We start from the raw sequence: 115,343 nt of genomic DNA, 5'->3' as shown, positions 1-115,343 counted from the left end.
TCCACATAATGGTTGTCGTCCACCAAAAAGACGTAGAGTATAATTAATTTTAAATTAGATTAGGAACTAGGTTGTCGAAGGAGTTCGCCTTAATTCACAATCCCTGATCATAAACAAATAGAAATGGCAAGATATACAGGACCAAAAACTAAAATTGCTCGTAAGTTTGGAGAGGCAATTTTCGGAGATGATAAATCTTTTGAAAAAAGAAATTACCCTCCAGGGCAACATGGTAATGCAAGACGTAGAGGAAAAAAATCTGAATACGCTATGCAATTACAAGAAAAGCAAAAAGCTAAATATTCTTATGGAATCTTAGAGCGTCAATTTAGTAACTTATTTGACAAAGCTTCTAGTAGCAAAGGAATTACAGGTGAAGTATTATTACAACTTTGTGAGTCTCGTTTAGATAATGTTGTATTCCGTTTAGGAGTGTCAAATTCTCGTAGAGGAGCTCGTCAATTAGTATCTCACAGACATATTACTGTGAACGGAGAGATTGTAAATATCCCTTCTTACTCTTTGAAACCAGGAGATGTAATTGCAGTAAGAGAAAAGTCTAAATCATTAGTAGCTATTGAAGATGCATTGGCAGCTAATAGTAACGTATACGAGTGGTTGACTTGGAATGCTGAAAAGAAAGAAGGAACTTTCGTATCAGTACCTGAAAGAATTCAAATTCCTGAGAACATCAAAGAACAACTAATAGTAGAGTTATACTCTAAATAATTTTTGACACCCGTTAAACTATGGCAATTTTAAATTTTCAGAAACCCGACAAAGTAATAATGATTGAATCTACTGATTTCGAAGGTAGATTTGAGTTTAGACCTTTAGAACCAGGTTTTGGTTTAACAGTAGGTAACGCATTGAGAAGAGTATTACTTTCTTCTTTAGAAGGATTCGCGATCACATCTATCAGAAAAGAGGGTGTAGAGCATGAATTTTCTACTATAGAAGGAGTCGTGGAAGATGTTACTGAAATTATCCTTAATCTTAAGCAAGTACGCTTTAAGAAACAAATAGAAGATACTGATAGAGAAACAGTTTCTATTTCAGTTTCAGGACAAGAGCAAATCACAGCAGGAGATATTCAAAAATTCACTTCTGGTTTCCAAGTATTGAATCCAGATTTAGTTATCTGTAACTTAGAGAGCAATGTGAAGTTTGATATGGAAATCACTATCGAAAAAGGTAGAGGATTTGTACCTGCAGAAGAAAACAAGAAAGTAAATGTGCCTGTTGGAACGATTTTTACTGATTCTATTTACACTCCTATTAAGAATGTAAAGTATGCAGTAGAAAACTTCCGTGTAGAACAAAAAACGGATTACGAAAAATTAGTTTTTGATATCGTTACTGATGGTTCTATAAACCCAAAGGATGCATTAACTGAAGCAGCAAAAATTTTGATTCACCACTTTATGTTGTTCTCTGATGAGAGAATTACTTTAGAGGCAGACGAAATTGCTCAAACTGAAACATATGATGAAGAATCTTTACATATGCGTCAATTGTTGAAAACAAAATTAATTGATATGGATTTATCAGTTAGAGCGTTGAACTGTTTGAAAGCTGCGGAAGTTGAAACTCTTGGTGATTTAGTATCATTCAACAAAAATGACTTAATGAAGTTCCGTAACTTCGGTAAAAAATCTTTAACAGAATTAGATGAATTAGTTCATGTAAAAGGTTTGAATTTCGGTATGGATTTAAGCAAATACAAATTAGATAAAGATTAATCTTTCATAATTTGCTCCTCAATAATGAGTTGAGCAAGATGAAAGCAAAAACAAAAGGTCATGAGACACGGAAAAAAATTCAACCATTTAGGAAGACAAACAGCGCATAGAAAAGCAATGTTAGCTAATATGGCTTGTTCATTAATTGAGCACAAACGTATTAACACAACAGAAGCGAAAGCAAAAGCTTTGCGTCAATTTGTTGAACCTATCATTACAAAATCTAAAAACGATACTACACATAACCGTAGATTGGTATTTAGTGTTTTGAAAAACAAGTATGCTGTAACTGAATTATTCAAAGAAGTTTCAGTAAAGGTTGCTGATCGTCCAGGAGGATATATTCGTATCATCAAATTAGGAAACCGTCAAGGAGATAATGCTTCTATGTGTATGGTGGAATTAGTTGATTACAACGAAGTTTACAATCCAAATGGAGCTAAGAAGAAAAAGTCGACTCGTAGAGGTAGAAAGAAAGCTGATGCTGCTGTAGCACCTGCTGCTGATGCTGCTGCTGAGGAAACTAAATCTTCAGAAGAATAAGATGTTATATAAATAACAATTATATAAAAGGATAAACTATTTTTTAGTTTATCCTTTTTTTATATACCACAAGGAAATGTAAAGTGCTTTAAGTATCTTTGCACAGCAAAAAAAGTACATAATAATTTTGAGTTGATAGTTTTCAACGAACGTAGATCTTATACACATGAATTATAAAAATTTAAAAAAGGCAATTTTATTATTAGAAGATGGAACTATTTTTGAAGGAAAATCGGTAGGTATCGAAGGTTCTTCATTTGGTGAAGTTTGTTACAATACAGGAATGACTGGTTACCAAGAAATCTTTACAGATCCATCTTATTCGGGTCAATTGATGGTGACTACGAATGCACATATAGGAAACTATGGTGTGAATGATGATGAAGTGGAATCAAATGGAATTAAAATTGCTGGTTTAATTTGCCGAAACTTTAGTTTTCCTTACTCTAGAGATAGATCTTCAGGTTCGTTAGAAGCGTACTTAGAAAAACATAATTTACTTGCTATTACAGATGTTGATACAAGAGCTGTAGTAAGTTATATTAGAGATAAAGGTGCTATGAACGCTGTAATTTCAACTGAAGTTGATAATGTTGAGAGTCTAAAAGCCCAATTAAAAGAAGTACCAAATATGGAAGGATTGGATTTGGCTTCTACAGTATCAACAAAAGAACCTTATTTTTATGGTGATGAAAATGCTAGCTACAAAGTATCAGCACTTGATTTAGGTATCAAAACTAATATTTTAAGAAATCTTGCGAAGAGAGATTGTTATATTAAAGTATTTCCAAATACGGCTTCTTTAGAAGAATTGAAAGGGTTTAATCCTGATGGATACTTTTTATCAAATGGGCCTGGAGATCCTGAGCCTTTAAAAAATGCACAAAAAGTTGCAGGAGAAATCATTGAACAAAATTTACCATTGTTTGGTATCTGTCTAGGGCATCAAGTAATTGGTATTTCTCAAGGAGTATCTACGAAAAAGATGCATAATGGACATAGAGGTATCAATCACCCTGTAAAGAATTTGATCACTGGAAAAGGAGAGATTACTTCTCAAAACCATGGTTTCGTAATTGATAGAGCTTCTTTAGAAGGGAATGATAAAGTTGAAGTGACTCACATTCATTTGAATGACAATACGGTGGCTGGTATTCGTATCAAAGACAAAAATTGTTTTTCAGTTCAGTACCATCCAGAAGCAAATCCTGGACCTCATGATTCTTCTTATTTATTCGATCAATTTATTGATAGTTTAAAGAAGTAAATCGATAACAATTTCTTCATTTTTAAATGAAGAAATTTGTCTTAAATTGGGATTGGTTTTACGAATACGATTTAGGAAATAAAATAAAATTAAAGTGTGGGATTACAGGTGTTTTGTAAATTGCATACGATTTAAGAATAAACTAAAAATAAAAATAAAATGAGCGTAATTATTAGCATTCATGCACGTCAGATTTTTGACTCGAGAGGGAACCCTACGGTAGAAGTAGATGTAATCACTGAAAGTGGAGTATTAGGAAGAGCGGCAGTTCCATCTGGAGCTTCTACTGGTGAACACGAAGCAGTTGAATTAAGAGACGGTGGAAGTGATTTTATGGGGAAAGGTGTGTTAACAGCAGTAAACAATGTGAACACAGCGATCGCTGAAGAGTTATTAGGATTCTCTGTTTTTGAGCAAAATGCAATTGACCAAGCAATGATTGATTTAGATGGTACTCCAAATAAATCTAAATTAGGTGCTAACGCGATTTTAGGTGTTTCATTAGCAGTAGCTAAAGCTGCAGCAAATGAATTAAACCAACCATTATATCGTTATATCGGTGGGGTAAGTGCTAATACACTTCCTGTGCCAATGATGAATATTGTAAATGGTGGATCTCATTCAGATGCTCCTATTGCATTCCAAGAATTTATGATCATGCCAGTTATGGCTAAGTCATTCTCTCATGCGTTACAAATTGGATCTGAAGTATTCCATAATTTAGCAAAAATTTTGCATGATAGAGGGTTGAGTACTGCAGTAGGTGATGAAGGTGGATTTGCTCCAACTTTTGATGGTACTGAAGATGCTATTGAAACTGTTTTATCTGCAATTGAAAAAGCTGGATATAAGCCAGGTGATGAAGTAAAATTAGCATTAGACTGTGCGTCTGCTGAATTCTACGAAGATGGGAAATATAACTACGCTAAATTCGAAGGAGAAGGCGGAGCTGTAAGAACATCAGAAGAACAAGCAGATTATTTAGCAGAATTATCAGCTAAGTACCCAATCATATCAATTGAAGATGGTATGGATGAAAATGACTGGGAAGGATGGAAGTACTTGACTGAAAAAATTGGAGATAAAGTTCAATTGGTTGGAGATGATTTATTTGTAACTAATGTAGAGCGTTTGTCTAAAGGTGTTGAAGAAGGTATTGCAAATTCTATTTTGATTAAAGTTAATCAAATCGGTACTTTAACAGAAACTATTGCTGCGGTAAACATGGCGAAAAATGCAGGGTTTACATCTGTTATGTCTCATAGATCTGGAGAAACAGAAGATAATACTATTGCTGACTTGGCAGTAGCTTTGAATACTGGCCAAATTAAGACTGGTTCTGCTTCTAGATCTGATCGTATGGCTAAATACAATCAATTACTTAGAATTGAAGAAGAATTAGAAGAAAATGCTTATTATCCTCAGGATAAAGCTTTCAAATTGAAATAATTCTTTACTGTAGAATTAAAGGCCCCTTCTATTAAGAAGGGGCTTTTTTTTGCATTATATTTAAAAATATGCGTTTTCTGATTATTGTTTTCATTACAATTATTGAAAAATGCCTTATTTACACTAACGTATTAGGTGATTGTGTATGTAATTTTATGGTTTTCTTAAAAAAACACCATATTTATTGCGATTATTTTTGTGGTAAAAACAACCTATTTTATGTAAATTTGCAACTCTTAGAAACCAAACCTGAGAAACTTAAAATAAATAGAATATGTCTGATATAGCGAAACTAGAAGTAAACGGTAAAAAATACGAATTTCCTTTAATGCAAGGAACTGAAAACGAATTAGCAATTGATATTAAATCATTGAGAGCCGCTACTGAGGGAGTAATTACGTTAGATTCGGGTTATAAGAATACAGGGTCTTGCGAGAGTGCTGTTACTTTTTTAGATGGAGAGAAAGGTATTTTAAGATATAGAGGATACTCTATCGAAGATTTAGCTGCAAAGTCAAACTTTTTAGAAACTTCTTACTTGCTAATTTTTGGTGAGTTACCAACTGCTGAGCAATTGCAAAAGTTTCACGATGACATTAGTGCTGAGGCTTTAGTTGATGAAGATATCAAAAAGATTTTAGATGGATTTCCAAAGTCAGCACACCCGATGGGAGTTGTATCAGCGTTGACGAGTTCATTGATCGCATTTAATCCAGAGTCGGTTAATATTGAATCTCGCGATGATATGTACGATGCCATTGTTAAATTGATGGCTAAATTTCCTGTATTAGCAGCATGGACTTTACGTAAAAAACAAGGTTTGCCATTAGATTATGGTGATGTGCATTTAGGTTATGTTGAAAATCTTTATAAAATGATGTTCAACAAACCAAATGATGAATTTAAAATCAATCCAATTGTTTTAAATGCTTTGGATAAGTTGTTGATTCTTCATGCAGATCATGAGCAAAACTGTTCTACATCTACTGTTAGAATTGTAGGATCTTCACATGCTGGTTTGTTTGCATCTATTTCAGCTGGTGTTTCTGCTTTGTGGGGACCTTTGCATGGTGGTGCGAATCAAGCGGTAATTGAGATGTTGGAAGATATCAAAAATGATGGTGGAGATTACAATAAATATATTGAGAAAGCTAAAGATAAAAATGATCCGTTTAGATTGATGGGATTCGGACATAGAGTTTACAAAAACTTTGATCCGAGAGCAAAAATTATTCAGGTTGCAGCTGAAGAAGTATTGGCTGATTTAGGTATCAATGATCCAGTTTTGGATATCGCGAAAGGTCTTGAAAAAGTTGCGTTAAGTGATGAGTACTTTAAAGCTCGTAATTTATATCCGAATGTTGATTTCTATTCTGGAATTATATACAGAGCATTGGGAATTCCTGTAGAAATGTTTACTGTGATGTTTGCAATGGGTAGACTACCAGGATGGATCGCTCAATGGAAGGAGATGAGAATCAAACATGAGCCAATCGGGCGTCCTCGTCAATTGTATGTTGGAGAGAAATTAAGAGATTTTGTTTCTGTAGAGAATAGATAATTTTTTAATCTAAATATACAAACCTCATAGTATTGATGCTATGAGGTTTTTCTTTTTTTGCATTATGGGTGATAATTTATTGTTGGTAAAGCCGCTTCTTAAAAAAGTGAATCCAGAATTCGCTAATGAAATTGAATCATTGATTAATTCGGTTACAGAAAACAACGTTTCCTTAAATATCGTACATTCTGAAAAACCCAATTTGAATGTACTATTATTAAACGATTGGATTGGTTTTATGGGTTCGGGTAATGTAGTAGTTTACCCTTTAGCTTCTAATGAACGTCAAAAATTAAGAGATGAAAGGGTACTTGATATTGCTGAATCTTCTGGATATAAAATTTTGAATGTCATTGATTATTCAGATGCAGAATTGGATGGTGCATTTTTGGAAGGCAGTTCTAGTGTAGTTTATGATGAGGAAGCCTCAGTAGCTTTTGCATGTGTTTCGAGTAAAACCGATGAAAGTTTGTTTATTGAATTTTGTGAAGATTTAGAGTTTACTCCAGTGGTGTTTTCTGGGATGTATATGAACAACCAAGAAGTGATGTATTCAAGTAGTGTGATTAATATTTGTGGTGATTTTATATTGTTTTGTGGTGAGTTGATAAAAGATAAAAAAGAACGAAAACTTGTAGTTTCTCAACTTAAAAGATTTGGAAAAGAATTGATTTATATAACTGAAAAACAATCAAAAAACTTCGTAGGAGAAATGATGCAGGTAAAAAATAACTCCGATGAAAGCGTTCTTGTTATGTCTTCGACAGCCGAAAAATGTTTAACGTCCGATCAAATTAATAAATTAGAAAACTATGGTACTATTTTATCGGTTTCTCTGGATAGGATTGAAAAGGAACTAGGTTATAGTATTCGTACGTTTTTCGTAAAATTATAAATAAAAAAAAGAGCCTGATGGCTCTTTTTTTTATTTCGATGTTTCTTCTTTGTTCTTAACTATTTTTATGGTGAGATCATTAGTTTTGGAATCGAGATCCATAAGTATCGAATCTCCCTCAGAAAGTTTCGAATTTACGATTTCTTCCGCTAAAGTATCTTCAACATATTTTTGAATAGCTCGTTTTAAAGGTCTCGCTCCATAGTTTTTATCAAAACCTTTTTCAGCGATATAATCCTTAGCCTTGTCACTTAAAGTTAACGTGTAGCCAAGTTTAGAAACTCTGTCAAGAAGTTTTTTCAATTCAATCGTAATGATTTTATGGATGTCCTCTCTTTCTAGAGCATTAAATATGATTACGTCATCAATTCGGTTTAAGAATTCAGGTGCGAAAGATTTTTTCAATGCATTCTCAATAATTCCTTTTGCGTGATCATTGGCTTGCTGTTCTTTGGCAGCAGTTCCGAAACCAACTCCACCACCGAAGTCTTTCAATTGACGAGCTCCTATGTTCGAAGTCATTATGATAACTGTATTTCTAAAGTCTATCTTTCTTCCTAAACTGTCCGTAACAAATCCTTCGTCTAAAACTTGCAGAAGCATATTGAAAACATCTGGATGGGCTTTTTCAATTTCATCTAAAAGTACTACAGCATAAGGTTTGCGTCTAACTTTTTCTGTCAATTGACCTCCTTCTTCATAACCTACATATCCTGGAGGGGCTCCGATCAATCTAGAGATTGAAAATTTTTCCATATACTCGCTCATATCGATACGAATTAAAGAATCACTTGAATCAAATAATTCGCTTGCTAAAATTTTTGCAAGTTGTGTTTTACCGACACCTGTAGATCCTAAAAATATAAACGAACCGATAGGTTTGTTCGGATCTTTTAAACCGATTCTATTTCTTTGTATGGCTTTTACAACTTTTGCCACTGCATCGTCTTGACCAATTACTTTTCCCTTTATTTTGTCCGGTAATTCGCTAAGTCTATTGCTTTCTGCTTCAGCGACTCTGTTTACAGGGATTCCGGTCATCATCGAAACAACTTCTGCAACATTGTCTTCAGTAACAATTTCTTTATTTTCTTTGGATGCTTCTTCCCATTGGTTTTGAGCTGATTTTAGAGCCGCTTCAATGTTTTTCTCGTCATCTCTGAGTTTCGCTGCCTCTTCGTATTTTTGACGGTTTACAGCGTTTGTTTTACTTGTTTTGATTTCTTCAAGCTTATTTTCCAACTCAATGATTTGTTGGGGTACTACAATATTGGTAATGTGAATTCTAGATCCAGCTTCATCCAACGCATCAATAGCTTTGTCCGGAAGAAAACGATCAGTCATGTATCTATTTGTTAATTTCACACAAGCTTCAATTGCACCTGGAGTGTAAATCACATTATGATGATCTTCGTAGCGCTCTTTTACGTTGTGAAGAATTTGCACCGTTTCTTCAATTGATGTAGGCTCAACAATAATTTTTTGAAAACGTCTTTCTAAGGCACCATCTTTTTCGATGTTTTGACGGTACTCGTCTAAAGTCGTTGCGCCAATACATTGAATTTCTCCTCTAGCTAATGCAGGTTTTAACATGTTAGAAGCATCCAATGAGCCGGTTGCACCTCCTGCACCTACAATGGTGTGTATTTCATCGATAAATAAGATGATATCTTGATTTTTTTCTAACTCATTCATCAAAGCTTTCATGCGTTCTTCGAACTGTCCGCGATACTTCGTTCCAGCAACTAAACTTGCCAGATCTAGTGATACGATGCGTTTATCAAAAAGTATTCGTGATACTTTACGTTGCACAATTCGCAAGGCAAGACCTTCAGCAATTGCAGATTTCCCTACTCCTGGTTCTCCAATAAGCATTGGGTTGTTTTTTTTGCGTCTACTTAAGATCTGAGAGACCCTCTCAATTTCTTCAGTTCGACCAACAACAGGGTCTAATTTGTGCTCTTCTGCAAGGGAAGTTAAATCTCTTCCAAAATTATCTAAAACAGGTGTTTTTGATTTTGTCACTGTTTTTCCTTTTGAAGGTTGCGGATCGAAAGGATTTGGTTTGTTGCTTTCGAACTCATCGTCTTGATTGCTTTCTGCAGTAGGTAAATCTGAAAATTCGTCATGATTTTCACTCAATTGTTTGAATAAAGCTTTCACTTCATTGTAATTGATTTCAAAACCATTTAACAGTTTCGTTGTAGGGTCATTTTCATTTCTTAAAATGCATAACAACAAGTGCCCAGTATTTACCGCGGTGTCTTGATATAGTTTTGCTTCTAAGAAAGTTGTCTTCAACGCTTTTTCAGCTTGTCGAGTTAAATGAAGTTTTTTCTTGTCTGTATCTGAATTCAAAGAAGGCTCTGAAGGGTTCAAAGCTTCTGTTTTTTTCTTTAAATAATCAAGATTTACATCTAATGATGTCAATATGTCAATAGCTTTCCCTTCAGCTTTTCTGAGTATGCCTAGTATTAAGTGTTCCGTACCAATAAAATCATGGCTCAGTCTTAATGCTTCCTCTTTGCTGTATCCTATAACATCTTTTACTTTTTGTGAGAAATTATCGTCCATAGTTTTTGATTTGATTTAGGTAAATTTAGTAGAAATTTTTATAAAAAATTACAAATTTTTATCCATTGTTATTAAAAAAATGCAGTATTAACATTTTTTTAGAAAAAAGTACTTGATTTTCAGTTGTCTAAAAACTGTTAAAAACGAATGAAAAATGTTAATAACTCTATCTAAATGTAGCGTTGGTTTTTCTTGCTAAAAACACTAAAAATTGTATCTTGCTTTTCAGAAAAAAATCACGTAAAAAATAAAATATATTTATATGGCAGACGGGGAAAAGTTGATACCTATCAATATTGAAGAACAGATGAAATCCGCATACATTGATTATTCAATGTCTGTAATCGTTTCTAGGGCTTTACCAGATGTAAGAGATGGTTTGAAACCAGTGCATCGAAGAGTTTTGTTTGGAATGCATGAGTTGGGTATTAAAGCCACAGGGTCTTATAAAAAGTCGGCAAGAATTGTTGGAGAGGTACTTGGAAAGTATCACCCACATGGTGATACTTCAGTATACGATGCAATGGTGCGTATGGCTCAAGATTGGAGCGTTCGCTACATGATGGTAGATGGACAAGGGAATTTTGGTTCTGTCGATGGGGATAGTCCGGCAGCAATGCGTTATACGGAGGTTCGTATGAAAAAGATATCTGAAGAAATGATGGCAGATATCGAAAAAGAAACAGTAGACCATAAACTAAATTTTGATGATACGTTAAAAGAGCCTACGGTTTTGCCAACGCGTATTCCTACTTTGTTAGTAAATGGAGCTTCAGGTATTGCAGTAGGTATGGCAACAAATATGCCACCTCATAACTTAACTGAAGTAGTCAATGGTACAGTAGCGTATATAGACAACAGAGAAATAGAGATTGATGAGTTAATGCAATTCATCAAAGCACCGGATTTCCCTACTGGAGGAGTATTGTATGGTACAGAAGGAATCAAAGATGCGTTTCATACAGGAAGAGGTAGAATTGTAATTCGCGCCAAAGCTTCTTTTGAAGAAGTAAAAGGAAGAGACTGTATTATTGTAACCGAGATTCCATATCAAATCAACAAAGCAGAAATGATCAAGAAGACTGCTGAGTTGGTGAATGATAAAAAACTTGAAGGAATTGCCAATATTCGTGACGAGTCTGATAGAAATGGAATGAGGGTTGTGTATGTTTTAAAGAAAGATGCTATTCCGAATATCGTTTTAAACAAATTATACAAATATACTGCGTTACAAACATCATTTAGCGTAAACAATATCGCTTTAGTCAATGGACGACCTGAGTTGTTGAATTTGAAACAAATGATTCATCATTTTGTTGAGCATAGACATGAAGTTGTTGTTAGGCGAACAGAATTTGAATTAAAGAAAGCTGAAGCTAGAGCACATATTCTTGAAGGGTTAATTATTGCAAGTGATAATATTGACGAAGTTATTGCGATTATCAAAGCATCTAGCAATGCGGATGAAGCTAGAGCTAAATTGATTGAACGTTTTAGTTTGACAGAGATACAAGCGAAAGCAATCGTTGAAATGCGTTTACGTCAATTGACAGGTCTAGAACAAGACAAGTTGAGAAGTGAATACGAAGAAATCATGTTGTTGATTGCTGATTTAAAAGATATTCTAGCTAATGAGCCTCGAAGAATGACGATTATCAAAGACGAACTTATTGAAGTAAGAGATAAATACGGAGATGAGAGAAGGTCGATGATTGAATTTGGAGGAGCTGATATGAGAATAGAAGATATGATTCCTGATTCTAAGGTAGTTGTTACTATTTCTCATGCGGGTTACGTGAAGCGTACACCTTTGACAGAGTACAAAACTCAAAATAGAGGAGGTCGTGGTCAAAAAGGAGTTTCTACTAGAAATGAAGATTTCTTAGAGCATTTGTTTGTAGGGACGAATCACCAGTATATGATGTTCTTTACCCAGAAAGGGAAAGTATATTGGATGCGAGTTTACGAAATTCCGGAAGGAGGTAAAGTAGCAAAAGGTAGAGCATTGCAAAACTTGATTAATATTGAACCAGATGATAAAGTAAAAGCATTCTTAGTAACACAAGATTTAAAAGATCAAGAGTATATCAACAGTCATTACATCATTATGGCTACTAAAAAAGGTCAGGTTAAAAAGACTTTGTTAGAGCAATATTCTCGTCCGAGAGCTAATGGTATTGCTGCGATTACAATTAAAGAGGGTGATGAACTTTTAGAAGCTAAATTAACTACTGGTGATAGTCAAGTAATGTTGGCATTAAAATCTGGTAAATCTATCCGTTTTGAAGAAGAGAAAACAAGACCAATGGGTAGAAATGCTTCTGGGGTTAGAGGAATAACTTTAGCTCATGAAGGTGATGAAGTAGTTGGTATGGTCGCTGTAAATGATATGGATAGTAATATTCTTGTTGTTTCAGAGAAAGGATATGGGAAACGATCGGATCTTGAAGATTACAGAATAACGAATCGTGGAGGAAAAGGAGTGAAAACTTTGAATATATCTGAAAAGACAGGTGATGTCGTTGCGATCAAAAATGTTACTGATGAGGATGATTTGATGATTATCAACAAATCAGGTATTACCATTCGTTTAGCAGTGAGTGATTTAAGAGTGATGGGTAGAGCAACGCAAGGAGTGAAGCTTATCAATATTAAAGATAGTGATTCAATTGCAGCTGTGGCAAAAGTGATGCATGAGGAAGATGAAGATGTTGATACTGAAGACCAAACAACTATTGAAAATTCAGAAGGAGTAAATGAACAAACTTCTGCAGATGCAGAACAACAATCAGAAGACTAAATATAAACATATGAAAATTAGATTATTATTACTGTTCATGCTATCGTTTAGTGTGTCAGTTTTTTCTCAGAAAAAAGAATTAAAAACAGCTGAGAAATCGTTGAAAAAAGAAAAGTATACCGAAGCTTTAGAGCAGCTTAAAGTAGTAGATCCTATGTTGGCGGATATGGATGCCAAATTGAAGGAAAAGTACTATTATATTAAAGCAAAAGCTTTAAGAGGTGATGGTAAAAATTGGAAAAATGATAAGCCAGCTGCTAGAGCTTACAAAGAGTTGATTGAATTTGAAAAAGAAAACAACTTAAAAAAGTATCTTAAAGAAGCGGAAGCTGAACTGCAAAAATATGTACAGAAATTTGCTGCATCTGGTTCTAAATTCTACAAAGAGAAGAACTATAAAAATGCAAGTTTTCAATTTGAAACGGTGTATGCATTAAGTAGTAGAGATACCTCTTTTCTAGACAATGCAGCCTTAAGTGCGTTTTTGGATAAAGATTATGATAAATCAATTAGAATTTATAAGAAATTATTAGAGTTGGGGTATACTGGAATTGCAACGCAGTATAGAGCTAAAAGTGCAATTAATGGTGAGTATATGTATTTTTCATCACAAAAAGAGATGAATAATCAGGTTGTTTTAAAAGCAGCTACGAATCCAGAGGTGTATCAAACAGAATCAAGGGCAGGAGATGTAGTGAAAAATATAGCTTTGAGTTATATCGCAAAAGGAGATGAACAAGGGGCTTTAAAGGCAATTGGAGAAGCTAAGAAATTATATCCAAATGATTATACTTTAATTATTAGTGAAGCTAATATTTACTATAAATTAGGAGATAACGAAAAGTTTTTGGAAGGTCTTAGAAAAGCTATCGAGTTACGACCAGATGATCCGTTGTTGTTTTATAATGTTGGAGTTTTGACTTTAGAACAAGGGTATATCGAGGAGTCAATTAAGGCGTTTGAAAAGGCTATTGAGTTGAAGCCAGATTATGCGGATGCATACAATAATATTGGGGTTGCAATTTTAGAAAAGACAAAACCTATTATTGAGGAAATGAATGAGAATCTTTCGAATTTCAAAAAGTATGATGAGTTAAACGAAAAACAGAAAGTAGTTTATAAAGAAGCTTTGCCTTACTTTGAGAAAACATTGGAATTGAAGCCTCAAAACGAAAATACATTAAGTACGTTAGTAGGTTTGTATGAATTGTTAGAAATGTACGACAAGCAAAAAGAAATGAAAGCAAGGTTAGATGCTCTATAGTTTTTGTTTTTAACAAATAAAAAAAGCCAAATGAATTATTTTATTTGGCTTTTTTTTATGAGATGAGTTCGTGTATTATTTTAATTCTAAGAGCACAACATTCTCAACATGGTGTGTTTGTGGAAACATGTCCACAGCTTGATTGTTTGAAACTCTGTATTGATGTTTCATCAATGCCAAATCTCTCGCTTGAGTTGCAGAATTACAGCTTACGTAAACAATTCTTTTAGGTGAGATGTTTAAAATCTGTTCTACCACTTTTTTGTGCATTCCATCTCTCGGAGGGTCCGTAATAATAACATCTGGTTGTCCATGTGTTTTGATAAATTCAGAAGTGAATACTTCTTTCATGTCTCCTACATAAAAATCAACATTATCAATTTTATTGTGTTCGGCGTTACCTTTAGCATCTTCTATAGCTTCTGGTACAGATTCTACACCAATTACTTTTTTTGCTTTTTTAGCGACAAATTGCGCAATAGTTCCAGTTCCGGTGTATAAATCATATACTAGTTCTTCACCTGTTAGTGCGGCTAAATTTCTTGTAACTTTATATAATTCGTACGCTTGTTTTGAGTTTGTTTGGTAAAAAGATTTGGCATTTATTTTGAAACGTAAACCTTCCATTTCTTCAAAAATATGATCTCTACCATTGTATAGAACTATTTCTTGATCGTAAATAGAATCATTGCCTTTACTATTAATGATGTATTGTAGTGAGGTAATGCTTGGGAATCTCTCGAGAATAAAATTCAGTAATAATTCTCTTTTTTCTTTGTCTTCTTTGAAAAATTGAATTACTAACATGATCTCACCAGTTGATACTATACGCAACATCATGGTTCTTAAAAGTCCTTCTTGTTCCCTCGGATTGTAAAATTCGATATTGTTTTCAATAGCAAATTCCTTTATTGTGTTTCGTATTTCGTTAGAAGGGTCTTCTTGTAGATAACATTTTTCGATGTCTAGAATCTTATCCCACATTCCTGAAATATGGAAGCCAAGTGCATTTTTATTGTCAACTTCTTCTTGAGAATTGATTTCTTCATAAGTCAACCAACGATTGCTAGAAAATGAAAACTCCATTTTATTTCTGTAAAAATAGGATTCTTCACAGCCTAAAATAGGAGTGATGTTTTCTAATTCTAAATGACCAATACGCTGAAGATTTTGAACAGTTTCTTTTTCTTTATAAAAGAGTTGGTCTTCGTATTTCATATGCTGCCATTTGCATCCTCCACAGTGTTCAAAATGGGTGCATTTGGGCTCTGCACGTTTGTCAGAGTATTTATGAAATTTTGTAGCGGTACCTTCAAAATAAGCTTTTCTCTTTCTTCCCGTTGTGATATCAACTACATCACCCGGAATAGCATTTGTTAAAAAAATAACTCTTCCATCAGGAGCTTTCGCTACCGATTTACCTCTAGCGCCTGCATCTATAACTTCAACGTTTTCAAAAACGTAATTTTTCTTTTTTCTGCCCATTTTGCAAAGATACTTTTTTTATCAAATTATATGTCTTTTAGCTTTTTAAAAAGATTTGTTTCGTTTTATTCTTTGAAATAAAAACCTAAAGATTTGATTTAGGAGTTGTATTTTATTAATTTCAACATCACAAAAAATAAATTTATGGAAATATCAAAAAACTTAGTGTTACTTGGAAGTGTGTTGACCTTGTTCTCTTGTGCAGAGAAGAAGAGCTCGATTGAAAAAGACGTAGTTGTAGAGATTCAGAAAATGAAAATGACCACAGAAATTCCTGAGGGTATTTCTACACCCAATTTGTTGCAAACAGAAATTGGTGAATTGAATTTTTTTGATGGAGTTCCGTTAGAGGATACTCAAAAGAAAGTATACGACTATGTTGACCTTCATAATGGTGTTGAAGCTTTTTTAAAGGGAATTCAAATAGCTTCAATGGAAGGCATGAAAAATGGAATTCTTGAATTTGGACCTGCAAATTACACGGCAGTTCTATTTGAAGATTTGATGGATTCGAAGGCTTTTTGGTTAACACCAAATACTACTTCTGTCTACATGGCTACATGGTTAGAGTTAGGGGATGAGCCAATGGTGATAGAAACGCCACCAGATGTATTGGGGATTATTGACGATCATTGGTTTAAATATGTAGCAGATTTTGGCCGTTTGGGACCGGATAAGTCAAAAGGCGGAAAATTTTTAATTGTGCCTCCAGGGTACAAAGGAAAGATACCTGATGGTTATTTTGTTCGACACGCGAATACGTATGGACACTGGGTGATTTGGAGAGGTTTCCAAAAAGATGGAAGTCCTAAGCCTGCCGTTGATGCAACCAAGAAAAGCTTTAAGGTATATCCTCTTTCTAAGAAGAATAATCCTCCAAAAATGACTTTTGTAAATGCTTCGGGAGTGTTAAATAATACCATTCATAGAATGGATGAGAAAATTTTTGATGAAATGAATGCGGTTGTACAAGCTGAACCGACTATCGGTGAAAACCCTGAATTGTTGGGGGTGTTAGCTGCTATAGGAATTAAAAAAGGTCAAGAATTTGCTCCTGATGAACGTATGCAAAAGATCTTAAAAGAAGCTGCTAAGATAGGTGCTGCAATCGTGAGAACGCAGATGGCAAAACCAAGATCAGAATATTTGACTAAGTTCAAAGGTACCAAATGGTTAAATCCTCTAGCTTATAAAAGTTATTTATTTGAGCATGAGGGTGTTCGGTTGTTAGATGCTCGTGCAGCTTTTCATTTTTATGCTACGGGAATTACACCAGCGATGTCTATGAAAATAATAGGGAAAGGTTCGCAATATGCAATTGCTTATTCAGATGCTGAAGGAAATACATTTGATGGAAGTAAAACCTATAAGTTTAATGTACCAGCGAATGCTCCTATGAAAGATTTTTGGTCTTTTACTATTTATGATAACCAAACACGCTCAATGTTACAAACAGATCAGCGTTTCCCTGGTATTGACAGTAATAAAAAAGGTATCGTTAAAAACGATGATGGATCATACGATATTTATTTTGCTCCTACTCCTCCTATAGGTTTAGAAAATAATTGGATACAAACCATACCCGGAAAAGGTTGGAACACTATATTTAGATTGTATGGGCCACTTGAACCTTGGTTTGATGGAGAATGGTATCCTTCAGATGCACAAATGATAAAATAATTAATTCACAACAAAAAAAAGCAGGAATATTATGGTTCCTGCTTTTTTTTATGTACATCTAAACTAGTTTCTTCTTCTTCCAAAACCTGCACTTCTGTCAGATCTATCTGATCTATCAGGTCTGTCTGAAGATCTTCTATTGTCTTTAGAATCTCCGTCTCTTCGTCTGCTGTCATTTCTGTCAGATCTACCGCCACTTCTTCTTTCAGAGCGATTTCCTCCTTCGTAACGTCTTCCTCTACCTCTTCTGTCTTCGCTTCCACCTCTGCGATCACGTCTTCCTCGACCTCCGCCACCAGAACGTTTTTTCTTTTGAGTGATTTCTACGTTTACACTACGTCCGTTAAAATCAGCTCCTTCAAAAGCACTGATTGTTTCATCTGTAAAGTTTTTGTCTAATTCAAAGAATGAGAAGGTGTCTAGTATTTCAATTTGACCAATCTCTACATTGTCTGTGATTTCTTGTTGGTTGATTAGACCTATCAATTTACCTGGGTTTAAGTCATCTTTTCTACCTAGGTTGATAAAGAAACGTGTCATGTTTTCGTCATCTCTTGATTTGCCTCTTTCGTCTGTTCTGCTTCTTTCTGCTTCGTTTAAATCACGTGAATTAGCATAATGTTTTAAGAATTTGTTGAACTCTACAGAAACAAATTTTTGAATCAATTCCTCTCTATCAAGTCCTTCTAAACTGCTATAAATACTTTCAAGATAGCTGTCTATTTGTTTGTGGTTTACTTCAGTTTCTTTAACATTGTTAATCAAACTAAACAACTGGCTCTTACAGATTTCTTCACCGCTTGGAACGTCTTTCTTTTCGAATTTTTTGTTGATTTTACGTTCAATTGGACGCAATTTGCTCAACTCTTTATTGGTGATAATTGCAATTGATAAACCTTTGTTACCGGCTCTACCTGTACGTCCACTTCTGTGTGTATAAGCTTCAATCTGATCTGGTAATTTGTAGTTGATTACATGAGTTAAGTTGTTTACATCTAAACCACGTGCAGCAACATCTGTTGCAACCAGCATTTGTAAACTTTTGTTTCTGAACTTTTGCATTACCCCATCACGTTGAGCTTGAGATAAGTCTCCGTGAAGTGCATCTGCATTGTATCCATCTTGAATAAGGTTGTCAGCTACCTGAGCAGTTTCGCGTTTTGTTCGACAAAATACGATTCCATAAATATCAGGGTTTGCATCACAAATTCTTCTAAGTGCTGGGTAGCGGTTTCTTTCTGTAACCATATAGTATTCGTTGGTTACGTTATCAGAACCTTTGTTTTTTTGACCCGCAGTGATTTCCATTGGGTCATCCATATAGTTTCTCGCAATAGATTCAACTTCTCTTGGGAAGGTAGCAGAAAAAAGTAACGTTTGTTTTTCTACAGGTGTAACTTCTAAAACTTGGTCTAATTCATCTTTGAATCCCATGTTTAGCATTTCGTCTGCTTCATCTAAGATCAACCATTGTACATTTTCCAGTTTTAGTTTTCCTCTTTTGATAAGGTCTACGGTTCTACCTGGAGTACCAACAACAATTTGAACTCCTTTTCTAAGACCTCTAATTTGTTCTTCAATATTTGCACCACCGTAAACTGTAAGTACGTTTACGCCTTTCATGTATTTAGAAAAACTTTCAATATTTTTTCCAATTTGTACTGCTAATTCTCTTGTTGGAGAGAGTATGATTGCTTGTGTAGCTTTGCTATTCGTGTCAAGTTTTTGTAACACGGGTAAACTAAATGCGGCAGTTTTTCCTGTTCCTGTTTGTGCAAAAGCTTTCAAATCTTGTGTAGATGAAATTACTTGAGGAACAGCTTTTTCTTGAATTTCAGAAGGTGTTTCGTATCCTAAATCGGTAAGCGCTTTTAGGATTTCGTCGTTCAATCCTAATTCTTTAAATGTAGACATTTTGTATAAGTTATTGACTTACAAAATAATATCCCTACTTTGTTAGCCGTTATTAAAAGTCTGCAAAGGTACGTCTAATAGTTTCATTAATCTAAAGAAACCGTTTCTTTTTTGATATAGAAGCTTTGATGAATGTTGTAGCCATGCGTTTTTTTATAAAGAGCTAACAATCAAATAATTTTGACATGTAATGATGTTGTGCAATTGAAAAATAAACCTTAAATTTGCACTCCTTTTTACGAGTACAGATATTAGAAAAGGAATTATATAAAATATAACTAACATCTTTTGTTGTTGATATCGTTTAAATTATCTGGTTGACAATGAAATACAAATATTAAGACATTATGTCTGAAGAATTAAAAAACGAAGTGGAAGCTCAGGATAGTCCTGCAGTTGAAACTGTAAATCCAGAACAATTTTTAGCAGATTTCGATTGGCACAAATACGAAGAAGGTATTGAAGCTGTTGATGAGGCTAAATTGAAAGAATTTGAATCAGCTTTAGAAGGAACTGTAGGTTTCGTAAACGAGTTGGATGTAATTGAAGGTATTGTTACTAGAATTACTGAACGTGATGCAATTATTGACATCAATTCAAAATCTGAAGGAGTTATCTCTTTGAACGAATTCCGTTACAATCCTAACTTAGCTGTTGGTGATACTGTAGAGGTATTGGTTGATAAAAGAGAAGACGTTTCTGGTCAATTAGTATTATCTCATAAAAAAGCGAGAGTAATCAAAGCTTGGGATAGAGTAATCAACGCACAAGAAACTGGTGAAGTAGTTAACGGATTCGTTAAATGTAGAACTAGAGGAGGTATGATTGTTGATGTATTCGGAATCGAAGCTTTCTTACCAGGTTCACAAATTGATGTGAAGCCTATTAGAGATTACGATCAATATGTAGATAAAACAATGGAATTCAAAGTTGTTAAAATCAACCACGAGTTTAAAAACGTTGTAGTATCTCATAAAGCACTTATTGAGGCTGATATCGAAGTACAGAAAAAAGAAATCATTTCTAAGTTAGAAAAAGGACAAGTATTAGAAGGTGTTGTTAAAAACATTACTTCTTACGGTGTATTCATCGATTTAGGTGGAGTAGACGGTTTGGTTCATATTACTGACTTATCTTGGTCTAGAATTAACCACCCATCTGAGGTAGTTGAATTAGATCAAAAATTAAATGTTGTAATCTTGGATTTTGATGATCAAAAAACAAGAATTCAATTAGGATTGAAACAATTAAACGCTCACCCTTGGGAAGCATTAGATGCTGAATTAAAAGTTGGTGACAAAGTAAAAGGTAAAGTAGTTGTACTTGCTGATTACGGTGCGTTTATCGAAGTTGAGCAAGGAGTAGAAGGATTGATCCACGTTTCTGAAATGTCATGGTCAACTCACTTACGTTCTGCACAAGATTTCGTGAAAGTTGGAGATGAGGTTGAGGCTGTAATCTTAACGTTAGATAGAGAGGATAGAAAAATGTCTCTAGGTATCAAACAATTACACCCAGATCCATGGACTGATATTACTAAGAAATACCCAGTTGGTTCTAAGCACCAAGGAACTGTAAGAAATTACACGAACTTCGGAGTATTTGTAGAATTAGAGGAAGGTATTGACGGATTGGTTTATATTTCTGATTTATCTTGGACTAAGAAAATCAAACACCCATCTGACTTCGTAGCAGTTGGTGATGTATTGGATGTTCAAGTATTAGAATTGGATGTTGAGAACCGTAAGTTAAACTTAGGTCACAAACAAACTCAAGACAACCCATGGGATGGACATGAAGCTACTTATAGCATCGATTCAGTTCATGCAGGTACAATCAAAGAAAAAACTGACAAAGGAGCAATCGTTGTGTTTGCTGACGGAGTTGAGGCTTTCGTACCAGGACGTCATTTAGAAAAAGAAGATGGAAGCAAACTTGGTAAAGGTGATGCTGCTGACTTCAAAATCTTAGAGTTCAATAAAGAGTATAGAAGAATTGTTGCTTCTCATACTGCAATCTTTAGAGCTGAAGAGGCTAAAAATATCAAAGCAGCTGCTAAGAAAGCTGAAAGTGCTGAGAAATCAACATTCGGAGATATTGCAGGTCTTGCTGACTTGAAGAAAAAAATGGAAGGGAAATAATATTTCCATCTAAATATTTTAAAAGAGCTATCAATTGATAGCTCTTTTTTTTGATCTATAGTTTGTATTGAAGAGCTATAAAAAAACTCTAGTATAATTTTGCGTGTTAAACCACATACTTTTATATTTTTGTCACATCAAATAAACGAACGAAAACTATGTCATTAATAAAATCAATATCAGGAATACGAGGAACAATTGGAGGAGGGATTGGAGACAACTTGACCCCATTAGATGCTGTTAAATTTGCGAGTGCATACGGTACTTGGTTGTTGGAGCGAAATGAGAAAAAGGCCGAAAAATTAAAAGTGGTAATCGGAAGAGATGCTCGAATTTCAGGGAAAATGATTAGTAGTCTGGTTTCGAATACCTTGGTTGGATTGGGAATTGATGTAGTAGATTTAGGATTGTCAACAACGCCAACGGTTGAGGTTGCTGTGCCTATGGAAAAAGCAGATGGAGGAATAATCATAACTGCTTCTCATAACCCAAAGCAATGGAATGCCTTAAAGTTATTAAACGAGAAAGGAGAGTTTCTGAATGGTGTTGAAGGAGAGAAAATTTTGGTGATTGCTGAAAACGATGCTTATAGCTATGCCGAGGTTGATGATTTAGGAGCCTATACAAAAGATCGCTCGTATGTTCAAAAACATATCGATGCGGTTCTTGACTTGAATTTGGTGGATGTTGAAGCTGTAAAGAAAGCTAATTTTAAAGTAGTTTTAGATGCAGTGAATTCTACTGGAGGAATATTTATTCCTGCTTTGTTAGAGCGATTGGGGGTAGAGTGTGTAAAGTTGTACTGTGATCCAAACGGACAGTTTCCTCATAACCCAGAACCTTTAAAAGAGCATTTAGAAGATATTTCGAAATTGGTCGTTGCAGAAAAAGCAGATTTTGGAATTGTGGTGGATCCGGATGTAGATAGATTGGCTTTGGTAAACGAAGATGGTTCTATGTTTGGAGAAGAGTATACATTGGTTGCTTGTGCGGATTATGTGCTAGGAGAACTAAAAGGCGGTAATACTGTTTCTAACTTATCTTCATCGAGAGCTTTGAGAGATGTTACGGAAAAGCATGGAGGGTCTTATACTGCAAGTGCAGTTGGTGAAGTAAACGTTGTGATTGCCATGAAAGAAACCAATACCGTTATTGGTGGTGAAGGTAATGGGGGAATCATCTATCCAGAATCTCATTACGGTAGAGATTCTTTGGTAGGTGTAGCTTTGTTTTTATCTCATTTGGCAAAGAGTGGTAAATCTTGTAAAGAATTGCGAAATTCGTATCCAAGTTACTATATGAGTAAAAACAAAATTCAATTAACACCAAGTTTAGATGTCGATGCAATTTTGGTTAAAATGGCTGAGAAACATAAGTCAGAAGATGTAAATACTATCGATGGGGTGAAAATAGATTTTCCTACTGAATGGGTACATCTAAGAAAGTCAAATACAGAACCGATTATTCGTATTTATACAGAAAGTACTTCACAAGAAAGTGCAGATGCTTTGGCAGATAAAACGATAAAAGAGATTAAAGAAATTGCAGGTTTGTAAAAACTAGTGATTCACTTTTTGAAAGGCCATTTTGGTGTTGTTTCTTATTGCAATATCGAAATGGTCTATTTTTTTTGAAGTGTTTTTAGTTATGTTGAACTCTATTTCTATGCTAGAGTTTGAGTTAGGTTGTAAAACATTATCAACACTTGTGTAATGTAGATGAACCGTTTTTTGAGTTTGATTTTGTTTGTCTTTCAAGACAATTATTGATTCAACGTCTTTTAAAGAAATGCTTTTGCTGTAAGGGTTATAGATATTGATTGTTTTTTTATTTATTCCTGACTCTAGGTCGAGATTCTTGTATGTGTATTTTAGGTCTTTTATAGAAAAAAAAGAGTTGATAGTACTTCCGTATAAAGTATCTTTCTTTTTCTTGGCGAAGATGTAGTTCGTTTCGCGATTGCTATTTCCTGAGATATGTACTACTGTTTTGTTTTCAAGATTGTTTTGAATATCCAATAAATTGAATTGATTCTTTCTTGAATCATAATTGTTATAGGCAGCAGTAATTTCTTTACTATAGAAAGAATAGAGAGATGCGTTTTGGTAAGAATTTAAAAATATTTTTTGTTTTCCTTTTGTTTGCTGGTTGATATTTTCTACCCATTGTTTATTACCATGAGTTTCTAGTTGAATCGGTAAAATTCCATCATTTGCTAAAATGATTCTTGCGAAACAGATAATCACCAAATTAACTATTGCAAGCTTTACAAATGTTTTTTTAGCTCTTTGGTTTTGAGTTAAATGTAGAAATGTGATAATGATTAGTGGAAAGGTAATTGGTATCGTCCATTGAGCTTGTGTAGGGCCTTTAAAAGACATAATAAAGAAAAAGGAGATAAAGCCAATAACAATATAGTTGAGAGCTTTTTGAAATAAATCTTTATTTTTTAGGTTCTTATAAAAAGCTAGGTAGATGATTGGAAATGTAAATCCGATAATGGCAATTTGATTTACAAAATGCATGATGGTGTAGTCCATTCGATAGGTTCTACCGCTTGTTCGTTCGTACAAATGATATCGAATAGAGGGGAAATCATTGTTGTATTGCCAAAATAGGTGAGGACAAAATAATAAAACAACTCCTACAACACTTAGCCAAAACTTTTTGTTTTTTAAGAGTTGCAGATTAGATAATACAGTGAAAAAAACAATTAATATGCCTGTGTATTTACTATATAACAAGCCGGCAATAGCTACAGATAGTAAAACGTAATGTTTTGATCTACCTGTACTCAGTATGTTTTTATAAGCAATTAAATAGATTGCCATAAAGAATAACAGTGGTGTATCTGGTACTGTGATAAAGCCGTAAACATTGAATAAAAAAGTAGATAATACGGTCAATAAAAAAAGCTGTCCGTATTTGTATTTATTTGGAATATCAATCAAAGTCCATAGCAAGTATACCGTTAAACTGTATTGAATTGCCGAAATAAATCGAACTCCTAGTTCATCGGAAAATAAAAAATCACTAACAAATATATAGATAGCTACCAAAGGAGGGTGGTCGAAATACCCCCAGTCCAAGTATTTACTATACATCCAATAATAAGCCTCATCTTGCAGTAACTCGGTAGAGTAACTTTGAAGTATATTCAACAAAGCAACAACAATCAGTATGGCAACAAACCATTTCTTTTTCATATTGAATAATCTTAGCTCTGAGATTTCATGTGTTTGAAGCGTCTATGTGTCCAAAAATAAAATTCTGGTTTTTCATGGATTTGCTTTTCAGTTCGTTTTAAAAACTCATCGGTAATTTCAAAATCTTTAAACTCTTTGGGGTTTTTAGCAAGAACATCAAGAGTCACTTCATAATACCCTCTTTTTACTCTGTCAACTTTGAAATACATCACCGTAAAATCATGCTTTTTTGCTAAAGCTTCGGCACCTGTGTGAATGGGAACATTAGCATTTAAGAAATTTCTCCAATACTGAGTACGGTGTAAAGTAGGAGATTGGTCACTTAACAAACCATAAATAGAAGGGATTTTGTTTTGTTTGTTAGTTACCATTCTTTTTGCGGTTTGGTTCATCGGTATCAAAACTCCACCAAAACGACTTCTGTTTTTACGGATTAGTTTATCGAAATAGGGGTTCGAGAGGCTTTTGTAAATTCCAACCCCTTGTAATTTAGTAACCCTAGGGATGCTTACAATCCATTCCCAATTTGCATAATGAGACCCCATTAAGGCGATACTTTTTCCTGTAAGTTCATAAGGTTTCAGAATTTCTGGATTTACAAATTTGTATCTTTTGTTTAGTTCTTTATTTGAGATGGTAAGTGATTTCGCGGTTTCAACAAAAATATCAGTAAAATGATGAAAGAATTTTCTTCGGATCGACAATAATTCCTTTTCAGTTTTTTCTGGAAATGCTATTTTTAAGTTGTTTAAAACCACTTCTTTACGGTAGTTGAAGACGTAGTAGGTTAAAACAAAGGCAAAATCCGAGATTCCGTGTAAAATAAAAAATGGTAATTTAGAGAATAGCCATAGCAAAGGGTAGGCTATCATAAATTGTAAACGTTGCATAATGACGACTGTATTAAGCAGCAAATATAAGCATTCCTAATGAGAGCTAGAGCTGCTGTTGTTTGAATATTTTTTCAGATGTCTTCTATGAATATTTTTTACAAATGGTCTTGTTTTTTTTATAAACGGTTGATAAATAAAAGTTTTTTTTAATAAAATATAATTTTATCTTTAACCGGGCGTTTTTAAAATCATGAATAAATTAGTACTTGGTATTATTATCATCAATGTTTTGTTTTCTTATAAAGGAATCCAGGATAGGCTGTTTTTAGATAAATACAAATTTCAAATAGGTCCTATACTTGCCGGACAAAAAATTCGTTTGTTAACTTCGGGGTTTTTACATGTAGATTATATGCATTTAGGTTTCAATATGTATGCCTTGTATATTTTTTCTGATGCGGTTGTTGGGTCTCTTGGAGTGCTTAACTTTTTAGCGATTTATTTAGGAAGTTTATTGATCGGTAATTTATTTTCTTTGGCTTATCATAAAGAAAATCTTTACTATTGTGCTGTAGGGGCATCCGGAGCTGTTTCAGGCGTAGTGTATAGTGCTGTGATGTTGTATCCTAATATGAAACTGATTCTTTTTCCTGTACCAATTCCTTTGCCAGGATATGTTTTTGGTGTAGGCTATTTACTATATTCAATCTATGCTATGAAAAAGCAACTAGGCAATGTAGGTCATAGTGCGCATTTAGGTGGTGCGATTGGTGGCTTTGTTTTGACTTTGCTTTTGTATCCGCAATTGTTAATGGAAAATACAATGATGGTTGGCTTGTTAGCGATACCGATTATTTTGCTTTTCGTAATTGAGAAAAAAATCACACATTGAGATATAAAAAAAGCTTCATCAACTGATGAAGCTTTTTTTGAGCGAAAGACCGGGTTCGAACCGGCGACATTCAGCTTGGAAGGCTGACGCTCTACCAACTGAGCTACTTTCGCGGTATTGCGGGGCAAAGATACTTTCTTTTTTAAATTAACCAAGTAAAAAATTAATAAAATTCTTCATTTTCTCGTAACACTTTGATAAAGTGGTATCCATAAATTTCGTAGCCCTCATTTAGGTAAAATTTATGAGATTTTCGATTGCCTGTATAAGCGTTTAATTCTGTTGCTTCACATCCTTTGCTTTTTGCATACCTATAAATCCAATTAAATAATTGTTTGCCAATGTTTTTACCTCTATAGTTCTCGTCTATAACGACATGGTCGGGTTCAATTGTTTTTCCAATATAATGACGTGTCAATGTCCATAAGCCACAGATGCCAATTAGTGTTCCATTGTCGTGAACACCAACACATTCATAGTTTTGTTCACACATGTGCGCAAGTCTTTCCTTTAACAAGTTTTTTGGCGTTTTATGATTTAACTGCTGAAGTAAAGGAATGATGCTGTTGATTTTTTTCTTAGGAATGATTTGAATAGTTATAGTGTCCATTTTTTTGATGCAATTGATTTGATGCTAAATTTAAAAATAAATAATTGTATTTAACTTTAGAAATGTTTGGTAATAAGAAATATTTAGTTAAATTTGTCGCTCATATCAAGAAAATGAAAAACACATTTACATTTAACGGTTTCTATTTCTTCTTTTATTTTTTTAAAAGAAGCGAGACTTTCTGTGTGTTATAAAAATAATATTAAGTTATACAATATAGAAAGTCTCGAGAAATCGAGACTTTTTTGTGTTTATATATATTGAAAAATGAAAATAGCAATTCAAGGAATTAAAGGATCTTATCATCACATCGTTGCAGAAAATTATTTCGGTGCAAATAATGAAATGGATGAGTGTATGACGTTTGCTGAAATGCCAGATAAGGTTGTTTCGGATAAAGTTGACGTCGCTGTGATGGCTATAGAAAATTCTATCGCAGGTGCTATTTTGCCAAATTATGCATTGATTGATGAGGCTGAAGTGAACGTTGTAGGTGAGTACTATTTGCCAATACATCATAATTTAATGGCGTTGAAAGGGCAAGATATTTCTGAAATAAAGAAAGTGTACTCACACCCAATGGCCTTGTTACAGTGTCGTAAGTTTTTCAGACAATATCCGCATATTCAATTGATAGAAGATGTAGATACCGCAGATGTTGCGAAAAGAATTGACGAGCAACAATTGAAAGGTGTAGGAGCAATAGCGAGTAGTTTGGCTGCTGAAATATATAAGTTGAATATTTTGGCATCCGAAATTCAAACGGTTAAGGATAATCATACTCGTTTTGTGATAGTAGAAAAGAAAGGAAAAGATTTGATTGAGTTTCCTACGAAGGCATCTATCAAGTTTGTTTTGAAAGATGAGAGTGGTTCTTTGGGAGAAGTTTTGATGGAATTGGCGAACCATAAAGTCAATTTGTCAAAAATTCAATCATTACCAATCATCGACAAACCTTGGGAGTATGCTTTTTTCGCTGATTTGGTTTTTACAGATTATATAGAGTATAAAAACGCATTAAAAGATATCAAATCAAAAGTATCGAGCTGCAAAGTTTTAGGAGAATATAAAAAGAATTAGAAAATGATTTCAAAAGCAAATAGACTTAATGGAGTTAAAGAATACTATTTCTCAAAAAAATTAAGAGAAGTAGGTCAGCTTATTGCTGCAGGAAAACCAATCATTAGTTTAGGAATTGGAAGTCCGGATTTGAATCCACCTAAAGAAGTGTTAGATGCTTTAACAAGTTCTTTGTCTGACCCTATGGCGCATGGGTATAAAAGTTATCAAGGGATTCCTGAATTGAGACAGGCAATTGCAGGTTTTTATAAAATGTATTTTGATGTTGAGTTAAATTCGGCCAACGAGATTTTACCGCTTTTGGGTTCAAAAGAAGGAATTATGCATATATCAATGGCGTTTTTAAATGAAGGAGATGAAGTTTTGATTCCTAATCCTGGCTATCCAACATATAGTTCGGTTACAAAATTAGTGGGGGCTGATGCTATACAATATGATTTAGTAGCTGGTAATGGTTGGTTGCCAGATTATGAGGCGATTGAAAAAAATGATTTGTCAAAGGTAAAAATTATGTGGGTAAATTATCCACACATGCCAACAGGTACAAATGCCTCTGATGGGTTGTTTGAAGAGTTAATTGCGTTTGCGAAAAAGCATGATATTCTTATCGTTAACGACAATCCATATAGTTTCATTTTAAATGAAGAGCCTAAAAGTATATTTCAATATGAAGGAGCAAAAGATGTTGCGCTTGAATTGAACTCTTTGAGCAAATCATTCAATATGGCCGGTTGGCGTGTTGGAATGGTTTCGGGATCAGAAAAATACCTTACCGAGGTTTTGAAAGTGAAAAGTAACATGGATTCTGGAATGTTTTATGGAATTCAAAAAGGTGCTATTAAAGCTTTAGAGTTGTCTTCTTCATGGTTTCAAGAAATCAATACGATTTATGAGAAAAGAAGAAGTTTGACATGGAAAATATTAGACGCATTGGATTGTGATTACAATAAAAATAATGGAGGTATGTTTGTTTGGGCAAAATTACCAGAAGGAATTACATCTGAACAAATGACTGACAAGATGTTGTATGAAAAAGATGTGTTTTTGACACCAGGTACTGTTTTTGGATCGAATGGTGAAGGCTATATTCGATTGTCACTATGTGTCACTGAAGAGAAATTAAATGAAGTTTTACAAAGAGTTTCAGGAAACTAGAAAGAAGGAAAGTAATTAAAATGAATAAAACGGTAGCTGTTATTGGATTAGGACTCATTGGAGGGTCGTTGGCGCTGGAGTTGAAAAAACGCTTCGGTTGGACGATTTTTGGAGTTGATGCAAGTGCTGAAAATGCCAAAAAAGCTTTAGAGTTAGGTATAATTGATGAGATTTCTGATTTTTCTGTTGTAAAAACTGTGGATGTAGTGGTGATTGCAATCCCGGTAAATAGCGCACCACAACTGGCTTTAGAGGTGCTAGATACTATAAAAGATGATGCATTAGTTTTTGATGTAGGCTCGACAAAAGAAAACATCTGTAAAAATGTTGTAAAGCATTCAAAAAGAGTTAATTTTGTGGCCGTTCATCCCATAGCCGGAACTGAGTTTTCTGGACCTGAAGCAGCAATCTATAATTTGTTCGATGGAAAGGTAAATATCATTTGCGATAAAGGATTGAGCAGTGAGGAATCTGTCAACAAAACGTTAGCGATTTTTGACGGTTTGAATATGAGAACCATTTTTATGGATAGCAAAGAGCACGATAAACATATTGCCTATGTGTCTCATCTCTCACATATTAGTTCTTTTATGTTAGGAAAAACGGTTTTAGAAATCGAAAAAGATGAAAAAAACATTTTCGACATGGCAGGTAGTGGATTTGAATCTACTGTGCGATTGGCGAAAAGTTCTCCAAAAATGTGGTCGCCTATTTTTGTAGGAAACAAGAAGAATGTTTTGACTTCATTAGATGGTTTTATCAAAAACTTACAAGAGTTTAAAGAGATGATTGAAAACGAAGATACAGGGGGGTTGCAAAATGCGATGTCTGAAACGAATTATATAAAAGAAGTACTAAACGGAATAAAAAAATAAATTCACAGAAGAAAGAAATTTCTTTTGAACAACTTAGAAATATTAGATTAAAATGGAAAATACGAAAGAATTCAGAACTTGGTTGGATGACATGCAATTAGATCATCCTTTGGTAATTGCCGGACCTTGTAGTGCAGAAACAGAAGAGCAAGTGTTAAAAATTGCTCACGAATTGAAAAATACAGATGCTACTGTTTTTAGAGCAGGTGTTTGGAAACCAAGAACTAGACCAGGAGGATTCGAAGGAATCGGAGCGATTGCTTTACCATGGTTGCAGAGAGTAAGAAAAGAAACAGGAATGAAAATTGCTGTTGAAGTTGCAAATTTAGCACACGTTAAATTGGCTTTAGAAGCAGATGTTGATATTCTTTGGATTGGAGCTAGAACTTCTGTAAATCCATTTGCAGTTCAAGAAATTGCTGATGCATTGAACGGAACTGATAAAATCGTTTTGATTAAAAACCCTATCAACCCAGATTTAGCATTGTGGTTAGGTGGTGTTGAGCGTTTGTATACTGCAAACATCAAAAATTTAGGTGTGATTCATAGAGGATTCTCATCTTACAAGAAAACAAGTTATAGAAATGTACCTCAATGGCAATTACCAATTGCTTTGAAACAACGTTTCCCTGATTTGCCAATCATCAACGACCCATCACATATCTGTGGAAATAGAACAGGTATCCAAGAGATTTCTCAAATCGCTTTAGATTTAAATTTCGAAGGATTGATGATCGAAACTCATGTTGATCCTGATAATGCATGGTCTGATGCTGCACAGCAAATTACACCAGAGCGTTTGGTAGAAATCATGAATGACTTAAAAGTAAGAGAACCAAAAGCAGAAGGACAAGCTTTAGATCAATTGAAAGAATTGAGAGCTGAAATTGATGTAATTGATAATCATATTTTAGACACATTGGCTGAACGTATGAAAGTTGTTGAGCAAATTGGAGAAGTTAAGAAGGGAGAAAATATCTCAATCTTACAAGACGATAGATGGGCTGCTATTTTAGAAACAGTAAAAAAAGAAGCTGCTGTAAGAGGATTGAGTGATGCTTTTGTTGAATCTGTATTCAAAGCAATTCACCAAGAATCAATCAATCATCAAGAAGCTATTGTATCAGGAAAATAATTTCTTGAACGATACTTTTTAACGATAAAAAGAATACCACAAATATCTCAGTATTTTGAGAGCTTTGTGGTATTTTTGTTTCATACAATTAGAAACACAAGTAATTAATTGAGAAGTTGATATATGGAAGGAGTTGTTGTAAAGTCTACAGGAAGTTGGTATATCGTTCGTGCTGAAGACAATTCAATACATAAATGTAGAATTAGAGGGAAGTTTAGAATTGAAGGGATCAAGAGTACGAATCCTGTGTCGGTAGGAGATATAGTGGATTTTGAATTGGAACCTAAAAAGGATACAGGTGTCATTATAAATATTCACGAAAGGACGAATTATATCGTCAGAAAGTCTGTGAATTTATCAAAAAGAACTCACATCATCGCTTCCAATATTGATAGAGCATTTTTACTTGTGACTATTGATAATCCTCCTACGACTACCAGTTTTATAGATCGCTTTTTGGTTTCGGCAGAAGCTTATCATATTCCTGTTACTATTTTATTTAATAAAATAGATACCTATAATGAAGATGCGTCAGAAATGAAAGATGAGTTGCTAGATATCTATACATCTATTGGCTATGATTGTATTGAGGTTTCAGCAAAAACAGGAGAAAATATTTCTTTGGTAAAGACTTTAATGCAAGACAAAGTGACCATGTTTTCTGGACATTCTGGTGTAGGGAAATCTACATTAGTAAATGCTATTGAGCCTAGTTTACAATTAAAAACGCTTGAGATTTCTGAACAACATAAACAAGGGCAACATACCACAACTTTTGCAGAAATGCATCCACTAAGTTTTGGTGGTTCGATAATAGATACACCTGGAATTAAAGGTTTTGGGATTGTAGATTTTGAAGATGAAGAAATTTCTGGTTATTTTCCTGAGTTTTTTCGTTTGAAAGAGCAGTGTAAGTTTCATAATTGTAAGCATATCGATGAACCGAAATGCGCAATTAAAGCAGGTTTAGAAGACGACTCAATCGCCCCTTCAAGGTATTTTAGTTACCGTCAAATAATGAAAGGAGAAGAAGAACATTTTAGACAAGATATCTACAGCCAAAAAAAATAACATGAAAGTAGTCATACAAGTTGTGAAAGAAGCCTCAGTAACGATTGATGAAAATATGTATGCATCAATAGAAAAAGGTTTGTTGGTTTTAGTGGGCGTTGAAGATGCTGATACAGATGAAGATATGAAATGGCTTTCGAATAAGATTGTGAATATGCGTGTTTTCACAGACGAGAAAGGGGTTATGAATTTATCAGTAAAAGACCTTGAAGGCGAGGTTTTATTGGTGAGTCAGTTTACGTTGCAAGCAAGTACTAAAAAAGGACACAGACCTTCATATATTAAAGCTTCAAAACCTTCAATAGCTATTCCTGTTTATGAACAATTTATTGAGATAATTGAACGTGATTTAGGGAAAAAAATTTCGACAGGAGTGTTTGGTGCAGATATGAAAGTTGCACTGATTAACGACGGTCCAGTAACGATAATTGTAGATTCAAAACAGAGAGAATAAGTACCATGGATAAGCAAGAGAATAAAAAAAATAATATCTTACTATACGAGGCTTTATCCCCAGTTTTGGTGTTGATTTGTTTTTTGGCGTATAATATTTTTTTCGCTGATGGTGTTCTGTTCGGAGATTATTCTAATCAATTTATTTTATTAATTAGTGCTGTGGTCGCTTGTGCACTCGGTCTAAAGAATAACACGTCTCTTTCTTTTATTTTTAAAGGAGTTTGGCACAATATAAAAAGTGTGGCAACGCCAATTCTAATTCTGTTTTTAGTAGGTGCACTTGCTGGGACTTGGTTGTTGAGTGGTGTGATTCCGGCGATGGTGTTTTATGGGTTGAAGGTTTTGAACCCTTCTATATTTCTTCCAGCTACAGTAATTATTTCTGCAATTATATCTATTGCAACAGGTAGTTCATGGACTACCAGTGCTACAGTAGGAATTGCGTTTGTTGGTATAGGTACTGCACTTGGAATTTCATCAGGTATGATCGCAGGTGCTGTTATTTCAGGTGCTTATTTTGGTGATAAAATGTCTCCTTTAAGTGATACAACGAATTTAGCTCCTGCTATGGCAGGTACGGATCTGTTTACACATATAAAATATATGTCCTTAACAACAGTGCCGACCTTGGTTGCGACTTTGTTGTTTTTTTCGGTTTTAAGTTTTTTTATTGAAACAACCGGAGATACAGATTTGGCCTATTTGTTGAATGTAATTGAAACCACCTTTCAAATAAAACCAGTTTTATTTTTAGTTCCATTGGCAGTAGTGGCCTTAATTCTTTTTAAAGTAAAACCGTTGATTTCACTGTCGGCAGGAGTAGTTTTGGCACAAATTTTTTCGTTGGTCTTCCAATCAGAAGTGATGGAGGCTTTTGAAATGTCTCAATTAGAGTTGCTGATGCAAGCTGTTTTCTCAGATGTTCAAATCACAACTTCAAATGATGCGTTAAATGAATTATTTAGTTCAAGTGGGATGTTAGGAATGCTTTGGACGATTTTATTGATATTAAGCGCAATGGTTTTTGGTGGAGCCATGGAGGCTATTGGAGCCTTGTCTATTATGACAAAAACATTGCTGAAACTTACAACTTCAGTATTCGGACTATTTTTTAGTACTGTCGGAAGTTGTTTGGGGTTAAATATCATAGCTTCAGATCAGTATTTAGCCATTGTGATACCTGGTAAGATGTTCAAGCAGGCATTTGAAAATAAAAATTTAGCTCCTGAGAATTTGAGTAGAACGCTTGAAGATTCTGGTACTGTAACCTCTGTTCTAATCCCATGGAATACTTGTGGGGCGTATCAGTCGTCAGTTTTAGGAGTCTCAGTGTCTGAATATTTTGGGTATGCAGTTTTTAATTATTTAAGTCCAATAACAACTCTTATTTTTGCTGCGTTTCAAATAAAAATAAAACAACGAATTTCTAATTAAAGAGATGAGAAAGTATATACTATTTACCATACTTCTTGTTGCGTTAAAAATCAACGCTCAAGAATATTCTGTTCAAGTTTTTCCGAATAGATACCGATTGAGTTGGGAAACCGTTTCTATGGATACAGAAGCCGATTTAGGTTTTGTAGGAATTGGTTTTGACTTATTTAATTTGGTTAAAAACAATAATACAATTTATGTAGGTATAAATTCATATTCTGCGGTTACCGGAATTCGACCAGGATTGATTACTTTGGGTATGTCTGCTGGTTGGAGTCCAAGACTAACGAAATCTGGCTTGTATTTAGATTTAGGAGCTTTTGTCGGTGGAGGCGGCGGCGGAGGTGCTGCTGATGGTGGTGGTTTAATTGTGCGTCCACATCTAGATTTAGAACAGCGATTTGGTAATTTAGGAATTCGATTTGGTGTTTCAAGAATTGATTTTCCAACGGGTGAAATAACTGGCAATCAAGTCAATGTGGGTATTTCGTACACAGGAAATGATTATTTCAAAGTACAACCATCAAGTTTTAAAAATATTTCTTCAGAACAATTAGATACAAGTCCTTTACGTGTTGCGATTGTAGGAACTCAATATTTTAATTTAAAAGAAGGTTCTGTGCCTTCGAAACCGAATGTTTCAAATGTTGGTCTGGTAGGTTTTCAAATTGAAAGAATTATCAATCCATACTTTTATGGAATGTTGAAATTAAATGGTGCTTACTCGGGTGGGACCGATGGCTACATGTCAATTTTTGTAGGGGCTGGAGGAAAGCTTCCTGTGATTCGTAATTATGTTAATTTAGAGTCGAGATTGTTATTCGGGCCTACTGGTGGTGGCGGTGTAGAATCAGGTGGTGGTGCAACTGCTCAGGCTGAAGTGGGGCTAACATTCTTGTTGGGAAAAGGATACGATTTAAAAGTAATGACTGGTAAAACCTGGTCACCATGGGGACCATTTGACACGAATCATGTTGAGGTAGGTGTTGGGAAATCTTTCGATCGTTTGTTCCCGAAAAAGTTAGATAAAGAAGTAAAGGGTTTTAATATAGATTCGAAAGAATTCTTGGTCAATCACATGGCTTTTTCGGTGTACAATCGAACCTATTTCCCTCCTGATGCAACTACGAAATCAGGAACTCCATATCTTTCTAGCTTCAATTCTTTAGCTTTTGAAATTCAAAAGTATATTGGAGAGAGGTTTAGTATTAACGGAGGAACTGTTTGGGCATACCAAGGTGAGTATGGAGCCTATGCAGAAGGGTTGTTAGGAGTTACCTACTATCAACCGATTTTTAATAAAACCAAACTCTCAATAAAAGCTATGTTCGGAGCTGCTGGGGGTGGTGATATTGACTTAGGAGGAGGGTTGCTGTTTCAATATGCACTTGGTTTAGAAAGGAATTTGAGTGAAAAATGGGATTTCCTTTTACATGTCGGTAAAGTGCAGCCATTGGAAGGTAATTTTACTCCGATTAGTGTAGATTTCGGATTGAAATTTCATATCAATCAGCTAATTAAAAAGTGATTTTTTTACATGTTAAAGGCTAGTTAAAAAAGTTAATAGGCAGTTAAAGTACTATTCTTACACTTGATGATTTTTTATCTTTGAAGTAAATCTAAAAAATCAAAAATGAAAAAAATAGTTAGTTTAGTTTTTGTTGCTTTTCTAGGAGGAGCAATATCATTAGCGGGATTTTCTTATTTGATAAAATCTCAACCGAAAGGAAATAGTGAAGCATCTATAGTTTCAACGAATTACACACCAATACCAGCCAACTTTACTGAATCCTTACCAGCAGAAAACATCAATTTTGTTGCCGCAGCTGCAAAAAGTTTGGATGCGGTTGTTCACGTTAAAAACACTTCTGTTAGTACCTATCATGATCCTTTTGCTGATTTCTTTTATGGGAGAGGAAGTGGGCATGGCAGACAACGTGAGCAAGTGGGTACAGGTAGTGGTGTGTTAATTTCTTCAGATGGATATATCGTTACCAATAACCATGTAATTGATAATGCGACCTCAATCGAAGTGACTTTAAATAATAGAAAAACTTATGAAGCAGAACTAGTAGGAACAGATCCAGCAAGTGATATCGCTTTATTGAAAATTGAAGGTGGTGAATTTGAGTATTTGCCTTTTGCCAATTCTGATGCTATCGAAGTGGGTGAATGGGTTTTGGCGGTAGGTAATCCGTATAATCTTACATCGACTGTTACTGCTGGAATTATTAGTGCCAAAGGACGTGACCTTGAAGGGAATTCAAATACCGAGTCTTTTATTCAAACAGATGCAGCGGTTAATCCTGGTAATAGCGGTGGTGCCTTGGTGAATACACGAGGAGAATTGATTGGAATTAATACAGCAATATCCTCTCAGACAGGTTCGTTTGTTGGGTACTCTTTTGCAGTTCCTTCGAATATTGCAAAAAAAGTTATTGAAGATATCATGGAATTTGGGAATGTTCAACGAGCGTTGATTGGTATTCAATACGATCCTCGAAAAGACGATCTAGAAGGCGTTAGAATAACTGCAATTACCAAGGGTGGGGGAGCAGAAAAAGCAGGTTTACAAGAAGAGGATATCATTGTGAAAATAGAGAATGTTAAGATTAGAAAATTTTCAGATCTGAAAGGTCAGTTGAATGCAAAACGACCTGGTGATAAAATTCAAGTAACTGTTTTACGTGAGAATAATTATGTTACCAAAACTGTAGAGTTGACGGAAAACAAAACATTACATGTAAATTTATTAGGGTTTTCCGTTGAGAAGTTATCTAAAGAAGAAATGAAAAATTTTAAGGTTAAAACTGGAGTGAAAATTGTGAATATTCGTAATTCTGAATTGAAAGATTTAGGGGTAGTTGAAGGGAATGTTTTGGTTGAAATCAATAATGAAAAAGTTTCTTCAGTAGATCAAGTAGATGTTTTGTTAAAAGAAAAGTCGAAAGAAGGGTATTTAAAATTAGGAATAATGAATTCAAAAGGAGTGAAAGAAAATTATATTTTCAGATAAATATGATTAGTATTTAAGCAGAGCCGATGTGTAGACTAACACATCGGCTTTTTTTATTTTTGAAAGTGAGAGATTAATTTTTAATTTGCGTCTTAATTTTTTTTACTTTTACTAATTAAAATTGACTACTAATCTAACGTATATGAAATTTTCTATTTATGCACTTTTTTGCAGTGCACTTCTTTTTACTTCATGTAAAGAAAAACAAGAAATTAAATTACCTCCTCAAAAATTAAAAGTATTTGAAATAAAGGCACAGACAGTTCCTGTTTACAGAGAATTTGTGGGGCAGGTATATGGAAAAAGTGATATTCCTATTAGAGCTAGGGTAGAAGGTTTTCTTGAGAAAATTCATTTCAAAGAAGGTAGTACTGTGAAAAAAGGACAACTTCTATATAGCGTAGATCCAGATCCTTTTAAACAAGAGGTAGCGACTCAGGAGAGTAGACTTGCTCAATCTAAAACAAATCTTATCCAAAAAGAAAGTGATTTAGAACGTGTAGAGCCATTAGCAGAAATCGATGCCATAAGTAAAAGAGAGTTAGATATGGCTAGAGCTCAGAGAGATGCTGCTAGATCAGAGGTGAAAGCTGCAGAAGCGAGTCTTAAATTGGCAAAAATAAACCTAGGGTATACCGATATTTATTCGCCTTTAAACGGTTTGATAGGAAAAACCTTAGCAAGACAAGGAGAATTTGTAGGTAAAGATCCAAATCCGGTAATTTTAAATACCGTTTCAAGAGTTGACTCGATTCGAGTTCAATTTTTCTTATCTGAAAACGATTATTTATTGATTGCCCGAGAATATATGGCATCAAAAGAAGAAAAGTTTAGCGAAGAGGACTCCAAAGAAAATATTCAGTTAATTTTTTCTGATAAAACAGTATACGAACATAAAGGTCATGTTGATTTTATAGACAGAAATGTAGACCCTACAACAGGGGCTATTTTGTTGCAAGCATCTTTTCCAAATCCAGATGGTTTTATTAGACCTGGTCAATTTGCTAGAGTGAAAATCAATATTCGTAATGCAGAGAACGCTTTGTTAGTTCCTCAAAAGTGCCTTACTGAATTACAAGGAGGCTATTCTTTGTTTGTTGTAAACGATAAGAATATTGTAGAAAATAAAGCTGTTCAAGTAGGTTTATCTGTTGATGATTATAAACTAATTAAATCAGGAGTGAGTTCAGGAGATAGAATAATATTAGATGGAATTCAAAAAGTTAGAGCAGGAATGGAAGTGATTCCTGAAGTAGTTGAATTCGAAAGCAGAAAAGAAAAATAATATGGCTGAAAATAAAGGTAATTTTTTTGTACACCGTCCGATTGTAGCCATTGTAATTGCAATTATTATTGTGATTGTCGGAGCTGTTTCTGTAATCGGTTTACCTATTGAACAATACCCAAATTTAACACCTCCTATTGTTGAAGTTCGTGCGACGTATACAGGTGCGAATGCCACGAATGTGGAGGAATCTGTAGCAACTCCATTAGAACAAGAAATGAATGGGGTAGACAATATGATCTATATGAAGTCTACCAATGCCAATGATGGTACCATGGTAATTCAGGTTTCTTTTGATGTTGGTACTGACCCTGATATGAATACCGTTCTTGCCCAAAACAGAGTTTCAGCAGCAACAGCTAAATTACCTGCAGCGGTAACCAAATATGGGGTGACAACTAAAAAATCATTGCCAAACATTTTGATGTTGATTTCGCTAACTTCTGCGAATCCATCCCATAATAATCAAGACTTTTTAGGGAACTATGCTTTGATTAATATCAAAGATCAATTAGCTCGTTTGAAAGGAATCGGTAGGGTTGATGTAATGGGAGCAGCAAATTACTCAATGCGTATTTGGATCAAACCTGATAGATTGTCAAGATTAGGAATTACGGTTTCTGATATGATCAATGCAATTAATGAACAAAACCTGATCGTTCCTGGTGGTAAATTTGGGGCAGAACCTGCACCTGCCGGGACTGAGTTTACTTATACAGTTCGTTTACCTGAAAGATTTAACTCTCCAAAAGAGTTTGAAGATATCGTTATCCGTACGAAATCTGATGGATCGAGTGTGAAAATTGGAGATGTTGCTAGAGTAGATCTTGGAGTTGAAACATATAACATGATTCCGAGATTAGGAGTGAACTCGGATGGAAGAGATTCTATACCAAAGTCATCGGCAATTGTAGCTTTGTATCAAGCTCCTGGTTCGAATGCTGTAGAGTTGGCTCAAAACGCAGTCAAAGAAATGGAAGAATTGTCAAAAGGATTTCCTGAAGGGATGAGCTTTGATGTTTCTTTAGATTCAACATTACCTATTACGGCAGGGATAAAAGATATCATTGTTACTTTGATTGTGGCTTTGATATTGGTTGTATTAGTGGTATTTATTTTTATTCAAGATTGGAGAGCTACTTTGATTCCGACCTTAGCGATTCCTGTATCGTTAGTTGGTGCATTTATGTTTTTTCCGGCATTAGGATTTACAATTAATGTATTGTCTCTTTTGGGGCTTGTACTCGCCATTGGGATTGTGGTAGATGACGCGATTGTAGTAGTAGAGGCCGTACAGGTGAATATTGCTGCTGGGATGACATCTAAAGAAGCGACAATAGATGCGATGAAAAAAGTAACAGCGCCAGTTATTGCTACAACCTTAGTTTTGGTTGCGGTTTTTATACCGGTTGCAGGTATGGCGGGAATTACAGGATTGTTGTATCAACAGTTCGCGATTACCATCGTTGTATCGGTAATAGTATCATCTGTTAATGCCTTGACATTGAGTCCTGCATTGTGTAGTTTATTGCTGAAAGAACCAAAACCTTATGGAGGTTTGCTAGGGAAATTCTTCGATAAATTTAACAAGTGGATGGGGAAAAGTACGGATTATTATATGAGTTACACGAATATAATTTCCGGTAAAATTAAACGAGGAGCCATCTTTATTGTAATCCTAACAATTGGTGCAGGTATTTTTGGAAAGTTGGTACCTGGAGGGTTTATTCCCGAAGAAGATATGGGGTATTTTTATGTAAACTTACAATTACCTAATGCGGCCTCATTACAACGATCAAATGAAATATCTAAAAAAGTTGAAAATATACTATTAAAATATCCAGAGGTAGAATATGTAACTAACGCAACAGGATATAGTATGCTTTCAGGTTCTATGGCTTCTAATAATGGTTTTATGTTTGTGACATTGAGAGATTGGTCTCAGCGTAAAGCAACGATTAAAGAAGTTGTCAACCGACTCAATGTAGAGTTGTCTCAAAAAATTAAAGGAGCACAGGCTTTTGCGTTTGGTCCTCCTGCAATTCCTGGTTTAGGTAATGGTTCAGGGTTTAGTATTATGCTGCAAGATAAAGGTGGTAATACACCAGATTATTTATCGATGAATGCGAATAAATTTATTCAAGCTGCAAATGCAAGACCTGAAATAGGTAGGGCATTTACAACATTCCAATCTTCCGTACCACAGAGGTATATGGACATAGATAAAGAGAAAGCTTTAAAATTAGGGATTTCCTTAAATGAGTTATATACTACTGTGGGTGCATTCATGGGAGGTAGTTATGTAAATGACTTTACTCGATTTGGAAGACTCTATAAGACATACATTCAAGCTGAAAATGAATACAGAGTAGATGAATCTCAGATGGATAATTTTTTCATCAAGAATAAAGATGGAAACATGGTTCCTTTATCTACGGTTGCTACGATTACTCCGATTTCGGGACCTGATTACACAACTCGATTTAATTTATACAGAGCCGTTGAGGTAACTGGTGGACCTGCCCCTGGTTATACTTCTGTGCAAGCAATGAATGCTTTAAAGGAAGTGGCAGCAGAAGTACTTCCTTCAGATATGACTACATCATGGAACGCAATGTCGTACCAGGAAAATAAAGCGTCAGGTTCATTAGGTACGATTTTGACATTTTCTTTGGTATTTGTATTCTTAATCTTAGCAGCTCAATACGAAAGTTGGTCTTTACCATTTAGTATTTTGTTAGGAACGCCATTCGCTATTTTTGGGGCGTTATTTGCCTTATGGGTATCTCGTTTGTTTAGTCCATCTTTTGAGAATAATATTTTTGCTCAAGTATCCTTTGTAATGTTGATTGGAATGGCAGCGAAGAACGCCATATTGATAGTTGAGTTCGCCAATGATGAATTTAAAAAAGGCCTTAGTCTTATGGATGCAGCATTAGCGGCAGCCCGTTCGAGGTTTAGACCAATTTTAATGACGGCATTCTCATTTATTTTGGGTGTGTTTCCATTGGTTATTGCATCAGGGACTGGTGCAGAGGCAAGAAAAGTTATGGGAATGGCCTTGTTAGGCGGAATGACTTTGGCTACATTCTTGGGAGTTTTTATGTATCCAATGCTATTTATCTTAATTGGTAAGGTTGCTGGATATGAGAAAAAAAGAGATCAGCAAAAATTAAAGGAATTAGAAATTTCTAAAGAAGCAAATGATGAAAATTAATTTATCAACATATATAAGTGCGTTTATAGTTGGTTTACTCATATATTCTTGTGCAGTAGGTCCCAATTATCATAAACCGGTAGATCAGACATCGGCAGAATTTAGATTTAAAAAGCAAGATTCTACTTTAAATGATAGTGTTGTCAATTTAAAATGGTGGGAGATTTTTCAAGATAGTATTATAGATACTTTGGTGCGTCAAGCTTTAGTAAATAATAAAAATCTATTAATAGCAGCTAGTAGAATCGAACAGGCGAGAGCGAATGTGAAATTTACGAATGCTGATCGTTTGCCTCAATTTGGATATAGTGCAAGTGCAGGAAGAACCAACATGCCGTTTGGGACAGTTTTTCCATCTACAGCAAATAATTTTTCTGGCTCTGTGAATGCGAATTGGGAAATAGATTTTTGGGGTAAATACAAAAGATCAACTGAATCGGCAAAAGCTGAGTTAATGGGGACTTTGTATGCGAAAAGAGCGGTTGAAATAGCGTTGATTAGTGAAATTGCGATTAATTATTTTAAACTGATAGGATACCGTACTCAGTTAGAGATATCTAACAAAACACTAGCAAGTCGTGATAGTACTTTGAATATAATTCAAAATAGATTTGATTTTGGTTATACGCATATTATTGACGTGAATCAAGCTGAAATTCAGAAAGCGATTGCCCAAACAGCAGTTCCTTATTACAAACGTTTGATTGCTATCACAGAAAACAATTTAAGCGTATTAATTGGTGGGATGCCACAGGAAATCAAGACAAATATAACATATTACGAATATGAGCTGCCAGATTCAATACCAGTTGGACTTCCGTCGGAGATATTGTTGAGAAGACCAGATGTCTTACAAGCAGAACAAAACTTCAAATCGGCAAATGCAAACGTAGGCGTTGCACAGGCTATGCGTTATCCTTCTTTTAGTTTAACAGGTTTGTTAGGTGTGGGTAGTACACAACTGTCAACGATTTTAGATAATGGATTAGGGTGGGGAGCTTCTGCTGGAATCACAGGTCCAATATTCCAATTCGGTAAGAATAAGAAACGAGTTGATGTTGCTAGAGAGGTAGCGAAACAGTCGTTATTGACTTATGAGAATACTGTTTTGAATTCAATGAAAGAAGTTAGTAATTCTTTGGTTGAGATTGAAACTTTGAAAGAAGAGTTAGAAGCAAGACAATTACGTCTTGATGCAGCAAATAATGCGAGCAATCTTTCTAGTCAGCGTTATTATCAAGGGGTAACAAGTTATTTAGAAGTAACAGAAAATCAACGTCAAGAATTTGATGCTGAACTATCTTATTCTGATAATTTCCAACAGTTGTTAACTGCTTATGTAAATTTATATAAATCATTAGGTGGAGGCTGGGTTTCTGAAGCTGAAATGGAAAAATATGCAGAAATTATTGCTGAAGAACGTGATATCGAATTGGATTCCATAAATAGAGATACTTTGGTTTATATGGGACAGATAGTTGATTATAAGTTAACTAAAGAAGAAGAAGAGCAACGCAAAGAACAAAGGAAGAAAGAAAAAGAAGCGTATAAACAACGTGAAAAAGAAGAGAAAAATAAATAAAAAAAGAGAGTCATTTTGACTCTCTTTTTTTATTTATTTTATGGTAATTAGATTGATTTACTTGGGCGATTTATTAGATTTGTATATTGTCAAATTTATTAGTTATCCATGAGTCAATCAGTAGAAAATAAGATACACGAACTTCGAGAAACCCTAAGACAGCACAATCATAATTATTATGTGAATGATGCTCCTACAATATCTGATTTTGAGTTTGACATGTTGTTGAAAGAATTAGAGGGACTTGAATCTGCAAATCCAGAGTTTTATGATAAAAACTCACCCACACAACGAGTAGGGGGCGACGTTACTAAAAATTTCGAAACTGTAGTTCATAATAATAGAATGTATTCTTTAGATAATTCATATTCATTGGAGGATTTACTGGATTGGGAAAAGAGAATACAAAAAATCATTGAAGCTCCGATTGAGTATACCTGTGAGTTAAAATATGATGGTGCGTCTATCAACCTTACCTATGAAAAAGGTGAGTTGGTAAAAGCGGTAACAAGGGGAGATGGCTTTCAAGGGGATGATGTTACAGCAAACGTAAAGACAATTCGATCTCTACCATTAAAGTTGAAAAATGAGTTTGTTGATTCTTTTGAAATTAGAGGAGAAATTATTTTACCATTAGAAGGGTTTAACAAGATGAATAAGCAGAGGGCGGACGCAGGTGAAGAGGTTTATGCAAATCCTAGAAATACGGCTAGTGGATCATTAAAATTACAAGACAGCGCTGAAGTCGCAAAAAGACCATTAGATTGCTTGTTGTATCAAGTAGTTTCGAATTCTACTAAATACAATTCTCATGCACAATTATTGCAAAAAGCTAAGGATTCAGGTTTTAAGGTTCCGGATACAATTAGAATAGCAAAATCGATCAGCGAAGTTTTCGATTTTGTAAATGAGTGGGATGAAAAAAGACACGATTTGCCATATGAAACAGATGGGGTGGTTATAAAAGTGAATTCAATTTCTCAACAAGAGGAGTTGGGTTATACTTCGAAAGCGCCTCGTTGGGCGATTGCATATAAGTTTAAAACAGAGCAGCAATCAACATTACTCAATGAAATAACCTATCAAGTAGGAAGAACAGGAGCAATAACTCCTGTTGCAAATTTAGAGCCTGTTCAGCTTGGAGGGACTACTGTAAGAAGAGCTTCTTTGCATAATGCTGATCAGATAGAGAAATTGGACATACGAGTTGGGGATACTGTTTTAGTTGAAAAAGGAGGTGAGATAATTCCGAAAATTGTTGGAGTAGCCCTTGAAAAACGCCCTAATAATTCTTCTAAAACGGAATATGCCAAAAACTGTCCTGAATGTAATACTGAATTGATTCGTAAAGAAGGAGATGCGAAACATTATTGTCCGAATGAATTTGGATGTCCTACTCAGATAACAGGTAGGATTCAACATTTTATCAGCAGGAAGACAATGGATATTGAAGGTTTAGGAGGGGAAACAGTTGATTTGTTAAGGAAAAATGGACTTGTGAAAAATTATGCAGATCTATATGATCTTAAGAAAGAGATGTTGTTGCCACTTGATAGAATGGCTGAGAAATCTGCACAAAATATTATTGAAGGAATAGAAAAGTCCAAAAAAATACCTTTTGAAAAAGTTTTGTTTGCATTAGGTATTAGATTTGTTGGAGAAACGGTTGCTAAAAAACTTGCAAGGCATTTTAAAAATATAGACGCATTACTAGCTTCTAGTATTGACGAATTGATTGCTGTTGATGAAATCGGTGAAAGGATAGCAGATAGCATTGTGGCATTTGCTAATGATAATATAACAACTTCGATCATTGAAAGATTGAAAGAAAATGGAGTGCAACTTGAGTTGTCAGAGGCAGTTTTAGAGAATCAAACGGATAAGCTCAAAGGGAAAATATTTGTGGTGTCTGGAGTGTTTCACCAAGTATCTCGTAATGAGTTAAAGAAGTTAATTGAAGACAACGGAGGAAAAGTAAGTAGTTCTATTTCTAAGAAGACTTCATTTGTAGTTGCAGGTGAAAATATGGGGCCTTCTAAACTTGAAAAAGCAACAAATTTAGAAGTTCCTATTTTGAATGAAGATGAATTTTTAGCCTTAATATAGCTAAAAGGATGCGACAAATTGCAAGCCAACCATAGAACTAGAAATTTGAGGAAGCAATTGTTTTTTCATTTCAATCTTGTTGGTACTCTTTTTAACGGCAAGTTTGTTTTTATCTTTTTGAACTTGTTTTCTGCTGCTTAATACGACACTTCGACCAATTACGGTTCCGATTAATCCCCCTACTAACATATCTGATAGCCAATGTCTATGGTCAGAAAATTGATTCATAAAAATAACCGAAACAAAAGTATAAGGAATCCAATAATTATTATACTCCATTGCTATAACTTTGGCAACTGCATAGTATGCTGTCGCATGTAAGGATGGCATGGCAGTTCCTAATTGTTGTGTGCCTCCAGTTACTCCATGATAGTATCCAAAATCCCAATTGTTTTTTGTGTAAGGATATACTGCTGGTTTATCACTGCTTAGTTTTTGATCTGGTCTTTTTCGAGCTATTATTGATTTTAAAAGTAAATGAGATATAACAAAGGAATATGCCATGGATTTAAATGCATTTCCAGCGGCACGTTGTCCTTTTTCACTATTTGCAATAAAGGAACCTAGATATAGTCCTATTAGTGGATAAGAAATATAGGCATCCTCACCAGAGAGCCAAGCCATATTCTGATTACCAATAGTAATGTCTGGTAAAGTGTAATCAACTGCAGGTTCAACATAATCTTGCAAAAAAACAGTGGTGTAATAATCGGTTGCAATAAGTCCTATGATACCGGCAGAATAAAACGCTGTAGTTTTCCAATCTTTAGAAACACTATGACCCATCTCGCCAAAATCACCAGGGATAGTAATAATACTATTTTTAATCACTCTTCCAGCAACTTTGAACCGATTCTCTTTCTTTTCCTTTTTGTAGTTTAGACTGTCTATTTGACTAAATCCCGTGAGATTAATTGCTAAAAACAAATAGATGATGTACTTCTTCATTTTAAAAATTTTCTCAAAAGTAAGGATAAAACTGTGTTACCCGAATATATAAGATTCAATTTTTTTTATAAGTATTTTTTATAGATTCGATAAGTTAATTCCATAACCACCATTCAGTTTTGACACCAAAATAGGTTCCCCAACTTTTTTGACCTGCAAATTGTAAAAACGGAGAGTATAAACTTTCTTTAGCATAATCGTTGTATTTGGCTACAGATGCAACGAATCGAATATGCGGCCTGGCCCACATGCTTTTTTGACCTGTAGGAACATACACTGGAGCTATTGTGAATTTTGTCATACTTGCAATGGGGTTTACACCGTCTTTTCTTTGCGAATAGTGAAACTCTGTAATCAAATGGAAAAAATCATTGAAATAATACTCGTCACGAGCACCAATTGTAAAATCAATTTTCTTGTTGTAAACTTCTCTATCAAAATACGTTTTAGATAGTCCATCAGTAGGCGCAGCTCCCTTACTTAAGGTGTAAATAATATAAGGGTTTATTGAGTTGTTTTCTGAAGTATTAAAAACTGACTGATTCACGATAGCAAGAGAATATGCACCTTTAAAATTTTGTGCAATAGTATCGGGAGCACCAAACGTAGCCCAGGTTTTTGATACACCACCATCTCCACCATTTGCAATTCGTGTTCCGTATCGAACAGATAAATCATTGAAAGATCCTTCTCTCATTTTTTTTAAATTAATATGATGTCTTGCTCCTATGACGAATCCATAATCTGAAGGATAGTTGTATTTAGTAGCTGGCTCGATTGGATTGGTTGGATTGTCTTGTGAATCTCCAGCATGTCCATCAGGCATTCTGTGATACTCACCAAGTAGTGTAACCCTGTTATTTTCGTTTATATCAATATCATGTTCTGCAACCAACACTGTTCTCTGTCTTAACGCTGTACTAGGTGTTCCTGTTTTGATGTTTAAGTAAAAATAGGGAGGTACTGTAGATGTGGTATCTGTAGCCGTAACAAATATTGCAGCTAATCGTGTCTTTTTAAATTCAATACCAAAACCTTGGCCAGAATGATCATTAAAGTAAAAGTGATCTGCAATATGCACATCAGGACCTCTATATAAACGAGAACCAACCCATACATTTATTCCTGAATTTCGAATATTTCTAGCTTGAATAAACAATTCAGGTATTGCAAATGTCAATCCTCCTAAACTCGAAGTTGTACTATTTCCAAAAGAAGTAAGACTATTTGAAAAAACAGACAACCTCAATTGCATATTGATGTAAGTACTATCTCCTTTTTGGGGTTTGAATTGCAGCGAAGGGGCAAATTCTAAATAATCTTGCTCTTCCATTCTTCCACCAATACTACCCATATTATTCAGGTTCAAACGTCTTCCGATAGTTCTACCATCATCAAAAGACCAATCAACACCGACTCTACCATATGAACCAATCGCAATATTTTTATTGGTGATGTGGTCATAAGCAATTTGACTACTGGCTATTAATGAGAATAACAAAAAAGGTAGTGTTAAAAGTTTTGATTCTGTAGAAAAATTAAAAAGCTTCATAGGTTGTTTTTTAGTTTGGATCAGTTAAAGATAGTATAAAAATTTTATTATAGAAATTAAGACATATGGACTAATATCTCTTTTGCTTTTTTTTTTAGTTATAGATAAAATAGTTAGTTTTGAATCTACTTGAATAGTATAGGTTTCAGTTAAATTTCATAAAATTTTATCAATGATTAACTACAAGTTGAAGTTGCATTATCAATGGGTTTTTACCGGAGTATTTCTATTTGTGACTCTATTATTAACCGCACAAAGTTCTTTTGAGTTTGAACATTTATCAACTGTAGATGGATTGTCTCAAAATGACGTGAACTGTATTTATCAAGACAAAAAAGGATTCATGTGGTTTGGAACACACGATGGATTAAATAGGTACGATGGATATGATTTTAAAATATTTAAACCAAATCCTAATAGTCAAAATAGCATTAGTAGTAATTTAATTTGGCGTATCGTTGAAGATGAAAAAAATAATTTATGGATTGGTACTACAGGAAATGGATTAAATCATTATAACAAAAAAACCGAACAATTTACTCGTTTTGTAAATGATCAAAAAGACAAACGCAGTCTGCCAGATAATACAGTTCGAGAAGTTTTTGTCGACTCAAAAAATAGGTTGTGGGTCGCAACATTAAAAGGTATGAGTATGGCCGATTTGTCTAAACCGTTAGATTCAATAAGTTTTAGTCATTTCGAATTATCTTCTAGTGATGTTTTTTTTGGCGGACAAATTGTTGTAATGAGTATCGCCGAAGACAGTAAAGGCCAGGTATGGGTGGGTACATCGAAGGGCTTGCATAAATTGTCGAGAGATGAAAATGGAAGTATCTATTTCCCTTCAATAAACAAAATGATTAATTTACCGAATGTTACCGTAAAAGGTATTCAAGAAGATATTAAAGGTAGGTTGATTTTGGCAACTACGAAAGGATTGTATACTGTTGTTCATGATAAATTTACCAGTAAGGCGTTAAAATTATTTAATGGGAATTTTAGTGACGTAGCAATTACCGGTGATTATTTATGGGCAGGAACACCTCAAGGACTGTCTTATTTTAAATCGGAATCAATCAATGATGAACTTGAGTTAATAGAGCATTTTACATACAATCCTAAACAGCCAGTGACAAGCTTAAGTAAGAATAATGTAAGCTCATTGTTTATAGATAAAACTGGCATCGTTTGGATTGGTGTGAATGGTGGAGGCGTGAATAAATATGATCCTTCTCGAAAGCAGTTTCAAATTGTAAGGAAAACTTCAGATTCTAATAGTTTAAGCAATGATAAAGTCAGATCGTTATTTGAAGATAGTAACGGAACTCTTTGGGTGGGGACTGAAGGAGGAGGATTGAATATGGAAATTAGAGATGAACAAAACCCAAGATATAGCAAGTTTACACATTTAAAAGGGAATCTACCAATATTTTCGTTGCATGAAATTAATAGGAATGGTAAAAAATATTTATTGGCAGGAACTCATGGAGGAAGTAGTTTGTTCGAAATAGATATTACCAACCCGAAAAAATCAATCAACAATATTAATGCTGTTAAGGATATTGGTCATAGTGTTTTTGCAATAAATAATGATGAAGATGGTAATTTATGGTTTGGAACATATGGTTCGGGAATCGTAAGATGGATGTTAAATGAAGAAACTAAAGATTATAAAAAAGATATTTTATCGTTTAATGATACGCAAAAAGGAAGTGTTTCTAGTAACATTATCAGGGACATTTTAATCGATTCTAAAAAGAATATATGGTTTGCAACAGGTGATGGACTTTGTAAATTGTCGTATGAGGAAAGCTTAAAAAAAAGACCCTATTTCGAAATTTATAAAAATATTCCTGGAAACAGTTCTAGCTTGAGTCATAACTACTTATTGAATATTTTTGAAAGTTCGAAAGGTGACATTTGGATTGGTACTTTTGGAGGAGGATTGAATAAATTAATTCAAGAAAAAGATTCCGTATATTTTGATGTGTTTTCAGAAAGTGATGGTCTTCCTAATAATGTAATTAAAGGGATTTTAGAAGATAAAGATCAAAATTTATGGCTTTCAACAAATAAAGGCTTATCTAAATTTAATACTAAGGATAGGGTTTTTAAGAATTTTGACGTAAATGATGGGCTACAAAATGATGAGTTTAGTGAGTTGGCGGCTTGTAAAACAAATGACGGGAAATTGCTTTTTGGAGGAGTAAGTGGGTTCAATGTTTTTGATCCAGATGGGATAAAAGGGAATTTGATTGGTGCTGAAACAATTATCACTGATTTTTCTATTTTCAATAAATCTGTCTCTATAGGTGAAGAAATTAATGGCAGAGTAATTCTTGATAAATCCATTAATGAAATTGGTCAAGTAGAGTTGAAATACAGTGAAAATAGTTTTTCTTTCGAATTTGCATCACTTCATTATGCAGCCCCAAAAAAAAATCAATTTGCCTATAAACTGGAAGGCTTTAACAAAGACTGGATATATACAACCTCAGATAAAAGATTTGCAACCTATACGAATTTAGAACCTGGCAAGTATAAATTATTGGTAAAAGCATCGAATAATGATGGAATATGGGATCGAACACCTACAGAACTCAAGATAAAAGTTATCCCTCCATGGTGGAGATCCAATCTAGCGAAGGTCATCTACGTATTGTTGTTCTTGGCAAGTTTAATGGGGTTTAGAAGATATACTTTGATTAGTTCTTCTAAAAAACACGATTTAGAATTAGAACATTTAGAAAACGAAAAAAATGCTGAAATCCATAAGCTTAAGTTGGAGTTTTTTACAAATATATCACATGAATTTAGAACACCGTTAACTTTGATAAGAGGACCTCTAGAATTTTTAAGAAAGGGTGGTGATAAGGTGTCTAAAAAAGAAGTTCATGAGCAGTACGAACTGATACATAAAAACGTAACCAATTTACTGAGATTGGTAGATCAGTTGTTAGATTTTAGAAAAATGGATAAGGGAAAAATGGAACTTGTTCTTGGAGAAAGTGATATAATATCATTTGTTAAAGGACTTGGAGAACCATTTCAATTTATGAGTTCTAAAAAGAATATTCATTTCTCTATTGTTTCAGATTTGAAAAAAATGATGATTTGGTTTGATTTTTCTGCTTTGGAAAAAATACTCAACAATTTATTGTCAAATGCTTTTAAATTTACCCCAGAAAAAGGTGAAATTTCTGTAACGGTTTTTGATGGAGGTACTTTTGTTTTACCAGAATCTATAAAGAGAAAAGATAATCAATCAGACTATGTAGTTGTTGAAGTAAAAGATTCTGGACCTGGGATACCAAAGCATAGGATTCAGCACATTTTTGAGCGTTTTTATACGCAAGTGGGGCAGGGTAATTTTGATATGAAAGGTACTGGAATTGGATTGTCATTTACAAAAAAATTAGTTGAATTGCATAAAGGAATGATTGATGTAATTAGTGATTCTTCATTCGGATCCGCTTTTTATGTTTGGATTCCAAAACACAAAAAAATGTATGAAGCGACGAATGAAGTTGTGTTTCAAGAAATATCGGAAGGTAAAACAGTAGTAGGGCAAGCCGACGCGGAAACACATGTAATAGGTGTGTTAGATGATATAGTTGATAAGAATTTATCTCGATCTCGCTCACAATTACCTGTACTTTTAATAGTTGATGACAATCCAGATATTAGATCTTTTATTAAAAAAGGACTAGGAGAAAAGTATTATATCTATGAAGCCGAAAATGGAGAACAAGGATTAGGAATCGCAAAAAAAATCATTCCGAATATAATTATTACAGATTTAATGATGCCAATTATGGATGGTATTGAATTTTGTAAAATACTCAAAACAACACAAGAGACAAGTCATATCCCAGTTGTAATGTTAACTGCAAAGACATCTGAAGAATCTGAGATTGAAGGGTTGAAAACAGGTGCGGATGCCTATGTAAGAAAGCCTTTTGACATGGAGTTGTTAGAATTAAAACTAACGAATATATTAAAACATAGAGATAAGTTAAGAAAAGTGTTCAACAGGGATATAGTGTTGCAGCCTAAAGAGGTAACAGTGACTTCTACGGATGAAACCTTTTTACAAAAGGCGATTGATATTGTTGAAAAGCATATGATGAATTCAGAGTTTAGTGTTGAGCTTTTGGTTAAGGAAATGGCTTTAAGTCGAAGTAATTTGTTTTTGAAAATAAAAGAACTAACAGGTCTGTCTTCAAGTGAATTTATCAGAAATATCAGACTTAAACGAGCTGTTCAATTATTAGAACAGAGTGACCTGTCAGTAAAAGAAGTTATGTATATGACTGGTTTCAATACTGCTTCATACTTTTCAAAATGCTTTAAAAAACAATTTGGTGTAATACCAAGTAAATACGTTCGTCAATCTGATCGGGTAAAATCTTCCGACCAAACAAATGAGGGGCTATCATAACATAAGCCATTTGTATTATATAATAAGACATATTTTTCGATGATCATTGAATTATAGTTGAATCTTTGTGCTGCAGTAGCTTTGCTCATTTTTTTTAACAAAATAATTTAACGAATATTATGAAAAGAAAAATAATGTTATTTGTAACAATTGCAGCATTGATAGGTTGCAAGAAACAAAGTACTCATGTTGAAGTAAACAATAAGCCCAACATAGTTTTTGTTTTTACAGACGACCAAACATATTCATCGATTCATGCTTTGGGGAATACCCAAATTATTACACCTACTATGGATTCATTTGTTGAAAGCGGTACGACATTTACACATGCTTACAATATGGGTTCATGGAGTGGGGCTGTTTGTGCAGCTTCAAGAGCGATGATGAATTCCGGAAGATTTGTTTGGAGAGCAAATGAATTCCGTCAGAAATGGAAAAAAAATGATGCTGCTGCGATAGAAATGTCTTGGGGTAAAATCATGGAAAAAGCGGGGTATGATACTTATATGACAGGAAAGTGGCATGTAGATGTAAAGCCAGAGAAAGTATTCCAAAATGTGGTACATGAGCGACCAGGAATGCCTAAAGATACTTGGGATCATTTCGCAATGGTTGAGAAGTTTGATAAAAATCCATCGTTAAAAGTAAAAGGATCTGAAGTTGTCATGCCTGTTGGGTATAATAGACCTAAGGATAAAAATGACAATTCTTGGAATCCAACTGAACAAAAATTTGGTGGGTTTTGGCAAGGAGGAATGCATTGGAGTGAAGTATTACGTGATGATGCAATATCGTTTATAGAAACAGCTACCAATAAAGAGAAACCCTTTTTTATGTATTTGGCTTTTAATGCGCCGCATGATCCTAGGCAAGCACCACAAGAATACCAAGATTTGTATGATGTTGAAAAGATAGAACTTCCGAAAAGTTATTTGTCAGAATATCCATATCGACATGCGATTGCAAATAGCAACGATTTAAGAGATGAGGCTTTAGCTCCGTTTCCAAGAACAGAATTTGCAATCAAAACACATATCAAAGAATATTATGCAAGTATTACACATGTTGATGCACAAATTGGAAAAATAATAAGTGCATTAAAAGAGGTTGGTGAACTAGAAAATACATATATAATTTTCACGGCTGATCATGGTTTAGCGATGGGAAGACATGGTTTGTTGGGAAAACAGAATTTATTTGACCATAGCATTCGCCCTCCAATGATTATCATGGGGCCAGATATCCCAAAGAACAAAAAAGTCGATGCTGACGTGTATTTACAAGATGTTATGGCTACAGCAATCGATATTTCGGGTACAGAAAAACCGAGTTTTGTTGAGTTTAATAGTTTTTTAGATTTAGCAAGAGGAAAGAAAAAAGAGAGTCATTACGATGCGATTTACGGGGCTTATTTGAATGTGCAAAGGATGATTCGAAAAGATGGTTATAAGCTTTTAGTTTATCCAGAAATTCATAAAGTTTTGTTGTTTGATTTAGAAAATGATCCTGAGGAGATGAATGATTTAGCAACAGATCTTGCGCAGAAAGACCGCATAAATACAATGTTTCAAGATTTGATGAAACTTCAAGAAAAAATGGATGATCCTTTGAGTCTTGAGGAAACCTATAAAACTATATTATAAAAATCATGAACAAGTTGATAACGTTTTTTTTGTTGACATCGCTTTTGTCGAGTTGTACAGGTAAAGAATCTAAAAGTATAAAAACAGTAGAAAATCCGAATATTATTATTGTGCTAACAGACGATCAAGGTTGGGCTGATGTAGGTTTTAACGGAGGAACTGATATTCCTACACCAAACCTAGATGCTATAGCGGCCGAAGGGGTTGTGTTTTCGAATGGATATGTATCACACCCTTATTGTAGTCCTTCTAGAGCTGGTTTACTTACTGGGAGGTTTCAAGCTCGTTTCGGTCATGATTGTAACATGCCTTATAATACAGAAAATGACGATACAGTAGGTACACCTCTATCAGAAGTAATGATCTCTGAAGCGTTGAAGTCAAAAGGATATAGAACAAGTGCAATAGGTAAATGGCATGTTGGGGATCATCCTAATTTATATCCTCCGAAACAGGGCTTCGATCATTGGTTTGGCTTTCCCGGAGGTGGAATGAATTATTGGGGGAGATCAAAAGATGCCATTCATACTGTCTATCGAAATGGAGTAAAGGTCGATGAAAATGAATTGACTTATTTAACTGATGATTTTACGGATGAAGCAATTCAATTTATAAACGGTAAAAGTGAAAAACCGTTTTTCATGTATTTGGCATACAACGCTCCACATGCACCGAATCATGCGACAAAAAAATATTTAGAACAAACCAAGCATATTGAATATGGAGGAAGAAGTATTTATGGAGCCATGGTAAATGCGGTTGATCATAATATCGGAAGAATTGATTCTACCTTAATTGCTAATGGGCAAAAGGAAAACACAATTTTTGTGTTTTTAAGTGATAATGGAGGAAGGAAAGATGTAGCTGATAACAGACCCAATAGAGGGTTTAAAGGTATGCTGTTTGAAGGAGGGATAAAAGTTCCGTTTTTTATCCGATGGCCGAATGGAATTAAAAAACAACAAAATTATGACGAAATTATCAGTTCGTTAGATTTGTATCCTACTTTTTTAGATGCAATAGGAGAAGATTTAAGTAATTATCCAAAATTGGATGGTGTGAGTTTGTTGCCATATATTCAAACCAAATCTAATAAAAAGCCTCATGATTTGCTTTTTTGGAGATCTGTTGGAGGTTATGAATATGCGGTTCGAAAAGGAGATTATAAGCTTTACAAAAATGCATCGAAAGAAAAAACTTTCTTGTTTGATTTGAAACATGATGCGTACGAGCGAAATGATATTTCTGAAGAAAATCCCTTAATTGTTGCTGAACTAGAAAAAGAATATGCAAATTGGGATAAAAATAATATCGCACCAGGTTGGATAGATCCACATATTCCAAACTGTATCAAAGATCAGAAACGATGGCAGTTAGAAAGAAATAGATCTACAAAAGAGAAATAATGATTTATAAATAGTGCAAAAAAAACTCTTACACATTATGTGTAAGAGTTTTATATTTTTTATAAGTTGTTTATTCACATATTTCACTCAACGGATAATCTTCGGCAATAGGTGCATCTAAACTTTCTTTATAGATAACAAACTTATCTATTGCGTGGTGCATAGATCTTGCTGCAATTAACATTGTGTAAACTCCAGGAGTTTCTATGTCAATAAATACTTCGTGCCCTTGATTGTCACTAGTATTAGATTGCCATTTCCATGTGTTTGTAGGTCCGTTTTTGTAGATTTTTAAATAGCCATTTGCGCTGTTTCCTTCTGGTGTAGGTTCTAATCCAACACCTGCTGGGTATACAATTTCTCCATTTTGTTTTTTACCGTAAAAATCTCCGGTAAGCGCTAAATCTGGAAAGCTCAGCCAAGAATCATTGTGTTCAGTACCATTGTTTCCAAAGGCAGCATTTGAATTCCATAAGAATTTGTACGTTCCTGTAGTTTTTATTCTCAATTTGTATTCAATAATACCATCGTTCGGGGTAGTAAAGTTGTTTGCTCCTTCCCAAATTAAATAACCATCTCCAGAAAATCCTTCTTGTGTGCTAGCTAAAGTCCATCCATTTAGGTTTGTTGCACTTTCAGCTTCAATCACAATTCTACCAATTGCTTCATTGTACATTCCTGTTGTACAAGGCTCATTGATAATTGCTTCTTCAGTTGTTGCTTGACTGGTTGGTCCATAAATCACTTCTCCGTTTGCGGTTGTTACAAATGGACGTAAATAATAGGTCGTATTGTCGTAGAGTTCTTCAATAGTTTGATTGTAGAAGGTTTTAGAAAAGCTAAATTTTGATCCATCTACGGTAGGACTTGTGTTTTTTCCATACACAATCCCTTTCATTTTTATTTCTCCGCTGCAAAGGTCTGCCACAATTCCTCCTTTTAAATTTATAGATCCAGTTCCAATTTCAGAGATCTCGATATCTCCGAAAGTAGGTTCAGATTCACAGAAAGAATTATCATTTTCTTTACAATTGGCTAATAGCACAGCTAATGCCACAAATAGAATTTTTTTCATAATTTACATTTGATTAAGTTTATATAACTTTTAAAGTTATACGATTTTGTTTCCACGTACTTATTGAGATGTTTGAATAGTTAATACATATGTTTTTTACATTAAAACCATATGTTATCTTATATAATATATGTGTGCTACTCCTTTTTGAACTCAATAATTAGCTTTGCTTCATAAAAAATAAATCATATGAATGTATTTAAATCGATAGTCATTTTTCTAGTATTACTACTATCTGCTTCATGCTCAAAAGAGGATCCTGCTCCAACTCCTTCACCTGAACCAGCAGTTTTAGTTTATCCGGTTAATAATGAGTCATGTGAACCAGGAACAATTGAGAGTGATAGTAGAGCTACAGTTTTGTTTGATTGGCAACGTTCAGAAAACACATCAGGATATAGAATACATATTAAGAACTTAACTTCTGGAGTAGAGTTTTCAGAAGCTGCACCGATAGATAGTAGAGAAATTACGCTAGACCGAGAAACATCTTATTCTTGGTATGTGGTTTCTCATTCGAATGCAACTGAAGAAACTGCTAAGAGTGAAACTTGGAATTTTTATTTGTCTGGTGTTGGTACGGAAAATCATGTACCGTTTCCTGCAAATTTAATAAGTCCAGAACACGAAGAAAGTGTATCAGGGATATCAGTTGTTCTTTCTTGGTCAGGAAGTGATCTTGATAATGATATTAAAAATTATGATGTTTATTTAGATGAGTCTACTGATCCTATCACCAAAGTAGGAGATGCAATCACAAATAGTTCATTTACTGCTACAATTTCTTCAGGAAAAACATATTATTGGAAAGTGGTTACGAGAGATGAAGTAGGTAACACTGCAACATCAAATACTCAATCGTTTACCGTAAACTAATGATTCAATGCAAAGAAGTTTAGTTTTTTTAGTATTGATAGGAGTTTCTATCTGTTTATCTGCTTGTAAAACAAGACAAAATACTATAAGTGAGGTTGAAAATAAAAAATGGGAATACGTAATAACTTCTGATGGTTCGCATCCTATAAAAAGGCATGAAGCTGCTTTTGTAGTTGTAGGAGATAAATTTTATTTGCTTGGAGGACGTGGAATTCGAAACGTTAGTGTATATGATACAAATACTAATAGTTGGTCAACAGGTAAAAAACCTCCGTTGGAGTTCCATCACTTTCAACCGATAGTATATCAAAACAATATTTATGTTATTGGAGCTATGACCGGTCAGTACCCAAACGAAACACCTGTTCCAAACATATATTACTACAATACAAGTTTAGATATTTGGGTAAAGGATAAGGAAATACCTTTTGAAAGAAGAAGAGGTTCTACAGGGAATTCAATAAAAGACGGAGTGGTTTATATTGCTTGTGGTATTGTAAATGGGCATAAAAGCGGGCATCAAAATTGGTTCGATTCCTATGAATTAAATAACAAAGAATGGACTGTTTTACCAAATGCACCTAGGGCTAGAGATCATTTTCAAACGGCCGAATTAAATGGTAAGATTTATGCAGTAGGAGGAAGACTTTCTAAAGCACCGAACGCAACGTTCACCGAGACTATTTCTGAAGTGGATGTCTACAATATTGAAAAAAAAGAATGGAGCACATTGAGCGATGATCTTCCGACCGAAAGAGCAGGGTCCATTACCATCGCATATCATAATGATATCTTAGTAATTGGTGGGGAGTCGGGTACTCAAAATACAGCTCATAATGAGGTAGAAGGTTTGAATACATTAACTGAAAAATGGCATACTTATCCTTCACTGATCCAAGGAAGGCATGGAACTGGGGCATTTCTTTTTAAGGGAAGTATGTATATCGCATCTGGTTGCGGAAATAGAGGAGGTTCGCCCGAATTAACAACAATGGAGAAATATTAATAATTATATGAAATTAATCAATTTTACACTACTATTATTCATCATAGCAACGGTTAGTTGTTCTAGACAAAACATTCGAAATAATACTTCAGAAGCGAAACCCAATGTTGTTTTGGTAATCACAGATGATCAAGGATATGGAGATTTGGGAGCGCATGGGAATACGATTATTCAAACTCCAAATTTAGATGCCTTTCATGCCGAAAGTTACCATCTAACTGATTTTCATGTCGGGCCAACCTGTGCTCCAACTAGATCAGCTTTGATGACCGGTAGAGATGCAAATAGTACGGGTGTATGGCATACTATAGGTGGCTGGTCATTGCTAAGAGAAGATGAAAAAACGATGGCAGATATGTTTAGCGAGGCTGGTTATGCTACAGGCGGATTTGGAAAGTGGCACATGGGAGATAATTATCCTTTTAGACCTGAGTATAGAGGTTTTCAACATACTGTGATGCATGGCGGGGGAGGCGTGCAACAAACCCCAGATTTTTGGAATAACACTTATTTTGATGATGTATATTTTAATAACGGAAAACCGGTTCAATATAAAGGCTATTGTACTGATGTGTTTTTTGATGAGGCAATTTCTTTTATCAAAGACAATAAAAACAAACCGTTTTTTTGTTACATAGCATCAAATGCTCCGCATGGTCCTTTTAATGTACCAGTTTCATATTACGACCTATATAAAGATTTAAGTGCTGATGTCTTGCAGGATACTCAAAAAAGATTTTACGGTATGATTACCAATGTCGATGAGAATTTTGGAAAATTGAGAAAGACTTTAAAAGAATTACAAGTTGCGGATAATACAATTTTGATATTTATGACCGACAATGGTACTGCAGCTGGTCAATATTATAATAAAAAAACAAAGAAGTCTACTGGGTTTAATGCAGGAATGAGAGGTCATAAGGGAAGTCAATATGAAGGTGGTCATAGAGTTCCTTTTTTTATACACTGGAAGAACGGAAATATCTATCAATCAACTGATATTAATGAGTTGACAGGTGTGGTTGATGTATTGCCTACATTGGCTGAGTTATGTGGGATTTCATTGCCTAAGAATCATAAAGAATTAGCAGGAGAGAGTATTGTACCAATGTTAAAAAATCCTGATACAACTAATGAGCGTATGCTTATTACCGACTCTCAAAGAATTCAAGTACCCGAAAAATGGAGAGGTTCTGCAGTAATGCAACAAAAATGGCGCTTGATAGATGGTAAAGAATTGTACAATTTAGAAAAAGACAAAGGGCAGCGAAACAACCTGGCTGATAAGTTTCCAGAAAAGGTAACTGAAATGCGTTCTTTTTATGAAAAATGGTGGAAAAAAGTATCTGTAGATTTTGAAAAAGAAATTTATTTTAAGGTAGGATTAGATATTGAAAATCCTATAGCGCTGACTTGTCATGACATACATGCTGCAAATGGAAATCAACCCTGGAATCAAATAGCTATTCGAAATGGAGACTTAGGAAAAGGGTATTGGTGTTTGGATATCAAAAAGAGTGGTAAGTATAAAGTTTCATTAAGAAGGTATCCTATAGAATCAGATTTAAATATCAATGCGACAATTCCTGCTATTACGAAAAAAGAATTACCTGGTTTGGATCGAGAGTTACCAATCGGAAAAAATCTTCAGTATTCAAAAGCTTCCGTGAAAATTGGTGAAATCTATAGAGAAGTATCGGTGTCTGATACAGATAAATCGGCAGATTTTATAATGGAATTACCTTCAGGGAAAACAAAAATGAATGCAAATTTTTATAAGGATGAACATCTTAAAAATGTTGCATATTATGTTTACATAGAAAAATTATAATTACTTTAGAGTAAAAGTAATTATAATGAAGAGAGTACACTTATTTGAATTTGAAGATCAAAAATGGTTTCCTGCTAGAATAAGAAACTATGGAACTGATTTTCTTCAATTCTTGTCCAATAAAACAAAAATGTATTCGCCAGTTATACCGATATTGCAAAAAGGTTTGAGTAAAAGTGATTCGAATCAAATAGTTGATTTAGGTTCTGGTGGAGGAGGAGGTCTGTTATGGTTAAATAAAGAATTGTGTAAAGTTATTCCAGAATTAAAAATTGTATTAACAGATTTTTATCCAAATCTTTCTGCCTTTGAATTAACGAAGAAGAAAGCAAGCAACTTTGAATATATCGAGGCATCTATGGATGCAAGGTCTGTTTCTAAAGATTTGAAAGGATTGAGAACGATGTTTTTATCATTCCATCACTTTAAACCTGTTGACGCAAAGAAAATATTGCAAAATGCAGTTGACGATAAAAGTCCAATAGCTGTTTTTGAAGGACAAGAGAGAAGTATACCAAGTATCATTGCGATGCTTTTTTCTCCATTAAGTGTTTTGCTCACTACACCTTTCATAAAACCATTTAAATTAGGAAGGATTATTTTTACTTATTTGATTCCGATTGTACCCGTTTTCGTTCTCTGGGATGGAATAGTTTCTTCCTTAAGAACATATTCTTTAAATGAAATGAGAACGCTTGTAAATGGTTTAGAAGGCAGTGAAACTTATGACTGGGAAATTGGAAGAGTCAAATCAGGACCCGGTGTTGTTTTGTATTTATTAGGAACTGAAAAAAAATCCTGAATTTTCTGAAACTATAAATTACTCAAAAAAAATCAGCCATTTGGCTGATTTTTTTAGTTTTTAGAAAAGTCCAATTACTTCCATTCACTTAGCTCTAAGGCATTGATCCAAATTCCTTTTCCTTCCTTTCCGTTGTAATTGATTGTGGTGTCAGAAGCGCCATCAGAAGTAAAGTATATTGTACTGGTTCCTGGTTGGTCCCATTGCATTTGCTTTCCTTCGGTTACTTTTGCTACAACTGGAGTATCAGAACTATTTTCTATGCGAACTTCAATTGACTTTTCGTAGGGTAGTTTATATGTGTTTAACGATTTAAGTTTGTCTTTGTTAGGGTCCATCAAATCAGAATTTGTTCTCGGTGCATGATGCCAAGCTTTTAACTTATAGTTTCCTTTCGGAAGGTTTTTTAGGACCAAGTTAACACCATTATCACTTACTCCAATTGCTCCATCTCCGTAGGCGAAACCATACTTTCCGATGACATTCATTTCGCCCAACCATTTTACAAAACCTTCGTCTGAAGCACTTCTTAATTCAATGCTAGTACCTTCAAAATCTTTGAAACTATAAGTGTTGTCGCTCGTATCGTTTCCATTCCAAAAATTCCAACCAAATTGTGTCAATTGATCTGCTGCTCCTAAATCAATTCTTTCATTCTTAAAGTCATAAATGATTTCAGAATTTGATGCAATGATATCATTGTTGTTAGCGATAGTGTTCACAGTAGCCTTTGCTGATTTTAGCCCTTTGGCTTTGGCGTAGACTGTGATTTTTCCTGATTTAGTACCAGCTTTTATTAGTGCAGGTGCAACACCGTATTCGGTAAACATAGGATTTGCATTTATTGCTGCATCATCACCAATAATGGTAGCATCTCCTCTTGTAGTAAACTTTATTTTTTTATCACTGTCACTTACTACATTACCCTGTCTATCTACAATAGTGGCATAGGCCATTAGAATATCTGAACCATCTGCAAGAAAGTCTCTACCTTCGGTATCTAGCTGTAATTTTATAGCATAGGCTTTACCGGGAGTACCTTTTGATGTTTCTAAACTTTCTCCATTTTCAAAGTAAGCTTTCGCTTTTAGTTTTCCTTTCACATATTTGATGTTTTCAAAAATGAAAGGAGGATGGTCTAATCCAACATAAGTTGTATCTGCACTTGGTTTATTTTTTGCGATTGATTTCCCATTTACAAATAGTTCAACTTCATTCGCATTGCTAAATACTGTAATTGCATCGATGTCATTTTTCCACTCTTCTTGAATTGCAACAAAAGGAGTCTCTAACAATTCAGATTTGTACCAATCTGCACTAGGTCGAGGCTGTCTAAAAATCGTCATCAAACCACTTCTGGTTCTATCTATTTTATTGTCAGCCTTGTCATGTGTAGGATGAAAAGTATAGTAGGCATGTGCTGTCCAAGAAATTAAACCTGTCATTAAAGGGTCTCTTTTGTAGGGAGCTACCGCAGCCGCTCCATGTCTACCTTCCATAGCAAACATAGGTTCTTGTCTGTCCCAAATAAATGGACCATATAACATATTCGCATTGATGTCAGTTAAACCAGAGGCTTGCCAACCTGTCCATCTAGCTCCTTGTGAAGCTGTAAGTCTAGTTGGGTCTTCTTGTTTGATTGTGTTGTGAACCCGGGGTACATATCCTCTGTGATTTACTCCGGCTCCCCACATTACTATTGACGGGTGATTTCTATGATTTCTAACCATAGTTCTTGCAGCAATATCTAGGTTGTTCCACCAAGCTTCTTTCTGTGAAATAGAGATCCAAGTTGGAGCTTCTTCATAGGCAAGGATTCCTAATTCATCACACGCATCCAACAACGCATCGTCTTGAGGGTAATGTGCTGTTCTGATAATATTGAAACCAAACTCTTTAAATTGTAGTACGTCTTTATAATGAAGTGAATTTGGAACAGCATCTCCGATATAAGGATATTGTTGATGTCTGTTGAAACCAATCAATTCAATTGGTTTTCCGTTTAAAATAAAACCACGAACTGGGTCAAGCTCAAATTTTCTAAGTCCGATTTTGTTTTCTACGAAGTCAATCTCTTTTCCATTGACAATTACCACACTATTTACTCTGTATAAGTAAGGGTTTTCCGTATCCCAAAATTGTACGTTGTCTTCAAGACTGCCGATTTGGTTGAATTGAAATTCTTGACCTGGTAAGATTTGTTGCTCGGTAACAAGTCGTCGAACCACAATGTGCTCTTTGTCTATAATTCGTGTAGCTAATGTAACGTTAATAGCCTTCGTGTTTTCGTTTTTTACAGCCGTTTTAATATTGATGGTTGCATTTTTGTTTATTGGATCAATCGTTGTTGTAGTAATGTTTACACCAGAGTTCAAAGTCTCCCAATTGAAGGTTATGTGCGTCGGATTGGTTTCGACTAAATAAACATCTCTATATAGACCACTGAATTTCACATAATCGAAAGGTCCTGGATCTGGTGGAACAATCTCATTTCTTCTATTGTCAACTAACAAAGTGATCTGGTTTTCTTCTCCTTTTTTTATGAAATTCGTGATGTCGAAGTGAAAAGGGGTGTACCCGCCTACCGCATTTTGTCCCACATGTTCTCCATTGATCCAGAGGTCTGTGACCTGATGTGCACCTTCAAACTCTATAAAGACTTTTTTTTGGGATTTTTGTACCGAAATGTTTTTTCGATACCAGCCCACATTTCTGTGGAATACCAATTGTGTCTTTTCATCGTTCAATCCATCTAAAGCAAGTGAAGTAAGTTTTAAGGTGTGGGGCACACTGATGTCTTTCCAATTAGAATCATCAAAATCTTTTTTGTAAAAAGATGCATCTGGGTCGCCTAAATGAAATTTCCAGTTTTGATTGAGACTTGTTTTGATTCTATCAGTATTAGGAAAACCATAAGGTAATTTTTGTGCAAAACTCTTACCAATGAGTAATAAGAGCAAGTATAGAAATAACGTGTTATTTTTCATCATAATTATTTTTTAGTTGTTTTTTGTTTCCAAGCTCTGAAATATTTTATATGGTATTCACCATCAAGTCTATTATCATCAGGTAAAGCCCCAAACCATTTGTTTGATTCGCAATTGATGTTGATTTCTAGAGGTTGATGCCAGTGTGTGTTTTTTGCTTCTCTAAATAATATTCCATCAATATAAAATCGAATAAACTCTGGTGTCCATTCTAATCCCCAAACATGATAGTCTTTTTGCAATTCTTTCGGGAAATAATATTTTTTTGGACGAGAAAAATGTTTTTTGACATCTCCTTGATCTTTAGGAGATCTAAATACATGGATGTTTGAATTTAAATCGTGTCTGTTGTAGACAAGTCCGGGTGCGTTTTCACAAATATCAATTTCTGTCCACCATTCAGGTGTTCCGTTTGCCATCCAAAACCCAGAAACCCAAGGAGCGTTCATTAACTTTAATTCAGCCTCAAAGTATCCATATAAAAATTTTTCTTTGCTAACTATAAACCCTGTTGTATGTGTGTAGTTATCAGGGATTTCTTTGTTACCATGCTGATTCACTCGAATTACAACTTCTCCTTTTTCTACACTTACGTTTGAAGTTTCGAAAAATGTTGGAGGTCTACCTTTCCATTTAGGATTGTAGGGAAACCATTTTTTTGTATTTATTTTATTTTTCTCGAATTCATCAGAAGCTTTTAATTTTTTCCATTTCCCTGTATTGTTTTGATCAGATAGTGGGTATTTCTTGTTTTTTCTAAATACTGCATTTTCTATTCGAACCGAGTCTACATAGTTTTTGGGAGGAATCGTTAAATCTTGAGCGTATAGATTTGATGCTAGGCTTGAAAACAAGATAGCGGTTATGATGTAAATATGTTTCATATTTATTTCTGTTTTTTGTTAAAGGATAAATGTATTCACTCGATACTATAGTGAACAAAACATATGGCTTTAATAACAGAACAAAATTAATAGTACCGCTATACGAACTACTGGTGTGGGTTTTTTCGAAAATGAAGAGGAGAACAGTTCATGAATTTTTGAAATTGTTTGTAGAAAAAAGGCAAACTTTCATAACCACAATCATAGGCAATCTGACTTACTTGTTTGTTGGTTTCAGTTAACGATTTACAAGCAAGGTTTATTCTATATTCATTGACAAATGTAAAGAATGATTTGTTGAATGTTTTTTTGAAAAAACGACAAAATGCTTCATCTGTCATGGCGACCAAACTAGAAACATCTTTTAGTTTGATCTTTTTGTCATAGTTATGTCTTACAAAATGGTAAACCGCTTCTATTCGATTATTCGCTTTTCTATTTAGAATTGGTGTAAAATTGGCAGACGATAATAGGTCGATGTCGTTTTCATGACTTAATAATTCTAATATTTGAATAAATCCAATAATTTTTTCAAATGGTGGTTTTGAAAGTAATTCAAGTAATTGACTAGAGTATTTTTTAGCAATTTCATTGGAAAAACGTACCCCTTGTTTTGCTTTGTCAAATAGTTTTTTTATCGAGGAAAATTCGCTTTTTAATATCCAGTCTGTCCCTAAAATATGTTGCTCCCACTGAAAAATAATGGATTGAACATTTTCTGATGTATCATCTGTGTTTTTCCAACAATGTGGAATGTCAGGACCAAGTAATACAAAATCACCCTCTTCGAATTTATGGATGCTATTTCCTACATAACGTATTCCTTTTCCTTTCACAATATAGGTTAGTTCATATTCTGGGTGGAAATGCCAAGGAGCAATAAAACGTTTGTTGTTGTAGATAAACGAGTTAAATGAATTATCAGCAGGAGAAGCTATTTTTTCAAATTGAGCCTTCATGAATGTTTTTTTACAAAAATACTCAATAATGATTTAAAAATATATAAAGTATTTTAATAATGTCAATATAGGATACTATTGTGCTAGAATAAGTACTTTTTGAAGTTGTAATCATGTCTAATTTTGAATTTGGATAAATCAAGATAAAAAAGACGAAATGAGTATAATATGTAATGCAGCTATTGCAGACGGTAAAGGAGGGTTTACCATAGAAAAGATTCATGTTGAAAATCCTAAAAGTGATGAGGTATTGGTTGCAATAAAAGCCGCTGGTTTATGTCATACAGATCACGATTCATTGAGCTGGGGAAAACCTATTGTAATGGGACATGAAGGAGCAGGTATTGTCTCAGCTATTGGTGATGCTGTTACTACTGTAAAAGTCGGTGATGCGGTTATATTGAATTGGGCAACTCCTTGTGGTACTTGTTTTCAATGTACACACGAAAATGAACATATTTGTGAGAATAATTCTCCAGTAGTAGCCGGTGGTAACGGTTATACCGATGGGCATGCGCATATTGAAGGAACTACTGTGGATGGTGTTGCGATTGAACGTTCTTTTAATATAGGTACTTTATCAGAGTTTACATTGGTAAAAGAATCAGCAGTAGTAAAAAATCCTATTCAAGATATGAGTTTTTCAGCTGCAAGTATTGTCAGTTGTGGTGTGATGACAGGTTTTGGGTCTGCAGTGAATACAGCACAAGTTTATGAAGGAGCCTCTGCTGTTGTACTTGGAACAGGTGGTGTAGGGTTAAATGTAATTCAAGGAATAAAAGTTTCAAAGGCGGCAAAAATTATTGCAATTGATATCAATCAGCAACGATTAGACATGGCAATACAATTTGGGGCAACCCATACAATTTTAGCTGATAAAGATGATAAAGGTTTGCTGAAAGCAGCAGAAAAAGTGAAAGAGTTAACAGAAGGAAGAGGTGCTGATTTTGCATTTGAGTGTACCGCAATACCCGCGTTAGGGGCTGCTCCTTTAGCAATGGTAAGAAATGCGGGCACCGCAGTGCAGGTAAGTGGAATCGAACAAGAAGTATTAATAGATATGGCATTGTTTGAATGGGATAAAAAATACATCAATCCGCTTTACGGAAAGTGCAACCCTCAAAAAGATTTTCCTAAAATAATTGAACATTATAAAAATGGAGATATCATGTTGGATGAAATGATTACCAGAACCTATCCTTTAGATAATTTACAGCAAGCTTTCGATGATATGCTTGCTGGTAAAAATGCCAAAGGTGTAATTGTATTTGATTGATATGTCAAAATTTAAAACTACAGAAATTTCTGACCCTCGATTTGAGGCTAATAATTTGAGACATATTACGGTCAAGTCTCAAAATATGAAAGGCAGAGGAGATATCTCGGTCTATGTGCCGAAAGGTTATGTTACTAGTGATTTGCCATTTGTAATTTTGCTACATGGAGTGTATGGTAGTCACTGGATCTGGTCCCAAAAGACAGGAATTCATTTAAAAATGCAAGAGTGGATCGATCAAAAATTGATTGAACCAATGGTTATTGCAATGCCTTCCGATGGTTTGTGGGGAGATGGAAGTGCTTATGTAAAACATACAAGTGCGGATTTTGAAAAATGGATTGTTGAAGATGTTCCGAATGCTTTAATAGAATTGATTTCTCAGGTAAGTGAAAATTCAAAAATGTTCATTGCAGGACTGTCTATGGGGGGATTCGGAGCTTTGCGTTTAGGTGTTAAATACAACAAGCTTTTTTCTGGAGTATCTGGCTTGTCATCAATTACTAAAATTGAAGAGATGAAATTGTTTGTAGAAGAACCTTTGAGTTCCTATGATCAGGGTAATCAAGAAGAAATTTCGGTTTTTCAAACGATACAGAAACATAAAAATAATTTGCCACCATTGCGTTTTGATTGCGGTGTGGATGATGAATTGATTGAGGGGAATCGTGAGTTACACAAACAATTATCTGCTCTAAATATTGAGCATGATTATAGAGAAAATCCAGGTAAACACGAATGGAGTTATTGGGAAACACATATCAAAGAAAGTATGTTGTTTTTTAATGAAATTTTAAAAAAATAATAAAACTTAAATTATCATATCATGGAAAAAAGTGCCTTACCAGATGTTTTTGAAGAAGCTAGAATTAGCAAAGGTTATGGAAAAATGAACGATCAAGATGATCCAGTAACAATGATTCTTGGTCTTAAGGATGTTAGAAAATGTGCCCATAATTGGAAAAACTTTCAATCAGGTGCAGAACCAGGAAGAATTGTGGTGCCTTCTGAAGTGAATATTAGGGATACAAGGCAAATTCCTTTTGAGGTTGATCCACCAGAACACAAAGATTTTCGAGCCTTGGTTGAACCATGGTTCAAAAGGCCATTAGAAGAAAAGTATTCTCAAGAGTTAAAGAATCAAATCGAAGCATTAGTAGAAGAAGTATTGACACTAGATTCAGTGGAAGTGATCGAAGAGTTTTCTTTGAAATTACAGTCAAGAGCGCTTACGTTATTGTTAAATATACCTTATTCTGAAGCCGATTTATGGATTTCATGGGGAACACACGTGTTTCGAAGTGAAGGAAATGATTTAGATGGAGATAAGGCAAAAATTCTATACGATTATATAGATGAAAAAATTTCTGAAGCAATTGAAAATCCAGGAGATGATTTGTATTCTATGTTGTTATCTGCAACAGTAAATGGAAAAAAATTAACTAGAGAAGAGGTAAAAGGCGTAATGATTTTAACATTTTCTGGAGGTAGGGATACAGTAATCAATGCGGTAACCAATTCGATAGCGTATTTTGCAGAACATCCTGAATCTTTAAAAAAGTTGTTAGAGGAGCCAGAAGTCACAGGAAAAGCAGTTGAGGAATTGATACGATATTTTTCTCCATTGACTCATATGGGTAGAGTTGTAACAAAAGATACAGAGGTCTGCGAACATGCGGTGAAAGCTGATACTAGAATTTCTTTGTGTTGGGCTTCTGCAAACAGAGATGCTAAAGTTTTCGAAAAACCTAATGAAGTTGTTTTGGATAGAAAAATCAATCCTCATGTGGCATTTGGTTTTAGCCATCATAATTGTTTAGGAGCAACACACGCAAGACAAATCATGAATATCTTATTAAAAACATTGGCGGAAAAAGTAGCCTCAATTGATATTCTTGATAGTAAAGAAAATATAGAAGATTTAGATCAGTTCAAGAGAAAAGTGGGGTACGAATATTTACAAGTAAAGTTTAATAAAAAATAAAACAGATAGCGATGGCAAAAATAACATTTATAACAAGAGAAAATGAGTCAATTATTTTAGAAGGAACTTCAGGTTCTGTGATGCAATTGGCAGTAGATAATAATATACCAGGTATTGATGGTGATTGCGGTGGAGTGTGTTCTTGTGCTACGTGTCACGTACATGTAGATCCAGCTCATACTGATAAAACGGGAGAAGCAAGTGAAATAGAAGCAGATATGTTAGAACTAAATGACCATGCAAACGAACAAAGTCGTTTGTGTTGTCAACTAGAAATTAGTGAAGATTTAGATGGTGTTGTTTTACAAGTGGCAGAATCAGAATAATAGCATAAAATATGTCTGAAAATAATACTCAAGATCAAATCTGTGTTGTAATTGGTGCAAGTCATGGTGGTGTGAATTTTGCTTTTTCTTTAAGAAAAGAAGGTTGGGAAGGAAATATTATCCTAATAGATAAAGACCCTCTAGTACCGTATCATAGACCTCCACTGTCAAAAGCATATTTGACAACTGAAGGAGGAATGGAGTCTAATTTATTGAAATCAGTAGAGAGTTATTCTAAAGAAAATATCGAGATTATGCTTGGTGTGTCCGTTGAGAAAATCGATAGAGAAAACCAAAACTTGATTCTAGCTGATGGTGAGAATTTAGCCTATGATAAGTTGGTGATAGCTACTGGCGCACGACCATTTATTCCTCCAATTAAAGGTATTGATAGAGCAAAGAATATTTTTCCTTTACGCACAGGAGCAGATGTAGAAAATATTCGAGCAGCATTTACCGAAGCGACAAGGAAAAATGTGGTGATTATTGGAGGAGGATATATCGGATTAGAAACGGCTGCTTCGTTAAGAAAACTTGGAGGTAATATAATCGTTTTAGAACGAGAAAATCGTGTGCTAGCGAGAGTTACAGCTCCTGAAATGTCTGAGTATTTTACTGAGTTGCATGCTGTAAATGGTGTTTCAGTATTGACTGAAAAGGATGTAGTGTCTATTAAAAATAATCAAAATGCTAATGAGGTTATTTGTGCTGATGGTACGATGTACGAGGCAGATTTAATTATTGTTGGTGTCGGTATTCGTGTAAATTTAGAGTTGGCGAAAACTGCGGGTTTGACAATTGATAATGGAATCTTAGTTGATGAAACTGCTAAAACAAATGATGCCAATATTTTTGCGATAGGTGACTGTACGTATCATTTCAACCCCCATTACAATAGAAAAATTAGGCTAGAATCTGTTCAGAATGCTGTTGATCAGGCGAAAGTAGCAGCTGCTGCGATTGTCGGAAAAGACCCTGTATACGATACAATCCCTTGGTTTTGGTCAGATCAATATGACGTTAAGTTACAGATGGTTGGTTTGTCACAAGGCTATACTGAAGTTTTGGTAAGAAAAGAGGATGAGCAAAAATTTTCTATTTGGTATTTCAAAGAAGATGAACTTCTTGCTGTAGACGCTGTTAATAGTCCCAAAGCTTTTGTTGTAGGAACAAAATTTATAAAAGATTCAAAAAAAATAGACAAATCAAAACTAATAGACTTAGAGGTTGTATTCAAGCCAGCTAACCTGTTAAAATAAAAATTATTATGAGAATAGTATACATGTTGATTGCACTAGTCTTTCTATCTGCATCTTGTGAAACCGAAACAAAAAACGTCCGTGAATCTTTAGATTTTAACCAGGGTTGGAAATTTAAATTAATTGATGAAGCCAAGGCTTCTGCAGTTGAATATGATGATTCGAATTGGAGAAATTTGTCAGTTCCGCATGATTGGAGTATTGAGCAAGGATATGATAAGGAAAATGGCGCTGCGAGTACTGGGTTTGTGAAGGGAGGAATGGGTTGGTACAGAAAGCACTTTACTTTACCTGAATCAGATCAGCAAAAACAAATAGAAATATTGTTCGATGGTGTGTATAATAATGCTTCTGTTTGGATCAATGGACATTTTTTGGGAAAACGACCAAATGGTTATAGTAGTTTTTCATATGATTTGTCTGAGCATCTGAATTTTGGGGCAAAAGAGAATGTGATTGCCGTAGAGGTTGACAGAAAGGCATATATAGATTCGCGTTGGTATACTGGATCTGGAATTTACAGAAAAGTACAATTAATAAAGAAAAATAAACTTCATATCAAGCAATGGGGAGTTCAAATTACAACTCCTAAAGTAACCAAAGAAAATGCCGAGGTTGTTGTTGTTACATCGATAGAGAACAATAGAGCTGAGGCTATGAAAAATGTATCTTTAAAATATCTAGTGTTGGATGCTGATAAGAATATTGTGTCTTCTATAGACAAGGATATTGATGATGTGAATAAAGGAATGTATAAATCTGTAATAAATATCGAAAATCCAAGATTTTGGGGAGTAGAAAAAGCAAATTTATATAGTATAAAAGTTGGTCTATTTGAAAATGATGTATTGATCGATGAAACTGAGGAAAATTTTGGAATCAGAACGTTTGACTTTGATGCAAATACTGGTTTTTCTTTAAATGGAGAAAGGTTGAAAATCAAAGGAGTAAACTTACATCACGATGGGGGTGCATTAGGGGTAGCTGTTCCGAAATCAATTTGGGAATACAGAGTTGATAAACTAAAGTCTATTGGGGTTAATGCAATTCGTATGTCACACAATCCTCATGCTGTTGAGTTGATGGATGTTTGTGATGAGAAAGGAATTTTAGTAATGGCAGAGGCTTTTGATGAATGGCATGTTCCAAAAGGTAAAAGTTTAGCATATCTAGGAGATAATGCAGCACCAAAGGAAGCAGCTAAAGCTTATCCAGAAGTTTTTAATGAATGGGCAGAAAGAGATTTAAAAGATTTGATTTTAAGAGATTTTAATCATCCATCTGTTATTATGTGGAGTATTGGGAATGAAATAGAATGGACCTTCCCTCATTATTCAAAAACGTTCAATGACGTAAATGATAAATCTGGGGCTCAAGGTTATGAATATGTGCCTAATTACGATGCGAAAACAGTGAAGATGGCATTCGATAAAAATGTAAAAGGTAAAGATCCTTTGGCTGAAACTGCTGAGAAACTTGTGGCATGGGCTAAAGAGGTCGATAGCACCCGTCCAATTACTTGTGGTAGTGTCTTACCTTCAGTAGGTATGGTAAGCGGTTATGGAACTGCGGTGGATGTATTTGGTTTCAATTATCGAGCTTCTGATTATGATGTTGCACATGCCGAATATCCAGATTTAAAAATCGTTGGGTCGGAAAATTGGGGAGATTATAAAGAGTGGAAAAGTATCGATGAACGTGATTTTGTCGCTGGGATTTTTACTTGGACAGGCTTTGCTTATTTAGGAGAAGCCGGACCTTGGCCAAGAAAAGGATTGGAAATATCGTTTTTTGATTATGCCGGTTTTAAAACTCCTAGAGGTCATTTTTTCGAGTGTTTGTGGAAAGAAACTCCAAAAGTATATATGGTAACGACACCTGAATCTGAATCAGAATTTTCATTTTCCAAAAAAGATGGTTGGAAGTTTGAGATGCAGTATACCCCTGCTCCTGTATGGAAAATGTTAAGAAAATGGGAATGGTATAAAGTATATCCGAAATGGAATTATTCAGATAATGAATCTATTATTGTTCAAACGTATACAAATTGTGAAGAGGCTGAATTGTTTTTAAATGATACATCCTTAGGAAAGTTAAGTAGAGCAGATTTCGCAGAGGATAACATCATAAAATGGTTGGTGCCTTATTCTAAAGGAACTTTGAAAGTGATTGGGTATAATGATGGAGTGAAAGTTGATGAATATAAATTAGGAACGCAAGGAAGTTTGCATGAGATTTCAATAAAAGCAAATAAAACAAATTTAAATGCTGATGGTTATGACACTTCTGTGGTTGAAGTTAACTTATTAGATGTTGATGGAAACTTGATTACTGATAACGATTCTGAAATAGAGTTTTTCGTGAATGAAAATTTGATGATTATTGGAATTGACAATGGATGGGAAAAGTTTGTCGGAAAACACCAAGGAAATAAAATTATTACACATCAAGGAAAAGCAATTGTAATCATACAGTCTAAAAACAAGAAAAGTTCTGGTAGCGTTTTTGCAAAAGTTGGTACAGTTAAATCTGAAGATTTGACGTTAATCACTCGATAGAATATTTTTAGTTTTTTTGATCGACGAGTTTAGAAACCATTTGTTACCCATGAAAATCTTATAGTGATTCTATTCTTTTAACCGATAAGATAATTTTGATTCTAAGTTGAGATCGGTAATACGATATGCTAATCTTTAAGTTTAACTAGTAATGAGTATTTGAATGAAATCAACATGTAATAAATTCTAATGCATTTAATTATGAGAGCACTATTGATAAGTTTGTTAGTGATAACATTAGTATCGTGTAATTCATCAGATAAAAAGAAAGATTCTGAAAAAGCCAAAATTGTATATTCCGCAGATTGGGAGTCTTTGAAACAGCATGAAACCCCGGAATGGTTTTTAGATGCGAAGTTCGGTATTTATTGTCATTGGGGGCCTTATTCTGTGCCAGAATATGAAAATGAATGGTATGCACATTGGATGTATGTGAATGAGAAAAATCCAGAAGCAAAAAATGGGAAGCCAAGTCATTTTTATACCCATCATGTTGAAACTTATGGTCCCTTAAATGAGTTTGGTTATAAAGATTTTATTCCAATGTTTAAAGCTGAAAAATTTGATGCAGCTGAGTGGGCACAATTATTTTATGACGCCGGAGCTAAATTTGCGGGTCCAGTTTCTGAACATGCTGATGGGTTTGCTATGTGGGACAGTAAGTTAACTAAATGGGATGCAAAAGAAATGGGGCCTAAACGTGATATTATGGGTGAGCTTTCGAAAGAAATTAGAAAACGTGATATGAAGTTTATTGCAACATTTCATCGTCAATGGTTGTTTGGTTGGTTTCCAACATGGGATGAGACAACAGATGCTTCTGATCCTGAGTATGCTGATTTATACGGTCCGAAATTAAAGAAAGGAGACTTTCAATATCCTTACAACCCACATGAAATTGATGCTGGTGAAGATCGTTATTATCCAAGAGCTGGTAAAGAATTTAATGACGAATGGTTGAATAGATTGAAAGAAATTATCGATAATTACAACCCAGATCTTGTATGGTTCGATAACAAAATGGACGTAGTTTCTGAAGAACATAGAAAAGAGTTTTTAGAATATTATTACAACCATGCTGAGAATAAAGGTCAAGAAGTTGTTTCGACATATAAGTTTTATGATTTTGCCAAAGGAACTGCAGTGCTAGATTTAGAACGTTCGAGAATGAAGGAGAAAAAAGATTTTCCTTGGTTGACTGATGATTCAATAGATTGGAAATCTTGGTCGCATATTAGCAATCCAAGATATAAATCAACGAATAGATTGATTGATTTTTTAGTAGATGTAGTAAGTAAAAATGGTGCTGTGTTATTGAATATTACACCAAAATCCAATGGAGAAATTCCGGAACTTGTGAAAGAAAGATTGTTAGAGATGGGCGCTTGGTTGAAAGTAAATGGTGAAGCTATTTATGGTACTCGAACATTTGAAATTTATGGAGAGGGCGATGCAAAAGTTGTTGAGGGACATTTAAGTGAAGAAAAAAATGCTGATAACACAGCAAAAGATATCCGATTTACAACCAAAGGCGATGTTTTATATGCAATAGCTTTGGATTGGCCAGAAAATGGGGAGTTGCATATTAGAACATTAAAACAAGGAAGTGAGTTATATCAAAAAGATGTAGCTTCAATTCAGTTATTGGGTAATGAAGGTAACTTGATGTTCAATAGAGATACTGAAGGGCTAAAAATTAAACTACCGAATAAAGTCGGAGATCATGCTTTTGTATTTAAAATTAACAGAAAATAACTAAGTGAAATTTGGAGATTAATAGTATTTATACCACATGAAATTGTTAAATAAATGATTTTTTGTTAATCACCTCTTTCTGTTTTATTAGCATTTCTTTGTGTTTTTCTAATCTGTATGGAGGGTTGCACATATGAAGTAGAAAATTAAACATATGAGTTAATTCTTGTTTTGTGAAGAATTTATATTTGACACTTAACCAATTAATAACTTTATTATGTTAAAAAAATTACTTTTAGTATGTGCATTTTCTGTAACTAGTTTTTCATTCGGACAAGAAGAATTGTTTGACTTTGGGGGCGATAATGGTGTAACACCTGTTTCTTCGTATGGTCTAGGTCAAAAAGGAGGTGCTGGAATTAAAAACAATGACACAAATCCAAGTAAAACTGGTATAAATCTTTCTAATACAGTAATTAAGTATCAAAAAGGTATTGGAGCAACGAATCAAGCAAGAATTCGCTTTCAAGCATTTAGTGAGAATCCTCCTGCATCCGGAGTAAATGGAACCATTGATAGATTACGTTACCTAAGTATGAAGGTGTTTATTCCTGCTTCAAGAACATCTGGAGGAACCATTAGTATAGGGTTAGCATATGGTGCTGATTTACCGACAGATTCACCAGTTTCAAGTAATACCAATACCAGAACCCAATCGTATTTAGGTACGGATGCAGGTACATGGGTGTTATTTGAATTTGACTTTGACGGAAATGCTTTAAGTACATATAATAAATTAGATGTAGTAGCTGATATAGATGATGCTACGGCATTAACAGCAGAAGAGGTGTATTATATTGATGACATTCAAAGATACGATGTGCCTGCATCAACGAGAGAATTTGAGTTGTTTAAAAATGTAAGTGTTTTTCCTAATCCTACATCAGGGAATATTTCAATTTCTGATTTAAAAGGAGCGAAAATTATTTACATTGTAAATGTACTGGGACAAAAAGTAAAGACTATGGAAGCATCTTTGTCGGTAGATGTTTCTGATTTAGTATCCGGTGTGTATTTTTTACAAACTGACAATGGTTTAAAAAGAAGAATTGTGAAAAAATAAAATTTTATATTTAGTTTAAAAAAAGCCCTTTGAGTTTATCAAAGGGCTTTTTTTTTAAGATTAAAAGACCATCAAATAGTTTTAAAATGCATTTTCAGCAAACTACAATTTTGGTTACTCTTTTTTTATTGGGATTTGAACATTAAATGAATGTAGGACTCCGTTATCGTCTTTTATGTCTGATGCACATACCAATGCAATAGGTTTGTTGTTTTCTAGATACACTTGAGGGCGTTCTAAGTGTGCTACTTTTTGTAGAGTTCCATCTTCCCATTTAATTTCTAATTTTGAGACTAAAGGGTTTTTTGCAAGTTTCCAATCAAAACCATCTTCTGAGTCAAATAATACAAGTGCTCTACCGGCATCTGTAAATGCTCCGTGCATGTCTTTTACAATCGCTCTATATTTTCCGTCTTCATACCATATAAATGGATCTTCGGCGGGGAAATCATGTCCTTCTGCTAAGAAAATAGGTTTATCATGTTTTACGAAGGGGCCGGTAGGACTATCTGATGTAGCGACACAATGTACAACCGGACCACCCCAAATACCTTTTCTTTTTTTACCTACAGCTTTGTATACTAATAAATAACCCCCATCTGGTCTTTTCGTAACCGAAGGGTTGCTAGTCAATAGAGCATCAATTGCATTCGGGTCTTCAGAAACATCAATTATGGGTTTGTCAAATCGTTTCCAAGGTCCATTTGGACTATCTGCAATTGCCACCCCTATTCTTTGGTTGTTTCTATGTATAGGGTTGAGGTCAATTTTTCCAGGAACCCCGTATATTTTTCCATCTCCCGTATTTCCCATGTAATAGAGATAGTATTTATTTCCGAATTTATGAATAGTAGGGTTGTGTGTACACAATCCATCCCAAAGATTTTTGTCACGAATTTCTAAAGCTACGTCTTTAAACTTAAAAGGGCCAAATGGACTTTCGGCAACTGCATGTGCAATTTCAGAATGTGTAACCCACGCCCAACCTAGATTTTTTTCCCATCTAGAATAAAACATATGGTACAAACCATCATTGCCTTTTGTTATTGAACCTCCCCAAATACTAATGGAATCATTTACAAATTTAGACTTCATAGCGGCTGTACCTAGTTCAATTTTATAATCCTGAGTCTCTTTTTTTTCTGTACAAGAAAACATTAGAATTCCAAGTACGAATAAGGATAGTTTTTTCATTTAGATTTTATATAGTTTTTAGTATAATGTCTTACGTAATCTACTTTCATTGAAGATCCGTCTAGAGTATCAGTAATAGCTCCAGACCATTTTATGATAGCCAAGCTTAACCAAATAGGTGATTCGCTAAAACAAAAGGTGTTTTTTTCTCTTCTAATTTCTCTTCGATCAAAATAAAAAATGATTTCTTCTTCATTCCATTCTAAACCATAGGTATGGAATTCATCCGAGAAGTTTGAGCTTTTTTGAATATCTAAAACTGCAATATCGACCCATGTACTATTTTTTAGGTATTGTACTTTGTATTCAGAAAGTAAATCGTTCCAGTTTTCTTTACTATTCCACCCGTTGATAAATTGAATACAGCCAATTTCAATTGGTTTTTTCCATTCAAATTGAATCCACTTTTCACCGGTCACTTGAGTGACCCATGATGTATTTATTCTTCCGTCAACTAAATTTGCTTCTTGGTACTGATTTCCATAATTGCCACTTGAACTAATGGTCACATTTTTATTTCTAGTATGATTCACCAATCCATCTATATCATTGTCTGCTGTTTCTGACAATACTTTAGGGTAGTTTCCTTTTTTATTGACACCATAGACTCTAAATTCTCGAATATGGAATTTTGAATCACTTTTTGATACCAATCTAATTTTAGTGGTTTCAATGGGGATTTCTAATTGAAACGAATAATCTGGTTTTGTCCCAAACGAGAAGCCTTTATGAGTTGAGAAGTGTTTTTTTCTTCCTTTTTCATCATAAGTGATGTCAGACCAATTATGAATATTCGTATTCACCTCGTTTGGAAAATGCCCTTCATTGATGTCAATTTCGAATTTTTTTCCTTCTTTAGGTTCTCCATTTCTAGTCATCAACCAAAAAGAATTGTTTGTAGCACTAGCTCCTGCATATTTATAACGACATTCAAAATATCCATATTTGAATGTCTTTTTTGTCCAGATATTTCCAGCTGTCCAATCTTGACCACCACGTTCTTCTTTTTTAGCCACCAACTCTAAAATGCCCTCATTCACAACAGCATTCTCTCTCCATCTGCTGCATAATATATGACCGCTAGGTCCGTTCTGAGACTCCCAGTTTTTATCTAGGTTTCTATCTTTGTAATCAAATTCGTCTTGCCAAGTTAATTGCCACTTAGAAAGGTCGATTATGTTCTCTTGACTGATAATCGTTTGTAATGGAATTAATATAAGGGTTAATAGTTGAAAAATTTGTTTCATATTGTATTGTAATCTTTGTTTTTTTGTTCGTACTTGTTTTCTTTTCAGGTTTTCAGAATGTTAGATATTTCCTTTAAAGAAACTTTTTTAATAGGTACAGAATTTTTTTTATTCTAATTGATCTGCTTGTTTATTATTTAAGTATTTAAAACTTCATATATTATTTCAAGTTTAGAGCAAAATAGTTATCCTTTAACTTTTACTACTTGCGACCAGTTTCCGGATTTATTAGCAATGATTCTTTTAATTTTGAACCAAATCGTTGTTTCGTTTTTCAAATCTATGGTCATCATTCCTCTGACGTTGGTTTTAAATTCTTTATCTAAATTATTTTCATCATTTCCGTAATTTACTACATAGTAATCGTCTTCTTTATTGCTTGTATATCCAATGATTAATTTTTGATCCCTAATAAATGCATCCCATACTTTAGGGGCTAATAATTTTCCGTTTGGGGTAATCGAAATAGGTTTTGGAGATGGACTTTCTCCTTTTTCGTTGATGGCTATTACCGAAACTGTATACGTTTCAGAATTTTTTAAGCCTTTAATTTCAATTGAGTTTGTTATCGTTTTTTGTGATTCTACAGTTTTCCCGGACTCATTTTTATATCGAACGAGATATTCCAAAGCTCCCGGAACTTTTTCGAAATTAATTCTTAAAGAATTATTTCCTAAATCAACAGCTGTAATGATTGGAGCTTTGGGAGTTGAGAAGGAAATGATTTTTTCGAATCGCACATAACCCGTAGGAGCAATCAATTGAATTTTTAGGTCTAGAAGCTCTTTAGATATATTTTTCCAAGATATTTCACCATCCCATGATGTATCCTCTGGGTGAATGGTAGGAAGATTTTTTAAATTCTGATCTATAATCTTTCCATTAATATTTCTTAATTCCCAATTTAAAGAATACCCATTCAATACATAACTCGGATAATCGTTCAATCCTCTAATTGGAATTAAAATTTCAGCATTTTTCGCTTCAAAATCTATATTTGTAACCTGTATATCTTTAACAGGGCTTAATTCTTTAGAAACTCGATTGAACATCCTTCTTTTTTGGCGCCAAACATTTACCAATCCCCAAACTCTGTTTTCTTCTGCTGTGGTACCTGCATAACTACTTCGATAATCGTTGAATGTCCATAAAGAAGTACCAATTACAAATTCGTTTCGACCTCTCCATAGTTCATGCCATTCAGAAAATATCTCCTGGTCTCCATCAAGTGAAGTTGAAGGGTAGGGGTCGAAACCGTACTCTGAAATAAATATAGGTTTTTCGGGCCACTCACTTCTTAATTTATTGATGATATCAAGTGGTTTTCCTTGCCAACGATACATGTTATGCATGATTATATCAACATCTGTATTTGGATCAGTTTCTCTAGTAGCCTCCTCTTTTTGGCCACTATTACTTACACATGTAACCAATCTATGTGGGTCGATTTTTTTTACATACTCGATCATTTTCTTAGCATATGATTTATGATTGGTAAGTTCATTTCCGACACTCCAGCCAATAATACACGGATGATTGATATCTCGCTCCACCATTCCTTGGATCCATGATTTTATTAATGGATACTCTGGCGCGGTAAATTCAGGGTTCGTTAAATCTCGAACATTGACCTCTTCAAACAATAAAATTCCTTTTTTATCACACAGCTCTATTAATTTTTTATTTTGAGTTCCGTGCATGATTCTCATAAAGTTAGCACCTGCTTCTTTCATTAAGTCTATATCTTTTTCAAGAATTTCAATCGGTTCCGACGAACCCCAATATCGATGTTCACTAACACGGTTAAAACCTCCTATTCTAACTGGTTCTCCATTCAGCAAAAGTTTAGATTCGGTAAGTTCAATTTTTCTAATTCCAAAACTGTTGGTTTTTGCATCTAAAATATTTTCGCCTTCCGAAATACTCGTATGAATAGTATACAGTTCTGGGTGATCAAAATGCCATAGCTTCACTTCCTCTGCAGATAATTCTCCAGTGAATATGATTTCTGATTTTTGGTTGCCTGGAACCTTTACTGTCTTTGTAAGAGATAATAGTTTTTTAGGGTTCGAAATTTCGGCGTCGATGGTGATGCTTTTGATTTGATTTGATTTGTTCTCAACGTTAACTTTGAGTTCAATGCTTGCGGTACCTTTTTCCAAATCTGGTTCTGCATGTATGTATTGATTTTTAATTCGTAGATTGTTATTTTTTACCAGTTTTACATCTCTGATGATTCCACCCCAATTCCATGTAGCTCCTACGATAAAATTATTATCAACTTCAACTGCCAATATGTTGTTTTCTGAAAAATTTAAATTTTTTCCAACTTCAAATTCAAAAGGAGTAAATCCACCTTGATGCCTTCCGATGAATGTTCCGTTTAAATATACTTTGGCTACATGATATACACCTCCAAATTGCAATCGATATTTTGAACATGAATCTGAACTCCAAGATTTAGGTACTTTAAATTCTTTTCGATACCAACCCAAACCATTGTAATTAGAATAAGAGTTTAACATACCCCAATGTCCGGGTACTTTTAATTCATTCCAATCAGAATCATCATAAGTTGGTAAGAACACCTGTTTCGGCTGTTGTTTAGCTTTCTTGTATTTTTCCTCCGGTATTGGTCTAAACAATACTGCATCTGCTGCAACTTCTCCATCGGTGATGGCAGTGATTTCTAGATAATTGTTGTCTGATGGTTTGAATTTAAAAATTCCAACACTTATCCATTCACCACAATTGATGCGCTGACTTAAATGTGTGGTGTGTTTTCCATCAGCATGATTTACATTTATTTGTGCAGTCATATGTGATACAAAAGGAGCAATTACTAGCGCTTCATAATAACCTTCTTTTTTTACTTTTGGCTTAAACCGTACGTAACACTGAGATGACTCATCACCTTTAAACCACCTGCTTAGATAATCATTTCCATGAAATACAGATCTTCTTTGACCTGTTTTTTTTACAGTCCAACTTCCAGAAACTTTAACATTTTCTTTATCTGTACTTTCAATCAAGATATCCGTTGGTTTTTCGTGAATATTTAAAGGGTTCGACCCCATGCCGTAGATAGTATTGAATTTCCAAATACCATTGAGTGATATTTCATCAGTTTCTGAAACTTCATGTTTTGTTGCACAGTTTGTAATAAAGATTGCAAGAAATAGATATAGGTACTGTCTCATGTTTTAGTTGTTTTTTAGGGGAACTCTTAAATTACAAGCATGTCCTCGATGAACTCCGTTTACTGTTATACCTAAGGCTCCAAATAAAAATGTTGGTACGTTGTCTTCAATTAAAAGTTGTGGGCGTTCTAGTTTATATTCGGTTTTTGAACCATCTTTAAGTAGGATCTTACTTGGCAAAACCAATGGGTGTTTAGCTGGTTGCCAGTCGTATCCATTTTTCGAATACATAAGGGCAAAAGCTCCTATATCTCCGGTGAAACGACCTTTAATATCGCATACAATTGCATAGTATTTGTCGTTTTGACTCCACACATATGGGTCTTCAACAATCATATAGTCATTTTTAGAATTTCTCAATTCAAAAATTGTTTCATTGTGTTTTTGAAAAGGTCCTAAAGGTGATTTAGCAAAAGCAACCATGTACCTCACTCGATCACCTTTCGAGATGTTATAACTTTCACTTGAGTTTAGGTCGATTGGTTTCCATCCTTTTTGTTTGCCCACAACCTTATAGATAGCAAATATGTTGCCATCTGGTCCAATGTTTATTGCTGGGTTAGAGGTCATCAATGCATCCGGAGCATTTGGATCTATAGCTACGTCTATGACTGGATGGTTTAAACGTGTCCAAGGACCTTCAGGTTTTTTTGACCAGGCAACTCCGATTCTTTGATTGTTTCTGTAAATCCACCAATCTTTATTTTTCATAGAAGTTGGCTGTTTCGCAAGTACAGGTGAAGTCGTACCCATGTAATAGAGGTAGTAGAAACCATTTTTTTTAATAATAGTAGGGTTGTGAGTTGTTGTACCATCCCAAAATTCTTTTCCTCTTGCAGGTAATGCAACATTAATATCAATATAAGGTCCTTCCGCTTTTTCTGAGACAGCATATGCAATTTCAGAATCGGTTACCCAACCCATATGTCCAAGTTCATATTTCCAACGTGAGTAATACATGTGGTATTTTCCATCAAAACCTTTGATAACAGATGCACCCCAAATATGAAAGTCTTTACTTATTTTTATGTGATTCACAGGAACAGGCTGCACCATATTCCCTAAGTTTAGAGTTTTTGAAGAATTTTTTTCTTCAGTTCTTTTCACTTCTTGTTTGCATGAAGTGAAACATAAAAAAAATAATATTATTTGCAATGCTGGTTTCATATATTGATTTAACTACATATTATTTCAAAAATTGATGCTGGAATATTTTTCAATGGATGTTCAGTTTCTAGAATTAGTTTTTTAGTTTGAATGGGTGGGTCAAATTTCCAAACATTAATCGTTTGAAAATTTCCTTCCTTCTTTGCTATCATCATTCCTTGTTCATCTTTAATCGTATAGTTTCTTAAACAGAAGGGTATTACATCTTCTGGGTGTCCCATTAAGGTTGATTCTAGAGCATGGTCATAATCGGTGTCTAGGAAAAGTTTAATTTCAGATATTTCTTGAGTTTCCACCCAAGAAATTTTTAATTCAGGTGCTGTGTCGTTTAAATCAGCGGACCAAGCATTTACTGTTTTCCATGGACGAACATATCCATTTGCGATATTTTCTTTTTCAAAAGCTTCAATTGCTGGGGAGATTTCCATAGCGATATTTTTTCCTTCTGGACGTCTTTGAGGTATCCAAAATTCGAAAGTATCGACTCCGATGTTTTTCGGGGGAGTTTGTTTGCCTTTGTTTGAAACTGCTTTGTTGACTCCGTTAAAGACAGTCAATATTCCAGAAAAACGCTCATTGCTGTTTTGTAATTCTATTTTATCGTTTGAAATAAAAGTTACAAATGCATATTGATGTTCATTTACAGATGCTTCAAATTCAAATTCGAAATATTGCTCTCCTTTTTCTAGGTTAGAAATATGAGATTCTAAAATTAACTCAGGTGTATAGTTTTCTGCTTTGATCGATGTTCTTAATTGAACTTCAATGGCAGTTGCTTCTAAAGCTTTTAATCTTACTTTAAACTTGTATTTCTGTTTTGCTTTGAATGGCAGTAATTGAGCAACAGAAGTAGCTAAACTCATCCATTCTCCGCTAGATTTTATTTTTGAAAGTTTTAAGGATGAACTACTCTCAATAGTTGCATTGGTGATTAGGTTACTGTTTTTTTGAATAGGTATGCTCGGAATAGACTGTCCAAAAAGGTTCAATTCATTTTGGAGCTCTTTGATCACTCCGTTTTCAAGTATTGCTGCGGGTTTGATGTTTTTTTTATGACATATGTAGGCAGCCATTCCTATAGCCTGAGCACAAAGGCCTGTAGTTGCCATTACTCTTGTGGATCCAAAAGCGACATGTGTTGCACTTATAATTCTTCCAGCTAAAAATAAATTGTCTATGTCTTTACTGATGAATGACCTATAAGGTATATCATAAATACCTTTTGAGTGCCATTGTGTACAGGCAGATTTATCACTATAGATCCCATCTGCAGGGTGCAAATCAATAGCCCAACCACCATGAGCGATGGCATCGTCAAATTTACGTTGCTCGATAACATCTTGTTGCTTCATCATGTAAAGTCCTTCAAAACGCCGACTTTCTCTTTTTCCAGGTACGGTTCCTACCCATTCCAGTGTCATGTTATCGACATCTTCAAACTCTCCTGAGTTTTTTATGTAGTCCCAAACACCATAAATAACTTTCCAAAGTTCATATTTGATTTCTTCAGTGTCATGAATAGTATCTCCTCGACCGCCATATTCGAACCACCAAAACCTACAACCTTTATCATCTTTTCCGATTGCTTTATATCGGGGGATTACAGTGATGTCTTTTAAAGCAAAATCAGGAGCTTTAAATTTTATGGGTTTATCAGTGTTTTTACTGTAGAAATACATAGAGTGACCCAATAGCTCTCCATACGATTTGTCAGGAGCAAATAACTCCCCAAATTCTTCTTTTGTTTCTGCTCCCATTCTAAAGGAAGCTCCGGCTTTAAATGCAACGATTCCATCACCAGAAGCATCACAAAACAATGGTGCGTTTATTATGTATTCAGTTGAGTTTTGAGGGTTGAAAGCTCTTACAGATTTGATGCTGCTATCATTAGATTTTGTGAGGTCGTATACACTTGTGTTCAATAAAAGTGTTATGTTTTTTTCATTCAGAACTTTTTCCAAAAGTAATGTGTCAAAAATCACTGCATTTCCCTCTTTATTTCTGTATAAGTTTTCGATAAGTATTTCATCCATAACACCTCCTTCACGGGACCAACGATTGTTATTTCCCATATGAGATGTTGCACCGAGAATCCATAAACGAACTTCTGAAGAAGCGTTACCACCTAAGACAGGTCTGTCTTGAATTAATACTGTTTTTGTTCCTTTTCTAGCAGCTGTAATAGCGGCACAGACTCCTGCAGTACCACCTCCAATTACGACAAATTCACTTTGAATTTCAATTGTTTTATTTTGCCTTTTTTCAGAGCTATATTGTTGTACTAACATATTGTACGATTATGTTGTTAATTTTATCTAAGGTTTTTTTTAATGATAAATACACCAACAAGAAGAACAGAAACACCCATTCCGCTAACAAGCAGTATTCCAGTCTCGGCTATAGTCGAGAGTCCTAGAATCAATAAGCCTGTCGATGCAACTCCTATACCAATTACACGACTTCCTCTTTTGTTACTAATTGTAACTTCTTCCTCAATTGAGGTTTTTTCTGAAACGATTTTTTGATATTTGTCGTATTCGATAGTGCTATGTTTTTTTGATTTTGCATAAATATCGAATGCAGCTAACAAGATAATAGGGATTACAACTCCCACTCCCATTTCGGTTGCTCGGTCTAAAGATATCGTAAGTAAATCAGGGCTAATGAATTTGAAAAATGCATTTATCAGCAGGGAAATGATTGTTACAGATAGTATGCTTTTACCTGTTTGATATTTTGAAAAGAGGCTCCATAATGGCGGCAAGAACATCGCACCACCGGTTAAGGCAGCTAAACTCATAACCACATTTACAATTCCTCCCATCAGAGGAACTAATAGTGCCACAATAATAGTAATAACGCCAAGGAAAATAGTGGCAGATTTACCAACTTTTACTAAGGTGACTTCGCTTGAGTTTGGTTTAAAATGCTTGAAAACATCGTTAGCTAATACACCAGCTGAAATGTTTAAAGTTGTATTTACCGAGCTGGAAGTTGCAAATACCATCCCTCCAAGCATCAATCCTAACATTCCGATAGGTAATACTTCTTTACACATTAATAAATAGGCGCCTTCTTCCGCTAAATCACTAAGGTCAGGGTTTATGATACGGTATATCATGGGAGGTAGCATCCAAATCAAGGGACTTATGGAGTAAAGTCCTCCAAACAACCAACCCACTTTTTTCGCTTCTTTTGGTGTAGCTACACTTGTATACCTTTGGACATAGGCCCAGTTTCCTGCTATAAAGAAAAGGTTGTAAAGACCAAAAGCAACTAGAAAACCAGGGGTGTATTCTTCATTTACGAAATTGAAAAAATTATCAGGTGCCAAATTGATGAAATTTTTAATTCCTCCTATTTTATCAAATGATAATGGAACCACAATCAATAACGCTGCAGTAAGCACGACAAATTGTAAAACGTCTGTTACAATTACTGACCATAATCCTCCAACAGCGGTGTAAATCAATATCAAGATTCCTAAAAAAATGACACTTGCAGTGATTGGAATTCCTGTAGATACTTCTACGATTTTTGCAACAGGATATAGAAAAGCACCCGTAGTAAACACAGAGATGAGTAAAAATAGGTAGGTGTAAATTTTTTGTGTTTTGTATCCAAGTCTATCTGTTATATACTCAGCTGCGGTTAGTGCTTTTGTTTTTTGCCATTTAGGAGCAATCCAAAATCCGATGATCAAACCAGCGATACACATAGTCCATTGTATCGCAATTGCTACCCATCCGCTATTGTATGCGATTGATCCCCAAACAACGAATGTACCGGCCGAGAAGAAGCTCATAAACAAAGACAATCCGCTCATCCACCATGGTAGTGCACCTCCTGCAGCAAAATACGATTTCATGTTTTTTCCTGCTTTTGAAAAGCTCATTCCGCATACAAACACCAATAATGTGAATATTAAAATGACTCCTATGTCTATATAACCCATGTCTTGTATTTTGAATTATTTAGCAATTTCGATTAAATGAATGTTTTTACAATGGATTTGAATAAAATTATTCCCGAGAACGTTTCCGAAAACGTTTTTATTTTCTGGAAACGTTCCCGGTATTTTCTAAAACAATAAAAATGATTAATATTGAATCATGAAACATATTACGATTAAAGATGTTGCAAGAAAATTAAAGGTTTCTGTATCTACAGTCTCAAGAGCTTTTAATGATAAATATGATATTCGTGCTGAAACGAAAGAATTAATTTTGAAAACAGCAAAGGAAATGGGGTACAAGCCAAATCCAATTGCTAGGAAATTAATTCAACAACGTTCATTAAATATTGGAATATTAGTGCCAGAGTTTATCAATAGTTTTTTTCCAGAAGTAATTATCGGAGCTCAAGAAATACTTATAGAAAAAGGATATCAGGTATTGATTATGCAATCAAATGAGTCTGCAGAAATTGAACTGAAAAATTTAGAAACTATGCTCGATAATATGGTTGATGGTTTGATCGTTTCATTGTGTTCAGAGAATAAAAATATCGAACGGTATAAGTCAATTATTGAATCAGGAACTCCAATAGTGTTTTTCAATAGAGTCATTGAAGAATTACCAGCTTCTAAAGTTGTGTTTGATGATTATAAATGGGCTTTTTTTGCAACGGAGCACCTTATAGTACAGGGACATAGAGATATTGTTCATTTTTCTGGTCCAAAGAACCTAACGCTTTCTAAAAATAGATCTCAAGGGTTTGATGCTGCCCATCGAAAGTATAAAATATCAGAAGGAAAAAAAATAACTTGTGGCTTTTCAATGGAAGAGGGAGAACGAGTTGCTTTGGAGTTGATTGAAAAAAATGAAATACCAACAGCTATTTTTGCGGCAAGCGATCCTAGTGCAATAGGAGCGATGAAGGTTTTTAAAGAACATGGTTATCGAATACCAAATGATATTGCAATTGTAGGGTTTTCAGAGTCTAGTTTGGCTGAGCATATTGCACCTCCACTTACATCAGTGAGTCAACCTACAGGTGATATTGGACAAACAGCTGCTAAGTTGTTATTGGATCAAATCGAGACAACGGGATTGTTTATTCCTCAAACTATCATTTTAAATGGCCGATTAAATGTTAGAGAGTCCTCTATAAAAGTAGATTGAAACCACTGCTTATTTGAAATAGTAGTGATGGGGAATATTTACAGGTAAGAATTATATACGCAACAAATGTATTTTTTAATACCACATAGTTCTTATTTCTTTTTGAGTCATATGAGATAGCTATATATTTACTTTTTAGTAAAAATTAATTTTATTTCATCATGAATAGCTACGTTAAATTCTTTTATGTTGTTGTCTTATGGGGGATGGCCTCGTGTTCAACGAAAATAGTAGATGTAACTCCCGACCAATCCTTTAATGATAATTGGCTTTTTAAAAAAGACACGATAATTGGAGCCGAAAAAGTATCATTTGTTGATACGAATTGGAGAAAATTAGATCTTCCTCATGACTGGGCAATAGAAGGTCCTTTTAGCAATCAACACAATGCAAGAACTGGTGGCTTACCTGTTACGGGAGAAGCATGGTATCGAAAACATTTTGATCTTGATAGTGCTTCGAAAAACAAACTTGTTTCGATTGAATTTGACGGTGCGATGAGCAATGCCAAAGTATGGGTAAACGGACAATATGTTGGAGAAAGACCTTATGGTTATATTGGTTTTGAGTTTGATATCTCTTCATATGTGAAATTTGGAGAAAGCAATGTGATTGCAGTGAAATTGGCTCCTGAAGATTTATCTGCACGTTGGTATCCTGGTGCCGGTATTTACCGAAATGTTCGTTTGAAATTAAAGAATAAAATTCATATTCCTCAATACGGTACCTATATTACAACTCCATCGATTGTTCATGGAAAAGCCAAAGTATCGATCAAAACAAAACTTAAAAATACAAAGTTAAAAACTGTAAAGGCTTCCTTAAAAACCTCTATAATTGATGAAGAGGGTAAAGAGATTGTTTCAGAATTATCTGACACAATGATAAATGCCGAAGAGACGACTGAACTAGAGCAAACTCTTGCAATCGAAAAAGCAGTTTTATGGAAGTTGTCAGATTCGTATTTGTATACGGCAATTAGTAAAGTAATTGTTGATGATGTGGTAGTAGATGAATATCAAACTAAATTCGGAATTAGAACGATCGCTTTTGATGCTGAAAAAGGATTTTTATTGAATGGAAAAGTAGTTCAGTTAAACGGAGTCTGCATGCATCATGATCAAGGACCTTTAGGTAGTGCAATTAATTATCGTGCGAAACAAAGACAAATGCAAATAATGCAGAAAATGGGTGTGAATGCTTTAAGGACGAGTCATAACCCACCTTCTCCCGAGATGTTGCAAGTTTGCGACGAATTGGGAATTGTTGTGATTACTGAAGCATTTGATGAATGGAAGCTAGGGAAAGTTGAAAATGGGTATCACAAGCATTTCGATAAATGGCACGAACAAGATTTACGAGATATGATCAAAAGAGATCGTAATCATCCTTCCGTAATTATGTGGAGTATCGGAAATGAAATTTTAGAGCAAGGTAGAAAAGATGGTTGGAAAGTCGCTAAAATGTTAAACGATATCTGCCATGATGAAGACCCTACCAGGCCAACAACAGCAGGTTTCAATTATTATCCAGCACCATTTAAAAATAAATTGGCTTATCAGATTGATGTGGTAGGGATGAACTACTGGTCAGATAAATATGCAGAAATAAAAAAGAACAATCCTGGGATTATTTTATATGGTTCTGAAACTTCTTCTCAAACGAGTAGCAGGGGAGTGTATCATTTACCAATAGAATTTGAGCCGAAAAAAGAAACAAATCACGTATCAAGTTATGATGTTATTGTTGGACCACCATGGGCATATGCTCCTGATATCGAATTTGATGACCAAGCTAAAAATCCTAATTCATTGGGAGAATTTATATGGACAGGTTTTGACTATTTAGGTGAGCCAACTCCTTATGGAGGTAGAGATAATTCTACAAATGGTTACTGGAATGATGATTGGCCTTCAAGATCTTCTTATTTTGCACCAGTTGATTTGTGTGGTTTTCCAAAGGATAGATTTTATCTCTATCAAAGTCAATGGACTAAAGAACCTATGGTGCATGTATTGCCACATTGGAATTGGTCTGGTAAAGAAGGAGAATTGATACCTGTTTATTCATATACGAATTGCGATGAAGCAGAACTTTTTGTCAATGGGAAATCTCAAGGAAAGAGAATCAAAGGAAAGGATTTTACGATGATACCTTCAGAATACCATGGTTTCGAAAAAGGAATGTACAAATCTAAATATCGCTTGTCGTGGAATGTAAAATACCAACCAGGATCTTTAAAAGTTGTTGGCTATAAGAACGGAAAAGTCGCTGCAGAAAAAGAACTAAAAACAGCAGGTAAGCCAGCGAAAATAAAACTAATTGCCGATAGAAGTCAGATCAAATCTGATGGTAAAGATTTGTCATTTGTTACGGTTAGGATCGAAGATAAAGATGGAAATTTATGTCCGAGAGCAAATAATTTGGTGACTTTTAAACTAAAAGGAGCTGGTGTTATTGCTGCTGTAGGGAATGGTGATCAAACGTCACTTGCCTCATTCCAATCAAACAGCAGAAAAGCGTTCAATGGGTTGTGCATGGTAATTGCAAAATCTACCAAAGAATCTGGAGAAATAATTATAGAAGCAAGTGCTTTAGGGTTAGAGTCTACTGAGGTATTAATACAAACTAAATAAACAAAGCTAATGTTCAATTTAAAAATAAACAAAAGCATATTATTCGTGTTGTTTGTTGTAACAAATACATTGTTCAATGTTCAAGCGCAAAAAAAGAAAGGGCAACCAAATTTTGTTTTTGTGTTAACCGATGACCAGTCTTATGGAATGTTGGGTTGTACAGGAAATACTATTGTGAAAACTCCAAATATTGATAAACTGGCAAAAGATGGTGTGTTGTTTACCAATGCTCATGTTACAAGTGCTATTTGTACCCCAAGTAGAATTTCGATTTTATTAAGTCAATACGAAAGAAAACACGGAGTGAATTTCAATTCTGGAACTGCAGTTGCGGATGAAGCTTGGGAGAACTCATATCCCGTTGTAATGAGGAATTCAGGTTACTATACAGGTTGGATTGGTAAAAATCATGCGCCAATTGGTAATGGAGGTTATACAAGTGGTGTCATGGAAAAAAGTTTTGATTATTGGTATGCGGGTCATGGTCATATTCGATTTTATCCGAAACAAGTTCATGAAATTTTTAACGATGCAATTGCAACCACACAACCAGAAATTATCAACGAAGGTGTCGATGATTTTTTAGATCCTAATGCAAGAAAATTGAAAGGAGCGTTGAGGTTTTTAGAGACGAGACCATTAGACAAACCTTTTTTATTATCAATCAATTTTAATCTACCTCATGGCGCTGGAACGAGTTCAATGAAACAAAAAAAATCGGACGATGAGATCTACAAATCGTTGTACAGAGATTTAGAAATTCCGCTACCTAAAAATTATATTGCCAAAGTCGATATAAAAGAACCCAAACTACCTGCTGATTTGTTAAGAGCAGAAGATCGCCAACAAGGCTATAACTATGTGGATACACCAGAGGCATTAAAAGAGAGATATATTCGTCAATTACAAGCAATGACAGGGATAGATCGCTTGGTGGGAAATTTAAGAGGTCAGCTGAAAAAATTAAAACTGCATAAGAATACAATCATAATTTTTACTTCAGATCATGGCTTGTTTATGGGAGAACAAGGTTTAGGTGGAAAGGCTTTGTGTTACGAGAAAACAACGCATGTACCTTTAATTGTGATGGATCCTTCCTTTAAAAGAAAACAAAGAGGGAGAAAAAGTGATGCCTTGGTTCAATCTATTGATGTCGCTCCGACCATGTTGAGTATGGCCGGTGTTGCTGCTCCTAAATCGTTTCAAGGTAAAGATATTTCAAAGTTATTAGTTGATGCAAATAGTGAAGTAAGAGAATATTTGTTTACAGAAAATTTATGGTCTACCCAGTTCGGAAATCCAAAATGTGAGGCTGTTCAAAACAAAGAATGGAAATACATCAGATATTACAAAAACACTACTTTTTCAGCAACTAAGAAAATTGCAATTGCTAAAGATTTAGGAATTCCTGTAAACAAAATGTTATACGCGGTGCATGATCCCGATATAGCAATATACAGAGCACTGTCAGACGCCTCTTTAGAAGGAGAACAACCGGTTTATGAAGAGTTGTACCATCTTGAAAAGGATGCAAATGAGTTGCACAACCTTGCTCAAAATGAGGAGTATAAAGATGTGCTAGAAAAATTAAGGTCTGTTTGGAAGGAACAGATTTCAAAAGCAAGAGGGATTGATACACCTAAAGTTGTTAGATATACAAACGATAGCCATCCTCATGGAGGCCATTAATCTTAAATATGAAATATAAATTCTTTTTCTTTTACTTATTTATTGCTTCACAAGTTGGTGCTACAGAGTTCAATGTATTGAACTTTGGAGCGAAAGCTGATGGTCTAACGATTGATACTAGAGCTGTTCAAGCGGCCATTGACGCATGTACAAAAAATGGTGGTGGAACCGTCGTTATTCCTGCAGGGAAAACCGTAGTAATCGGAACAATATATCTAAAAGATTATGTTACGTTAAGAGTACAACAAGGTGCGACGTTGTTGGGTAGTTCTAATTATGAAGATTATACAACCGATACGCATTACAATACTTACAAAGATGAGCCTCATATGGATAGATGCCTCATTTTTGCTAAAAATGCCAAGCATTTTGTAATTGATGGTTATGGAACGATCAATGGGAATGGCTCTTTTAAAAACTTTGGGATAAAGTCTGGAGGTGGTCGTCCAATGTTATTACGCTTTTTAAAATGCAATGATATTAAAATCCGGAATATTACTTTAAAAGATCCGGCAGCTTGGACCTCTGCTTGGTTGTATTGTAATGAAATTGTGGTTTCTGGAATAAGAATTATAAGTCGTGCAAACAACAACGGAGATGGCTTGGATTTTGACGGCTGCACGAATGTAAGAGTTAGCGATTCTTCCTTTGATAATAGCGATGATTCTATTTGTTTACAAGCATCAAATGCAGCGTACCCATGTAAAAATATTACCATAACGAATTGTGTTTTTACAACAAAATGGGGAGGCATGCGCATAGGATTGGCCTCAAGAGGTGATTTTGAATCTGTAACTGTGTCTAATTGTACTTTTTACGATATACTCGATTCTGGACTAAAGATTCAAATGAATGAAGGAGGGGAAATGAAAAATATGACGTTTTCTAACTTGGTAATGAAAAATGTTCCACGACCTGTGTTTATGACTTTTTGTCAACAAAGGGCAGGGGTAGATATGCCGAAAGAAATGTTTCCGATGAAAGCCATGCATGGTTTTGTTTTTAGTGATTTCATTGTAGATAATCGTGAACTCGATAAAAATTCGGCTTTTTTTCTCACAGGGATGCCTAATCATTATATAGAAGATATTCAACTGAATAATATTCAAATGACAGTTTCGGGGGGAGGAACGAAAGAAGATGTCGAAAAAGAAATTAAAGAGTACACGCTTGAAACACTAGGCAATTGGTGGCCAGAATTTGGTAAGGTCGGTACATTACCAGCAAAAGGAATTTATGCGAGACATATCAATGGCTTATCCATCAGAAATTTCCAATTAATTACAATCGCTAAAGACGCACGACCTGTATTGTTTTTTGAAGATGTGAAAAATGGGTATGTATCCGAGGTTATAGAGAATAGAAGACCATTGACAAAAAAAGGGTTTATTAAAAAAAAGTAATTCAATTTTATGAGAATCTTTAGAGGATGTATTTGTGTAGCAGCTTTTTTTACAATGTTTGCAATAGGGTGTTCAAAAAAAGAGCCCAAAATAAACGTTGTTGCAATGGGGGCAGTTGGAGATCAGAAAACGTTAAATACTGTTGTCTTTCAAGAAGCTATTGACAGCTGCAGCAACAGAGGAGGAGGAGTTGTATTTGTACCAAAAGGTGTTTACGTCATAGGTACAATATTACTAAAAGACAATGTCACTTTAGAACTTTCTGAAAATGCTACCTTATTGGGGAGTGAACATTTTGAAGATTATATCAATATCGACCCTTTTACAGATGCTACAGGGCAAGTAAGAGGGAATTGTTTGGTTGGTGCTAGAGATGTACAAAATATAAGCATCATAGGGAAAGGTACTATCGATGGTAATGGAGGTAAGTTTACTCCTGAATCTTACAAAAAAAGAAAAGTAAAATTAAAAGGTCAAAAAAATGCAAATCGACCATTTTTAATACGAATCGTAAGAAGTTCAAATGTGAAATTACAAAACATTCGCATTCAACAATCCGGAGCATGGGCTGTACATTTGTATCAATCGAAAGATGTTTTTTTAGAAGATTTAAATATTTATAATCATTGCAACAAGAATAACGATGGTATTGATTTAGATTCTAGTCACGATATATTTATTAATAACTGTAAAATAAATACTGAAGATGACGCTATTTGTATCAAAGCTACAAGTTCTTTACCTACATACAATGTAAAAGTTCGAAACTGCTGGTTGAAAAGTGATTGGGGAGCCATAAAATTTGGTACAGAGTCTATGGGCGACTTTTACAAGATAGATATCCAAGATTGTTTCATACGTGATACCAAAGGTGGAGGAATCAAATTGTTAAGTGTAGATGGATCGAATATGCATGATGTTGTGATCAATAATATAACAATGGAAAATGTTGATATGCCTATTTTTATTCGTCTAGGTGAGCGATTAAGAACTTATAGAAATGCCGAAAAACGTATTGTGGGTTCCATAAAAAATGTAAAAATATCAAATGTAAAAGCTACTACTATGGGGCTTGATGAAGCTAGAGTTTCTCCTCCTTCAGGTGTTTTTATCACAGGGACTCCGAACTACAAAATTGAACAAATTTCACTAGAAAATATCGAAATTACTTTGCCTGGTGGGAGTGATGGTATTGCTGGTCAAATCAAAGAAAATGTAAAAATGTACCCAGAGTACACATTTTTTAATGTATTACCTGCATATGGAATTTTTGCAAGACATATTGAAAATCTTGATTTGAAGAATGTTGTGTTTTTGTTAGAATCTAAAGATGCTAGAAAAGAGATGATTTTTCAAGATGTTGCGAGAAAAACAATAAAATAATTTGAAATTATGGATGCATTGGTTAAAAATATTATTTTTTCTATAGTCTTTTTGTTTACAGGAGTGAAGTTGTATCCTCAGACAAGAAATACAAAACCTAATGTGTTGGTCATTTATACTGACGATCATCGATATACTGGAGTTCATGCTTTCGGAGGTAGAGATGTGATTACACCGAACATTGACGCTTTAGCCAAAGATGGATTGACATTTACGAATACCTATTTGATGGGTGCATTTTCTGGAGCAACATGCATGCCAAGTAGAGCAATGCTTCATACAGGTAGACATTTGTTCGCGTTAGAAGGGAAAGGATATAATTTGCCAAAAGAGCATTATACGATGGGAGAAATTTTTCAAAAGGCCGGATATCGTTCTCATATTATAGGTAAATGGCATCAAGATAAAAAATCACTCGTGAGATCGTTTGATTCAGGAGAAAAAATTATGGGTATAGGAGCATACTTAACAGATCATTATCGAATGCCTTTATGGGATTGGGATAAGAAGGGTAAGTTTCCTAAAGAATCGGCCTATTTGCTTACTTATAATTCAAAAGGGAAAACCGTGAAACGCTCGATTGATGAAAACGATAAAAAAGGACCTATAGGAACAGAAAAAACTGGGCCGCATACTTCTGAGGTATTTGCCGATGCAGCAGCAGATTATATCTCAAGCTACAAAAAGAAAGTTCCTTTCTTCATGTATTTGGCCTTTCATGCACCCCATGATCCAAGACAAGCACCTAAGGAATATCAGCAGATGTATCCTCTAGAGAATATCGTATTAACTCCTTCATACATGCTTCAGCATCCTTTTGATAATGGAGATATGATTTTAAGAGATGAAGCATTGGCGCCTTGGCCTAGAACAAAACAAGTTGCAAAAGAGCATTTGGCAAGTTACTATGCAATTATTACGCATTTAGATGCGCAAATAGGTAAAGTGATTGCTGCTCTAAAAAAATCTGGGAAATATGAAAATACACTTATTGTATTGGCAGGAGATAGTGGTTTGGCTGTTGGAAATCACGGATTAATGGGAAAACAAAGTTTGTATGATGAAGACGGTATTCACGTACCATTCGTCATTTCAGGAGGGTACGCACCGAATAAAGGACAGAAAGTAGGAGCCTATTCTTATATACATGATATTTTTCCAACGATCTGTGATATGGTGGATGTAGAGGTGCCTAATTCAGTAAATGGTAAAAGTTTGATGCCTGTAATAAATGGTGCTCAAAAAGAAATTAGAAACAATACTTATCATGCTTATAAACAATTTCAAAGAGCTTATAGAAAAGGTAATTATAAGTTGATAGAATATGTAAGAGCGAAAAACTATAGCAAACAAAAAGGTGAGTTTGAGGTAGGTTCTAGAGTTACACAATTGTTTGATTTTAAAAACGATCCTTGGGAAACTACTAATTTAGCATTCTTGCCAGAATACCAGAAGTTATTAGTTCAAATGCAAACAGAAATGAAACAAGCTGCTATTGACTTTAAAGATAAGCAAGAAAACACACTTGGTGAAAAATATGATTTTTGGGAGTTTTACTAAAAGTTGACGCAAACGGGAGAGGCGATAGTTTTTGTGGTATGTCTTTTTACTAGAAGACCATTTGATTTTACTTCATAAGTATGTATTTCATCACTGTCTTGCATGCAGGCCAATAGCCAAGAACCATCGTTGGAAAGATTAAATTCACGAATCGTTTTACCAGATAGATAAATTGTTTCAAGTAAGACTAGCTTTTCTTTAATAATTTTGAAAATAGTGATGCAATCAATGGTTCTATTAGCAGTGTAGAGAAACTTTCCATTAGGGTGAATTCGTATAGCTGATGCACTAGGAATACCTTTGAAAGTAGTTGGTAAACTTTCTACAGAGGATAGAAATTGCAATCCCTTTGGGGTGTTTTTAATAATATGAATCTTGCCAGTCAATTCGTTTAGAATGTAGCCGAGAGAACCTTTTTTATTAAAAATCATATGTCTACATCCATTTCCTTTAGGTAATTGTAAGTTTTTATTAGGGTTGGGTTTAAAAGAAGTACCGACAAAATGATATGCATGTAACTGGTCAGTACCCAAGTCTGTAACATAAATATCTGATTTGTTTGGATGTACGATTATTTGATGCGCATGTGCAGCTTCTTGTCTTAAAATATTTGGTCCAAAACCTTTATGAAAATAGGTGTTGCTAGTTCCTTCAAATGATCCATTTTGTAGAAGAGGAAAACTACTCACAGACCCTGTTCCATAACAAGCCACAATTAATGTGTTGTGGTGTATTAACAGATGACAAGGAAAACCACCATCAATATTTAGTTCGCTTATCTTAGTCAGTCTGTTGTCTTTAATTTTATACGCGATTACCTTTGGGTTTTCATGTTTTGAAACTTCAGTAAAACTATATAAGAATTTTTTATCACTACTTAGAGTTAAGTACCCCGGATTAGTGATGAATAGTGAGTCTTTTTTTGTTAGGTTTCCTGTGTATTCATCAAATTCACAGATGTATATACCTTCTCCATGACCTCCAAATTCAGGTGTGATTTCTTGCGTGTAACTTCCAATAAAAACAGTGGTCATCGAACTAAATTATAATTTTCTGGTGGGAGTTTTACTATTTCTTGTTTCGTTGTATTTCTCAAAGAGTTTCTCTACTATTTTTTGATGTTTTTCAGAGTTTATCAGATTTTCTTTTTCTTTTTCACTTGGGTTTTTAGATAAATCAAACAATGCTTTTGGTGTTCTGAGTGTGTCGGTCTTGTCTTTTTTATCTATTTGGATGATTAATTTCCAATTGCCTTCAATAATGATGACTTCTTTACCTGTACCTCCTTGGGTAAGTAAGGTTTTGTGTGGCTCTTTTTTAGAGTTTTTCAAAAGGAGAGGTAATAAGTTAGAAGAGTCCTGCGCTTGGTTTTCTTCGATTTCTTGACCCGTTACAGCAGCCAAAGTTGCCATGATATCTAAACCTAGGATTTGCTTGTTTGAAATAGAGTTAGCATTTATTTTATTCGGCCAACTAACAATAAATGGAACTTTATACCCTCCTTCATAACATTGGTTTTTACCACCTCGATACATGTCGCTTGGTCTATGACCCGAATCCAAGGTTTCTTTTATTAATAATCCTCCATTATCTGATGTGAAAACAATCAATGTATTGTCATAAATATTTTCTTTTTTTAATGTTTCAATCAACATTTCTATTTGAATATCCAACTCTTTTACCATATCTAAATGTTTAGATGGCGTTGTTCCAGCAACTTTTTTACCATTTAAATAGGCAGGTGGTGTGTGTGGTTTATGGACTGCTTGTGAGCAATAGTACATGAAAAAAGGTTTTTTGTTCTTGCTGTTTTTTTCAAGATAATCTACTGCTTTACCAATCAAAAGAGGACCAATATTATGAGGGTCCCAATTGCTGTCTCCTAATCCCTCTAATTTGTCTAGTTTGACATCGATTTTCGACATGTTTTCTTGCGAGATATAGGCAACTTCTGAGTTGTTTCCTAAAGGATACATTGTACCATTTTCATAAACGGCATAGGGTGAAGCTTGGATTCCGGCGGGTAGTGTAAAGCTATAATCAAATCCTTTTTGTTGTGGTCCATCAATGATTTTACCGATGTCTACATTGGTTTCTGGTTTATATCTCGGCCCTCGGTATATCTTATTTGGATTTCCTTTTTCGTAATAATTACCTCCTAAATGCCATTTTCCGAAAAATGCAGTTTGATAATTCGCTTGTTGCATAAGTTTACCAAGTGTCAATTGATCCTTCTTTATCGGTGATGCTTGATACGCTCCCCAAACACCCCATGGAAACGGACTTCGATAACAATGGCTCCCTGTTATGATAGCATATCTTGAAGGCGCACATAAGGCAGCTGGAGCATTGGCTTTTGTAAAAACCATGCCACTTTCACATAATGCATCTATGGCAGGTGTTTCTAAAATTATTTTATCCGTATGCATTTTTCTGTAATGCGAAATATCACCAACACCGATATCATCAGCCAATACAACAATAACATTTGGTTTTTCCTGAGCGAAAGACTTGCAGCAAAAAATAATTACGCCTAGAGTTAAAATTATATTTTTTGTCATATTGATTGAATTTGTATGAAGTTTTATTTCACGTTTAAGTATGCCAATCTAACATCAGAGATTAACTTTTCTTGAAGAACGTTGGGGTTTATTCTGCTTCTGTCGATGTTGAATTTGTAGTTGTATCCATCTCGCATTAATACGATTGAATTTAAAATCAATAATGCTTCAGTACTGTCTTTTGAATTATATAAAGCTGTGGTCATAGAGTTTGCCGGGTTTTTCTTTCCAATAATCCCTAAATATTCTGCCGCACGAACGCTATTTATTAATTCAGGATCGTTTGCTTCAATCTTTTCAAGTTTTTTTGTTAAACTAATCGCTTTAGTTCCAAATGAACTACATGTAATAATTGCCCAGTAACGCTCCCAAGGATCATTTGAGTCTAGGCTTTTGATTAATTTTTTTTCAATTTTATCAAAATCAGCCAACATATAATCTGCTACTTTTAAATACTTTTTAATGTCTTTCTTGTGTTCTTGACCGAAGGCAACAGGGTTGTTAAATGCATTTTTCAATAAATAAAATTCAGGATAAAAAGATAAGTCAGGCATACTACAAATGCGAGTGTTTAGATTTTTACGCAATTCTTTTACTGTTTTTTGATATTCTGGTAAGTTAGCTAGGTTGTTTGTTTCGTAGGGGTCTTTTTCTATGTCATACAATTCTTCGGCTGACTTTTTTTCGAAAAATTTCGATTGAACGTCATTCAATTTATCAGACTCAAAATAGGTTCTCCACTGTTGGTATCCTAATTGACGGTATCTGTAATTATTCATTAGTCCGTCAAAGTTAAACGGTTGATAATTACGAGTGTATTTAAAGTTTCCTTTTCGAACAGCTCTCACCATATCGTACTTTTCATCAAAACGATCGGCATAACTAAATGTTTCATCTCTTGAAGCTAGGTTTTTAGCACTAATGTTTTTACCTAAAAAAGGCTTACCATCAATTCCTTTTGGTATATCAACTCCTGCTATATTTAATACAGTAGCTCCAAAATCAACAAAACTTACAAAAGCATCTTGCTTGTTACCAGGTTTTGTGAATGCAAGGTTTTTATAGTTTTCAGGTATATATACAACCAAAGGAACATGCACTCCCATTTCATTTATGTAACCTTTACTGCCAGGAAGTACACCTCCGTGATCACCATAATAAAAAATAAAAGTGTCATTCAACAAATCGTCTTTTTCAAGTTCTGCTATTACGGCTCCAACTTCAGAATCCATTTGTTGTATTTTGTCTTGGTATCGCGCAACCGAATATTTAAAAAGAGCCGATTGTGGGTGATTTGGTTGAATAAAAGCTGTTTCTTGATTGTTTTCGGTACCTTTTAAAATATCTTCTTCAGAAAAATGCATTCTACTTTCATGTGTCGTTCCGATATTAAAAACATGGAAGAATGGTTGTCCATCTTTTCTTTTTTTCCAAGTGGCTTTTTTCGAAGATTCATCCCAGACATTTTCTTTTTTCACGATGTTATAATCTTCTTTTGCACAGTTGGTAGTATAGTACCCATTCTTTCTTAAATAGGCTGGAAACATTTCTACGCCAGTAGGCATCTCAACTTTTTCAATTTTTCTATGGTAATGTGTTGCAAGTCTAGGCCCATAAGAAGAGGCAATCAAAGTAGAACGAGCAGCACTACAAACGGCAGCATTTGAAAAAGCATGTGTGTAGGTTATTCCATGTGCTGCCAACTTTTCAATATTTGGAGTGGTAACGCCATTTTCATCAAACAGTTTCATGTAGTGTTTCGAATTGTCTTCAGAAACAATCCAAACAATATTCGGTTTGTTTTGTGCTTTTGTTACTTGTGTAAACACAAATAATGCAATAATAATTTGGAAATATTTTTTTTTCATATCCGTAAAATTGTATTTTTTTTTCGAAACTAAGAGTTATTGTTGTAAGACTCCTCGATACCAACCACTACCTTTTGCTGCAAGCCAAAAAATATTTTCGTGTTCAGGATCAGGCTTAAAATCAGTAATAGTATCAGGTTGCCCCATGTTTTTGTTGGCCTTTAACCATGTTTTTCCTCCATCAAGACTGATATATGCTCCAGGGTTATAGTTTGAAGCTCCTCTGTTTTCATTGGGCAAAGCAACTGTGACAGTAATAATATCTGGATTAATTGGAGAGGTTTCGGTTTGCCAAATATAAGGCATGTCGAAAAATTTCTCCCATGTTTTTCCTTTGTCATTGCTTTTCCATACACCACCTTCATCAAGAGTACCTCTTTCTGAGCCACAAGAGATAAACATGTCATGCGTTTTTTTGTCGATAAAAATATTATTTACAGATTTAATTTGAGAAGGGATTTTTACTTTTTTCCATTTATCACCGCGATTTTTGCTGTAGTATAAGCCTCCTTGAACATTGTTTTTTCCTAAATTTAAAGCTGCGTATAAGATAGATGGGTTTTTAGGGTCCATTTTTATTCTTCGAACACTGCTTCCTTTCGGAAAACCTTTGTTTGCAAGTTTCCATGTTTTTCCTTCATCTGAAGATTTATAGACTCCCATAGCAGGTATCAATCTTTTAGGTAAACTTCCACCACTAACTTCTGAAATAGGATTCGCAATTGCACAAAAATAAATATTTGAAGGATTTTCGTAGTCTATCGTAAGGGAGTATTGAAAAATATGTTCCATGGAATGATTCCCATCGAAAGGAATAGGTAAAGAGTGGTTTTTCCAAGTTTTGCCGCTATCAGTCGATTTTCTCAAATACCCTTGATGATCTTGACGAAACATTAAAATATATATAGTATTCGGGTCTTTAGGGCTTACAGCAACAGATGCTATAGAATGTGCTCCTTTATTTTTTTTCTCGTAGTTTAGTTGACCTTCTATTTGTCTCACAGCGATGGCATTTTTGTCTGGATAGTTTCCTAAAGGGGCATTTTGCCACAATCCATGTTCACCGCTACAAAAGAGTTTTCTGTCTTTGATACCAGTCTCTAACAGCATGTATCTACCAGGTAAATTACTGCCACCTCTACCAATCCAATTTTTACTTCCTTTTTCGGTTTCGAAATCGTCTATTTGTTGCCAACTAATTCCATTGTCTTTAGAACGTAATACTTGTTGTTCAATGCATATATAAACGGTTCCATCCGAGTCTAAAGACATAAATCTATTTCCAGCTGTTTCTTCTAGATGTGCGGTTTTTTCGTGTAAATGAGCAAATTGTGTGTTCATGCCTGTAGGATTATTTCGAGATTTCCAATAGGCTACATCTTTTCCTTTTTTCCAATAAAGACCTGTTCTTGTGGTAGCAATCCAATGCGCTCCACCATCGTTCGATTTCCAAACATCTCCAGGTGCAAAACCTTTGTCATGTTTTACGTTTTGAGATAAGTAGATTTCATTTTTGTTTTTCGGGTTTACACGAATTCTATTATAAACGGAAAGAATTTCTGATGGGTATTTCGGGAATTTTGATACTACTTCATTTTTCTTGATTCCAAACCAATATGCCATTGATTTTTTATATTTTTCTTTTGCGTTGTAACTATGAATTTCATTCAAGTTGATCCCTAAATTTCCGGTTATTGAAGTCCAAGTTTTACCATTGTCCAAACTTTTATAAACCCCACCTGAAGATTTTATAGTTTCATTCGATGGTGAATACACTGTTTGTTCTATGAGATAAAGAATAAACTCACCAGTTTCTGGATTGTAATAGTGAGTCAAGTCTCTTGGATGATTGAAAGGGAGACCTTTTGCGCTGGTTTTCCATGTTTTTCCTTGATTTTGACTCGTGTAAACACCAGAATTTGAAGCGATGATAATATTCTTTGAATCTTTCGGATTTACAATAATTCGTGCAACATCTAAGGTCTCAGGCAATCCTTTTGATTGTTGTTTCCAAGTTTTTCCTTTGTCGTTACTGCGGTATATTTTTCCATAATCACCATATTTGTATCGATAACCCAAAATTCGATCTTTTGATTTTGGATTGAACTTCACATTCCAAAAATCTCCAGTTCCAACATACCAATTATTATCGTTGTTAGGGTCTACAATTATTTGTGAACAACGACCTTCACTGATAAAGTCAACCTTTGTCCAGTTTTTCCCTTTGTTATATGTTGCGTATAGATGACCTCTTACGTCAATTGCATATCCAAAATCTGAGTTTTGTCTGGAAAAATCTATGGATTTTATGCGTCTCAAATCTTTTCCATTTCCATCAACATCCTTGATTGTTGTCCATGAATTTCCGTTATCCCAAGAACCATAGCTGTTTGACATATCTGGTGACATGTACAAAGTGGTATTGTCGGTCGGGTGAACCCAAAATTCTTCGCAATACCCCGACATTCCAGGGCCAAATTGTTGCCATACCAAATTGGGTGTCGAACTTATTTTTTGAGTTTGTAATTTTTTGAAATATGCTTCGTTCAATTGAGCTTGTAATCCTATAGAAAACAAACAAAATAGATAATAAATGGCATTGTGTTTTTTCATCGTTTTTTATTTAGTTTCTATAACTATTTTGGCGCTTTTTAATTTTTGAGACTTAGCATATAGGGTTATTTTTCCCGTTTTATTTGTCGATTTAATTACAGCAAGACACATTCCGTTAAAAGCTTTTCTTTTTGGCTCGATAAAAGATTCAAGACTTATTTGGTTTCCGTTGTCCACGGCAATTATATCACCTTTTCCTCTTATTGAGAAGTTCACAAGGTTGTCAGCATTTGGACAAATGTTTCCATTTTTGTCTAAGATTTTTATTGTTACATATGCCAAATCATTTCCGTCAGCATCGATTACTTTTCGATCTACCGAAAGGTCTATTTTAGCAGGTTTTCCAGCTGTGTGAATTGTTTCTTCGGTAATCTTTTTCCCATCTTTATATCCGACAACTTTTATATTTCCAGGCGTATATGGTACCATCCATGATAAACGATATTTAGATTTAAAAGTTTTTGGTTCATAGCGTAAGAAGTCTACAAGGATTTCTGAAAGGTCTTTTCCTTTAGTTTTCTTACCAAATGATTTTCCGTTCACAAATAGTTCAGCTTCATCACAATTTGTATAACAGTATACAGGGATTTCTTGTTCTTCTAATCCAGGCCAGTTCCAATGTGGTAATAAGTGTACCATTGGCTTCTCTGTCCATTGACTTTGATATAGATAAAACCTGTCTTTAGGAAAACCACACATGTCAACGGCTCCAAAATATGAGGCATGTGTAGGCCAATCACCGTTCCAATATCCGTTGGTAGAGTTGTCTCTACCACCATACGGGGTAGGCTCTCCTAGATAATCAAACCCTGTCCATATAAATTCTCCCATCACATTTGGGTTCTCTTCTTGGAAATGAAATTCGATATCTGGAGGGTATGCCCAAACAGGTCCAATTAGATCGTAACTAGTTACATGTTTCGAAGGGTGTTTTTCGTACTTTGTAATCGGTTGGTGGTATACACCACGACTACTTGTACAGCTTGAAGTTTCAGAGCCATATAGCGCTAGTTGTGGATATTTTTCATGGATTTCACCGTATTTCGATGGCTTGTAATTCATACCTGCAATATCAACTTGTTGAGCAAAATTGAAATTATAAGGATTTTGGTAGTTGTTCATTCCAACCGTAGTAGGCCTAGTAGGGTCGGTTTCTTTACAGAAATCGTTGAGTCTTTTTATTTCTTTCCAACCGTTTTTCTTGTCGCTTTGTTCTAGAATTTCGTTACCAACACTCCACATGATTATCGATGGGTGATTTCGATCTCTTCGGATCATGTCTTTCAAATCTCTTTCCGACCACTCGTCATAAAACACACTATAACCATTTTCTACTTTAGGTTTTCTCCACATGTCAAATGCTTCGTCAAGTACCAATAAACCTAACTCATCACAGACTTCTAAAAATTCTCTAGAAGGAGGGTTATGACTTGTACGAATCGCGTTGACACCCATTTCTTTCATGATTTGAAGTTTTCTTTGGTCGGCTCTTTTGTACACTGCGGCACCTAATGCTCCATTGTCGTGATGTAAACAAGCTCCGTTAAATCGTACTTTTCTTCCATTCAAATAAAATCCTTTTGTGTCATATGAAATAGATCTTAATCCAATTGTTGAGTTGTAAGTGTCTAAAAGCTTATCTTCAGAGCTAAGAGTCGTGACTACTTTGTATAAATTAGGTTGGTAGATATCCCAAAGAACCGGATTCTCAATTTGAGTATAAGTCGCTGAAACAACAGATGAGTTGGAAGGTATCTCAAGAGTTTCAGTTGTTGAAGCTACCTTTTTTCCAAATGGGTCGAGGTATTTATGCGTAACCGTGATTGTCGAATTTTTTGCACTCTTGTTGTTAATTGTAGTTTCATTTTGAACGACAGCTAAGTTTTTAGTTACAGTAGGAGAGGTGATGTAAGTCCCCCATTTGCTTACGAAAATTGGTTCATCAATTTTTAACCAAACACTTCTATATAACCCTGCTCCAGGATACCATCTCGATGATAAGTCTTTAGGCTCTAGTCTTACTGCAACGACGTTTTCTTTGTCACCATAATTTAAGTAAGTACTAATGTCAAATTCAAACCCAATATATCCAAAAGGACGATTTCCAACTAGTTTTCCATTGATCCAAACATGGGCATCATACATGGCTCCTTCAAATTCTAACCGCACGACTTTACCTTTATTTTCTTCAGAAAGATGAAAATGTTTTCTGTACCATCCCGTTCCATGAAAAGGAAGTCCACCACATCTGGCATTGTATTTTTTGTCGAATGGACCTTCAATTGCCCAGTCATGGGGTAGATATAACTTACGCCACGATGTGTCATCAAAATCTGCTTGTTGCGCATTTTCAATTTTGTCATTGTAGAATAACCAAGAGTCATTGAAGTTTTTATTTTGTGCCTGGCAATCTATTTTAAAACAAAGAAATACGATCAAGCTTGTGATAGAGAAAATATGAAATTTCATATAAAAGATAATGAGTTAAATTATTTTTTAAGAGTAGGTACTGCTCTTGTTTATTCTAAAAGTAACCAATTCAGGTTTGCAACTTTACTGGCTCCCCAATCAGATTTAAATACTGCTACTATGTTTTGTTTTCCTGAAACTTCTTGGGTGATATTTGTTTCAAAGGTTTCCCAATTATTCCAACCACCAGTATGTTTTAAAGGGAAAGTTGCAATTAACTTACCTTTTTGGTTTCCTAATCTGATTTCGATACTACCAATTCGTTGTCCACACGCAATTCTTGCTTTTATTTTTTTTGATTTTCCTTTTCCAAAATCAACATTGTTGAATTTTACGAAACTCATCATTTCAGTTTCACAAACCATCCAGCCTTTTGGTTCGTTACCACCAACAAAGGCAGTTTTTGCACCAGAAATTTCGTTATAGCGATCAATTTGAATTGTATCTCCAACAGTTGGTGAGCCAATACCTCTAAGAGTAGGTTTTACCTTTTTAATAGATCCATCTTTTTTAAACTCCATGTAGTCTGCTCTCATTGAGCGAAGTTTGTTGTATCCGCTAATATCCCACCAGTGATAAAATAAAATCCATTTGTCTTGGTACTTAACAATAGAATGGTGGTTGGTACCGTTGCTTATGTTGTCCATAATTTTTCCTTGGTATACATATGGACCAAGTGGGTTATCACTTGTGCTATAACCAATTGTGTACCCTTCTTGAGGAAAGACATGAGCATAGGTTAAGTAATATTTGTTTTTGTATTTGAAAGGAAATGGACCTTCTACATAACCCGCTGGAAGTCCCTCGATCTTAATAGGTTTTCCATCAATTTCTTTCATGTTGTCATTAAGTTTCACCGCTTTTAATGTTCTACCTCCGGCGTAGTACATATAAACTTTACCATCATCATCAACTAAAATACCTGGATCGATACCATCAACACCTTGGATGTAATTTTTTTCCCATTTAAAAGGCCCTTCTGGAGATTTTGAAACACCAACTCCAATTCTTCTAAAAGCAGATTTGTCTTCTGGTTGTGCAGGGTAGTAGTAATAATATTTATTTCCTTTTTTAACACAATCAGGAGCCCACATTCCATAGGAGTTTTTTTTCCCCCAGGGTACTTCATTCTGGTCTAAAACACTACCATTGTCTTTCCATGTACTTCCGTTTTCTAATGTGAATGAATGATAGCCTGGCATACAAAACCTTGGAGCTTCTACACCTTCAGGTGGTACCATATCACAAGATGGATAAACGTATAGTTTGCTGTCGAAAACTCTTGCCGTTGGATCAGCAGTAAATAGATGAGTTACCAACGGGTTTTGGGCGATACTATTCAGTCCAATAAATAAGGATAAAAATAATAAGATTGATTTTTTCATGCTGTGTTCTTTTATTTCGAAATTATGTTGTTGTTCTGTTTTTTTAAAAAAAACTTTATGACATCAAAGATAGGTGTGAATGCCAGAAAATTATTGTACAGATGTTTTTGAAAGTATAACGAATGGCTCTTCCAATTTTAAGTATAAAAAAAGACTGTTCGTTAAAACAGTCTTTTTCAGTAGTTAAGTTTAGTTAAATGAAATATTGGATCTTAAATAGATGCAAATTTTCATGTTTTACATTCAATTTTGTTAATATTGAACTTTGTGAGAATTCATGAGTTTTTGGTCATAAAAATAGCAGCTCACAGTTTTATTTTTGATCGTTTACCGATATCTTCTTTCCTTTTACAACACCCTTTGCAGTGTGGTATTGCATACGTGAAGTTTTGAAACCTCGAATGTATTGATAATTATAGTTTTTATATTCATGTGTCAATCCCCATCGTAAAATTTCAGTAGGTTCTTTTTCATTGTCCGCTGTTCGATTCAAACCTATAGCATGAGGTGCACCTTTTACAACAGCTTTTATTTCAAAGTTGATTCCATCTGGAGCCCATTGAACAGTGTTTTTTTCTGGTCCATCGGTAGTAATCAAAGAAGCAATTCCTCCGTTATAAGGCCAAACACAAATCTCATGTCCACTGTTAGAAATAGGGTTATAGGGAGATTTTACATAAGGACCTTTAGGGTTGTCGGCAATTGCCACACCATGTCTGATTTGACGTCCGCCAAAAGTAATAGCTTCACCCATTTGCTCTCCTTTGTAATACAAATAAAACTTTCCTTTGTAAGGAATGATACATGGATCGTGTACTTTATGACTGTCAAAATCACCTTTTTTGATAACAGCAAACCTATCTTGTTCCTCTCCTTTCCAGATACCATTATCGGCAGGACTTAGAATAGGTTCTTTGCTTTTTGTCCAAGGACCATTGGGAGATGTTGACCATGCCAAGCCAACTTGGTTTTTAACACGTACGCTATATGGGTTTTTTACAGTTTGATAGCAAAGGTAATAGATACCTTCATGTTTCATGATTTCAACCGTAAATACAGATCGATCATCATATTCACCGGCTTTACCTCTTGCTACTGCTATTCCTTCTTCTTTCCAAGTAATTCCATCTTCAGAGGTAGCGTACCAAATATCGCATCTGTCCCAAGGAAAAACTTTGTCTTTCACCACATCTCCTCCAAACCCTTGAGATGGCCCCGTGCTTCTTGAATACCAAGTATAATATTTTCCGTTTTCTTTGATAATAGCACTTGGGTCTCTTCGAACCACACCTTCTTCGTATGCGAAATCACCTTTTAAGTCATAAACTTCGTATTTAAAAAACCAGTCATTTCCTCGAACTAATTCTTCATCCCATTGAAGGGCTCTTTTTGATGCTGCACTCAATTTATCTTTGTTTGTAATCCCTAAAAAATCTTGTTGATCATCCGTAATTACAATTTTCTCATTATCATCACAAGGTGCGTTGTTTGTTTCTGTTTTGCAAGATGTAAATGCAATACCTAGAGCGATAGGAAGTATATATTTTATATTTTTCATTTTGTGTTTGTTTACTAAGTTTTGTTGTTAAGCTAGTGTGTTTGAATACGCGATAATAATGATACCGATTACCATGCATGAGAGACCTAAATATAGAGAGTTTTTAGCTTTTGTTGATGCTTTTACCCATTCTTTTGTAATCAGTCCACTAACAATTGCAGTTACAACACAAGCTGTGTTAAAAATTGCATACCCAACACTTCCACCAAGTTCTTTCCCTAGCTTAAAGGCGGCATATGCAAAAACTACAGATGCAGCAAAGTTAAAAATCCCCATAATACTTGTTAACAAAACGTTTTTGCCAAGATGAGGTGTTTTGAATTTACTCCATAGTTTTTTTGTTGTTAGTTGTTGTACGAAATAAATTGCGATGGCAACTCCACCAGCCATATATATAACGTACATTACTGCGATTGCACTTTTCCATGGTGCATTCCCTTGTGCTTGAGAAGCTTGATCGATTATCTCGGCTCCATAAGAATTGGCAAAACTAAAACCTGTTGCAAGTAATCCTCCTACTATAGCGATTGCTATACCTGTTAGAATTGATCCACTTTTTGATTCTTCGTTTTTTTCTTTTTCTTCATCTTTTTGACGAAGGATTCCAGCTCTTCCATTGGCCATTACTCCAATAAGTACAACAAACAAACCACCTAGAATTGTCAAGAAGATATTTGTGTTAGGAATTCCTCCAATAAAGAATGGGATCAATGAGCCCACGAGTATAATGGTACCTATAAAAATGGAAAAACCTAAAGAGAGTCCGATATGATTGATGGCTTTTCCCCACATCATTACTCCAATTCCCCATGCAAGACTTGATACAATCATACCTATTAGTACATTTGTTGGAATTGTACTTAGGATGTCTGAGAAACCGTCAATTAATAAGAATGCAGCGATGTTCGGTACAACAAAAGTGTTGATAGCGAAAAACATACTCCATGTGTTTTCAAACTCGTAATCTTTAGTGAATTTTTCTGGTAGCGCATAAAGCCCCAATAGAAGTCCAGCCAATACTGCAAATAAAATACCTGTTATCATAAAATTGTTTTTTTAGTTTAGTTAATGTGTTTACCAATCAAATTTAAATACGGTGGTGCTACTGAATTCTTCTCCGGCTTTTGTAATTGATTTTGGAGAGTTCTCAAGGTTGGGTCCGTTTTGATAACGATGTGTCTCGAAACAAAATCCTCTGTATTTACCGTACTGTTCACCATTTTCTCTTTTGATTTCATCTGAAGTATATTTTCCAGTATAGAACAGCATACAAGGTTCATTGCTAAATACGGTCAATTTACGTCCTGATTTATCTGATTGAATATTTGCTAATTCTTTCAATTTGAAATCATCTTCGAAAATGTAAAAATGTTCAAAGCCGTCACCCATAGCAATGTGAGCTTCATTTATGATCTTACCATTGGTAAGATCGTCTACTTTGTTTACTACATCTGTAATTTCTCCTGTTCCAGCACCTGATTGATCCATTACCTGTTTTAAATGGCTATGAATAGTGATTTTGTGGTTCTCTATGTTTGAAGAAAACGCATCCAAATTAAAATAGGTATGGTTTGTTAAGGAAAGAGGTGTGTCTTGATCTGTGGTAGCGCTATAGCCAATCTTTAGTTCATTAGAATCTGACAGAGTAAAAGAAACCTTCACATAAACATTTCCAGGAAAACCTTCTTCTAAATCTTTACTCAACAAAGTCATTTCAACGCCATTTTTGATTTCTTTGGCTTGCCAAACTCTTTTATCAAAGCCCTGGTTACCTCCATGAAGATTGTTGTCACCACAATTTTTAGCTAAGGTGTAATTCCTGTTGTTTAGTGTGAATGTTGCATCCTTTATCTGAGAACAGTACCTCCCAATTGTTCCTCCAAAATATGGAGAGTTCTCTAGGTAGGTTTTGTCGAAATACCCTTCTAGTGTATCGAACCCACAAGCGATGTTTTCTATATTACCATTAGAATTTGGTACTTTTAAAGAAGTGATGGTAGCTCCATAGTTCATGATGCTTACTTCAATACCATTGGAGTTCGAAAGAATGTATTGGTTTATGGTTTTTCCTTCGTATTCTCCAAATTTTACAATTTGTATACTCATTGTATAGGTTTAAGTTTAGTAATTTATTTTTCTTCGAAAGGAGCTAGTTTCTCCCAATCAAAAATAACTCCTACACCCGGATAGTCTGGTGCTACAGCTCTATAGTTTTCTACAACTAATGGTCTGGTTGTGTATTCGTCAATAGGAAAACTATGTACTTCTAGCCAACCTGAATTTGGTTGTGCGGAAACCAAACTTACATGAAGTTCTTGCATACCATGTGAACAGGCTGGAATTCCGTGCTTGTCTGCCAATCTAGCGGCTGCTAACCATCCTGTAATTCCTCCACAATTGGAAGCGTCTGGTTGAGCAAATGAAAGTTTTGCTTGATCAAAAGCATATTCAAATTCGTGAATCGTATGTAGGTTTTCTCCCATGGCTAAAGGGAATCCTGTGGCATCAACAATTTCTCCAAAACCTTTGTAGTTATCAGGAATGATTGGCTCTTCAAACCAGGTAATGTTATATTGTTTGAATCCTTCAATCGCCTTGATGGCTTTTTCTACTGTCATAGAGTAGTTGGCATCCACCATGAAAGTAAAATCTGGCCCAATATATTCTCTTACCGCTTTGATTCTGTCTAAATCTTCTTGTAGGTTTTCTCTACCTATTTTGATTTTTACAGCATTGAACCCTTTGGCTAAATACCCTTCCATGTTTTTCAAAAGCTTTTCAATAGGGAACATCAAGTCAATTCCTCCACAATATGCTTTACAAGTATTTCCAGCTCCGCCTGCCATTTTCCATAGAGGTTGACCTGCTTTTTTACATTTGATATCCCATAAGGCGATGTCAATAGTAGAAATCGCAAAAGAAGCGATACCTCCACGTCCTACATAGTGAACATGCCATTCCATGAAATCATATAAACCATCAATGTCAGCACCATCTTTTCCGATTAAAACCTTTGAGAAATCATGCTCAATCATGGCTTTTATTGCAAAACCTCCTTTTCCACCTGTATAGGTATATCCAGTTCCTTCGCTACCATCTTCCAAAGTAATTGTAGTAGTGATCAATTCAAAATGATAGTGATCACCATGTTTTGCATCAGCCATTACTTCAGGTAATGGAACGGTAAATAGTTTTACGTCTACCTTTGATATTTTTGTACTCATAATAATATTTTTTTAAGAATAGGATTAAGCTTTGTGTCTGATGTAAAATGTCTTTTTCTCTAAATATTGTTCAAAACCATATTTACCATCTTCACCTCCAGATCCTGAAAGTTTATAACCATTATGGAAACCTTGATGCTGCTCACCATGACCTCTATTTACATAGATTTCCCCATATTCAAGCTCATCATTACATTTCATAATTGTATTCATATCGTTCGTGAATACCATGGCAGCTAAACCGTATTCACAATCGTTTGCGAATTCAATCACTTGTTCAAAAGAATTAAATTTTAAAACAGGTAGTATAGGTCCGAAAGATTCTTCATGTACAATAGTCATATCTTGAGTAACTCCGGTTAAAACAGTAGGTTCAAACCAAAATCCTTTTTCGAATTCAGCACCTTCTGGTCGTTTTCCTCCCGCAGCAATAGTAGCACCTTCTTTAACACTTACTTCTACTAAGTGCTCCATGTGCTTTAATTCATTTCCATTCACTTTTGGTCCCATGTCTGTTTCTTCTAGCATCGGATCACCAACTTTTATTTCTGCAACTTTTGCTAAGAATTTCTCCATGAAAGTATCATAAATATTCTCATGAACATACATTCTTTCGTTACAAGTACAAACTTGTCCACAGTTGTCAAATCTAGAATGCAGTGCAGATTCTACTGCTGCGTCAATATCAGCATCTTCAAAAACTATAAAAGGAGCTTTTCCTCCAAGTTCTAATTGAACATGTGTAAGGTTGTCAGCGGCATTTCTTGCAATTTGCTGACCTACTGGAGTAGATCCAGTCATTGTTACCATTTTACATAATGGGCTTTCAACAAGCGCGTTACCCATTGCACGTCCTGGACCAGTTAAGATGTTGATTACTCCTGCAGGAATACCTACTTTATTAGCCAAATCTCCCAATTCCAATGTTGCTAGAGGAGTTTCAGATGTTGGTTTGATAACAATAGTGTTACCAGCTACCAACGCGGGCCCTAATTTTCTACCAGCTAAGGCAAGTGGGAAATTCCAAGCAGTAATTGCAACTACAACACCTCTTGGTACTTTTTGGATCCAAATTTGCTCATTAGGATTATCCGAAGGAATGATATCTCCTTCAATTCTTCTTGCGCCTTCACATGCATATCTGATAAAAGAAGCTGTTACTTGGACTTCGAAACGCGCTACTTTCAATAACTTTCCTTGTTCTTTTACTAAAAGTTGTGCAAGAGATTCGTTATTAGCATCAATTTCGTCAGCTAATTTGTACAGTAAATCTGCTCTTTCTCTAGCAGGTAGTTTTTTCCATTCTTTTTGTGCTTTATCGGCAGCTTCTAAAGCTTCGATAGCTTCTTCTGCTGTTCCATTTTGCACACGTGCTACTACTTCTTCGGTTGATGGACTTACAATATCAATTGTTTCACCTGAAGTAGATGTTCTCCATTCACCATTTATAAATAATTGGTAATCTTTAATTTCTGCCATAATAGTATATTATTTTTTTAATTTTTCTTTTCTATTGTTGTCCATTCGAATGGCGGCTTTTCCCTCGTAAAGTCTCTTTAATTGCCAAAGAGGTCTTTCCAAAGTCAATTCCCATTCAAATAATTTTTTATATAATTCTTTAACCTTTTCTGGGTTTTCAGAAGCCAAATCATTTATTTCTGAAATGTCTTGTTCAATGTTGTATAATTCAGCGGGACGATCAGGGAATCTAATCAGTTTATATTCATTGTGTCTTATCGCTGCTCTAGATTCTTTTTTCCAATACAAAGTTTCATGAGGTGTCTTTGAATTATTTTCCTCTAAATAGGGGATAAGGTTAACTCCATCTAGATGTGGTTTGTCTTCAATTGTTCCACCTGCAATTGATACAAATGTTGGTAAAAGATCTAAGGTGCTTATAGGTTTTGTATAGACTTGTTTTTTTTCAAGTTTGCCTTTCCACGACATTAGAAATGGAATTCTTATACCTCCCTCAAGATGATTCGCTTTGGTTCCGCTTAATGGGTCGTTACAAGATTTATTGGAGTCCGTAGGTCCCCCATTGTCATTAGCAAAAACTATTAGTGTGTTTTTTCCCAGTCCTAATTTTTTAATTTTATCCAAAACAACACCACAAGCTCTATCTAATCCAATTGTCATAGCGGCAAGGGTTCTTCTTTTTACAGTCAGGTGTTTCGGAACTTTTTTTAAATCTTCTTTTCGTGCCTCCATTGGCGTGTGAACAGCATTAAAGGAGAGGTAAACAAAAAATGGGTTGTTTTTATTTTTTTCAATAAATACAGAAGTTTCGTTAGCTAAAGCATCCGTTAAATAAAGTTCACTTTCTTGATAATTGGCAAAGCCAGTTTCAAGTTGCTTGTCAGCTTCAAATCTTGGACTGTCTTTGTCAACCTCATAGTAACTTCTTGCACCACCTCTAAAACCATAAAAGGAGTCAAAACCTCTTTTTGTTGGATGGTATCGATCCGCATTACCCATATGCCATTTTCCGAAAATAGCTGTAGTATAGCCTAATTCTTTAAGATAATCTGCGACAGTAATTTCATCTGTTGGCAATCCCATTTCATCTCCTGTGAGTCCAGAATGACTCATGTATCCAGGGACATTGTTTTCTTCAAATCCAAATTTTTGTTGGTATCGTCCGGTTAATATTCCAGCTCTAGAAGGTCCACATACCGCCGCAGATACATACGCTTGTGTAAACCTAACTCCGCTTTTTGCTAATGCATCTAGGTTAGGAGTTTTAAAATCTTTACTTCCTTGAAAACCAAAATCAGCATATCCTGCATCATCCGAAAGTATGAATATGATATTCGGTTTTTGTTGCGCGGAAATTTGGTGACAAACACCACATACAACCGCTAGTAAGCAAAGCGATTGTATGATTGTGTTTATCTTGATTAAAAATAGTCTCATTGAATATTTTTGAATTATCTCCCCATCCATCCACCATCTACTAGCATGGTAGTTCCATTCATATATGCTGCAGCTTCTGATGCTAAGAAAACGGTTGGTCCTGCGAAATCTTCAGCATTTCCCCATCTTCCTGCTGGAATTCTTGATAAAATAGACTCAGATCTCACAGGGTCATTTCTTAAAGCTTCTGTGTTGTCTGTAGAAATATAACCTGGTGCGATTGCATTTACATTTACACCTTTACCTGC

Annotated in this window: 79 protein-coding genes and 1 tRNA gene (2 of these 80 cut by a window edge); 48 read left to right on the top strand and 32 right to left on the bottom strand. The window is 34.7% G+C overall.

Annotated elements, in window-relative coordinates; all coding sequences use genetic code 11:
- The 8 genes from rpsK to F6P99_RS00550 all read left to right on the top strand — a co-directional run.
- Positions 1-43 carry the final stretch of a 30S ribosomal protein S11 gene (gene rpsK, locus F6P99_RS00585; RefSeq protein ID WP_152285502.1) on the top strand. 341 nt of this gene lie to the left of the window's left edge, so only the last 43 of its 384 coding nucleotides appear in the window; the start codon falls outside the window, past its left edge; the stop codon is at positions 41-43.
- Positions 44-123: 80 nt separating this feature from the next.
- Positions 124-729: a 30S ribosomal protein S4 gene (rpsD, locus tag F6P99_RS00580; RefSeq protein ID WP_152285501.1), complete on the top strand. Its 606-nt coding sequence runs from the start codon at positions 124-126 to the stop codon at positions 727-729.
- Between the two features lie 20 nt (positions 730-749).
- Entirely contained in the window at positions 750-1,742 is a 993-nt protein-coding gene (locus tag F6P99_RS00575) for a DNA-directed RNA polymerase subunit alpha (protein WP_152285500.1), read from the top strand.
- A 60-nt stretch (positions 1,743-1,802) separates the two neighbouring features.
- Complete coding sequence (rplQ, locus tag F6P99_RS00570; RefSeq protein ID WP_152285499.1) at positions 1,803-2,285, top strand: 50S ribosomal protein L17; 483 nt, start codon at positions 1,803-1,805, stop codon at positions 2,283-2,285.
- Between the two features lie 166 nt (positions 2,286-2,451).
- Complete coding sequence (gene carA / locus F6P99_RS00565) at positions 2,452-3,552, top strand: glutamine-hydrolyzing carbamoyl-phosphate synthase small subunit (RefSeq protein ID WP_152285498.1); 1,101 nt, start codon at positions 2,452-2,454, stop codon at positions 3,550-3,552.
- Positions 3,553-3,711: 159 nt separating this feature from the next.
- Positions 3,712-5,001 (top strand): phosphopyruvate hydratase, encoded by a 1,290-nt coding sequence (eno, locus tag F6P99_RS00560; RefSeq protein WP_152285497.1) that lies wholly within the window; start codon positions 3,712-3,714, stop codon positions 4,999-5,001.
- 274 nt (positions 5,002-5,275) lie between these two features.
- On the top strand, positions 5,276-6,562 hold the full coding sequence (locus F6P99_RS00555; protein WP_152285496.1) for a citrate synthase: 1,287 nt from the start codon (positions 5,276-5,278) through the stop codon (positions 6,560-6,562).
- Positions 6,563-6,626: 64 nt separating this feature from the next.
- Positions 6,627-7,457 carry an arginine deiminase-related protein gene (locus F6P99_RS00550; RefSeq protein WP_193315966.1) on the top strand — a complete coding sequence of 277 codons (831 nt, stop codon included), beginning with the start codon at positions 6,627-6,629 and terminating at the stop codon, positions 7,455-7,457.
- Between the two features lie 30 nt (positions 7,458-7,487).
- Here the strand turns inward: F6P99_RS00550 and F6P99_RS00545 are convergent, their stop codons facing one another.
- Complete coding sequence (locus F6P99_RS00545; RefSeq protein ID WP_152285494.1) at positions 7,488-10,031, bottom strand: ATP-dependent Clp protease ATP-binding subunit; 2,544 nt, start codon at positions 10,029-10,031, stop codon at positions 7,488-7,490.
- Between the two features lie 262 nt (positions 10,032-10,293).
- Here F6P99_RS00545 and gyrA point away from each other — a divergent pair, with 262 nt between their 5' ends.
- Positions 10,294-12,831 (top strand): DNA gyrase subunit A, encoded by a 2,538-nt coding sequence (gene gyrA, locus F6P99_RS00540; protein WP_152285493.1) that lies wholly within the window; start codon positions 10,294-10,296, stop codon positions 12,829-12,831.
- 10 nt (positions 12,832-12,841) lie between these two features.
- Entirely contained in the window at positions 12,842-14,095 is a 1,254-nt protein-coding gene (locus F6P99_RS00535) for a tetratricopeptide repeat protein (protein WP_193315965.1), read from the top strand.
- Between the two features lie 75 nt (positions 14,096-14,170).
- Here F6P99_RS00535 and rlmD read toward each other — a convergent pair whose 3' ends face one another.
- Positions 14,171-15,580 (bottom strand): 23S rRNA (uracil(1939)-C(5))-methyltransferase RlmD, encoded by a 1,410-nt coding sequence (rlmD, locus tag F6P99_RS00530; RefSeq protein WP_152285491.1) that lies wholly within the window; start codon positions 15,578-15,580, stop codon positions 14,171-14,173.
- Positions 15,581-15,724: 144 nt separating this feature from the next.
- Between rlmD and F6P99_RS00525 the strand changes: the two genes are divergently transcribed.
- Positions 15,725-17,260, top strand: coding sequence for a DUF1254 domain-containing protein (locus F6P99_RS00525; RefSeq protein WP_226912979.1), 1,536 nt, complete (start codon positions 15,725-15,727; stop codon positions 17,258-17,260).
- A gap of 63 nt (positions 17,261-17,323) precedes the next feature.
- Here the strand turns inward: F6P99_RS00525 and F6P99_RS00520 are convergent, their stop codons facing one another.
- Positions 17,324-19,174 (bottom strand): DEAD/DEAH box helicase, encoded by a 1,851-nt coding sequence (locus F6P99_RS00520; RefSeq protein ID WP_152285490.1) that lies wholly within the window; start codon positions 19,172-19,174, stop codon positions 17,324-17,326.
- A gap of 347 nt (positions 19,175-19,521) precedes the next feature.
- Here F6P99_RS00520 and rpsA point away from each other — a divergent pair, with 347 nt between their 5' ends.
- Together rpsA and glmM are read left to right on the top strand one after the other, a co-directional pair.
- Positions 19,522-21,315 (top strand): 30S ribosomal protein S1, encoded by a 1,794-nt coding sequence (gene rpsA / locus F6P99_RS00515; RefSeq protein ID WP_152285489.1) that lies wholly within the window; start codon positions 19,522-19,524, stop codon positions 21,313-21,315.
- A 158-nt stretch (positions 21,316-21,473) separates the two neighbouring features.
- A complete protein-coding gene (gene glmM, locus F6P99_RS00510) occupies positions 21,474-22,871 on the top strand; it encodes a phosphoglucosamine mutase (protein WP_152285488.1) in 1,398 nt (465 codons plus the stop codon).
- A 3-nt stretch (positions 22,872-22,874) separates the two neighbouring features.
- Here glmM and F6P99_RS00505 read toward each other — a convergent pair whose 3' ends face one another.
- Positions 22,875-24,521 (bottom strand): ArnT family glycosyltransferase, encoded by a 1,647-nt coding sequence (locus F6P99_RS00505; protein WP_152285487.1) that lies wholly within the window; start codon positions 24,519-24,521, stop codon positions 22,875-22,877.
- A gap of 11 nt (positions 24,522-24,532) precedes the next feature.
- Positions 24,533-25,411 (bottom strand): lysophospholipid acyltransferase family protein, encoded by an 879-nt coding sequence (locus tag F6P99_RS00500; RefSeq protein WP_152285486.1) that lies wholly within the window; start codon positions 25,409-25,411, stop codon positions 24,533-24,535.
- A gap of 193 nt (positions 25,412-25,604) precedes the next feature.
- On the opposite strand from F6P99_RS00500, the gene F6P99_RS00495 reads away from it, so the two are divergent.
- On the top strand, positions 25,605-26,246 hold the full coding sequence (locus F6P99_RS00495; RefSeq protein WP_152285485.1) for a rhomboid family intramembrane serine protease: 642 nt from the start codon (positions 25,605-25,607) through the stop codon (positions 26,244-26,246).
- A gap of 40 nt (positions 26,247-26,286) precedes the next feature.
- On the opposite strand, the gene F6P99_RS00490 is transcribed toward F6P99_RS00495, so the two are convergent.
- A tRNA-Gly gene (locus F6P99_RS00490) sits at positions 26,287-26,359 on the bottom strand.
- A gap of 50 nt (positions 26,360-26,409) precedes the next feature.
- Complete coding sequence (locus F6P99_RS00485; protein ID WP_152285484.1) at positions 26,410-26,856, bottom strand: GNAT family N-acetyltransferase; 447 nt, start codon at positions 26,854-26,856, stop codon at positions 26,410-26,412.
- 267 nt (positions 26,857-27,123) lie between these two features.
- Between F6P99_RS00485 and F6P99_RS00480 the strand changes: the two genes are divergently transcribed.
- The 13 genes from F6P99_RS00480 to ligA all read left to right on the top strand — a co-directional run bounded on the left by F6P99_RS00480 (position 27,124) and on the right by ligA (position 45,268).
- Positions 27,124-27,936: a prephenate dehydratase gene (locus tag F6P99_RS00480; protein ID WP_152285483.1), complete on the top strand. Its 813-nt coding sequence runs from the start codon at positions 27,124-27,126 to the stop codon at positions 27,934-27,936.
- A gap of 3 nt (positions 27,937-27,939) precedes the next feature.
- Entirely contained in the window at positions 27,940-29,091 is a 1,152-nt protein-coding gene (locus tag F6P99_RS00475; RefSeq protein WP_152285482.1) for a pyridoxal phosphate-dependent aminotransferase, read from the top strand.
- 20 nt (positions 29,092-29,111) lie between these two features.
- Positions 29,112-29,966 (top strand): prephenate dehydrogenase, encoded by an 855-nt coding sequence (locus tag F6P99_RS00470; RefSeq protein WP_152285481.1) that lies wholly within the window; start codon positions 29,112-29,114, stop codon positions 29,964-29,966.
- Between the two features lie 52 nt (positions 29,967-30,018).
- Positions 30,019-31,101, top strand: a complete 1,083-nt coding sequence (locus tag F6P99_RS00465) for a bifunctional 3-deoxy-7-phosphoheptulonate synthase/chorismate mutase type II (RefSeq protein ID WP_152285480.1) — start codon at positions 30,019-30,021, stop codon at positions 31,099-31,101.
- Positions 31,102-31,224: 123 nt separating this feature from the next.
- Positions 31,225-32,172, top strand: a complete 948-nt coding sequence (rsgA, locus tag F6P99_RS00460) for a ribosome small subunit-dependent GTPase A (protein ID WP_152285479.1) — start codon at positions 31,225-31,227, stop codon at positions 32,170-32,172.
- 1 nt (position 32,173) lies between these two features.
- On the top strand, positions 32,174-32,626 hold the full coding sequence (gene dtd, locus F6P99_RS00455) for a D-aminoacyl-tRNA deacylase (protein ID WP_152285478.1): 453 nt from the start codon (positions 32,174-32,176) through the stop codon (positions 32,624-32,626).
- Positions 32,627-32,631: 5 nt separating this feature from the next.
- Positions 32,632-34,062 carry a Na+/H+ antiporter NhaC family protein gene (locus F6P99_RS00450; protein WP_152285477.1) on the top strand — a complete coding sequence of 477 codons (1,431 nt, stop codon included), beginning with the start codon at positions 32,632-32,634 and terminating at the stop codon, positions 34,060-34,062.
- 4 nt (positions 34,063-34,066) lie between these two features.
- Positions 34,067-35,590, top strand: coding sequence for a hypothetical protein (locus F6P99_RS00445; RefSeq protein ID WP_152285476.1), 1,524 nt, complete (start codon positions 34,067-34,069; stop codon positions 35,588-35,590).
- 105 nt (positions 35,591-35,695) lie between these two features.
- Complete coding sequence (locus tag F6P99_RS00440; RefSeq protein ID WP_152285475.1) at positions 35,696-37,078, top strand: trypsin-like peptidase domain-containing protein; 1,383 nt, start codon at positions 35,696-35,698, stop codon at positions 37,076-37,078.
- A 142-nt stretch (positions 37,079-37,220) separates the two neighbouring features.
- The gene (locus tag F6P99_RS00435; protein WP_152285474.1) at positions 37,221-38,363 is read left to right on the top strand and encodes an efflux RND transporter periplasmic adaptor subunit; all 1,143 of its coding nucleotides are present in this window, start codon (positions 37,221-37,223) and stop codon (positions 38,361-38,363) included.
- A 1-nt stretch (position 38,364) separates the two neighbouring features.
- Positions 38,365-41,580, top strand: a complete 3,216-nt coding sequence (locus F6P99_RS00430; RefSeq protein ID WP_152285473.1) for an efflux RND transporter permease subunit — start codon at positions 38,365-38,367, stop codon at positions 41,578-41,580.
- On the top strand, positions 41,567-43,162 hold the full coding sequence (locus F6P99_RS00425) for an efflux transporter outer membrane subunit (RefSeq protein ID WP_152285472.1): 1,596 nt from the start codon (positions 41,567-41,569) through the stop codon (positions 43,160-43,162). Before F6P99_RS00430 ends, F6P99_RS00425 begins: the two co-directional genes overlap by 14 nt.
- A gap of 108 nt (positions 43,163-43,270) precedes the next feature.
- Positions 43,271-45,268: an NAD-dependent DNA ligase LigA gene (gene ligA, locus F6P99_RS00420; RefSeq protein ID WP_152285471.1), complete on the top strand. Its 1,998-nt coding sequence runs from the start codon at positions 43,271-43,273 to the stop codon at positions 45,266-45,268.
- Here the strand turns inward: ligA and F6P99_RS00415 are convergent, their stop codons facing one another.
- Positions 45,269-46,216, bottom strand: coding sequence for a phosphatase PAP2 family protein (locus F6P99_RS00415; RefSeq protein WP_152285470.1), 948 nt, complete (start codon positions 46,214-46,216; stop codon positions 45,269-45,271).
- A 94-nt stretch (positions 46,217-46,310) separates the two neighbouring features.
- The gene (locus F6P99_RS00410; RefSeq protein WP_152285469.1) at positions 46,311-47,768 is read right to left on the bottom strand and encodes a carbohydrate porin; all 1,458 of its coding nucleotides are present in this window, start codon (positions 47,766-47,768) and stop codon (positions 46,311-46,313) included.
- A 172-nt stretch (positions 47,769-47,940) separates the two neighbouring features.
- Between F6P99_RS00410 and F6P99_RS00405 the strand changes: the two genes are divergently transcribed.
- From F6P99_RS00405 to F6P99_RS00395, 3 genes are all read left to right on the top strand, one after another.
- Positions 47,941-52,209: a hybrid sensor histidine kinase/response regulator transcription factor gene (locus tag F6P99_RS00405; RefSeq protein WP_152285468.1), complete on the top strand. Its 4,269-nt coding sequence runs from the start codon at positions 47,941-47,943 to the stop codon at positions 52,207-52,209.
- Between the two features lie 119 nt (positions 52,210-52,328).
- The gene (locus tag F6P99_RS00400) at positions 52,329-53,852 is read left to right on the top strand and encodes a sulfatase-like hydrolase/transferase (RefSeq protein WP_152285467.1); all 1,524 of its coding nucleotides are present in this window, start codon (positions 52,329-52,331) and stop codon (positions 53,850-53,852) included.
- Positions 53,853-53,857: 5 nt separating this feature from the next.
- Positions 53,858-55,258 carry a sulfatase-like hydrolase/transferase gene (locus tag F6P99_RS00395; RefSeq protein ID WP_152285466.1) on the top strand — a complete coding sequence of 467 codons (1,401 nt, stop codon included), beginning with the start codon at positions 53,858-53,860 and terminating at the stop codon, positions 55,256-55,258.
- 70 nt (positions 55,259-55,328) lie between these two features.
- Here the strand turns inward: F6P99_RS00395 and F6P99_RS00390 are convergent, their stop codons facing one another.
- On the bottom strand, positions 55,329-56,333 hold the full coding sequence (locus tag F6P99_RS00390; RefSeq protein ID WP_152285465.1) for a carbohydrate-binding protein: 1,005 nt from the start codon (positions 56,331-56,333) through the stop codon (positions 55,329-55,331).
- A gap of 189 nt (positions 56,334-56,522) precedes the next feature.
- Between F6P99_RS00390 and F6P99_RS00385 the strand changes: the two genes are divergently transcribed.
- The 4 genes from F6P99_RS00385 to F6P99_RS00370 are packed head-to-tail and all read left to right on the top strand — an operon-like array spanning position 56,523 to position 60,848.
- Positions 56,523-57,209 carry a hypothetical protein gene (locus F6P99_RS00385; protein WP_152285464.1) on the top strand — a complete coding sequence of 229 codons (687 nt, stop codon included), beginning with the start codon at positions 56,523-56,525 and terminating at the stop codon, positions 57,207-57,209.
- Positions 57,210-57,216: 7 nt separating this feature from the next.
- Entirely contained in the window at positions 57,217-58,215 is a 999-nt protein-coding gene (locus F6P99_RS00380; protein WP_152285463.1) for a Kelch repeat-containing protein, read from the top strand.
- 7 nt (positions 58,216-58,222) lie between these two features.
- Positions 58,223-60,046, top strand: a complete 1,824-nt coding sequence (locus tag F6P99_RS00375) for an arylsulfatase (RefSeq protein WP_152285462.1) — start codon at positions 58,223-58,225, stop codon at positions 60,044-60,046.
- A gap of 25 nt (positions 60,047-60,071) precedes the next feature.
- Positions 60,072-60,848 (top strand): hypothetical protein, encoded by a 777-nt coding sequence (locus F6P99_RS00370; RefSeq protein WP_152285461.1) that lies wholly within the window; start codon positions 60,072-60,074, stop codon positions 60,846-60,848.
- A 74-nt stretch (positions 60,849-60,922) separates the two neighbouring features.
- Here the strand turns inward: F6P99_RS00370 and F6P99_RS00365 are convergent, their stop codons facing one another.
- The 3 genes from F6P99_RS00365 to F6P99_RS00355 all read right to left on the bottom strand — a co-directional run bounded on the left by F6P99_RS00365 (position 60,923) and on the right by F6P99_RS00355 (position 65,678).
- Complete coding sequence (locus tag F6P99_RS00365; RefSeq protein ID WP_226912978.1) at positions 60,923-63,838, bottom strand: glycoside hydrolase family 2 protein; 2,916 nt, start codon at positions 63,836-63,838, stop codon at positions 60,923-60,925.
- Between the two features lie 2 nt (positions 63,839-63,840).
- Positions 63,841-64,719 (bottom strand): family 16 glycosylhydrolase, encoded by an 879-nt coding sequence (locus F6P99_RS00360; protein ID WP_152285460.1) that lies wholly within the window; start codon positions 64,717-64,719, stop codon positions 63,841-63,843.
- A 107-nt stretch (positions 64,720-64,826) separates the two neighbouring features.
- Positions 64,827-65,678, bottom strand: coding sequence for an AraC family transcriptional regulator (locus F6P99_RS00355; protein WP_152285459.1), 852 nt, complete (start codon positions 65,676-65,678; stop codon positions 64,827-64,829).
- A 157-nt stretch (positions 65,679-65,835) separates the two neighbouring features.
- Between F6P99_RS00355 and F6P99_RS00350 the strand changes: the two genes are divergently transcribed.
- The 8 genes from F6P99_RS00350 to F6P99_RS00315 all read left to right on the top strand — a co-directional run bounded on the left by F6P99_RS00350 (position 65,836) and on the right by F6P99_RS00315 (position 75,899).
- Positions 65,836-66,954 (top strand): Zn-dependent alcohol dehydrogenase, encoded by a 1,119-nt coding sequence (locus tag F6P99_RS00350; RefSeq protein ID WP_152285458.1) that lies wholly within the window; start codon positions 65,836-65,838, stop codon positions 66,952-66,954.
- Between the two features lies 1 nt (position 66,955).
- The gene (locus tag F6P99_RS00345) at positions 66,956-67,759 is read left to right on the top strand and encodes an alpha/beta hydrolase (protein WP_152285457.1); all 804 of its coding nucleotides are present in this window, start codon (positions 66,956-66,958) and stop codon (positions 67,757-67,759) included.
- A 21-nt stretch (positions 67,760-67,780) separates the two neighbouring features.
- Positions 67,781-68,938: a cytochrome P450 gene (locus F6P99_RS00340; RefSeq protein ID WP_152285456.1), complete on the top strand. Its 1,158-nt coding sequence runs from the start codon at positions 67,781-67,783 to the stop codon at positions 68,936-68,938.
- Between the two features lie 11 nt (positions 68,939-68,949).
- Positions 68,950-69,264 carry a 2Fe-2S iron-sulfur cluster-binding protein gene (locus tag F6P99_RS00335; protein WP_152285455.1) on the top strand — a complete coding sequence of 105 codons (315 nt, stop codon included), beginning with the start codon at positions 68,950-68,952 and terminating at the stop codon, positions 69,262-69,264.
- Positions 69,265-69,275: 11 nt separating this feature from the next.
- On the top strand, positions 69,276-70,523 hold the full coding sequence (locus F6P99_RS00330) for an NAD(P)/FAD-dependent oxidoreductase (protein ID WP_152285454.1): 1,248 nt from the start codon (positions 69,276-69,278) through the stop codon (positions 70,521-70,523).
- Between the two features lie 8 nt (positions 70,524-70,531).
- On the top strand, positions 70,532-73,081 hold the full coding sequence (locus F6P99_RS00325; protein WP_152285453.1) for a sugar-binding domain-containing protein: 2,550 nt from the start codon (positions 70,532-70,534) through the stop codon (positions 73,079-73,081).
- Positions 73,082-73,282: 201 nt separating this feature from the next.
- Positions 73,283-74,836 (top strand): alpha-L-fucosidase, encoded by a 1,554-nt coding sequence (locus F6P99_RS00320; protein WP_152285452.1) that lies wholly within the window; start codon positions 73,283-73,285, stop codon positions 74,834-74,836.
- Positions 74,837-75,053: 217 nt separating this feature from the next.
- Positions 75,054-75,899 (top strand): T9SS type A sorting domain-containing protein, encoded by an 846-nt coding sequence (locus tag F6P99_RS00315; RefSeq protein ID WP_152285451.1) that lies wholly within the window; start codon positions 75,054-75,056, stop codon positions 75,897-75,899.
- 114 nt (positions 75,900-76,013) lie between these two features.
- Here F6P99_RS00315 and F6P99_RS00310 read toward each other — a convergent pair whose 3' ends face one another.
- The 6 genes from F6P99_RS00310 to F6P99_RS00285 form a co-directional block, all read right to left on the bottom strand.
- Complete coding sequence (locus F6P99_RS00310; RefSeq protein ID WP_226912977.1) at positions 76,014-77,093, bottom strand: glycoside hydrolase family protein; 1,080 nt, start codon at positions 77,091-77,093, stop codon at positions 76,014-76,016.
- Positions 77,090-78,340 (bottom strand): family 16 glycosylhydrolase, encoded by a 1,251-nt coding sequence (locus F6P99_RS00305; protein ID WP_152285450.1) that lies wholly within the window; start codon positions 78,338-78,340, stop codon positions 77,090-77,092. The genes F6P99_RS00310 and F6P99_RS00305 overlap by 4 nt, the downstream gene beginning before the upstream one ends.
- 185 nt (positions 78,341-78,525) lie before the next feature.
- Positions 78,526-81,540, bottom strand: coding sequence for a glycoside hydrolase family 2 TIM barrel-domain containing protein (locus tag F6P99_RS00300; protein ID WP_152285449.1), 3,015 nt, complete (start codon positions 81,538-81,540; stop codon positions 78,526-78,528).
- Positions 81,541-81,543: 3 nt separating this feature from the next.
- Positions 81,544-82,596: a glycoside hydrolase family protein gene (locus tag F6P99_RS00295; RefSeq protein ID WP_152285448.1), complete on the bottom strand. Its 1,053-nt coding sequence runs from the start codon at positions 82,594-82,596 to the stop codon at positions 81,544-81,546.
- Between the two features lie 119 nt (positions 82,597-82,715).
- Positions 82,716-84,995: an FAD-dependent oxidoreductase gene (locus F6P99_RS00290; RefSeq protein WP_152285447.1), complete on the bottom strand. Its 2,280-nt coding sequence runs from the start codon at positions 84,993-84,995 to the stop codon at positions 82,716-82,718.
- A gap of 23 nt (positions 84,996-85,018) precedes the next feature.
- Complete coding sequence (locus F6P99_RS00285; protein ID WP_152285446.1) at positions 85,019-86,662, bottom strand: sodium:solute symporter family protein; 1,644 nt, start codon at positions 86,660-86,662, stop codon at positions 85,019-85,021.
- A gap of 157 nt (positions 86,663-86,819) precedes the next feature.
- Between F6P99_RS00285 and F6P99_RS00280 the strand changes: the two genes are divergently transcribed.
- The 6 genes from F6P99_RS00280 (at position 86,820) to F6P99_RS00255 (ending at position 96,501) form a co-directional block, all read left to right on the top strand.
- Positions 86,820-87,830 (top strand): LacI family DNA-binding transcriptional regulator, encoded by a 1,011-nt coding sequence (locus F6P99_RS00280; RefSeq protein ID WP_152285445.1) that lies wholly within the window; start codon positions 86,820-86,822, stop codon positions 87,828-87,830.
- A gap of 161 nt (positions 87,831-87,991) precedes the next feature.
- Complete coding sequence (gene galB / locus F6P99_RS00275; RefSeq protein ID WP_152285444.1) at positions 87,992-90,466, top strand: beta-galactosidase GalB; 2,475 nt, start codon at positions 87,992-87,994, stop codon at positions 90,464-90,466.
- 9 nt (positions 90,467-90,475) lie between these two features.
- The gene (locus F6P99_RS00270; RefSeq protein ID WP_152285443.1) at positions 90,476-92,155 is read left to right on the top strand and encodes a sulfatase-like hydrolase/transferase; all 1,680 of its coding nucleotides are present in this window, start codon (positions 90,476-90,478) and stop codon (positions 92,153-92,155) included.
- 8 nt (positions 92,156-92,163) lie between these two features.
- On the top strand, positions 92,164-93,558 hold the full coding sequence (locus tag F6P99_RS00265; protein WP_152285442.1) for a glycoside hydrolase family 28 protein: 1,395 nt from the start codon (positions 92,164-92,166) through the stop codon (positions 93,556-93,558).
- 9 nt (positions 93,559-93,567) lie between these two features.
- Positions 93,568-94,941, top strand: coding sequence for a glycoside hydrolase family 28 protein (locus tag F6P99_RS00260; protein ID WP_152285441.1), 1,374 nt, complete (start codon positions 93,568-93,570; stop codon positions 94,939-94,941).
- A gap of 9 nt (positions 94,942-94,950) precedes the next feature.
- Positions 94,951-96,501 (top strand): sulfatase-like hydrolase/transferase, encoded by a 1,551-nt coding sequence (locus tag F6P99_RS00255; protein WP_152285440.1) that lies wholly within the window; start codon positions 94,951-94,953, stop codon positions 96,499-96,501.
- Here F6P99_RS00255 and F6P99_RS00250 read toward each other — a convergent pair.
- The 13 genes from F6P99_RS00250 to F6P99_RS00190 form a co-directional block, all read right to left on the bottom strand.
- The gene (locus F6P99_RS00250; RefSeq protein ID WP_152285439.1) at positions 96,498-97,535 is read right to left on the bottom strand and encodes a lactonase family protein; all 1,038 of its coding nucleotides are present in this window, start codon (positions 97,533-97,535) and stop codon (positions 96,498-96,500) included. The genes F6P99_RS00255 and F6P99_RS00250 overlap by 4 nt on opposite strands.
- Before the next feature lie 9 nt (positions 97,536-97,544).
- Entirely contained in the window at positions 97,545-99,062 is a 1,518-nt protein-coding gene (locus tag F6P99_RS00245; RefSeq protein ID WP_152285438.1) for a sulfatase family protein, read from the bottom strand.
- 23 nt (positions 99,063-99,085) lie between these two features.
- Positions 99,086-100,930: a sulfatase family protein gene (locus F6P99_RS00240; protein WP_152285437.1), complete on the bottom strand. Its 1,845-nt coding sequence runs from the start codon at positions 100,928-100,930 to the stop codon at positions 99,086-99,088.
- A 36-nt stretch (positions 100,931-100,966) separates the two neighbouring features.
- Positions 100,967-103,543, bottom strand: coding sequence for a VPS10 domain-containing protein (locus tag F6P99_RS00235; protein WP_152285436.1), 2,577 nt, complete (start codon positions 103,541-103,543; stop codon positions 100,967-100,969).
- Between the two features lie 6 nt (positions 103,544-103,549).
- Positions 103,550-106,012 (bottom strand): glycoside hydrolase family 2 TIM barrel-domain containing protein, encoded by a 2,463-nt coding sequence (locus F6P99_RS00230; protein WP_152285435.1) that lies wholly within the window; start codon positions 106,010-106,012, stop codon positions 103,550-103,552.
- Between the two features lie 50 nt (positions 106,013-106,062).
- Positions 106,063-107,397 (bottom strand): family 43 glycosylhydrolase, encoded by a 1,335-nt coding sequence (locus F6P99_RS00225; RefSeq protein WP_152285434.1) that lies wholly within the window; start codon positions 107,395-107,397, stop codon positions 106,063-106,065.
- A gap of 313 nt (positions 107,398-107,710) precedes the next feature.
- Positions 107,711-108,955, bottom strand: coding sequence for a glycoside hydrolase family 117 protein (locus F6P99_RS00220; RefSeq protein ID WP_152285433.1), 1,245 nt, complete (start codon positions 108,953-108,955; stop codon positions 107,711-107,713).
- 27 nt (positions 108,956-108,982) lie between these two features.
- The gene (locus tag F6P99_RS00215) at positions 108,983-109,999 is read right to left on the bottom strand and encodes an L-rhamnose/proton symporter RhaT (protein ID WP_152285432.1); all 1,017 of its coding nucleotides are present in this window, start codon (positions 109,997-109,999) and stop codon (positions 108,983-108,985) included.
- Positions 110,000-110,029: 30 nt separating this feature from the next.
- Positions 110,030-111,061, bottom strand: a complete 1,032-nt coding sequence (locus tag F6P99_RS00210; RefSeq protein WP_152285431.1) for an aldose epimerase family protein — start codon at positions 111,059-111,061, stop codon at positions 110,030-110,032.
- Positions 111,062-111,084: 23 nt separating this feature from the next.
- Positions 111,085-112,179 (bottom strand): mandelate racemase/muconate lactonizing enzyme family protein, encoded by a 1,095-nt coding sequence (locus tag F6P99_RS00205; protein ID WP_152285430.1) that lies wholly within the window; start codon positions 112,177-112,179, stop codon positions 111,085-111,087.
- 24 nt (positions 112,180-112,203) lie between these two features.
- Entirely contained in the window at positions 112,204-113,658 is a 1,455-nt protein-coding gene (aldA, locus tag F6P99_RS00200) for an aldehyde dehydrogenase (RefSeq protein WP_152285429.1), read from the bottom strand.
- A 9-nt stretch (positions 113,659-113,667) separates the two neighbouring features.
- The gene (locus tag F6P99_RS00195; protein ID WP_152285428.1) at positions 113,668-115,095 is read right to left on the bottom strand and encodes a sulfatase; all 1,428 of its coding nucleotides are present in this window, start codon (positions 115,093-115,095) and stop codon (positions 113,668-113,670) included.
- 14 nt (positions 115,096-115,109) lie between these two features.
- Positions 115,110-115,343, bottom strand: the final stretch of a protein-coding gene (locus F6P99_RS00190; protein WP_193315993.1) for an SDR family NAD(P)-dependent oxidoreductase. 531 nt of this gene lie beyond the right edge of the window; 234 of the gene's 765 nt are visible here — the last part of the coding sequence; its start codon lies off the right edge, out of view — the gene reads right to left on this strand; it ends in the stop codon at positions 115,110-115,112.

This window comes from Flavicella marina, from assembly GCF_009193215.1.
Lineage (GTDB): Bacteria > Bacteroidota > Bacteroidia > Flavobacteriales > Flavobacteriaceae > Flavicella > Flavicella marina.
The sequence above is the reverse complement of the archived record's forward strand: the minus strand, read 5'-3'. Positions and strand labels throughout refer to the sequence as shown.

Bases quoted from the DNA above. Each gene is read 5' to 3' on its own strand.
- rpsD (WP_152285501.1), top strand. From the start codon at position 124: ATGGCAAGATATACAGGACCAAAAACTAAAATTGCTCGTAAGTTTGGA.
- F6P99_RS00575 (WP_152285500.1), top strand. From the start codon at position 750: ATGGCAATTTTAAATTTTCAGAAACCCGACAAAGTAATAATGATTGAA.
- rplQ (WP_152285499.1), top strand. From the start codon at position 1,803: ATGAGACACGGAAAAAAATTCAACCATTTAGGAAGACAAACAGCGCAT.
- carA (WP_152285498.1), top strand. From the start codon at position 2,452: ATGAATTATAAAAATTTAAAAAAGGCAATTTTATTATTAGAAGATGGA.
- eno (WP_152285497.1), top strand. From the start codon at position 3,712: ATGAGCGTAATTATTAGCATTCATGCACGTCAGATTTTTGACTCGAGA.
- F6P99_RS00555 (WP_152285496.1), top strand. From the start codon at position 5,276: ATGTCTGATATAGCGAAACTAGAAGTAAACGGTAAAAAATACGAATTT.
- F6P99_RS00550 (WP_193315966.1), top strand. From the start codon at position 6,627: ATGGGTGATAATTTATTGTTGGTAAAGCCGCTTCTTAAAAAAGTGAAT.
- F6P99_RS00545 (WP_152285494.1), bottom strand. From the start codon at position 10,031: ATGGACGATAATTTCTCACAAAAAGTAAAAGATGTTATAGGATACAGC.
- gyrA (WP_152285493.1), top strand. From the start codon at position 10,294: ATGGCAGACGGGGAAAAGTTGATACCTATCAATATTGAAGAACAGATG.
- F6P99_RS00535 (WP_193315965.1), top strand. From the start codon at position 12,842: ATGAAAATTAGATTATTATTACTGTTCATGCTATCGTTTAGTGTGTCA.
- rlmD (WP_152285491.1), bottom strand. From the start codon at position 15,580: ATGGGCAGAAAAAAGAAAAATTACGTTTTTGAAAACGTTGAAGTTATA.
- F6P99_RS00525 (WP_226912979.1), top strand. From the start codon at position 15,725: ATGGAAATATCAAAAAACTTAGTGTTACTTGGAAGTGTGTTGACCTTG.
- F6P99_RS00520 (WP_152285490.1), bottom strand. From the start codon at position 19,174: ATGTCTACATTTAAAGAATTAGGATTGAACGACGAAATCCTAAAAGCG.
- rpsA (WP_152285489.1), top strand. From the start codon at position 19,522: ATGTCTGAAGAATTAAAAAACGAAGTGGAAGCTCAGGATAGTCCTGCA.
- glmM (WP_152285488.1), top strand. From the start codon at position 21,474: ATGTCATTAATAAAATCAATATCAGGAATACGAGGAACAATTGGAGGA.
- F6P99_RS00505 (WP_152285487.1), bottom strand. From the start codon at position 24,521: ATGAAAAAGAAATGGTTTGTTGCCATACTGATTGTTGTTGCTTTGTTG.
- F6P99_RS00500 (WP_152285486.1), bottom strand. From the start codon at position 25,411: ATGCAACGTTTACAATTTATGATAGCCTACCCTTTGCTATGGCTATTC.
- F6P99_RS00495 (WP_152285485.1), top strand. From the start codon at position 25,605: ATGAATAAATTAGTACTTGGTATTATTATCATCAATGTTTTGTTTTCT.
- F6P99_RS00485 (WP_152285484.1), bottom strand. From the start codon at position 26,856: ATGGACACTATAACTATTCAAATCATTCCTAAGAAAAAAATCAACAGC.
- F6P99_RS00480 (WP_152285483.1), top strand. From the start codon at position 27,124: ATGAAAATAGCAATTCAAGGAATTAAAGGATCTTATCATCACATCGTT.
- F6P99_RS00475 (WP_152285482.1), top strand. From the start codon at position 27,940: ATGATTTCAAAAGCAAATAGACTTAATGGAGTTAAAGAATACTATTTC.
- F6P99_RS00470 (WP_152285481.1), top strand. From the start codon at position 29,112: ATGAATAAAACGGTAGCTGTTATTGGATTAGGACTCATTGGAGGGTCG.
- F6P99_RS00465 (WP_152285480.1), top strand. From the start codon at position 30,019: ATGGAAAATACGAAAGAATTCAGAACTTGGTTGGATGACATGCAATTA.
- rsgA (WP_152285479.1), top strand. From the start codon at position 31,225: ATGGAAGGAGTTGTTGTAAAGTCTACAGGAAGTTGGTATATCGTTCGT.
- dtd (WP_152285478.1), top strand. From the start codon at position 32,174: ATGAAAGTAGTCATACAAGTTGTGAAAGAAGCCTCAGTAACGATTGAT.
- F6P99_RS00450 (WP_152285477.1), top strand. From the start codon at position 32,632: ATGGATAAGCAAGAGAATAAAAAAAATAATATCTTACTATACGAGGCT.
- F6P99_RS00445 (WP_152285476.1), top strand. From the start codon at position 34,067: ATGAGAAAGTATATACTATTTACCATACTTCTTGTTGCGTTAAAAATC.
- F6P99_RS00440 (WP_152285475.1), top strand. From the start codon at position 35,696: ATGAAAAAAATAGTTAGTTTAGTTTTTGTTGCTTTTCTAGGAGGAGCA.
- F6P99_RS00435 (WP_152285474.1), top strand. From the start codon at position 37,221: ATGAAATTTTCTATTTATGCACTTTTTTGCAGTGCACTTCTTTTTACT.
- F6P99_RS00430 (WP_152285473.1), top strand. From the start codon at position 38,365: ATGGCTGAAAATAAAGGTAATTTTTTTGTACACCGTCCGATTGTAGCC.
- F6P99_RS00425 (WP_152285472.1), top strand. From the start codon at position 41,567: ATGATGAAAATTAATTTATCAACATATATAAGTGCGTTTATAGTTGGT.
- ligA (WP_152285471.1), top strand. From the start codon at position 43,271: ATGAGTCAATCAGTAGAAAATAAGATACACGAACTTCGAGAAACCCTA.
- F6P99_RS00415 (WP_152285470.1), bottom strand. From the start codon at position 46,216: ATGAAGAAGTACATCATCTATTTGTTTTTAGCAATTAATCTCACGGGA.
- F6P99_RS00410 (WP_152285469.1), bottom strand. From the start codon at position 47,768: ATGAAGCTTTTTAATTTTTCTACAGAATCAAAACTTTTAACACTACCT.
- F6P99_RS00405 (WP_152285468.1), top strand. From the start codon at position 47,941: ATGATTAACTACAAGTTGAAGTTGCATTATCAATGGGTTTTTACCGGA.
- F6P99_RS00400 (WP_152285467.1), top strand. From the start codon at position 52,329: ATGAAAAGAAAAATAATGTTATTTGTAACAATTGCAGCATTGATAGGT.
- F6P99_RS00395 (WP_152285466.1), top strand. From the start codon at position 53,858: ATGAACAAGTTGATAACGTTTTTTTTGTTGACATCGCTTTTGTCGAGT.
- F6P99_RS00390 (WP_152285465.1), bottom strand. From the start codon at position 56,333: ATGAAAAAAATTCTATTTGTGGCATTAGCTGTGCTATTAGCCAATTGT.
- F6P99_RS00385 (WP_152285464.1), top strand. From the start codon at position 56,523: ATGAATGTATTTAAATCGATAGTCATTTTTCTAGTATTACTACTATCT.
- F6P99_RS00380 (WP_152285463.1), top strand. From the start codon at position 57,217: ATGCAAAGAAGTTTAGTTTTTTTAGTATTGATAGGAGTTTCTATCTGT.
- F6P99_RS00375 (WP_152285462.1), top strand. From the start codon at position 58,223: ATGAAATTAATCAATTTTACACTACTATTATTCATCATAGCAACGGTT.
- F6P99_RS00370 (WP_152285461.1), top strand. From the start codon at position 60,072: ATGAAGAGAGTACACTTATTTGAATTTGAAGATCAAAAATGGTTTCCT.
- F6P99_RS00365 (WP_226912978.1), bottom strand. From the start codon at position 63,838: ATGATGAAAAATAACACGTTATTTCTATACTTGCTCTTATTACTCATT.
- F6P99_RS00360 (WP_152285460.1), bottom strand. From the start codon at position 64,719: ATGAAACATATTTACATCATAACCGCTATCTTGTTTTCAAGCCTAGCA.
- F6P99_RS00355 (WP_152285459.1), bottom strand. From the start codon at position 65,678: ATGAAGGCTCAATTTGAAAAAATAGCTTCTCCTGCTGATAATTCATTT.
- F6P99_RS00350 (WP_152285458.1), top strand. From the start codon at position 65,836: ATGAGTATAATATGTAATGCAGCTATTGCAGACGGTAAAGGAGGGTTT.
- F6P99_RS00345 (WP_152285457.1), top strand. From the start codon at position 66,956: ATGTCAAAATTTAAAACTACAGAAATTTCTGACCCTCGATTTGAGGCT.
- F6P99_RS00340 (WP_152285456.1), top strand. From the start codon at position 67,781: ATGGAAAAAAGTGCCTTACCAGATGTTTTTGAAGAAGCTAGAATTAGC.
- F6P99_RS00335 (WP_152285455.1), top strand. From the start codon at position 68,950: ATGGCAAAAATAACATTTATAACAAGAGAAAATGAGTCAATTATTTTA.
- F6P99_RS00330 (WP_152285454.1), top strand. From the start codon at position 69,276: ATGTCTGAAAATAATACTCAAGATCAAATCTGTGTTGTAATTGGTGCA.
- F6P99_RS00325 (WP_152285453.1), top strand. From the start codon at position 70,532: ATGAGAATAGTATACATGTTGATTGCACTAGTCTTTCTATCTGCATCT.
- F6P99_RS00320 (WP_152285452.1), top strand. From the start codon at position 73,283: ATGAGAGCACTATTGATAAGTTTGTTAGTGATAACATTAGTATCGTGT.
- F6P99_RS00315 (WP_152285451.1), top strand. From the start codon at position 75,054: ATGTTAAAAAAATTACTTTTAGTATGTGCATTTTCTGTAACTAGTTTT.
- F6P99_RS00310 (WP_226912977.1), bottom strand. From the start codon at position 77,093: ATGAAAAAACTATCCTTATTCGTACTTGGAATTCTAATGTTTTCTTGT.
- F6P99_RS00305 (WP_152285450.1), bottom strand. From the start codon at position 78,340: ATGAAACAAATTTTTCAACTATTAACCCTTATATTAATTCCATTACAA.
- F6P99_RS00300 (WP_152285449.1), bottom strand. From the start codon at position 81,540: ATGAGACAGTACCTATATCTATTTCTTGCAATCTTTATTACAAACTGT.
- F6P99_RS00295 (WP_152285448.1), bottom strand. From the start codon at position 82,596: ATGGTGCAGCCTGTTCCTGTGAATCACATAAAAATAAGTAAAGACTTT.
- F6P99_RS00290 (WP_152285447.1), bottom strand. From the start codon at position 84,995: ATGTTAGTACAACAATATAGCTCTGAAAAAAGGCAAAATAAAACAATT.
- F6P99_RS00285 (WP_152285446.1), bottom strand. From the start codon at position 86,662: ATGGGTTATATAGACATAGGAGTCATTTTAATATTCACATTATTGGTG.
- F6P99_RS00280 (WP_152285445.1), top strand. From the start codon at position 86,820: ATGAAACATATTACGATTAAAGATGTTGCAAGAAAATTAAAGGTTTCT.
- galB (WP_152285444.1), top strand. From the start codon at position 87,992: ATGAATAGCTACGTTAAATTCTTTTATGTTGTTGTCTTATGGGGGATG.
- F6P99_RS00270 (WP_152285443.1), top strand. From the start codon at position 90,476: ATGTTCAATTTAAAAATAAACAAAAGCATATTATTCGTGTTGTTTGTT.
- F6P99_RS00265 (WP_152285442.1), top strand. From the start codon at position 92,164: ATGAAATATAAATTCTTTTTCTTTTACTTATTTATTGCTTCACAAGTT.
- F6P99_RS00260 (WP_152285441.1), top strand. From the start codon at position 93,568: ATGAGAATCTTTAGAGGATGTATTTGTGTAGCAGCTTTTTTTACAATG.
- F6P99_RS00255 (WP_152285440.1), top strand. From the start codon at position 94,951: ATGGATGCATTGGTTAAAAATATTATTTTTTCTATAGTCTTTTTGTTT.
- F6P99_RS00250 (WP_152285439.1), bottom strand. From the start codon at position 97,535: ATGACCACTGTTTTTATTGGAAGTTACACGCAAGAAATCACACCTGAA.
- F6P99_RS00245 (WP_152285438.1), bottom strand. From the start codon at position 99,062: ATGACAAAAAATATAATTTTAACTCTAGGCGTAATTATTTTTTGCTGC.
- F6P99_RS00240 (WP_152285437.1), bottom strand. From the start codon at position 100,930: ATGAAAAAAAAATATTTCCAAATTATTATTGCATTATTTGTGTTTACA.
- F6P99_RS00235 (WP_152285436.1), bottom strand. From the start codon at position 103,543: ATGAAAAAACACAATGCCATTTATTATCTATTTTGTTTGTTTTCTATA.
- F6P99_RS00230 (WP_152285435.1), bottom strand. From the start codon at position 106,012: ATGAAATTTCATATTTTCTCTATCACAAGCTTGATCGTATTTCTTTGT.
- F6P99_RS00225 (WP_152285434.1), bottom strand. From the start codon at position 107,397: ATGAAAAAATCAATCTTATTATTTTTATCCTTATTTATTGGACTGAAT.
- F6P99_RS00220 (WP_152285433.1), bottom strand. From the start codon at position 108,955: ATGAAAAATATAAAATATATACTTCCTATCGCTCTAGGTATTGCATTT.
- F6P99_RS00215 (WP_152285432.1), bottom strand. From the start codon at position 109,999: ATGATAACAGGTATTTTATTTGCAGTATTGGCTGGACTTCTATTGGGG.
- F6P99_RS00210 (WP_152285431.1), bottom strand. From the start codon at position 111,061: ATGAGTATACAAATTGTAAAATTTGGAGAATACGAAGGAAAAACCATA.
- F6P99_RS00205 (WP_152285430.1), bottom strand. From the start codon at position 112,179: ATGAGTACAAAAATATCAAAGGTAGACGTAAAACTATTTACCGTTCCA.
- aldA (WP_152285429.1), bottom strand. From the start codon at position 113,658: ATGGCAGAAATTAAAGATTACCAATTATTTATAAATGGTGAATGGAGA.
- F6P99_RS00195 (WP_152285428.1), bottom strand. From the start codon at position 115,095: ATGAGACTATTTTTAATCAAGATAAACACAATCATACAATCGCTTTGC.